Annotated in this window: 104 protein-coding genes and 7 tRNA genes (1 of these 111 only partly in view); 45 read left to right on the top strand and 66 right to left on the bottom strand. The window is 72.7% G+C overall.

The annotated features are described in order from the left end of the window. The 13 genes from WFH32_RS10120 to WFH32_RS10060 form a co-directional block, all read right to left on the bottom strand. A protein-coding gene (locus WFH32_RS10120) for a tyrosine-protein phosphatase (RefSeq protein ID WP_336707257.1) crosses the window boundary here: on the bottom strand, positions 1 to 376 show its start. 515 nt of this gene lie to the left of the window's left edge; the window shows 376 of its 891 coding nt (coding positions 1-376); the start codon lies at positions 374 to 376; its stop codon lies beyond the left edge, outside the window. A gap of 150 nt (positions 377 to 526) precedes the next feature. Further along, positions 527 to 1,411: an orotidine-5'-phosphate decarboxylase gene (gene pyrF, locus WFH32_RS10115; protein WP_318244093.1), complete on the bottom strand. Its 885-nt coding sequence runs from the start codon at positions 1,409 to 1,411 to the stop codon at positions 527 to 529. After that, the gene (gene carB, locus WFH32_RS10110; RefSeq protein WP_191796160.1) at positions 1,408 to 4,755 is read right to left on the bottom strand and encodes a carbamoyl-phosphate synthase large subunit; all 3,348 of its coding nucleotides are present in this window, start codon (positions 4,753 to 4,755) and stop codon (positions 1,408 to 1,410) included. Before carB ends, pyrF begins: the two co-directional genes overlap by 4 nt. Before the next feature lie 3 nt (positions 4,756 to 4,758). Then, the gene (carA, locus tag WFH32_RS10105; RefSeq protein ID WP_138824395.1) at positions 4,759 to 6,012 is read right to left on the bottom strand and encodes a glutamine-hydrolyzing carbamoyl-phosphate synthase small subunit; all 1,254 of its coding nucleotides are present in this window, start codon (positions 6,010 to 6,012) and stop codon (positions 4,759 to 4,761) included. Beyond that, a complete protein-coding gene (locus WFH32_RS10100) occupies positions 6,009 to 6,572 on the bottom strand; it encodes a PH-like domain-containing protein (protein WP_336707255.1) in 564 nt (187 codons plus the stop codon). Before WFH32_RS10100 ends, carA begins: the two co-directional genes overlap by 4 nt. After that, on the bottom strand, positions 6,569 to 7,915 hold the full coding sequence (locus WFH32_RS10095) for a dihydroorotase (RefSeq protein ID WP_191796161.1): 1,347 nt from the start codon (positions 7,913 to 7,915) through the stop codon (positions 6,569 to 6,571). The genes WFH32_RS10100 and WFH32_RS10095 overlap by 4 nt, the downstream gene beginning before the upstream one ends. Then, positions 7,912 to 8,925: an aspartate carbamoyltransferase catalytic subunit gene (locus WFH32_RS10090; protein ID WP_030151376.1), complete on the bottom strand. Its 1,014-nt coding sequence runs from the start codon at positions 8,923 to 8,925 to the stop codon at positions 7,912 to 7,914. Before WFH32_RS10090 ends, WFH32_RS10095 begins: the two co-directional genes overlap by 4 nt. Further along, on the bottom strand, positions 8,922 to 9,584 hold the full coding sequence (pyrR, locus tag WFH32_RS10085; protein WP_336707253.1) for a bifunctional pyr operon transcriptional regulator/uracil phosphoribosyltransferase PyrR: 663 nt from the start codon (positions 9,582 to 9,584) through the stop codon (positions 8,922 to 8,924). Before pyrR ends, WFH32_RS10090 begins: the two co-directional genes overlap by 4 nt. 311 nt (positions 9,585 to 9,895) lie before the next feature. Continuing rightward, entirely contained in the window at positions 9,896 to 10,312 is a 417-nt protein-coding gene (gene nusB / locus WFH32_RS10080; protein WP_336707251.1) for a transcription antitermination factor NusB, read from the bottom strand. A 1-nt stretch (position 10,313) separates the two neighbouring features. Beyond that, positions 10,314 to 10,877 (bottom strand): elongation factor P, encoded by a 564-nt coding sequence (gene efp, locus WFH32_RS10075; protein WP_138824390.1) that lies wholly within the window; start codon positions 10,875 to 10,877, stop codon positions 10,314 to 10,316. A 198-nt stretch (positions 10,878 to 11,075) separates the two neighbouring features. Continuing rightward, complete coding sequence (locus tag WFH32_RS10070; RefSeq protein ID WP_336707248.1) at positions 11,076 to 11,654, bottom strand: hypothetical protein; 579 nt, start codon at positions 11,652 to 11,654, stop codon at positions 11,076 to 11,078. Beyond that, entirely contained in the window at positions 11,651 to 12,265 is a 615-nt protein-coding gene (locus WFH32_RS10065) for a hypothetical protein (protein ID WP_191797153.1), read from the bottom strand. Before WFH32_RS10065 ends, WFH32_RS10070 begins: the two co-directional genes overlap by 4 nt. An 88-nt stretch (positions 12,266 to 12,353) precedes the next feature. Then, entirely contained in the window at positions 12,354 to 12,800 is a 447-nt protein-coding gene (locus WFH32_RS10060) for a type II 3-dehydroquinate dehydratase (RefSeq protein WP_191790453.1), read from the bottom strand. Between the two features lie 230 nt (positions 12,801 to 13,030). On the opposite strand from WFH32_RS10060, the gene WFH32_RS10055 reads away from it, so the two are divergent. From WFH32_RS10055 to WFH32_RS10045, 3 genes are read left to right on the top strand one after another with little or no spacing between them, the layout of a single operon-like run. Continuing rightward, the gene (locus WFH32_RS10055; protein ID WP_318244207.1) at positions 13,031 to 14,494 is read left to right on the top strand and encodes an MFS transporter; all 1,464 of its coding nucleotides are present in this window, start codon (positions 13,031 to 13,033) and stop codon (positions 14,492 to 14,494) included. 2 nt (positions 14,495 to 14,496) lie between these two features. Next, positions 14,497 to 15,699: an alpha/beta hydrolase gene (locus WFH32_RS10050; RefSeq protein ID WP_336707246.1), complete on the top strand. Its 1,203-nt coding sequence runs from the start codon at positions 14,497 to 14,499 to the stop codon at positions 15,697 to 15,699. Further along, positions 15,696 to 16,520 carry a glycerophosphodiester phosphodiesterase gene (locus WFH32_RS10045; RefSeq protein WP_336707245.1) on the top strand — a complete coding sequence of 275 codons (825 nt, stop codon included), beginning with the start codon at positions 15,696 to 15,698 and terminating at the stop codon, positions 16,518 to 16,520. Before WFH32_RS10050 ends, WFH32_RS10045 begins: the two co-directional genes overlap by 4 nt. Before the next feature lie 91 nt (positions 16,521 to 16,611). On the opposite strand, the gene aroB is transcribed toward WFH32_RS10045, so the two are convergent. Genes aroB through aroC form a run of 3 tightly spaced genes read right to left on the bottom strand, consistent with a single transcriptional unit; the run spans position 16,612 to position 19,596 of the window. Then, complete coding sequence (gene aroB / locus WFH32_RS10040; protein ID WP_404822047.1) at positions 16,612 to 17,808, bottom strand: 3-dehydroquinate synthase; 1,197 nt, start codon at positions 17,806 to 17,808, stop codon at positions 16,612 to 16,614. After that, entirely contained in the window at positions 17,805 to 18,377 is a 573-nt protein-coding gene (locus WFH32_RS10035; protein WP_191797157.1) for a shikimate kinase, read from the bottom strand. The genes aroB and WFH32_RS10035 overlap by 4 nt, the downstream gene beginning before the upstream one ends. Before the next feature lies 1 nt (position 18,378). Beyond that, positions 18,379 to 19,596 carry a chorismate synthase gene (aroC, locus tag WFH32_RS10030; RefSeq protein ID WP_191797159.1) on the bottom strand — a complete coding sequence of 406 codons (1,218 nt, stop codon included), beginning with the start codon at positions 19,594 to 19,596 and terminating at the stop codon, positions 18,379 to 18,381. Positions 19,597 to 19,758: 162 nt separating this feature from the next. Between aroC and WFH32_RS10025 the strand changes: the two genes are divergently transcribed. Continuing rightward, positions 19,759 to 20,472 (top strand): prepilin peptidase, encoded by a 714-nt coding sequence (locus WFH32_RS10025; RefSeq protein ID WP_336707243.1) that lies wholly within the window; start codon positions 19,759 to 19,761, stop codon positions 20,470 to 20,472. Between the two features lie 30 nt (positions 20,473 to 20,502). Here the strand turns inward: WFH32_RS10025 and WFH32_RS10020 are convergent, their stop codons facing one another. From WFH32_RS10020 to WFH32_RS09985, 8 genes are all read right to left on the bottom strand, one after another. After that, entirely contained in the window at positions 20,503 to 21,402 is a 900-nt protein-coding gene (locus WFH32_RS10020) for a shikimate dehydrogenase (protein ID WP_336707241.1), read from the bottom strand. Continuing rightward, positions 21,381 to 22,394: an endolytic transglycosylase MltG gene (gene mltG, locus WFH32_RS10015; RefSeq protein WP_318244209.1), complete on the bottom strand. Its 1,014-nt coding sequence runs from the start codon at positions 22,392 to 22,394 to the stop codon at positions 21,381 to 21,383. The genes WFH32_RS10020 and mltG overlap by 22 nt, the downstream gene beginning before the upstream one ends. A gap of 184 nt (positions 22,395 to 22,578) precedes the next feature. Next, positions 22,579 to 23,106 carry a Holliday junction resolvase RuvX gene (gene ruvX, locus WFH32_RS10010; protein ID WP_336707240.1) on the bottom strand — a complete coding sequence of 176 codons (528 nt, stop codon included), beginning with the start codon at positions 23,104 to 23,106 and terminating at the stop codon, positions 22,579 to 22,581. A gap of 11 nt (positions 23,107 to 23,117) precedes the next feature. Further along, on the bottom strand, positions 23,118 to 25,811 hold the full coding sequence (alaS, locus tag WFH32_RS10005) for an alanine--tRNA ligase (RefSeq protein ID WP_191797165.1): 2,694 nt from the start codon (positions 25,809 to 25,811) through the stop codon (positions 23,118 to 23,120). 146 nt (positions 25,812 to 25,957) lie between these two features. Then, entirely contained in the window at positions 25,958 to 26,299 is a 342-nt protein-coding gene (locus WFH32_RS10000) for a hypothetical protein (RefSeq protein WP_191797167.1), read from the bottom strand. Next, entirely contained in the window at positions 26,299 to 26,676 is a 378-nt protein-coding gene (locus WFH32_RS09995; RefSeq protein WP_030151396.1) for a DUF948 domain-containing protein, read from the bottom strand. Before WFH32_RS09995 ends, WFH32_RS10000 begins: the two co-directional genes overlap by 1 nt. A gap of 142 nt (positions 26,677 to 26,818) precedes the next feature. Further along, positions 26,819 to 27,445 carry a 30S ribosomal protein S4 gene (rpsD, locus tag WFH32_RS09990; protein ID WP_191790464.1) on the bottom strand — a complete coding sequence of 209 codons (627 nt, stop codon included), beginning with the start codon at positions 27,443 to 27,445 and terminating at the stop codon, positions 26,819 to 26,821. A gap of 334 nt (positions 27,446 to 27,779) precedes the next feature. Then, a complete protein-coding gene (locus WFH32_RS09985; RefSeq protein WP_336707442.1) occupies positions 27,780 to 29,321 on the bottom strand; it encodes a replication-associated recombination protein A in 1,542 nt (513 codons plus the stop codon). Positions 29,322 to 29,500: 179 nt separating this feature from the next. Here WFH32_RS09985 and WFH32_RS09980 point away from each other — a divergent pair, with 179 nt between their 5' ends. After that, positions 29,501 to 31,816: an MMPL family transporter gene (locus WFH32_RS09980; RefSeq protein ID WP_336707237.1), complete on the top strand. Its 2,316-nt coding sequence runs from the start codon at positions 29,501 to 29,503 to the stop codon at positions 31,814 to 31,816. 104 nt (positions 31,817 to 31,920) lie between these two features. Here the strand turns inward: WFH32_RS09980 and WFH32_RS09975 are convergent, their stop codons facing one another. Beyond that, positions 31,921 to 32,670, bottom strand: coding sequence for a GNAT family N-acetyltransferase (locus WFH32_RS09975; protein ID WP_336707235.1), 750 nt, complete (start codon positions 32,668 to 32,670; stop codon positions 31,921 to 31,923). Positions 32,671 to 32,756: 86 nt separating this feature from the next. Further along, positions 32,757 to 34,592 (bottom strand): aspartate--tRNA ligase, encoded by a 1,836-nt coding sequence (aspS, locus tag WFH32_RS09970; RefSeq protein ID WP_336707234.1) that lies wholly within the window; start codon positions 34,590 to 34,592, stop codon positions 32,757 to 32,759. Between the two features lie 135 nt (positions 34,593 to 34,727). Between aspS and WFH32_RS09965 the strand changes: the two genes are divergently transcribed. After that, the gene (locus WFH32_RS09965; protein WP_191797173.1) at positions 34,728 to 35,195 is read left to right on the top strand and encodes a PPOX class F420-dependent oxidoreductase; all 468 of its coding nucleotides are present in this window, start codon (positions 34,728 to 34,730) and stop codon (positions 35,193 to 35,195) included. A gap of 24 nt (positions 35,196 to 35,219) precedes the next feature. Here WFH32_RS09965 and WFH32_RS09960 read toward each other — a convergent pair whose 3' ends face one another. The 3 genes from WFH32_RS09960 to WFH32_RS09950 form a co-directional block, all read right to left on the bottom strand. Next, positions 35,220 to 37,397 (bottom strand): intein-containing Rv2578c family radical SAM protein, encoded by a 2,178-nt coding sequence (locus WFH32_RS09960; RefSeq protein ID WP_336707232.1) that lies wholly within the window; start codon positions 37,395 to 37,397, stop codon positions 35,220 to 35,222. 199 nt (positions 37,398 to 37,596) lie between these two features. After that, positions 37,597 to 39,000, bottom strand: a complete 1,404-nt coding sequence (hisS, locus tag WFH32_RS09955; protein WP_336707231.1) for a histidine--tRNA ligase — start codon at positions 38,998 to 39,000, stop codon at positions 37,597 to 37,599. 105 nt (positions 39,001 to 39,105) lie between these two features. Further along, positions 39,106 to 39,933 carry an MBL fold metallo-hydrolase gene (locus WFH32_RS09950; RefSeq protein WP_336707230.1) on the bottom strand — a complete coding sequence of 276 codons (828 nt, stop codon included), beginning with the start codon at positions 39,931 to 39,933 and terminating at the stop codon, positions 39,106 to 39,108. 188 nt (positions 39,934 to 40,121) lie between these two features. On the opposite strand from WFH32_RS09950, the gene WFH32_RS09945 reads away from it, so the two are divergent. From WFH32_RS09945 to ligD, 4 genes are all read left to right on the top strand, one after another. Next, complete coding sequence (locus tag WFH32_RS09945) at positions 40,122 to 40,823, top strand: peptidylprolyl isomerase (RefSeq protein WP_336707229.1); 702 nt, start codon at positions 40,122 to 40,124, stop codon at positions 40,821 to 40,823. After that, complete coding sequence (locus WFH32_RS09940; RefSeq protein WP_336707227.1) at positions 40,820 to 42,550, top strand: DUF349 domain-containing protein; 1,731 nt, start codon at positions 40,820 to 40,822, stop codon at positions 42,548 to 42,550. Before WFH32_RS09945 ends, WFH32_RS09940 begins: the two co-directional genes overlap by 4 nt. Positions 42,551 to 42,655: 105 nt before the next feature. Next, positions 42,656 to 43,333 (top strand): hypothetical protein, encoded by a 678-nt coding sequence (locus WFH32_RS09935; protein WP_336707225.1) that lies wholly within the window; start codon positions 42,656 to 42,658, stop codon positions 43,331 to 43,333. Between the two features lie 4 nt (positions 43,334 to 43,337). Then, the gene (ligD, locus tag WFH32_RS09930; RefSeq protein WP_191797186.1) at positions 43,338 to 44,429 is read left to right on the top strand and encodes a non-homologous end-joining DNA ligase; all 1,092 of its coding nucleotides are present in this window, start codon (positions 43,338 to 43,340) and stop codon (positions 44,427 to 44,429) included. 97 nt (positions 44,430 to 44,526) lie between these two features. On the opposite strand, the gene WFH32_RS09925 is transcribed toward ligD, so the two are convergent. The 20 genes from WFH32_RS09925 to WFH32_RS09830 form a co-directional block, all read right to left on the bottom strand. After that, positions 44,527 to 45,633 carry an ATP-dependent DNA ligase gene (locus WFH32_RS09925; protein WP_336707223.1) on the bottom strand — a complete coding sequence of 369 codons (1,107 nt, stop codon included), beginning with the start codon at positions 45,631 to 45,633 and terminating at the stop codon, positions 44,527 to 44,529. Positions 45,634 to 45,816: 183 nt separating this feature from the next. Continuing rightward, positions 45,817 to 48,132, bottom strand: coding sequence for a RelA/SpoT family protein (locus WFH32_RS09920; RefSeq protein WP_138824363.1), 2,316 nt, complete (start codon positions 48,130 to 48,132; stop codon positions 45,817 to 45,819). Between the two features lie 56 nt (positions 48,133 to 48,188). Continuing rightward, on the bottom strand, positions 48,189 to 48,761 hold the full coding sequence (locus tag WFH32_RS09915; RefSeq protein WP_336707220.1) for an adenine phosphoribosyltransferase: 573 nt from the start codon (positions 48,759 to 48,761) through the stop codon (positions 48,189 to 48,191). Between the two features lie 6 nt (positions 48,762 to 48,767). After that, positions 48,768 to 49,886 (bottom strand): protein translocase subunit SecF, encoded by a 1,119-nt coding sequence (secF, locus tag WFH32_RS09910; protein ID WP_191797190.1) that lies wholly within the window; start codon positions 49,884 to 49,886, stop codon positions 48,768 to 48,770. Further along, entirely contained in the window at positions 49,886 to 51,646 is a 1,761-nt protein-coding gene (gene secD / locus WFH32_RS09905; protein WP_336707217.1) for a protein translocase subunit SecD, read from the bottom strand. Before secD ends, secF begins: the two co-directional genes overlap by 1 nt. A gap of 127 nt (positions 51,647 to 51,773) precedes the next feature. Then, complete coding sequence (gene yajC, locus WFH32_RS09900) at positions 51,774 to 52,205, bottom strand: preprotein translocase subunit YajC (protein ID WP_191797194.1); 432 nt, start codon at positions 52,203 to 52,205, stop codon at positions 51,774 to 51,776. Positions 52,206 to 52,321: 116 nt separating this feature from the next. Beyond that, positions 52,322 to 53,395 (bottom strand): Holliday junction branch migration DNA helicase RuvB, encoded by a 1,074-nt coding sequence (gene ruvB, locus WFH32_RS09895; protein WP_404822048.1) that lies wholly within the window; start codon positions 53,393 to 53,395, stop codon positions 52,322 to 52,324. Between the two features lie 52 nt (positions 53,396 to 53,447). Further along, positions 53,448 to 54,089, bottom strand: a complete 642-nt coding sequence (ruvA, locus tag WFH32_RS09890; protein WP_336707214.1) for a Holliday junction branch migration protein RuvA — start codon at positions 54,087 to 54,089, stop codon at positions 53,448 to 53,450. 134 nt (positions 54,090 to 54,223) lie between these two features. After that, a complete protein-coding gene (gene ruvC, locus WFH32_RS09885; RefSeq protein WP_138824357.1) occupies positions 54,224 to 54,787 on the bottom strand; it encodes a crossover junction endodeoxyribonuclease RuvC in 564 nt (187 codons plus the stop codon). An 86-nt stretch (positions 54,788 to 54,873) separates the two neighbouring features. Further along, positions 54,874 to 55,632: a YebC/PmpR family DNA-binding transcriptional regulator gene (locus WFH32_RS09880; RefSeq protein ID WP_138824356.1), complete on the bottom strand. Its 759-nt coding sequence runs from the start codon at positions 55,630 to 55,632 to the stop codon at positions 54,874 to 54,876. A gap of 7 nt (positions 55,633 to 55,639) precedes the next feature. Next, positions 55,640 to 56,299 carry a pyridoxal 5'-phosphate synthase glutaminase subunit PdxT gene (pdxT, locus tag WFH32_RS09875; protein ID WP_336707440.1) on the bottom strand — a complete coding sequence of 220 codons (660 nt, stop codon included), beginning with the start codon at positions 56,297 to 56,299 and terminating at the stop codon, positions 55,640 to 55,642. Between the two features lie 137 nt (positions 56,300 to 56,436). Continuing rightward, positions 56,437 to 57,087 carry an NUDIX hydrolase gene (locus WFH32_RS09870; protein ID WP_336707210.1) on the bottom strand — a complete coding sequence of 217 codons (651 nt, stop codon included), beginning with the start codon at positions 57,085 to 57,087 and terminating at the stop codon, positions 56,437 to 56,439. Between the two features lie 58 nt (positions 57,088 to 57,145). Then, positions 57,146 to 58,069: a pyridoxal 5'-phosphate synthase lyase subunit PdxS gene (gene pdxS, locus WFH32_RS09865; protein ID WP_191795333.1), complete on the bottom strand. Its 924-nt coding sequence runs from the start codon at positions 58,067 to 58,069 to the stop codon at positions 57,146 to 57,148. A gap of 121 nt (positions 58,070 to 58,190) precedes the next feature. After that, positions 58,191 to 58,862 (bottom strand): hypothetical protein, encoded by a 672-nt coding sequence (locus tag WFH32_RS09860; RefSeq protein ID WP_191795332.1) that lies wholly within the window; start codon positions 58,860 to 58,862, stop codon positions 58,191 to 58,193. Continuing rightward, positions 58,859 to 60,070, bottom strand: a complete 1,212-nt coding sequence (locus WFH32_RS09855; RefSeq protein WP_336707439.1) for a glycosyltransferase family 4 protein — start codon at positions 60,068 to 60,070, stop codon at positions 58,859 to 58,861. Before WFH32_RS09855 ends, WFH32_RS09860 begins: the two co-directional genes overlap by 4 nt. Positions 60,071 to 60,072: 2 nt before the next feature. Beyond that, positions 60,073 to 61,059 carry a phosphatidylinositol mannoside acyltransferase gene (locus tag WFH32_RS09850; protein WP_404821996.1) on the bottom strand — a complete coding sequence of 329 codons (987 nt, stop codon included), beginning with the start codon at positions 61,057 to 61,059 and terminating at the stop codon, positions 60,073 to 60,075. A 1-nt stretch (position 61,060) separates the two neighbouring features. Beyond that, the gene (gene pgsA, locus WFH32_RS09845; protein ID WP_191795330.1) at positions 61,061 to 61,711 is read right to left on the bottom strand and encodes a phosphatidylinositol phosphate synthase; all 651 of its coding nucleotides are present in this window, start codon (positions 61,709 to 61,711) and stop codon (positions 61,061 to 61,063) included. Continuing rightward, the gene (locus WFH32_RS09840; RefSeq protein WP_336707437.1) at positions 61,712 to 62,287 is read right to left on the bottom strand and encodes an HIT family protein; all 576 of its coding nucleotides are present in this window, start codon (positions 62,285 to 62,287) and stop codon (positions 61,712 to 61,714) included. Between the two features lie 75 nt (positions 62,288 to 62,362). Continuing rightward, the gene (gene thrS / locus WFH32_RS09835) at positions 62,363 to 64,387 is read right to left on the bottom strand and encodes a threonine--tRNA ligase (RefSeq protein ID WP_191795329.1); all 2,025 of its coding nucleotides are present in this window, start codon (positions 64,385 to 64,387) and stop codon (positions 62,363 to 62,365) included. 106 nt (positions 64,388 to 64,493) lie between these two features. After that, complete coding sequence (locus WFH32_RS09830; RefSeq protein WP_191795328.1) at positions 64,494 to 64,700, bottom strand: hypothetical protein; 207 nt, start codon at positions 64,698 to 64,700, stop codon at positions 64,494 to 64,496. A gap of 310 nt (positions 64,701 to 65,010) precedes the next feature. On the opposite strand from WFH32_RS09830, the gene WFH32_RS09825 reads away from it, so the two are divergent. Continuing rightward, positions 65,011 to 65,838, top strand: a complete 828-nt coding sequence (locus WFH32_RS09825; protein WP_336707209.1) for a DUF4184 family protein — start codon at positions 65,011 to 65,013, stop codon at positions 65,836 to 65,838. Positions 65,839 to 65,921: 83 nt separating this feature from the next. Here the strand turns inward: WFH32_RS09825 and WFH32_RS09820 are convergent, their stop codons facing one another. Then, a complete protein-coding gene (locus tag WFH32_RS09820) occupies positions 65,922 to 66,584 on the bottom strand; it encodes a DinB family protein (protein ID WP_191795326.1) in 663 nt (220 codons plus the stop codon). 167 nt (positions 66,585 to 66,751) lie between these two features. On the opposite strand from WFH32_RS09820, the gene WFH32_RS09815 reads away from it, so the two are divergent. The 7 genes from WFH32_RS09815 (at position 66,752) to WFH32_RS09785 (ending at position 73,017) form a co-directional block, all read left to right on the top strand. After that, positions 66,752 to 67,393 (top strand): M15 family metallopeptidase, encoded by a 642-nt coding sequence (locus WFH32_RS09815; protein ID WP_191795325.1) that lies wholly within the window; start codon positions 66,752 to 66,754, stop codon positions 67,391 to 67,393. Next, positions 67,390 to 68,553, top strand: a complete 1,164-nt coding sequence (alr, locus tag WFH32_RS09810) for an alanine racemase (protein ID WP_191795324.1) — start codon at positions 67,390 to 67,392, stop codon at positions 68,551 to 68,553. Before WFH32_RS09815 ends, alr begins: the two co-directional genes overlap by 4 nt. Continuing rightward, positions 68,553 to 69,644 (top strand): D-alanine--D-alanine ligase family protein, encoded by a 1,092-nt coding sequence (locus tag WFH32_RS09805; protein WP_336707207.1) that lies wholly within the window; start codon positions 68,553 to 68,555, stop codon positions 69,642 to 69,644. The genes alr and WFH32_RS09805 overlap by 1 nt, the downstream gene beginning before the upstream one ends. 52 nt (positions 69,645 to 69,696) lie before the next feature. Beyond that, complete coding sequence (locus WFH32_RS09800) at positions 69,697 to 70,974, top strand: sensor histidine kinase (RefSeq protein WP_336707205.1); 1,278 nt, start codon at positions 69,697 to 69,699, stop codon at positions 70,972 to 70,974. A gap of 55 nt (positions 70,975 to 71,029) precedes the next feature. Beyond that, complete coding sequence (locus WFH32_RS09795; RefSeq protein WP_191795321.1) at positions 71,030 to 71,710, top strand: response regulator; 681 nt, start codon at positions 71,030 to 71,032, stop codon at positions 71,708 to 71,710. 163 nt (positions 71,711 to 71,873) lie between these two features. Then, a complete protein-coding gene (locus WFH32_RS09790; protein WP_191795320.1) occupies positions 71,874 to 72,266 on the top strand; it encodes a DUF2255 family protein in 393 nt (130 codons plus the stop codon). A gap of 160 nt (positions 72,267 to 72,426) precedes the next feature. Then, a complete protein-coding gene (locus WFH32_RS09785) occupies positions 72,427 to 73,017 on the top strand; it encodes a DUF1349 domain-containing protein (protein WP_336707203.1) in 591 nt (196 codons plus the stop codon). Between the two features lie 2 nt (positions 73,018 to 73,019). On the opposite strand, the gene WFH32_RS09780 is transcribed toward WFH32_RS09785, so the two are convergent. Continuing rightward, entirely contained in the window at positions 73,020 to 73,460 is a 441-nt protein-coding gene (locus tag WFH32_RS09780) for a mycothiol transferase (RefSeq protein ID WP_336707202.1), read from the bottom strand. Beyond that, positions 73,441 to 74,064 (bottom strand): putative glycolipid-binding domain-containing protein, encoded by a 624-nt coding sequence (locus tag WFH32_RS09775; RefSeq protein ID WP_336707200.1) that lies wholly within the window; start codon positions 74,062 to 74,064, stop codon positions 73,441 to 73,443. Before WFH32_RS09775 ends, WFH32_RS09780 begins: the two co-directional genes overlap by 20 nt. A gap of 336 nt (positions 74,065 to 74,400) precedes the next feature. On the opposite strand from WFH32_RS09775, the gene nrdD reads away from it, so the two are divergent. The 3 genes from nrdD to WFH32_RS09760 are packed head-to-tail and all read left to right on the top strand — an operon-like array spanning position 74,401 to position 78,888. Beyond that, complete coding sequence (nrdD, locus tag WFH32_RS09770; protein ID WP_336707199.1) at positions 74,401 to 76,665, top strand: anaerobic ribonucleoside-triphosphate reductase; 2,265 nt, start codon at positions 74,401 to 74,403, stop codon at positions 76,663 to 76,665. A gap of 7 nt (positions 76,666 to 76,672) precedes the next feature. Continuing rightward, complete coding sequence (gene nrdG, locus WFH32_RS09765; RefSeq protein ID WP_336707198.1) at positions 76,673 to 77,245, top strand: anaerobic ribonucleoside-triphosphate reductase activating protein; 573 nt, start codon at positions 76,673 to 76,675, stop codon at positions 77,243 to 77,245. Positions 77,246 to 77,295: 50 nt separating this feature from the next. Next, positions 77,296 to 78,888, top strand: a complete 1,593-nt coding sequence (locus WFH32_RS09760) for a sialidase family protein (protein ID WP_336707196.1) — start codon at positions 77,296 to 77,298, stop codon at positions 78,886 to 78,888. Positions 78,889 to 78,928: 40 nt separating this feature from the next. Here WFH32_RS09760 and WFH32_RS09755 read toward each other — a convergent pair whose 3' ends face one another. Then, positions 78,929 to 79,609: a helix-turn-helix domain-containing protein gene (locus WFH32_RS09755; RefSeq protein ID WP_191795311.1), complete on the bottom strand. Its 681-nt coding sequence runs from the start codon at positions 79,607 to 79,609 to the stop codon at positions 78,929 to 78,931. 78 nt (positions 79,610 to 79,687) lie between these two features. On the opposite strand from WFH32_RS09755, the gene WFH32_RS09750 reads away from it, so the two are divergent. After that, complete coding sequence (locus tag WFH32_RS09750) at positions 79,688 to 81,106, top strand: MFS transporter (RefSeq protein ID WP_336707195.1); 1,419 nt, start codon at positions 79,688 to 79,690, stop codon at positions 81,104 to 81,106. Between the two features lie 88 nt (positions 81,107 to 81,194). On the opposite strand, the gene WFH32_RS09745 is transcribed toward WFH32_RS09750, so the two are convergent. Then, positions 81,195 to 81,881, bottom strand: a complete 687-nt coding sequence (locus WFH32_RS09745; RefSeq protein ID WP_336707193.1) for a DNA alkylation repair protein — start codon at positions 81,879 to 81,881, stop codon at positions 81,195 to 81,197. A gap of 273 nt (positions 81,882 to 82,154) precedes the next feature. Here WFH32_RS09745 and WFH32_RS09740 point away from each other — a divergent pair, with 273 nt between their 5' ends. Both WFH32_RS09740 and WFH32_RS09735 read left to right on the top strand, forming a co-directional pair. Beyond that, the gene (locus WFH32_RS09740) at positions 82,155 to 83,567 is read left to right on the top strand and encodes a hemolysin family protein (protein WP_336707191.1); all 1,413 of its coding nucleotides are present in this window, start codon (positions 82,155 to 82,157) and stop codon (positions 83,565 to 83,567) included. After that, complete coding sequence (locus WFH32_RS09735; protein ID WP_191795308.1) at positions 83,564 to 84,577, top strand: hemolysin family protein; 1,014 nt, start codon at positions 83,564 to 83,566, stop codon at positions 84,575 to 84,577. Before WFH32_RS09740 ends, WFH32_RS09735 begins: the two co-directional genes overlap by 4 nt. Positions 84,578 to 84,713: 136 nt before the next feature. Here WFH32_RS09735 and WFH32_RS09730 read toward each other — a convergent pair whose 3' ends face one another. From WFH32_RS09730 to WFH32_RS09715, 4 genes are read right to left on the bottom strand one after another with little or no spacing between them, the layout of a single operon-like run. Continuing rightward, positions 84,714 to 85,193: a hypothetical protein gene (locus WFH32_RS09730; protein WP_191795307.1), complete on the bottom strand. Its 480-nt coding sequence runs from the start codon at positions 85,191 to 85,193 to the stop codon at positions 84,714 to 84,716. Positions 85,194 to 85,203: 10 nt separating this feature from the next. Next, on the bottom strand, positions 85,204 to 85,473 hold the full coding sequence (locus tag WFH32_RS09725; RefSeq protein WP_336707189.1) for a LytTR family DNA-binding domain-containing protein: 270 nt from the start codon (positions 85,471 to 85,473) through the stop codon (positions 85,204 to 85,206). A gap of 1 nt (position 85,474) precedes the next feature. Then, positions 85,475 to 85,744, bottom strand: a complete 270-nt coding sequence (locus WFH32_RS09720; protein ID WP_336707188.1) for a hypothetical protein — start codon at positions 85,742 to 85,744, stop codon at positions 85,475 to 85,477. Between the two features lie 28 nt (positions 85,745 to 85,772). Continuing rightward, positions 85,773 to 86,963 carry a serine hydrolase domain-containing protein gene (locus tag WFH32_RS09715; protein ID WP_336707185.1) on the bottom strand — a complete coding sequence of 397 codons (1,191 nt, stop codon included), beginning with the start codon at positions 86,961 to 86,963 and terminating at the stop codon, positions 85,773 to 85,775. 237 nt (positions 86,964 to 87,200) lie between these two features. On the opposite strand from WFH32_RS09715, the gene WFH32_RS09710 reads away from it, so the two are divergent. Both WFH32_RS09710 and WFH32_RS09705 read left to right on the top strand, forming a co-directional pair. Continuing rightward, positions 87,201 to 87,647 (top strand): MarR family winged helix-turn-helix transcriptional regulator, encoded by a 447-nt coding sequence (locus WFH32_RS09710; RefSeq protein ID WP_336707183.1) that lies wholly within the window; start codon positions 87,201 to 87,203, stop codon positions 87,645 to 87,647. A 95-nt stretch (positions 87,648 to 87,742) separates the two neighbouring features. Further along, complete coding sequence (locus WFH32_RS09705; protein WP_336707181.1) at positions 87,743 to 89,188, top strand: MATE family efflux transporter; 1,446 nt, start codon at positions 87,743 to 87,745, stop codon at positions 89,186 to 89,188. Positions 89,189 to 89,321: 133 nt separating this feature from the next. Here the strand turns inward: WFH32_RS09705 and WFH32_RS09700 are convergent. The 3 genes from WFH32_RS09700 to WFH32_RS09690 all read right to left on the bottom strand — a co-directional run bounded on the left by WFH32_RS09700 (position 89,322) and on the right by WFH32_RS09690 (position 91,696). Further along, a tRNA-Val gene (locus WFH32_RS09700) sits at positions 89,322 to 89,393 on the bottom strand. A 181-nt stretch (positions 89,394 to 89,574) separates the two neighbouring features. Beyond that, on the bottom strand, positions 89,575 to 90,441 hold the full coding sequence (locus WFH32_RS09695; protein ID WP_336707179.1) for an aminotransferase class IV: 867 nt from the start codon (positions 90,439 to 90,441) through the stop codon (positions 89,575 to 89,577). Positions 90,442 to 90,445: 4 nt separating this feature from the next. Further along, positions 90,446 to 91,696 carry a chorismate-binding protein gene (locus WFH32_RS09690; RefSeq protein ID WP_336707178.1) on the bottom strand — a complete coding sequence of 417 codons (1,251 nt, stop codon included), beginning with the start codon at positions 91,694 to 91,696 and terminating at the stop codon, positions 90,446 to 90,448. A 204-nt stretch (positions 91,697 to 91,900) separates the two neighbouring features. Here WFH32_RS09690 and WFH32_RS09685 point away from each other — a divergent pair. The 9 genes from WFH32_RS09685 to WFH32_RS09645 all read left to right on the top strand — a co-directional run bounded on the left by WFH32_RS09685 (position 91,901) and on the right by WFH32_RS09645 (position 94,979). Further along, positions 91,901 to 91,972, top strand: a tRNA-Gly gene (locus WFH32_RS09685). A 33-nt stretch (positions 91,973 to 92,005) separates the two neighbouring features. Next, positions 92,006 to 92,076: transfer RNA gene (locus tag WFH32_RS09680), tRNA-Cys, on the top strand. Between the two features lie 48 nt (positions 92,077 to 92,124). After that, positions 92,125 to 92,199 (top strand) — tRNA-Val (locus WFH32_RS09675). Between the two features lie 336 nt (positions 92,200 to 92,535). Next, positions 92,536 to 92,607 (top strand) — tRNA-Gly (locus tag WFH32_RS09670). Positions 92,608 to 92,640: 33 nt separating this feature from the next. Continuing rightward, positions 92,641 to 92,711: transfer RNA gene (locus WFH32_RS09665), tRNA-Cys, on the top strand. Between the two features lie 48 nt (positions 92,712 to 92,759). Continuing rightward, positions 92,760 to 92,834 (top strand) — tRNA-Val (locus WFH32_RS09660). Between the two features lie 367 nt (positions 92,835 to 93,201). Then, positions 93,202 to 94,182 carry a hypothetical protein gene (locus WFH32_RS09655; protein WP_336707176.1) on the top strand — a complete coding sequence of 327 codons (981 nt, stop codon included), beginning with the start codon at positions 93,202 to 93,204 and terminating at the stop codon, positions 94,180 to 94,182. 133 nt (positions 94,183 to 94,315) lie between these two features. Then, the gene (locus tag WFH32_RS09650) at positions 94,316 to 94,639 is read left to right on the top strand and encodes a DUF2277 domain-containing protein (protein WP_191795298.1); all 324 of its coding nucleotides are present in this window, start codon (positions 94,316 to 94,318) and stop codon (positions 94,637 to 94,639) included. 37 nt (positions 94,640 to 94,676) lie between these two features. Then, positions 94,677 to 94,979, top strand: coding sequence for a hypothetical protein (locus WFH32_RS09645; protein ID WP_318243990.1), 303 nt, complete (start codon positions 94,677 to 94,679; stop codon positions 94,977 to 94,979). 60 nt (positions 94,980 to 95,039) lie between these two features. Here WFH32_RS09645 and WFH32_RS09640 read toward each other — a convergent pair whose 3' ends face one another. Then, positions 95,040 to 95,273 carry a hypothetical protein gene (locus WFH32_RS09640; protein WP_191795295.1) on the bottom strand — a complete coding sequence of 78 codons (234 nt, stop codon included), beginning with the start codon at positions 95,271 to 95,273 and terminating at the stop codon, positions 95,040 to 95,042. 319 nt (positions 95,274 to 95,592) lie between these two features. Between WFH32_RS09640 and glgX the strand changes: the two genes are divergently transcribed. The 3 genes from glgX to WFH32_RS09625 are packed head-to-tail and all read left to right on the top strand — an operon-like array spanning position 95,593 to position 100,518. After that, the gene (gene glgX, locus WFH32_RS09635) at positions 95,593 to 97,866 is read left to right on the top strand and encodes a glycogen debranching protein GlgX (RefSeq protein WP_336707173.1); all 2,274 of its coding nucleotides are present in this window, start codon (positions 95,593 to 95,595) and stop codon (positions 97,864 to 97,866) included. After that, positions 97,863 to 99,554: a hypothetical protein gene (locus tag WFH32_RS09630; protein ID WP_336707172.1), complete on the top strand. Its 1,692-nt coding sequence runs from the start codon at positions 97,863 to 97,865 to the stop codon at positions 99,552 to 99,554. The genes glgX and WFH32_RS09630 overlap by 4 nt, the downstream gene beginning before the upstream one ends. Positions 99,555 to 99,567: 13 nt before the next feature. Beyond that, a complete protein-coding gene (locus tag WFH32_RS09625; RefSeq protein ID WP_336707170.1) occupies positions 99,568 to 100,518 on the top strand; it encodes a polyphosphate kinase 2 family protein in 951 nt (316 codons plus the stop codon). Here WFH32_RS09625 and zapE read toward each other — a convergent pair. Then, positions 100,496 to 101,620: a cell division protein ZapE gene (zapE, locus tag WFH32_RS09620; RefSeq protein WP_442946326.1), complete on the bottom strand. Its 1,125-nt coding sequence runs from the start codon at positions 101,618 to 101,620 to the stop codon at positions 100,496 to 100,498. The two genes, WFH32_RS09625 and zapE, sit on opposite strands and share 23 nt — an antisense overlap. A 33-nt stretch (positions 101,621 to 101,653) precedes the next feature. Here zapE and WFH32_RS09615 point away from each other — a divergent pair, with 33 nt between their 5' ends. Beyond that, on the top strand, positions 101,654 to 102,592 hold the full coding sequence (locus WFH32_RS09615) for a dihydrofolate reductase family protein (RefSeq protein WP_336707168.1): 939 nt from the start codon (positions 101,654 to 101,656) through the stop codon (positions 102,590 to 102,592). Between the two features lie 22 nt (positions 102,593 to 102,614). Beyond that, entirely contained in the window at positions 102,615 to 103,100 is a 486-nt protein-coding gene (locus WFH32_RS09610; protein WP_191795283.1) for a hypothetical protein, read from the top strand. Between the two features lie 89 nt (positions 103,101 to 103,189). On the opposite strand, the gene WFH32_RS09605 is transcribed toward WFH32_RS09610, so the two are convergent. From WFH32_RS09605 to gndA, 3 genes are all read right to left on the bottom strand, one after another. Continuing rightward, positions 103,190 to 103,981 (bottom strand): aspartate/glutamate racemase family protein, encoded by a 792-nt coding sequence (locus WFH32_RS09605; protein ID WP_336707166.1) that lies wholly within the window; start codon positions 103,979 to 103,981, stop codon positions 103,190 to 103,192. Next, entirely contained in the window at positions 103,978 to 105,132 is a 1,155-nt protein-coding gene (locus WFH32_RS09600) for a carboxylate--amine ligase (protein ID WP_318243988.1), read from the bottom strand. Before WFH32_RS09600 ends, WFH32_RS09605 begins: the two co-directional genes overlap by 4 nt. Positions 105,133 to 105,230: 98 nt before the next feature. Then, entirely contained in the window at positions 105,231 to 106,676 is a 1,446-nt protein-coding gene (gndA, locus tag WFH32_RS09595) for an NADP-dependent phosphogluconate dehydrogenase (RefSeq protein WP_191795281.1), read from the bottom strand. 178 nt (positions 106,677 to 106,854) lie between these two features. Here gndA and WFH32_RS09590 point away from each other — a divergent pair, with 178 nt between their 5' ends. From WFH32_RS09590 to WFH32_RS09570, 5 genes are all read left to right on the top strand, one after another. Next, positions 106,855 to 107,448: a DUF3000 domain-containing protein gene (locus tag WFH32_RS09590; protein WP_318243987.1), complete on the top strand. Its 594-nt coding sequence runs from the start codon at positions 106,855 to 106,857 to the stop codon at positions 107,446 to 107,448. Then, positions 107,445 to 108,902 (top strand): ribonuclease D, encoded by a 1,458-nt coding sequence (locus WFH32_RS09585; RefSeq protein ID WP_336707163.1) that lies wholly within the window; start codon positions 107,445 to 107,447, stop codon positions 108,900 to 108,902. The genes WFH32_RS09590 and WFH32_RS09585 overlap by 4 nt, the downstream gene beginning before the upstream one ends. A gap of 65 nt (positions 108,903 to 108,967) precedes the next feature. Then, a complete protein-coding gene (locus tag WFH32_RS09580) occupies positions 108,968 to 110,014 on the top strand; it encodes a lipid II:glycine glycyltransferase FemX (RefSeq protein WP_191795273.1) in 1,047 nt (348 codons plus the stop codon). A 232-nt stretch (positions 110,015 to 110,246) separates the two neighbouring features. Then, entirely contained in the window at positions 110,247 to 111,509 is a 1,263-nt protein-coding gene (locus WFH32_RS09575) for a thiolase family protein (RefSeq protein ID WP_336707161.1), read from the top strand. 3 nt (positions 111,510 to 111,512) lie between these two features. After that, positions 111,513 to 113,639: a 3-hydroxyacyl-CoA dehydrogenase NAD-binding domain-containing protein gene (locus WFH32_RS09570; RefSeq protein ID WP_336707160.1), complete on the top strand. Its 2,127-nt coding sequence runs from the start codon at positions 111,513 to 111,515 to the stop codon at positions 113,637 to 113,639. Positions 113,640 to 113,826 lie beyond the last annotated feature (187 nt).

Here is a 113,826-nt window from a genome sequence, read left to right as displayed (position 1 = left end):
CGTCCTCGGCGTCGGGCACGCGCTGGTCGGCGGCCGACCCGTCGCCCGCGCCCAGCGCATGCCCGACGCCGACGCCCGGGTCCATCCGCCGCGGCACCACGCGCGTGGTCGCCGGGACGACGTCCTGCCCGTCGCGCTCGACCTCGTCCTCGCCGCGCAGGTCGAGGTCGAGCGTCACGCCCAGTGCCGCGAGCGCCGAGACGCCCTCGGGAGTCAGCCGCGACAGGCTCGCGGTCCGCACGAGCACGCCCGTGCGCAGCGGTGCGGTCGCGCCGGCCGGGACGGCACGGCCGCCCACGTCGCGCGCGTTCCAGGTGCCGGGGATGTCGAGGGTGTCAGGGGTCTGCCGGTCCGAGGCGGCGAGGGAGGAGGTCATGGGACGAGTCTGTCAGGCCGGCGCGCCGACGGCCCCCTGTCGGCCCCGTGCGGGTCGCCGTCTCCGGGGGATTCACCCCGGACGCCCGTGGGGCGCCCACCGGGTCGGTGGACGCCCCACGGGCGTCGCGCGTGCAGTCGGCGAGGTCGGTCAGGCGCGGAGCGCGTCGGCCGCCTCTCGTGAGGCTGTGCGTGCAGCCGTGAGCAGCGCCCCGGCGTCCGGTCCCGCGGCGAGGACGCCGCGCGACGAGGACGCGAGCACCTGACGACGAGCGTCGCCGAACACCGCGGCGAGCTCGGCCGCGCCCGCGCCCTGCGCACCGACACCAGGCGCCAGGAGCGGGCCGTTGACGGCAGGCAGGTCCACCCCGGTGTTGCGGGCCGCGTCACCGATGGTCGCGCCGACGACCAGACCGATCGAGCCGAGCGGCTCGATCCCCTCGTTGAGCGCAGCGGCCTCGGCGGCGATGCGTGCGGCGACCGACCGGACGTCGACCCCCGCGCCCGTGCGGGCGTGCTGGACCTGAGCCCCCTCCGGGTTGGACGTGAGGCACAGCACGAACAACCCGCGCCCCGTCTCGAGCGCGGCCTCCACGGCAGGGGTCAGGGACCCGAAGCCCAGGTACGGGGACACCGTCAGGGCGTCGCCCGCGAGCGGCGAACCGTCCCGCAGGTAGGCGTCGGCGTACCCGGCCATGGTCGAGCCGATGTCCCCGCGCTTGGCGTCGACGATCGTCAGCGTCCCGGAGGCGCCCGCCGCCGCGGCGGCCGCGAGCACCTCCTCGAGGGCCGCGACGCCGCGCGAGCCGTGCCGCTCGAACAGGGCCGACTGCGGCTTGAGCGCCGCGACCTGCCCGCCCACGGCGTCCACGACCCGCAGGCCGAACTCCCGGAGCCCCGTGGCGTCGTCGGGCAGGCCCCAGGCCGCGAGCAGGCCCGGGTGAGGGTCGATGCCCACGCACAGCGGACCGTGCGCGTCCATGGCCTCGGCGAGCCGCTCCCCGAAGGGGCGGCGCGCCGCGCTCGCAGCGCTCACGCGTTCGCCTCGGCCTTGCGCGCGGCCGTGGCGGCCGTGTGCTCCTGCAGGCTCCACACGTCGAACGGGCCCGCGAGGACCGCCTCGATGCCCTGGACCGCGGCCGCGAGCTGCTGGGTCGTCGTGACGATCGGCTTGTCCGCCGCGGTCGTGGCCGCACGGATCTCGTAGCCGTCAGCGCGCGCGCCCTGGCCCGACGGCGTGTTGATGACCATGTCGACCTTGCCCTCGGTGATGAGGTCGACGATCGTGGGCTCGCCGTCGGCGCCGCGGCCCGCGGAGAACTTGCGCACGATCGTCGCCGGGATGCCGTTGCGGCGCAGCACACCCGCGGTGCCCTGGGTCGCGAGGATCTCGAAGCCCATCTCCGTCAGTCGCTTGATCGGGAAGACGATCGAGCGCTTGTCGCGGTCCGCGACCGAGACGAAGACCGAGCCCGAGGTCGGCAGGCCGCCGAACGCCGCGGCCTGCGACTTCGCGAACGCGCGCGGGAAGTCGCGGTCGAAGCCCATGACCTCACCCGTCGAGCGCATCTCCGGGCCGAGCACGGTGTCGACCACGACGCCGTCGGTCGTGCGGAATCGCTTGAACGGCAGCACGGCCTCCTTGACGGCGATCGGCGAGTCGAGGTCGAGGTGCCCGCCGTCGCCCTCGGCCGGCAGGACGCCGCTCCGGCGCAGGTCGGCGATGGACTCGCCGACCATGACGCGCGCCGCGGCCTTGGCCAGCGAGACCCCCGTCGCCTTGGAGACGAACGGCACGGTGCGCGAAGCGCGCGGGTTCGCCTCCAGGACGTACAGGACGTCCGAGACGAGCGCGTACTGCACGTTGAGCAGGCCGCGCACGCCCACGCCCTTCGCGATGGCCTCGGTCGAGCGGCGGATGCGCTCGATCTCGGCCTCGCTCAGCGACACGGGGGGCAGCACGCATGCCGAGTCGCCCGAGTGGATGCCGGCCTCCTCGATGTGCTCCATGACGCCGCCCAGGTACAGCTCGGTGCCGTCGTAGAGCGCGTCGACGTCGATCTCCATGGCGTCGTCGAGGAAGCGGTCGATGAGCAGCGGCGCGGGCAGCGAGCCCGTCGTCGTGCGGTCGTCCGTCGCGGCGGCGTGCAGCGCGCGCTCGACGTAGCCCGTGAGCTGCTCGGCCGAGTACACGATCTCCATGCCGCGCCCGCCCAGCACGTAGGACGGGCGGACCAGCACGGGGTAGCCGATGCCCTCGGCGACCTCACGGGCCTGCGCGAGAGACGTGGCCGTGCCGAACGCCGGCGCGGGCAGGCCCGCCTCGGCGAGCACGCGGCCGAAGACCCCACGGTCCTCCGCGGCGTCGATCGCCTCGGGCGAGGTGCCCAGGATCGGCAGGCCCGCGTCCGCCAGACGCTGCGCGAGCCCCAGCGGCGTCTGGCCGCCGAGCTGCACGATGACGCCCGCGACCGGGCCCGCGGCGAGCTCGGCCTGGTACACCTCGAGCACGTCCTCGAACGTCAGCGGCTCGAAGTACAGGCGGTCCGAGGTGTCGTAGTCGGTCGAGACCGTCTCCGGGTTGCAGTTGACCATCACGGTCTCGTACTCGCCCTTGAGGGCGAGCGTCGCGTGCACGCACGAGTAGTCGAACTCGATGCCCTGCCCGATGCGGTTCGGGCCCGAGCCCAGGATCAGGACGGCCGGGCGCTCGCGCGGGGAGACCTCGGTCTCGAGGTCGTACGTCGAGTAGTGGTACGGGGTCTTCGCCTCGAACTCGGCCGCGCACGTGTCGACCGTCTTGTAGACGGGGCGGACGTCCAGCGCGTAGCGGACCTCACGGACCGTCGACTCCCCCGCCGCGCCCATGCCGCGCAGCTTCGCGACCTGCGCGTCGGACAGGCCGTGACGCTTGGCCTGGACCAGCACGTCGCGCGTCAGGGCGTCCGCCTGGGCGACCTCGGCCGCGACCTCGTTGACGAGCTGGATCTGGTCGAGGTACCACGGGTCGATCTTGGTGGCCTCGAAGACCTGCTCGATGCTCGCCCCGGCGCGCAGCGCCTGCTGGGTCGCGATCAGGCGCCCCTCCGTGGGACGGGCGATCTCCACCAGCAGCGCGTCGAGCTCCTCGCCCGAGACCGGCTCGCCGTCCCAGTGGAACACCGCGCCGCCCTTGTCGATCGAGCGCAGCGCCTTGCCGAGCGCCTCGGTGAAGTTGCGGCCCATCGCCATGGCCTCGCCCACCGACTTCATGGTCGTCGTGAGCGTGTCGTCCGCGGCGGGGAACTTCTCGAACGCGAACCGCGGCACCTTGACCACGACGTAGTCGAGCGTCGGCTCGAACGACGCGGGCGTCGAGCCCGTGATGTCGTTGGGGATCTCGTCGAGCGTGTAGCCGATGGCGAGCTTCGCGGCGATCTTCGCGATCGGGAAGCCCGTGGCCTTCGACGCGAGCGCCGACGAGCGTGACACGCGCGGGTTCATCTCGATGACGATGACGCGCCCGGTCTCGGGGTGCACCGCGTACTGGATGTTGCAGCCGCCCGTGTCGACGCCCACCTCGCGGATGACCGCGATGCCGATGTCGCGCAGCTTCTGGAACTCACGGTCCGTGAGCGTCAGTGCGGGGGCCACCGTGATCGAGTCGCCCGTGTGGACGCCGACCGGGTCGACGTTCTCGATCGAGCAGATCACGACGACGTTGTCCGCCGTGTCGCGCATGAGCTCGAGCTCGTACTCCTTCCACCCGAGGATCGACTCCTCCAGGAGGACCTCGGTCGTGGGCGAGTAGTGCAGGCCCTGGCCGACGATGCGGCGCAGGTCCCGCTCGTCGTACGCGATGCCGCTGCCGAGGCCACCCATCGTGAAGGACGGGCGCACGACCATGGGGTACCCCAGGGAGTCGGCGGCCGCGACGGCCTCCTCGATCGTGTGGATGATCTCCGAGCGGGCCGACTCGCCGCCGCACTTCTCGACGACGTCCTTGAACTGCTGGCGGTCCTCGCCCTTCTCGATCGCGGCGATGTTCGCCCCGATGAGCTCGACGCCGTACTTCTCGAGCACGCCGGCCTCGTCGAGCGCGATCGCCGCGTTGAGCGCCGTCTGCCCGCCCAGGGTCGCGAGGACCGCGTCCGGGCGCTCCTTGGCGATGATGGTCGTCAGGACCTCGGTCGTCAGCGGCTCGACGTACGTCGCGTCCGCGAACTCCGGGTCCGTCATGATCGTGGCCGGGTTCGAGTTCACCAGGACGACCCGCAGGCCCTCCTCCTTGAGCGCCCGGATGGCCTGGGTGCCCGAGTAGTCGAACTCGCAGGCCTGGCCGATGACGATCGGGCCGGACCCGATGACCAGGACGCTGTTGATGTCAGTTCTGCGAGGCACTGGTCAGTTCTCCTTTGCGGACGTCGACGGCGTGGCGGCCGAGAGGCCGGCGGCAGAAGCCGCGCCGGACGTCATGAGGTCGAGGAAGCGGTCGAAGAGGTAGGCGGCGTCGTGCGGGCCGGCGGCTGCCTCCGGGTGGTACTGGACCGAGAACGCGGGGATGTCGAGGCACTCGAGCCCCTCCACCACGTCGTCGTTGAGCCCGACGTGCGAGACGACGACACGGCCGTAGCGGCCGCCGTCGTGCGGCGCGGTCGCCTGCTCCCCGATGGGGGCGTCGACCGCGAAGCCGTGGTTCTGGGACGTGATCTCGACCTTGCGCGTCGCGAGGTCCATCACGGGCTGGTTGATGCCGCGGTGGCCGTACGCGAGCTTGTAGGTGCCGAAGCCCAGCGCGCGGCCAAGGATCTGGTTCCCGAAGCAGATGCCGAAGTACGGCAGGCGGCGGTCGAGGACCTCGCGCAGCAGCGTGACCTCGTGCGTCGCGGCGCTCGGGTCTCCCGGGCCGTTCGAGAAGAACACGCCGTCGGGCTCGAGGGCCAGGACGTCCTCGATCGTCGACGCCGAAGGCACGACGTGCACGCGGATCCCGCGCTCCGACAGGCGCTGCGGCGTCATCGACTTGATGCCGAGGTCCACCGCCACCACCGTCTTGAGCGGCTCCTTGCCGGCGAACTCCCCCGAGGGCTCGACCACGTAGGCCGTGGGGGTGCTGACCTCGCGGGCCAGGTCCGCCCCAGCCATCGCGGGGGCCGAGCGGACGAGCTCGACGAGCTCCTCGGTCGGGCGCCGGTAGCCGTCGCGCACGAGCGCGTCGCCCGAGAAGACACCGGCACGCATCACGCCCCGGTCGCGCAGGTGACGGGTCAGCGCACGCGTGTCGACGTCGCTGATCCCGACGACGCCCTGCTCGACGAGCTCGTCGGTCAGGGAGCCGGCCGAGCGCCAGTTCGACGGGCGGCGCGCGGGGTCGCGCACCACGAAGCCGCTGACCCAGATCTTGCGCGACTCGGGGTCGTCGTCGTTGACCCCGGTGTTGCCGATGTGGGGTGCCGTCATGACGACGATCTGCCGGTGGTAGGACGGGTCGGTCAGCGTCTCCTGGTAGCCGGTCATGCCGGTGTTGAAGACGATCTCGCCGAACGTCGTGCCGCGGGCCCCGTAGGCGCGACCGGTCAGGGTCGTCCCGTCCTCGAGGACCAGGACCGCGGTCCGGTCGGTGTCCAGGGCGTCCGTGCTGGGGGTCGAGATGCTCACTGCTGCGGCTCCTTCGAGTCGTCGTTCGGTGCGCTGTCGGCGGCGGGAAGAAGCTCGCGGACTGCGTTCAGGAGGGTGGCACGGTCCGGGGCGAGCTGGGTCCGGAGTCCAGTATCCAAGCGGGTGGCCAGGGCGTCCCCGACCGCGGGCACCGTCCACGTCAGCACGACCAGGCCGTCCTTGCCGACGTACTTGCCCGCCATGCCCGGGGCCAGCGTCACGGCCTCGAGGGCTCTCGCGGCCAGGAACAGGTCCGGGGCGCCCTGTCGGGTGATGAGGACCCCGCCGCGGTGCACGGTCACGGTCGCGTTCGACCGGAAGCCGAGGCGGTGGGCACCGACGCGGGCGAGCCAGTCCCCCGCGAGCGTGCTGGACACGTAGACCGCGGTGAGCGGCCCGGCGACGACCTCGCCGAGGTCGCCGTCCGGGACGGCGGGCGGGGCCGGGACTGTCTGGGCCGTGCGGGTCGTCAGGCGCTTGAGACCCACGAAGACGACGGCGAGCAGGACCAGGCCGATGACGACCCAGATGCCGACCGCGACGGGCAGGGGGAGGTTCACGAGCGGACCCCCGCGACCTGCTCGACGGGCGCGCCCTCCAGGACGGTCGCACGACCGCGCAGGAACGTCGCGACGACCCGGCCAGGGAGCTCGTGGCCGTGGAAGGGCGTGTTGGTGCTGGCCGTGGCCTGCGAACGCCCGTCGACCACGCGGCGGGCCGCCGGGTCCACGAGGACCACGTTGGCGGGCTCGCCCACCTCGAGGGGGCGACCCTGCGCCGTCGGGCCCTCGTCGATGCGGCCGATGCGCGCGGGCGCCGCCGACAGGACGCGTGCCACGTCGGCCCAGGTCATGCGGCCCGAGTCGACCATGGTCTGCTGCACGACGCTCAGCGCCGTCTCCAGGCCGGTCATCCCGAACGCGGCCGCAGCCCACTCGCAGTCCTTGTCCTCGCGCGTGTGCGGCGCGTGGTCGGTCGCGACGATGTCGATCGTGCCGTCCGCCAGGCCCTGGCGCACGGCCTCGACGTCCGCCGCGGTGCGCAGCGGCGGGTTGACCTTGAACGTCGGGTCGTAGTCGCGCGCGAGTTCGTCGGTCAGGACGAGGTGGTGCGGCGTGACCTCCGCCGTGACGTCGATCCCTCGGCCCTTGGCCCAGCGGATGATCTCGACCGAGCCGGCCGTGGACAGGTGGCACACGTGCAGGCGCGAGCCCACGTGCTCGGCGAGCAGCACGTCACGCGCGATGATCGCCTCCTCGGCGACCGCGGGCCAGCCCGCGAGGCCGAGCTCGGCCGAGACGACGCCCTCGTTCATCTGGGCACCCTCGGTGAGGCGCGGCTCCTGCGCGTGCTGGGCCACGACGCCGTCGAACGCCTTGACGTACTCCAGGGCGCGGCGCATGAGGATGGGGTCCCACACGCACTTGCCGTCGTCGGAGAAGACGCGCACGCGCGCGGCCGAGTCCGCCATCGCGCCGATCTCGGCGAGCTGGTGGCCCTCGAGGCCGACGCTGACCGCGCCGACCGGGTGGACGTCGACCCAGCCCGCGTCGCGCCCGATGCGCCACACCTGCTCGACGACGCCCGCGGTGTCCGCGACCGGGGTCGTGTTGGCCATGGCGTGCACGGCCGTGAAGCCGCCCACGGCCGCGGCGCGCGTGCCCGAGACGATGGTCTCGGCGTCCTCGCGGCCCGGCTCGCGCAGGTGCGTGTGCAGGTCGACGAGGCCGGGCAGGGCGACCAGGCCGGTCGCGTCGACGGCCGTCTCGTCGTCCGCGACAGGGCTGTGCGCCGCGCGGACCTCGGTGATGACGCCGCCCGCGAGGACGAGGTCCACCGGGTCGGCGCCCAGCGGGGCCGCGCCCTGCAGGACGTAGGTGGGGTTCGTGGTCTGCTCGCTCATTCGAGTCCAGCCCTTTCCTTCGATGCGTCGCCCGCGAGGAGCAGGTAGAGGACGGCCATGCGGACCGCCACGCCGTTGGCGACCTGCTCGACGATCACCGCGCGCGGTGAGTCGGCGGCCTCGGCGGAGATCTCCAGGCCGCGGTTCATGGGGCCGGGGTGCATGACGATCGTGTGGTCCGGCAGGAGCGCCAGGCGGCGCCCGTCGAGGCCGTAGTTGCGCGTGTACTCGAGCGGGTTGGGGAAGAACGCTCCCCCGCCGGCGCCCGAGCCGCTCATGCGCTCGCGCTGGACGCGGAGCATCATCACGGCGTCGGGGGCGGTCTCGGCGAGGACCTCGTCGAGGTGGTACGACACGTCGCACGGCCACGTCTCGACGCCCACGGGCACGAGCGTGGGCGGCGCCACCAGGGTGACCTGCGCGCCGAGCGTGTGCAGCAGGTGGACGTTGGAGCGCGCCACGCGCGAGTGCAGCACGTCGCCCACGACCGCGATCCTGAGGCCCGCGAGGTCCTGACCGGTCGGGTCGCCGACGATCGACGCACCCGCGGCGCCGCGCCCCACGAGGTGACGACGCATCGTGAAGGCGTCGAGCAGCGCCTGCGTCGGGTGCTGGTGCATCCCGTCGCCCGCGTTGACGACGGCCGCCTCGACCCAGCCCGCGTGCGCGAGCGTGTGCGGCGCGCCCGAGGCCTGGTGGCGGATCACGACCGCGTCGGCGCCCATGGCCTGGAGGGTGAGGGCCGTGTCCTTGAGGGACTCGCCCTTGGAGACGCTCGAGCCCTTGGCCGAGAAGTTGATGACGTCGGCCGACAGGCGCTTGGCCGCGGTCTCGAACGAGATGCGGGTGCGCGTCGAGTCCTCGAAGAACAGGTTGACGACCGTGCGACCGCGCAGCGTCGGGAGCTTCTTGATCTCCCGCGACTGCGTGGCGGCCATCTGGGCAGCCGTGTCGAGGATGCGGATGGCGTCTGCGCGCGCGAGGTCCGCGGTGGACAGCAGGTGCTTCATCGGGTGCCCTCGCTGGAGGTGGAGGTGGGCCGCTGGCTGATGAGGACGGCGTCGGTGACGGGTTCGCCGGTCGCGTCGTCGGGTCTGCCGTCGGTCTCGACGAGGCGCACGCTCACGCGCTCGGACAGGGACGTGGGCAGGTTCTTGCCCACGTAGTCGGGGCGGATCGGCAGCTCGCGGTGGCCGCGGTCGACCAGCGCGGCGAGCTGGACCGCGCGGGGGCGGCCGATGTCGCTGATCGCGTCGAGCGCGGCCCGGATGGTGCGACCGGAGAACAGCACGTCGTCGACCAGGACGACGACCTTGCCGTCGATCCCGGACGCGGGCAGGCGCGTGGCGCCGATGGTCCGCACGGGGTGCCGGTGGAGGTCGTCGCGGTACATCGTGACGTCGAGCTCGCCGACGACGTCCGCGGGCACCAGGCCGGGCTCGATCGTCGCGAGGCGCTCGGCGAGGCGCTCGGCCAGGGGGACGCCGCGCGTCGGGATGCCCAGGAGGACCACGTCGTGCGCGCCCTTGTTGCGCTCGACGACCTCGTGGGCGATGCGGGTCAGTGCCCGCGCGATCTCGGCTTCGCCGAGAACGGTGGTCACGCCGTCCGAGGGGTCCTCGGGGGTGACGGTCGGTTCGGAAGATGGCACAGCAGGCCCAGAACTCATTCTGGTGACCTCCTTCCCCGCCTCACTGGACGGGTGTTAAAGGAAATCTGACGCCTTCACCCTACCCCTCGCCCGGACCGGGGCCGCGTGCTTCTCACGGGCTGGGCGGGCGTCGTTGATCACACCGGGGCCGCGGGCGCGCGGCGCCTCGTGGGCCAGGTGCCGACGGGTGCCGACAGGGCCTTCCACGGGGCCGCACGCACGTGTGCCGGCCCCGCCACGAGGGCGGGACCGGCACACTGGCACGTGGCGTCGCCTGGGCGCGGGCGCTGGGCCGCGCGCCGGGGAGAACGCACGACGGCGTCCGGGCCTCAGGCCAGGATCGTCGGCTTCATCTCCTCGATGCGGGCCAGCAGGCCGTTGACGAAGCTGGGCGAGTCGTCCGTGGACAGCTCGCGGGCCAGGTCGACGGCCTCGTCGATCGCGACGGCGTCGGGGACGTCGTCGTTGTAGAGGATCTCCCAGCTGCCGACGCGCAGGAGCGCGCGGTCGACCGCGGGCATGCGGTCGAGCGTCCACCCGTGCGAGTAGGTCTCGAGCAGCTCGTCGATCCGCTCGCGGTGCGCCAGGACGCCCTCGACGAGGTCCACGCTGTACTGCGGCAGGGGCGTCTGGGTGCCCGAGTCGACCACCCGGTCGGCGAGGAGGGTCTGCGGGTCCAGCTGGCGCTGCTCGGCCTCGAAGAGGACGTCGAGCGCGCGCTTGCGTGCCTTGGTTCGTGCACCCACGTCAGTCGTTCACGCGCCCCAGGTAGGAGCCGTCGCGGGTGTCGACCTTGACCTTGGTGCCCTGCTCGAGGAAGAGCGGGACCTGGATCTGAGCGCCGGTCTCGAGGGTCGCGGGCTTGGTGCCACCGGTCGAGCGGTCGCCCTGCAGGCCCGGCTCGGTGTAGGTGATCTCCAGGACGACCGACGGGGGGAGCTCGATGTAGAGCGGGACGCCCTCGTTGGTCGCGACGAGCGCGTTCTGGCTCTCGAGCATGTAGTTGGCGGCGTCGCCGACGGTCGCGGCCGGGACCGTGATCTGGTCGTACGTCGAGGTGTCCATGAAGACGAAGTCGTCGCCGTCCTTGTACAGGTACTGCATGTCGCGCTTGTCGACGTTCGCGGTCTCGATCTTGAGGCCGGCGTTGAAGGTCTTGTCGACGGTCTTGCCGGACAGGACGTTCTTCATCTTGGTGCGAACGAAGGCGCCACCCTTGCCGGGCTTGACGTGCTGGAACTCGATGATGGTCCACAGCTGGCCGTCGAGCTTGAGCACGGTGCCGTTCTTGATGTCGTTGGTCGTCGCCACGTTCGGTCTTCCTGTCGCGTTGTCATGGTGCTGCCGTCGGGGTGCCTCACCGCGTGATCCGCGTGCGAGCCACTGATGCGCACACGTTCGGGTGCGCGCCCTGGCGGTAGCCGACCTTCCCTGGCGGGCTCCCCGGGGCTTCGCTGGGCGCACGTCGGCGCTGCGAGTTCTCAGGGGCCGCGAAAGGCCCGGTCCAGTCTACCGGAGGACTCCAAGGATCGCTGCGCCCAGCAGTCCGGTGGCCGCGGCCCAGATCGACGAGGCGAGCGTACCGATCAGGAAGCGCTCTGCGCCGACCGGGTGCTCGCGCAGCTCGGGGTAGCGCCCGAGGCCCTTGATGGCGACCACGACGGCGATCCCGGCGGGGTACCCGGCGAGCAGGCAGCCTGCGATCGCGAGGCGCTCGAGGATCCCGATCCAGGTCCCGCCGCGCAGCGTCTGGACGGCTTCGGTGCCCACGGGCCCGCCAGGGTCCGACGGCGTCGCGCCGGTCGCCGGGTCGGGGGCCGAGGGCACGGGGGCCGGGACGGGCGGCCCTGCCGGGGGCGGCGGCACGGGAGCACTCGCCGCCGTGCGCGGGCCTGCGGCCGGGACGACGCGGCCGGGAGGCGGGGGGACGGGCCCGGGGTCGCGGGCGGGTGGGACCTCTCCCTCCGCCTCGGACCGGCGGGCGGCGGCGCGCAGGACCCACGGCGTCACGAGCATGCCGCCCAGCACGCTCAGCACGAGCGTCGCCAGCACGACCCCTGCGACGGCCAACCCTGTGGTGAAGCTCATGCGTCTGCCTCCTGGAGGAGCCTCGTCACGACCGGCCGGACGGCCGCTTCCTCGGACCACAGGCTCGCGCGCAGCCGTTGGCTCACGGCCTGCTCGCTGATCCCGAGGTCTCGGGCCACATCCTTCTGGGTACCACCCACGCGCGCCAGCGCGTCCACGACCTCCCACCCCGCGGGAGTGCGACGGGCGCCCACGGCGAGCAGGAGCCGCAGGAGCGCCTCGACCTCCCCCGCCGCTGCCGGATCCGGCCCCTCGACCGCCAGCGGGACGTGGGTGCCGCGGGTCTTGGCCCGCTCGACCGCGGCCCGGGCGTGCACGAACGCCGCCCCGGACGCCTCGCGCGAGGCCGCGGGCAGGCGCCCGTCCGGACCGGGCAGCACGTCGCCGAGGCCGAGGCCCGTGCTCCACCCTCCCCACCTGCCCAGGGCGAGGACGATCTCCACGACGAGCGCGGCGTCGTCGAGCACGGCCTGGACCTCGTCGCCGACGGTGCGGTCGAAGCCGATGACGACGCCGTCCCGCGCGTCGAAGGGCGCGAGCGCGGCCAGCACCTCCGGCACGAGGTCTCCTCGGCGGGTGCTGGCCCTCTGGTCCACGGTCAGGACGAACATCCCTCCACGGTAGACGCTTGATCTCGACCTCACAAGGTCTGAGGCTTGATTCTGAGACATCAAGCCCACAGGCTTGGGAAAGACGAATCTAGGCCGACAGCCTCGACACGATCGCGAGCACCGCCAGGCGGTACGAGTCGAACCCGAACCCGGCCACCGTCCCCGTCGCCACCCCACCGATGACCGAGTTGTGCCGGAACTCCTCGCGCGCGGCCGGATTGCTCAGGTGCACCTCGACCAGCAGCAGGCCCGCCTTGGTCACCTGCGCCGCTGCGTCGCGCAGCGCGTACGAGTAGTGCGTGAACGCCGCCGGGTTGAGCACCACGTGCGCGCCGTCGTCGACCGCGCCGTGCAGCCACCCGACCAGCTCCGACTCGTCGTCCGTCTGACGCACCTGCACCTCCAGGCCGTTCTCCGCCCCCCACCGCTCCCCCGCCGCGACCAGGTCGGCGTACGACGCCGCCCCGTAGACGTCGGGCTCGCGGACGCCCAGGCGACCGAGGTTGGGACCGTTGAGGATGAGGACACGAGTCATGCGCAGAGCCTAGCGGGGCCCGGGGCGCCCCCGCGGTGAGCGTCCGCGCGCAAGAACCCGCCGAGTGTGCAGCTCGGGCTGTCGACCGCCGGCCGCGACAGCCCGAACTGCACACTCGGCGAACAGACGTCGCCCCGGCATGGCGACCGAGGCCGCAGCGCCGACGTTCCGCAGCGCGACCGTCGCCACGTGTTCACCGTCACGCCCGCCGGACGGTCTACGATGCGCGCGTGCCAGATCACACGAACGTGACCCCCGCCACACCCGACGGCGACGCCCCCAGCGCCCCCCACACGCGCGGCGACGCCCCCACGCCGCCCCCCGCCGTCGGAAGGCGCCAGGTCCTCGCCTGGTCCCTGTGGGACTGGGGGTCGGCCGCGTTCAACGCCGTCGTCACGACCTTCGTCTTCACGCGCTGGATCACGAGCGACGCGTTCGTCGAGGCCGGCGCGGCCGACCCCCAGGCCGTCATGGCCGACCACACCGCGTGGCTCGGCTGGGGGCTCACCATCGCCGGAGCCCTCATCGCCCTGCTCGCGCCCGCGCTCGGGGCGCTCGCGGACGCCTCGGGTCGGCGCAAGGTCTGGCTCGGGGTCAACACCGCGGCGACCGTCGCGGCCATGGTCGCGATGTTCTTCGTGCAGCCGACCCCCGGGTCGCTGTCCGACGCCGTGATCCTGGGCGTCGTGCTGCTCTCGGCGGGCAACGTCTTCTTCGAGCTGGCATCGGTCGCGTACAACGCGCTGCTGCTCGACATCTCCACGCCGCGCACGATCGGGCGGATCAGCGGCATCGGGTGGGGCGCCGGGTACGTCGGCGGGATCGTGCTGCTGCTCGTGCTGTTCGTCGGCTTCATCAACCCCGAGGTCGGCTGGTTCGGGATCACGGGCGCCGACGGCATGGACATCCGGGTCAGCGTCCTGCTGTCCGCCGTGTGGTTCGCGGTGTTCGCGATCCCCGTGCTCCTCGCGGTCCCCGAGTCGCCGCGCCGCGGGGGGTCGGCCCCGATCGGTGTCGTGGGCGCATACCGCAAGCTCGGCCGCGACCTGGTGCACCTGTGGCGCACACGTCGCTCGACGCTCGGCTACCTCGTCGCGAGCGCCGTCTACCGCGACGGCCTGGCGGGCGTCTTCACGTTCGGCGCCGTGATCGCTTCGGGCACGTTCGGCTTCAGCGCGAGCGAGGTCATCGTGTTCGCGATCGCGGCGAACGTCGTCGCGGGGCTGTCCACGATCGCGGCCGGGTGGCTCGACGACAGGATCGGCCCGCGCCGGGTCATCCTCGGCTCGCTCGTGGGCCTCGTGATCTCCGGTACCGCGGTCTTCGTCCAGCACGACGGCGGCGCGAGCGTCTTCTGGCTGTGGGGCCTGCTGCTGTGCGCGTTCGTCGGCCCGGCACAGTCCGCGAGCCGCGGGCTCCTCGGACGGATCAGCGACGAGGGCCGCGAGGCCGAGGCGTTCGGCCTGTACGCGACCACGGGACGCGCGGCGAGCTTCCTGGCCCCCATGGCGTTCGCGACCATGGTCGCAGTGTCCGGCCAGCAGTACTGGGGCATCCTGGGGATCGTCGCCGTGATCCTCGTGGGCCTCGTGCTCATGCTCTTCGTGCGCTTCCCCGCCGGGGACGGCGTGGACGGCGGCAAGGACCTCGCGGCAGCGCCCGCGGGGGCGGCAGGGTCGAGCACGGAGGTCTGAGGATGGTGGAGCCGGTCATGGCGGGCACGGCGGGCACGGCGGGCAGGGCCTGCACAGCAGGCGTGCCAGGCACGGGCCTGCCCTGGGAGCCCGACCGGCTGCTCGCCGGGTTCGAGGCCGCGACCCTGCCCACGGGCGGTCCCCCGCCCGCTGCGCGAAACGGCCTCCTCTCGCTCGTCCCTCCCCTGCCCCGCCGGGCCGCGAGCGCCGGCACGGACCGTGACGCGGACCCCGGAGCCGCGGCGGTCCCTGAGCCCGTCCCCGCGCCCGTCACGACGCTCGTGCGGCGCGCGCCGGGCACGGGCGAGGGGGTCGTCTCGGACGGCGACCTGCGCGGGGTCTTCCTGCACGTGCACGGGTACAACGACTACTTCTTCCAGGAGCACCTGGCGAGGGCGGTCGAGGATGCGGGCTACGCGTTCTTCGCAGTGGACCTGCGCGGCGCGGGTCGGTCGTGGCGCCCGGGGCAGGTGCCGCACTTCGTGGAGGACCTGCGGGAGCCGGCGACGGACCTGTCGGTAGCGGTCGCTGCCGTCCGGGGGCTGCACCCGGGTCTGCCGGTCGTGGTGCACGCGCACTCGACGAGCGGCCTCGTGGCGTCGTTGTGGGCGCACGCCCACCGTCGCCGGCGGCTGGTCGAGGCGCTCGTGCTGGACTCGCCGTTCCTCGACCTCAACTCGAGCTGGTTGAACCGGACGATCGCCACCCGGGTGCTCGACGCCGTCGGGCCGTGGTCTCCGCTCGCGGTGCTGAGCGCTGCGCCGTCGGCGTACGCGGCGCACCTGCTGGCCGCGAACGGGGGCCGGTGGGAGTTCGACCCGACGCTCAAGCGTCCCGAGGGTCTGCCGGTGCGGGCGGGGTGGTTGCGTGCGGTGCGGCAGGGGCAGGCGCGCCTCGCGCGCGGGCTCGACGTCGCGTGCCCGGTGCTGGTCGCTCGCTCGGCGGCCTCGGGGCCGGACGACCTGGACAACCCGCTGCTCGATGCGCAGGACACGGTCCTGGACGTCGCCCAGATCGAGCGGCTCGCACCGCGCATCGGTGCCGACGTGACGGTCCGGGCGTTCGAGGGCGGGGTGCACGACCTCACGCTGTCGGCGGACGGCCCGCGACGCGCCTACCTGGACGCGGTGCTGGGCTGGCTCGGCGACCGGGTCGGGCAGGACCAGGGGCAGGGCGACGGGCGCGCCGCAGGAGCCGTCCGGTGAGCGGTTCCGGGGCTCGCGGCGGACGTCCCGGCGCCTGGCACCATCCCTACCTCGACTCCGCCACGGGGTTCGTCGCGCTCGCGCACCGCGGCTTCTCCCGGGTCGGGCTCGAGAACTCGCTCGCGGCGTTCGCCGCGGCCCGGGACCTGGGCTTCCGGTACGTCGAGACCGACGCGCACGCGACGTCCGACGGCGTCGCGGTCGCCCTGCACGACGCGAGCCTTGACCGCACGACCGACGGCACGGGCCTGGTCGCGGACCTGCCCTGGGAGAGCGTGCGGCGGGCGCGGATCGGCGGTGTCGAGCCCGTGCCGCTCCTGGAGGACGTCCTGGGGACCTGGCCGGACCTGCGCGTGAACGTCGACGTCAAGGCGGACTCCGCCGCCGGGCCCGTCGCGGCGGCGGTCGAGCGCACCCGCGCGCACGAGCGGGTGTGCGTGACGTCCTTCTCCCCCGCGCGGCGACGTCGGACGGTCGCTCTCCTGACCCGGCCCGTGGCGACCTCGACCGGGACGAGCGAGGTCGCGACGTTCCTGCTCGCCGCCCGGGCGGGGGCTCCCCGGGGACCGTTCGGGGCCCTGGCCTCGTGGGCGCTGCGGGGCGCGGACTGCCTGCAGGTCCCCGTCGCGCAGGGGCGCGTGCGGGTCGTGGACGCCCGGACCGTGGCCGCCGCGCACGCCGCGGGGCGCCAGGTGCACGTGTGGACCGTCAACGACCCGGTCGAGATGGTGCGCCTGCTGGACCTGGGCGTCGACGGCATCGTGACCGACCGGGCGGACCTGCTGCGCGACGTGCTGGCCGTGCGGGGTCGCTGGGGCTGACGGCCCCACGCCCCGCCCGGGACGCGGAACGGCCCGCCTCCTCGGGGAGGCGGGCCGTTCCGCGTCGTGCAGGCTGCCCGACGGCGCCGCGTCAGAGGGCGATCGGGCCACCCCTGGGGGCGTCGATCGAGATCTCGGCGTACGCCGCGGCGAGCAGCGCCGGGTCCGGGCCCTCGAGGCGCCCGGGCTTGGCCAGACCGTCGAGCACGACGAAGCGCAGCATGTCGCCGCGCGACTTCTTGTCGCGGCGCATCGCGGACAGGAGCTGCTCCCAGCGGTCGCCGCGGTAGGTCAGCGGCAGGCCGAGGCTGCCGAGGATCGCACGGTGGCGGTCCACGGTCTCGTCGTCGAGGCGACCCGCGAGACGCGCGAGCTCGGCCGCGAAGACCATCCCGACCGACACCGCCGCGCCGTGGCGCCACGCGTAGCGCTCGGTGAGCTCGACCGCGTGCCCCAGGGTGTGCCCGTAGTTGAGGATCTCGCGCAGGCCGGCCTCCTTGAGGTCCTCGCCCACGACGCGCGCCTTGACCGCGACGGAACGCTCGATGAGCTCGACGACCACGGCCCACGTCGAGGCGGGCACCTCGGCCCCGCCCCACGCCTTGAGCTCGTCGACGTTCTCCTCGACGAGCTCGAGGATGCGCGGGTCGGCGATGAAGCCGGTCTTGACGATCTCCGCGAGCCCGGCGACGAAGTCGAACTTGGGCAGCGACTCGAGGGCCGCGACGTCGCACAGGACACCTGCGGGCGGGTGGAAAGCGCCCACGAGGTTCTTGCCCTCGGCCGTGTTGATGCCCGTCTTGCCGCCCACGGCAGCATCTACCATGGCGAGCAGCGTCGTCGGGACGTGCACGACCTTGATGCCGCGCAGCCACGTCGCGGCGACGAAGCCCGCGAGGTCGGTCGTGGCGCCGCCGCCGACCGAGACGATCGCGTCGCTGCGCGTGAAGTCGGCCTGACCGAGCACCTGCCACAGGAACGCCGCGACCTGCGCGGTCTTGGCCTCCTCGGCGTCCGGGACCTCGGCGATGTACGCCTCGTAGCCGACCGCGAGCAGGTCCTCGCGCACCGTGTCCGCGGACGTCGCGAGCGCGGACGGGTGGATCACGAGGACGCGGCGGACGTCCGGACCCAGCATCGAGGGCAGCTCGCCGAGCAGGTGGCGCCCGATGAGCACGTCGTAGGGCTGGGCGCCCTCGACCCGCACGCGGGCCGGGGTCGCCGGTGCGGCGGTGGTCGAGTCGTTGCCCGACGGCCCGTCGGTGCCGGTCGTCTGCTGGTCGTTCACTGCTCGCTCCTCGTCTGGTCGGCCGCGGCGTCCTGGGACGTGCCGCCGAGTGCTGCTTCGATCTCCCCGGCCACCTGGCGGGGGGTGCGCGCGTCCGTCACGACCCGCACCGTGGCGAGCCGCTCGTAGACGGGACGGCGCTGCTCCATGAGCGCCTGCCACCTGGCCCGGGGGTTGCCGAGCAGCAGGGGCCGTGCCTGGTTGAACCCGACCCGCGGGCCCGCGTGGGCCAGGGAGACGTCGAGGAAGACCACGGTCCCCCCTGCGGCCGAGTAGGCCTCGAGCGCGACCTGGGAGTGCTCGTCGAGGACGGCGCCGCCGCCCAGGGCGAGGACGCCCTCGTGGACCGCGAGCGCCTGGGTCACTGCCTCGCGCTCCAGGGCGCGGAAGTGCGGCTCGCCGTCCTCGAGGAAGACGTCGGCGACGGTCTTTCCCGCGAGGACCTCCACGTCGGTGTCGGTGTCGCGCGCCGCGAGGCCCAGTCGCTCCGACAGGACGTTCGCGACCGTGGACTTGCCGCTGCCGGGAGGGCCGATGAGGACGACGCGTGGGCCGCTGCTCGTGGTCATCTCAGCGCAGCAGCTCGGGGACCGACGCCAGGTAGCCCTCGACGTTGCGGCGGACCTCGGAGACCGAGTCCCCGCCGAACTTCTCCAGGACGGCCTCGGCGAGGACGAGCGCGACCATCGCCTCGGCGACGACGGCCGCGGGCGGCACGGCGCACACGTCCGAGCGCTGGTGCTGGGCCTTGGCGGGCTCGCCCGTCGCGACGTCGACCGTCGCGAGTGCTCGCGGCACCGTGGAGATGGGCTTCATGGCCGCGCGCACGCGCAGCACCTCGCCGTTGGACATGCCGCCCTCGACGCCGCCGGCGCGGTTGCTGAGGCGGTGCAGGTGCCCGTCCTCGCCGCGCACGATCTCGTCGTGGGCCTGCGAGCCGCGGCGGCGCGCCGTGCGGAAGCCGTCGCCGACCTCGACGCCCTTGATGGCCTGGATGCCCATGAGCACGGCCGCGAGGCGTGCGTCGAGCCGGCGGTCGGACTGCACGTAGGTGCCCAGCCCGGACGGGACGCCGTACGCCAGGACCTCGACCACGCCGCCCAGGGTGTCGCCGTCCTTGTGGCACTCGTCGATCTCGGCGACCATCGCCGCGGAGCTCACGGGGTCGAAGCAGCGCACCGGGTCGGCGTCGAGGCGCACGACGTCGTCGGGCTGCGGGAGGGCCGCGTCCTCGGGGACGTCGACCGTGCCGATGCCCACGACGTGCGAGACGAGGCGGATCCCGACGGCCTGCTCGAGGAACTTGGCGGCGGCCACCCCGAGCGCGACACGGGTCGCGGTCTCGCGGGCCGAGGCGCGCTCCAGGACCGGACGGGCGTCGTCGAACGCGTACTTGCGCATGCCGATCAGGTCCGCGTGCCCGGGACGCGGGCGCGTCAGGGGACGGTTGCGGGCGATCTCCCGCACGTCACCCGTCCCGGCGTCGACCTGCAGCGCCTCGGCGGGCACGGGGTCCGCGCTCATGACGTCGACCCACTTGGGCCACTCGGTGTTGGCGATCTCGATCGCGAGCGGGCCGCCCTGCGTCAGGCCCAGGCGCAGCCCCGCGAGGATGCGGACCTCGTCCTGCTCGAACTTCATGCGCGCACCACGCCCGTACCCGAGGCGGCGGCGCGCGAGCGCGTCCTGCACGTCCTTCGTCACGAGCTCGACCCCTGCGGGCAGCCCTTCCAGGATGCCGACCAGCGCCGGACCGTGCGACTCACCCGATGTCAACCAACGAAGCATGAGCAGAATCCTCCCACGTCACGCGGCGCGCCCCCGAACCCGCCCGCACTGCGGACCGGCGCCCCGGTCGCGTCCCGCCTGCCACGTCGGGCGGCGTGAGCGAGGCGGCGGGCCTGTGGACGACGCCTGCCCCGGCGCGGCGCGCTGCGCTAGGTTCGCCGGGTGACGAACGCAGGGGGCGGGGGGCCGGTCGACGCGCCGGGGCAGGACGGTTCCGTGACGACGAGCCCGGGCGAGGGCGGAGCGGCGCACCCGTCCGCCGGGCACCTGCCGGCTCGGGCCTGGCGCCGGGCCGCGGCCGAGGTGCGCCCGCACCGTCGCGCGGTCCTGGTGGTGACGGCGGTGGCCGTGCCCGCCACGGTCGTGGGGGCGTGGGGCGTGGGTCACCCCGTGGTGGTGCTTCCTGTGGCCGGGTACCTCGCGCTCGTCGGGTCGGCGCTCGCCGTGATCGACGCCCGCACGCACCGTCTCCCGGACGCTCTGGTCCTGCCGTCCTACCCCGTCCTGGCGGTGCTGCTGGGCCTGGCCGGCCTTCTCGTGCCCGACGGCGGCGCGCTCGTCCGCGCCCTGGCCGGCGGTCTGGGGCTCTACGGCGCGTACTTTCTCCTGGCCCTCGCCCCGTCGGGGTTGGGCTTCGGCGACGTGAAGCTCGCCGGGCTGATCGGCGCGGTGCTCGCGTGGTGCGGGTGGGCCGAGCTCGCCGTGGGGGCGAGCGCGGCCTTCTTCGTCGGCGGTACCTGGGCTGTCGTCCTGCTCTCCACGAGGCGGGCAGGTCGACGTTCGGCGATCCCGTTCGGCCCGTTCATGCTCGCGGGCGCGCTGCTCGGCCTGATCGGCGGTCGCTCGGTGCTCGGCGAGGCGCTGCTGCTGGGCTGAGCGCACGCAGCGCCGGCCGCGGCCCCCGTCTCAGGTCCTGGCGGTGCTCGGCGCGAGGGCCGCCTCGAGGGCCTCGGCCATCGCCGTGAGCGGCGCGACCTGCCCCGTCATGAGCCGCACCTGCTCGGCGGCCTGGTGCAGGAGCATGCGCTCGCCGCCCACCACGGTGGCGCCCGCCTGCGCCCAGGCGCGGGAGAGCGCCGTCGGGCGGGGGTCGTAGACCACGTCGAGCAACACGCCCCGAGGAGCCGGGGCCCCGGCGGCAGTCCGTGCCGCGAGCGCGTCGGCGACCGGGTCCGCCGCCCCGGAGGGCAGCGTCGAGACGACGACGTCCACCTGCGCGACGAGCGGTGACGCCGGGTCGAGCACCGCGAACCGCGGGGCGACCCCCATGCGGTGCGCGGCACGCTGAAGGCCGCCCGTGCGCCCGAGCGAGCGCACCAGGACGGTCGGGGTGGTGCAGCCGAGCTCGGCGAGCGCGGCCAGGGTCGAGGCCGCGGTCGCGCCCGCCCCGAGCACCACGGCCGAGCCGACCGGACGGTCACCCAGCCCCTCCCGCAACGCGGCCACCAGGCCGTGCACGTCGGTGTTGGCGCCCACGAGCGTGCGCGCCGAGCCCGTGGGCTGGAACAGGACCGTGTTCACGGCGCCCACGACGCCCGCGAGCGGCTCGACGTGGTCGAGGAGGGGCAGGACGACCTGCTTGAGCGGCATGGTCAGGCTCAGCCCGGCCCAGCTCTCGTCCAGGCCCTCGACGAAGCCTGCCACCTGCTCCTCGGTGACATCGATGGCGGTGTACTCCCACCCGTCCAGACCCAGCGCGCGGTACGCGGCCGAGTGGAGGACGGGTGAGAGCGAGTGGGCGACGGGGTGGCCCAGGACGGCGGCGCGACGCACGGCGCCGACCGTCACGGGTTCTCCCTCTGCCACGCACGCAGTTCGTCGACGTACTTCTGGTGCTCCGCCAGGGTGGAGGAGAACTTGGTCTCACCCGTGTCGAGGTTCACGGCGACCCAGAAGATCCAATCACCGGGCTCCGGGTTCAGTACGGCCTCGATCGACTTCATCCCGGGCGACGCGATCGGCCCGGGCGGCAGCCCCTTGTGCTTGTACAAGTTATAGAGGTTGTCCGTGTTCGCCTTGTCGGCGATGGTGATCTCGGTGCCCGGCTTGCCCAGGCCGAACGCGACGGCCGCGTCGATGTCAAGTGTCATCTCCCGCGACAGGCGGTTCTCGATCGCCTGTGCCATCTTGGGCCGGTCCTCCTCGGCCTTCGCCTCCCGCTCGATGAGCGAGGCCTTGATCAGGACCGTCTCACGGTCCGCCGCCTGGATGCCGAGAGAGTCGAGGTTCGCGACGGTCGTCGCGATCATGTTGGCCACGATGGTCGCCGCCGTGTCGTCCGGCTCGAGGACGTACGTGCTCGGGAAGAACCACCCTTCGAAGTTGCCGCCCGCCTCGGCCGGCAGGCCGACCGCAGCCGGGTCCGCCATCGCGGCCTGGAACTCCTCTTGAGGTTTGCCCGTCACCGAGACAGCGCGCTCGATGATCTGCGCAGCCGTGAACCCCTCGGGGACCGTCAGCTTCATCTCGTTCTTGCTCGTCTTGGACAGCAGTAGCGTGACCGCGGCAGACGCCTTCATCTCGGTGAGCATCGTGTAGTTGCCCGGCTGGATCTTGCCGGCGTCCGGGTTCGCCTTGAAGGCCTTGACGAACGCGCCGGCCGACTTCACGACGCCCGCTTCGACGAGCGTCTCGCCGATGTCCGCGCCCGTCGACTGCGGCTCGATCGTCACGTCGACGGGGTCGACCCCCTGCCCCTCGTAGTCCGAGACGCTGAAGGGGTTCTCGAAGCCCAGCAGGCTCGAGGCGTTGTTGACCAGGTAGTACCCGGCCCCGCCCACGAGGACCAGCGCGAGCACCACGATCAGGGTACGGCGACGCCGTCGCTGCGCGCGCTTCTTCGCGGCGCGACGGTCTCGGCTCCCCGAACGGGTCGCCCGCGACGGTGGTTGTTGCTGCACCGGTGGGCGGTCGAATAGGTCGGTCACGGGAGGCTGCCTCCTGACGAGTGTGCGCGCGGCGGTCCTTGCCACGACGCAACGATCAACGTTCTACGTACTCTCCGGCGCGCGCCCCCGCGCTCCGCTCGCGGTCCAGAGCGGTCTGGAGGATGATAACTGCCGCCGCCTGGTCGACGACAGAGCGCTGCTTGCGCCCGGCGCGCCCCGACGCCCGCAGCGCCTGGTGGGCGCTCACGGTCGTCATACGTTCGTCGACGAGGTGCACCGGGACCGGCGCGACGGCACGTGCCACCAGTCCAGCGTACGCACGTGCGGCCGCGGTAGCGGCACCTTCCGCGCCGGAAAGGTGTCGAGGAAGCCCGATGTACACCACACGTGCACCCCGTTCCTCCACTTCCGTCGCGATCCGCGCGACGTCGCTCGGGAAGGTGACCACCGCGTCGTCGGAAGCCGAGGGCTGTGTCTTCGTGTCCCGGGGAAGGGTCTCGACGGGGGTCGCGATGAGGCCGTCGGGGTCGCTCGCGGCGAGCCCCACACGCACGCTGCCCACGTCGACGCCCAGGCGGGCCCCCCTCGGGAGAGGGGCGCCCGCCTGGTGGTCGACCGTCATCGGGTGCGCGCTCAGAGCGCCGAGGCGACGTCGTCGCGGATGCCCGCGAGAGCCGCCGGGAGGGCGGACACGTCCGTGCCGCCACCCTGGGCCATGTCGTCCTTGCCGCCACCGCCGCCGCCGAGCACGCCCGACGCCTTCTTCGCGAGCGCGCCCGCACGCAGGCCGGCCTCACGGGCCGGTGCGTTCGTCACGATGACGACCTGCGGACGGTCCTTGCTCACGCCACCGACGGCGACGACGCTCGGCGCCGAGTCCGCGAGACGGCCGCGCACGTCGAGCGCGAGGGCGCGCAGGTCGTCCGCGGAGGCGACCTCACCGGCGTCGTGCACGACGACGCGCACCGTACCGACGGTCTCCGCGCCCGCTGCGAGGTTCGCGGCGGCCGCGAGGAGCTGGGCCTGGCGCAGCGCCGCGAGCTCCTTCTCGGCGTCCCGCAGACGCGAGACCAGCGAGCCGACCCGGTCCGGGAGCTCCTCGGTACGCACGTTCAGCAGGCCCGTGAGCTGTCCCACGAGCGCGTGCTCCTTGGCCTGGAAGCCGTAGGCCCCGTCGCCGACGAGCGCGTCGACACGGCGCACGCCCGAGCCGATCGAGGACTCGCCGAGCAGCGTGACCAGACCGAGCTGACCGGACTGCTTGACGTGCGTGCCCGCGCACAGCTCGCGCGACCAGTCGCCGCCGATCGAGACCACGCGCACCTGGTCGCCGTACTTCTCGCCGAACAGCGCCATGGCGCCCAGCGCCCGGGCCTCCGCGATGGGCATGACCTTGTCCGTGACCTCGAGGTTCTCGGCGAGCTGGGTGTTGACCCGCTCCTCGACCTCGGACAGCACCCCTGCGGGGACCGCGCTCGAGGCGCGGAAGTCGAAGCGGATACGGCTCGGGGCGTTCTCCGAGCCGGCCTGCGTCGCCTCCTTGCCCAGGGCCTCCTGGATGGACTTGTGGATCATGTGCGTCGCGGTGTGGGCGCGGCTGATCGCCTTGCGGCGCGCCGTGTCGATCTGCGCGGTGCCCGGGTCGCCCAGCGCCACGACGCCCTCGACGAGGCGTCCACGGTGGACCGAGAAGCCCTTGATGGGGCGCTGCACGTCGTCGACCTCGATGGTCGCGCCGCCGTCGAGCACGATCGTGCCGTGGTCGGCGAGCTGGCCACCGGCCTCGGCGTAGAACGGCGTGCGGTCGAGGACGACCTCGACGTCGGCCGGGGCCGTCGCGGCCGGGGAGGGCACGCCGTCGACCAGGAGGCCCACGACGTTGACCGAGGCCGTGGCGTCCGTGTAGCCCAGGAACTCGACCGGACGGGCGAGCTCGCCCTGCAGCGCCTCGTAGGCCGCGGTGTCCACCCCGCCCGTGCGCTTGGCGAGCGCGTCGGCGCGCGCACGGGTGCGCTGCTCCTGCATGAGGGCGCGGAACGCCTTCTCGTCGACCTGGACGCCCTGCTCGGCGGCCATCTCGAGGGTCAGGTCGATCGGGAAGCCGTACGTGTCGTGCAGGGCGAAGGCCTGGTCGCCGGGCAGCACGGGTGTGCCGCCCGAGCCCGCGTTCGTCTTGGCGGCCGCGACCGCGGTGTCCAGGATCGTGGTGCCCGAGGTCAGGGTGCGGCGGAACGCCTCCTCCTCGGCGTAGGCGATCTGCGAGATGCGCTCGAAGTCGGCACCGACCTCCGGGTAGGAGGCCTGCATGGCGTCGCGCGAGACGGGGAAGAGCTGCGGCAGCGCGGGGTCCTCGACGCCCAGCAGGCGCATCGCGCGCACCGAGCGGCGCAGCAGACGGCGCAGCACGTAGCCGCGGCCCTCGTTCGAGGGGCGCACGCCGTCGCTGATGATCATCAGGGCCGAGCGCACGTGGTCGGCGACCACGCGCATGCGCACGTCGTCGTCGACGTCGGCGCCGTAGCGCTTGCCCGAGAGCTCCTGGGCCGCGGCGATGACGGGGAAGACCTCGTCGATCTCGTACATGTTGTCGACGCCCTGCAGGACGAACGCGACGCGCTCGAGACCCATGCCGGTGTCGATGTTCTTCTTCGTGAGCTCGCCCAGGATGGGGAAGGACTCCTTGGTCCCGCCGTCACCGCGCTCGTACTGCATGAAGACGAGGTTCCAGATCTCCAGGAACCGGTCGCCCGCGAGGTCGATCGCGGGTCCACCGTCGGGGCCGTAGGCCGGGCCGCGGTCGTAGAAGATCTCCGAGCAGGGACCGGCAGGCCCGCGGGCACCCGTGGACCAGTAGTTCGGTCCCATGCCGAGGCCTTGGATGCGCTCGTCCGGCAGCCCCGCGATCTTCTTCCAGAGCTGGCGCGCCTCGTCGTCCTCGTGGAAGACGGTGACCCAGATCTTGTCCTCGGGGATGCCGTACCCGCCGTCGTCCTGCGACCGCGTGATGAGGTCCCAGGCGTAGGTGATCGCACCTTCCTTGAAGTAGTCCCCGAACGAGAAGTTGCCGTTCATCTGGAAGAACGTGCCGTGGCGCGTGGTCTTGCCCACGTCGTCGATGTCGAGGGTTCGCACGCACTTCTGCACGCTCGTCGCGCGGGCCCACGGCGCCGTCTGCTCGCCCGTCATGTACGGGATGAACGGCACCATGCCCGCGATGGTGAACAACGTCGAGGGGTCCGGCGAGATGAGCGACGCCGAGGGCACGACGGTGTGGTCCTGGGCGGCGAAGTAGTCGAGCCAACGCTTGCGGATCTCGGCGGTACGCATGATGTCCTTCGGAAGTCGGAGACGGAACGGCCCGGGCGCGCCGCTGGAGGCGGGCGGCACCGGCTAGAACAAGTATGTTCCCGGCGTGCTTCCCTCCTGTGCGCGCGACGCACGCCGCGCGGGCGGAAGCAGGCCTGGTGGGTGGATCAGTAGAACGAGTACCCGAGCAGGTCCTCGTCGTCGTCGACGCCGGGTTCCCCCGCGCGCTCGCGGCGCGCCGCACGGGCCGCGCGCACGTCGTCGGGGTCCGGCTGGCCCTCGGCGAGCAGGGACGCGAGCAGCTCGGCCTCGCGCGCGTCACGCGCGGTGCGGAACTCCTCCCGGAAGACGGACACGAAGCTCGTGGCCTTCTCCCCGATCGAGTTGACCTGGTCGGTGGCCTGGTCGACGAGCGAGGCGGGGGCGTAGCGCGCGATCACCTGTCGCCCCTTGACGACGACGACCACGGTGATGGCGACGCCGACGCCGACCCAGAACACCCGACGCATCAGCGACCGGTCCGAGGTCCGGACGAGCGGCCCGAGGCCCGCGCGAACGCCTGGCGCACGCCGTACGTGAACGCCGCGACCTTCACGAGCGGCGCCCCGAAGGTCGCCGCGTACAGGCCCGTGAGGGCCGAGACGTTCTCGCTGACCTGCGCCGCGGACGTCGTGATCGTGTCGACCTTGACCAGCTGGCTGTTCGTCGTGGCCACGGTCGTGGCGGCCTCGTCGAGGATCGGCACCGAGTGGTCCGTGACCTCCTTGATGCTCACGCGGGCCTCGTCGAGCACCCGGCCGAGCTTGACCAGAGGAACCGCGAGGACCCCGACCAGCAGCACGAATGCGATGGCGGCGATCAGCCCGGCCACATCTCCTACGGACATCTCCTGCTCCTCCTTCGACGGCGCGACGCGACGGACGGCACGCCTCGCGAAACCTTACCCGGATGCACGAACGCCTCGCTCCCCGTCGAAGCGGTGAGCGAGGCGTTCGTGCACGGCGCGCGGCGCCAGCCGCGCAGGAGGATCAGCGAGCGTAGTACTCGACGACGAGCTGGACCTCGCAGGTCACGGGGACCTCGACGCGCTTGGGGCGACGCACCAGGACGGCGCTCAGCTTCTCGAGCTGGACGTCGAGGTAGGCCGGGACGGCCGGCAGGACGTCGCGGTGCGCACCGGCGGCGGCGACCTGGAACGGCGTGGTGGCCTGGCTCTTCGGCTTGACCTGGATCGTCTGACCCGGCTTCACCTTGAACGAGGGGCGGTCGACGATCTTGCCGTCGACGAGGATGTGGCGGTGGCCGACGGCCTGGCGCGCCTGCAGGATGGTGCGGGCGAAGCCCGAACGCAGCACGAGCGCGTCGAGACGCGTCTCGAGGTTCTCGACCATGGCCTCACCGGTCAGACCGGCGTCCTTGCGAGCGTCCTCGTAGGCGCGAGCCATCTGCTTCTCGCGGAGCGCGTACTGGGCGCGCAGACGCTGCTTCTCGCGAAGACGCACCGCGTAGTCCGACTCGGTGCGGCGACGGGCGCGGCCGTGCTCACCGGGCGGGTAGGGGCGCTTCTCGAAGTGCTTGACGGCCTTGGGCGTGAGCGCGAGGCCCAGCGCGCGGCTCAGGCGAACCTGGCGGCGCGAACGAGTCACTGAAGACACAGTGTGTTCCTGTCCTGTCGTGTGTACTTGACGTCACACCCGTGCGGATTGCCGGGTGCGGGACCAGCCGATGAGCCGCCGCGATCCGTGAGGATGCCCACCCGTCGACGCGAGGTCGAGGATGACGTGCGGGGCTGCGGGGCCGAGGTCCCAGGCGGTTGCCGCTGCCCTGACGGGCGGAGACAACCTGAGAAGTCTACCGCACCGGGCGCGAGGCCCGGTCCCTCGCCTGGTGCGAGGCCTGACCCGAGGCCTGGTGAGCGCCCCTGACGGACGTGCACGACGCGCTTCCTGGCGGGCCGCCGCAGGGCCTGTCAGGGCGTGTCAGGGCCTGTCAGTCCCCGAGGATCTGCCGGATCCGGTCGAGGCGCTCGGTCACGGACCGCTCGAACCCGCGGTCGGTCGGCGTGTAGTAGCGCGTGCCCTGCAGGACGTCGGGCAGGTACTGCTGGCGCGCGACCGCGTGCGGGGCGTCGTGCGCGTACTTGTACCCCTTGCCGTGCCCCAGCTCCTTGGCTCCCGCGTAGTGCGCGTCGCGCAGGTGCGCGGGCACCGTCCCGACCTTGCCCGCGCGCACGTCCGCGAGCGCCGCGTCGATCCCGAGGTAGGCCGCGTTGGACTTGGGCGCGGTCGCGAGGTGCACGACGGCCTCCGCGAGGATGATGCGGGCCTCGGGCATGCCGATGAGCGCGACGGCCTGGGCTGCGGCGACCGCGGTCTGCAGCGCGCTGGGGTCGGCCATGCCGACGTCCTCCGCGGCCGAGATGACGATGCGCCGGGCGATGAACCGCGGGTCCTCCCCCGCGGCGATCATGCGCGCGAGGTAGTGCAGCGAGGCGTCGACGTCGGAGCCGCGCACCGACTTGATGAAGGCGCTCGTGACGTCGTAGTGCTGGTCGCCGTCGCGGTCGTAGCGGACGGCGGCGACGTCGATCGCGCGCTCCATGGTCTCGAGGTCGACGACCACGGCCCCGGGCTCGGCGCGCGCCGGGGGTTCCTCGTCCGCCGCCGCGGACGCGGTCTCCTCGTCGGGCGTCCCGGCACCCTCACCCTCTCCGTGCGCCTCGCCCTGCCCCGGTGCGTCGCCCTGCCCGACGGCGTCGCTCGCGGCGGGCGCGTCGTCGTCGGGCCGGTCCGTGGTGCGGACGGGGGCGTCCGGGACCTCCGAGAGCGCGGCACCCGCCGCGGCCTCGAGGATGGTCAGGGCCTTGCGGGCGTCGCCGCCCGCGAGGCGGACCAGGTGCTCCTCGGCCTCCTCCGCGAGGGCGACGGCCCCGCCCAGCCCGCGCTCGTCGACGAGCGCCCGGTGCACCAGGGCGCGCACGTCGCCCGACGTGAGGGGCTTGAGCGTGAGCAGGAGCGAGCGTGAGAGCAGCGGGGAGTTGACCGAGAAGCTCGGGTTCTCGGTCGTGGCCGCCACGAGCGTGACCCAGCGGTTCTCCACGCTGGGCAGCAGCGCGTCCTGCTGGGACTTGGAGAAGCGGTGGACCTCGTCGATGAACAGGACGGTCTCCTCGCCGCCCGTCGCGAGTCGGCGGCGCGCGTCGTCGATGACCTGGCGCACGTCCTTGACGCCCGCGGTCACGGCCGAGAGCTCGACGAAGCGCCGGCCCGAGGTCGTGGCGATGAGGTACGCGAGGGTCGTCTTGCCCGTGCCCGGCGGGCCCCACAGGATGACCGAGCCCGGCGCCGCGCGCGAGGCGCCCGGCCCGTCCACCTCGATGAGGCGGCGCAGCGGCGATCCGGCGACGAGCAGGTGCTCCTGGCCGGCGACCTCGTCGAGCGCGGACGGGCGCATGCGCACGGCCAGCGGCGCGCCAGGTCCTGGACGAGGAGTCCCCTGGGTGCCTGAGGTCGCGGCGTCGAACAGGTCCATCCCGGGAAGCATGCTCCGAGCCTACGCACCCCCACCGACACGGCGTGACACGCTGCGCCTCCGTACCGCGCCGCACCGTGTCGGCGCGTGTGAAGCCGTCGCGTAGCGCTCCGTGAGAGGTGTGCGCCCACGCTGTGCACGGCCCGGCGCAGCCCCGCGCGAGGTGCCATGCTGACGGGGTGTTCGAGAGCCTTGGCCGCGCCGTCGCCCACCGTCCCCGCCTGACCGTCGCCGTGTGGGTAGTGCTGACCGCCCTGGGGTTCGCCCTCGCCGTCGTGGGCGTCCACGGCGAGAGCCTGTTCGACCGCCTGACCACGGGCGAACCGTCGGTCCCCGGCTCGCAGAGCGAGCGCGGCACCGAGATCCTCACCGAGCAGACGGAGACGGGCGAGACCGTCTCGCTCCTCGTGAGCGGGGTCGACCCCGCGGACCCGGCCCTCGCCGAGGCCATGGACCCCGTGCACCAGGAGCTCGCCGCGGTCGCCGGCGTCGAGACGGTCGTCGACCCGTTCGTGATCCCCGGCGGCGTCGAGACCGAGGCCGCGCAGTCGCTCGTCGCGGCCGACGGCGACGGGTTCGTGCTGTCCGTGACGCTCGAGCCGGGCCTCGACGAGGACGCCCAGGCCGCGGCCGCGACCGACGTCGTCGAGATCCTCGAGGCCGTCCCCGCTGACCTCGCCGACGTGGCCCCCGACGCGACCGGGCTCGTGTCGAGCAACGACCTGATCGTCGAGGCCATCACCTCCCAGGTCGAGAAGGACCTCACGACGGGCGAGATGATCGCCCTGCCCATCGCGCTGCTCGTCATGGTCCTGGTCTTCGGCGGGTTCCTCGCGGCCGCGATGCCCATGGCCGGGGCCATCGCCTCGATCGGCGCCGGGCTCGGCGTCCTCCTCGTCCTGTCCTACCCGCTGACCATCGACGCGTCCGTCGTCAACGTCGTCACGCTGCTGGGCCTGGGGCTCTCGATCGACTACGGGCTGCTCATCGTGTCCCGCTTCCGCGAGGAGCTGCACGCGCTCGACGACGCGTCCCCGGGGCGCGCCACGTCCCCCGGGGACGCCACACCGGCCGCGGAGCCCGGTCCCGACACTGCGGGTGCGTCCCGGACGACCCGCGGGACCCGGCGCTCGCGTCGCCGCGACGCCGACGTGACGGCCGCTGTCGTACGCACCATGGCCACCGCGGGCCGCACCGTGGCCTTCTCGGCGCTGACCGTCGCGATCTCGATCGCGGGCCTCATGGTCTTCGAGCCCGACATCCTGCGCGCCATCGGCGCTGCCGGGCTCGCCGTCATCCTCATCGCCGTCGCGACCGCCATGACCCTCGTGCCCGCCCTGCTCGCGCTCGCGGGCCACCGGCTCGTCCGGCCCGGCGTCCTGAGCAAGGTCCCCGGGCTGCGCGCCGTCCTGGCCCGCACGGCCGACGTCCAGTCCGACGAGGGCTTCTTCTCCCGGCTCATCGGCCGCGTCCAGCGCCACCCGGTGTGGGTCATGCTCGCCACCGTCGCCGTCCTGGTGGTGCTCGCGCTACCGGTCCTCGGCCTGCAGATGCGCAACTCCGGCATCGAGCTGCTGCCCCAGAGCTCCCCCCAGCGCGAGTTCGTCGACGAGCTCTCCGCCCAGTTCCCCGCGTCCGCGAGCGCCGACGTGCGCGTCGTGACCGACTCCACGACCGAGGACGCCCAGGCCTGGGCCGACGAGATCGCGGGCCTCGACGGCGTCGAGCGGGTCGACCCCGCGGTCCCGGTCGGCGACGACCACGCGCTCGTCGGGGTCCACCTCGCCGCCGCCGACGCGGGCGGCCCCGAGGCCGTCGCCGTCATCGAGGAGCTGCGCGCCCAGGACCCCGGGTTCACGTTCTACGTCACCGGGCAGGCCGCCGGGCAGGTCGACTTCCGGGCGGCGCTCGCGGACCGGGTGTGGTGGGCCGTGGGGATCGTGGTGGTCGCGACGTTCGTGCTGCTGTTCCTCATGACAGGGTCCGTGCTCATCCCCGTCAAGGCGCTCCTGACGAACGCGCTGTCGCTCGCCGCGTCGTTGGGCGTGCTGGTGTGGGTGTTCCAGGAGGGGCACCTGGAAGGGGTGCTCGACTTCGCGTCGGCGGGCGGCATCGAGACGTACGTCGTGGCCCTGGTCGTCGCGTTCGCGTTCGGGCTGGCCATGGACTACGAGGTGTTCCTGCTGTCCCGCATCAAGGAGCTGCACGACGCGGGCCTGTCGAACGACGAGGCGGTCCGCCTGGGGCTGCAGCGTTCGGGGCGCATCATCACCTCGGCCGCGGCCATCATCATCGTGGTGTTCGCGGGGTTCGTGTTCGGCGAGCTGCTCGTGATCAAGGAGGTCGGGTTCGCGCTGGCCGTGGCGGTGTTCATCGACGCGACGATCGTGCGCATCCTGCTGGTGCCCGCGACGATGACGCTGCTGGGCCGGGCCAACTGGTGGGCGCCCAAGCACCTGAGACGGCTGTACTCGAGGTTCTCGATCACCCACTGACCCGGGTGGCCGCGCCCAGTCGCTGAGTGCGGAGCAGCTGTCGAGAACGACGGGCGTTCCCGACAAATACTCCGCACTCGACGGCACACGAGAGCGGGCTGGGCTCAGCGCCGGCTCTCGAACTCCTGCACGACGGCGTAGCCCAGGCGGGTGTAGACGCGGCGGGCGGCGTCGTTGTCGGCGTACATGCCCAACGTCACCCAGTCGGACTCGGCGAGCCCGGCACGGGTCACGACGGCCGTGGTCGCCGCGGCGATGCCGTGCCCGCGCCACGCCGGGTCGGTCGCGATGCTGCCCAGCGACCACGGCGCACCCGGTGCTGCCTGGCGGGCGCCGACGACCCCGCGCAGCACGCCCTGGGTGTCGCGCCAGCCCCACCAGCGGACGAGCGGGTCCTCGGGGCTCGTCTCGGCGAGCGGGTTCGCCACGTCCAGGCACGCCCGGACCTCGGCCGCGACCGACGGGCCGGTCAACGCCTCGACGCGGTCCTCGCCCGGCTGGGCGGCGGGGGCCTCGCGGGTCGCGAAGAAGTCCCACGTCGAGACCGAGCGCTCACGCTCGGGATCACGCAGGATCGCCGGCAGGTAGTCGCACCGGTCCCCCAGGACCGTGAGGGTCCCGCGCGGCAGGCCCGCGCTCACGACGTGCTCACCGAGCCCACCGTCCTGGGCGACACGCGCCAGCAGGTTCGCGGTCGCCTCGGGCGATCCCATGCCCCACAGCCCGACGCGCCGGTGGTGAGCGCCGTCGTCGGGCACGCTGCCCTCCCCCAGGGGGACCGGTGCCGCCACGCTCAGGACGCACGCGTGCTCGTCCTGCCACACCCCGCGCACGTCCCACTCGGGGAGGTCCACCAGGACAAAGGGGTGGGAGGCCCACCGGTCCCTCAGACCGGTCGAGCCTCCCAGCGTCCTTGCCTGCGTGCGGGTGTCCGGGGCGCTCACGCCTTCCCGGCGGCGGCAGGAGCCTCGGACCCGGCCGCGGCGTCGGGCGCGGCCTTCGGCTTCGCGTCGACGCCCGCCTCCTTGCGCTGCTGCGCCGTGATCGGCGCGGGCGCCTGCGTGAGCGGGTCGAACCCGCCGCCCGACTTGGGGAACGCGATGACGTCGCGGATCGAGTCCGACTTCGTCAGCAGCGCCACGATGCGGTCCCAGCCGAACGCGATGCCGCCGTGGGGCGGGGCGCCGAACGCGAAGGCGTCGAGCAGGAAGCCGAACTTCTCCTGTGCCTCCTCCTCGCCGATGCCCATGACCGCGAACACGCGCTCCTGGACGTCACGGCGGTGGATACGGATCGAGCCGCCGCCGATCTCGTTGCCGTTGCACACGATGTCGTACGCGTAGGCGAGCGCCTCGCCCGGGTTCTGCTCGAACGTGTCGATCCACTCGGGCGTGGGCGAGGTGAACGCGTGGTGCACCGCGGTCCAGGCCGAGTTGCCGAGGGCGACGTCGCCCTCGTCGGCGGCCTCGCCCGTGGGCTTGAACAGCGGGGCGTCGACGATCCAGACGAACGCCCAGGCGTCAGGCGACTCCGGGCTGTCGATCAGGCCTGCTCTCTTCGCGATCTCCTGACGGGCCGCGCCCAGCAGGGCGCGCGACTCGTTCGTCCTGCCCGCCGCGAAGAACACGGCGTCGCCCGGCTGCGCGCCGGTCGCGTCGCGCAGGCCCTCGCGCTCGGCGTCGGACAGGTTCTTGGCGACCGGGCCCGCGAGGGTCCCGTCCTCCTGGAACGTCACGTACGCCAGGCCCTTGGCCCCGCGCTGCTTGGCCCACTCCTGCCAGGCGTCGAACTGGCGGCGCGGCTGCGAGGCCCCGCCCGCCATGACGACGGCGCCCACGTACTCGGCCTGGAAGACGCGGAACGGGGTGTCCTTGAAGTAGTCCGTGAGCTCGACGAGCGGGTTGCCGAAGCGCAGGTCCGGCTTGTCCGACCCGTACAGGCGCATCGCGTCGTGGAACGTCATGCGCGGGATCGGCGTGGGGATCTTGTACCCGATGAGGTCCCACAGCGCGACGAGGATCTTCTCGCCGAGCGCGATCACGTCGTCCTGCTCGACGAAGCTCATCTCGACGTCGAGCTGCGTGAACTCGGGCTGACGGTCCGCGCGGAAGTCCTCGTCGCGGTAGCAGCGGGCGATCTGGTAGTAGCGCTCCATGCCGGAGACCATGAGCAGCTGCTTGAAGAGCTGCGGGGACTGCGGCAGCGCGTACCAGGAGCCGGGGGCCAGGCGTGCGGGGACCAGGAAGTCGCGGGCGCCCTCGGGCGTCGAACGCGTCAGGGTCGGGGTCTCGATCTCGACGAAGTCCTGCTCGTCGAGCACGCGGCGCGCGGCCTGGTTGGCCTTGGCGCGCAGGCGCAGGGCGTGGGCCGGGGTGGGGCGGCGCAGATCGAGGTAGCGGTGCTTGAGGCGCGCCTCCTCGCCGATGACCTCGGTGCCCTCGAGGGCCGTGGAGACCTGGAAGGGCAGGGGCGCGGACTCGTTGAGCACGACGACGTCGCTCACCACGACCTCGACCTCACCCGTGGGGAGGTTCTTGTTCTCGTTGCCCTCGGGGCGACGGGAGACCACACCGGTGACCTGGAGCACGAACTCGGCGCGCAGCGGGTGCGCGATCGACTCGTCGCGGATGACGACCTGGGCGATGCCGGAGGCGTCGCGCAGGTCGATGAAGGCCACCCCACCGTGATCGCGGCGTCGGTCGACCCAACCGGTGAGGGTGACGGTCTGACCGATCTGCTCGGCCCGCAGGGAGCCGGCTGTGTGGGTGCGAAGCACGGAGAGAGTCCTTCCGGAACATGCCGGGGCGCACAGTGGCGTCCCGGGATGGGAGTGGGGAGTGCGCAGACGACGCACTCGGACGAGTCTAGTCTGTGGGCGGACCACGTTCAGGAGAACCCCCCGGGAGGCACCATGGCCAGGCGGATCGCGACCACCGAACGGCTCGGGCGCGCCGAGCTCGTCGAGTTCCTGCGCGCCGATCGGCGGGCCGTGCTGCTCACCCGGCGCGCGAGCGGCGCCCCGCAGATGAGCCCCGTGACGTACGGGGTCGACGGCGAGGGGCGCGTCGTCGTCTCGACCTACCCCGACCGCGCCAAGGCCGTGAACCTGCGGCGCGACCCCGCCGCGTCGCTGTGCGTCCTGGGCGAGGACTTCGACGACGCCTGGGTGCAGGTCGACGGCACGGCCGAGGTGATCGACCTGCCCGACTCGGTCGAGCCCCTCGTCGAGTACTACCGGTCGGTCGCCGGGGAGCACCCCGACTGGGACGAGTACCGCGAGGCCATGGTCGCGCAGGGCAAGTCGCTGCTGCGCGTGACCATCACGGGCTGGGGGCCCGTGGCCACGGGTGGGTTCCCGGCACGGCTGGCGCAGGACTGAGCGTCAGGGACCACGCCCGAGGACCTAGAAGAGGACCTCGGCGGTGCTCGCCGGATCCCCCGGTGGGCGGGTCACGGGACCGGGCCCGAGGCGCTGGACCAGGCTCCCGGCCGGATAGGCCCCCTCGTCGTGCCGCGCTCTGTCGTCAGAGGTCTCCGGGTGCCAGGCGGTCCGGGCGTGGCCCGACGTGCGTGCCTGTGCCCGGTGACCGGCGCTCGCGAATCCGCGCTCGACGAGCAGCGGCCGTACCCGGGCCCACAACCAGTCGCGGTACGCGCGGCTCGCGTACGACCCGCCCGCGTAGACGCGCTCGTAGCCCGCGACCCGCTCGGGGTGGTCGCGGCGCAGCCAGGCCATGAACCACTCGCGGGTGCCGGGCTTGAGGAAGAGCGGGAGAACCGTCGCGCCCGTCGCACCCGCCTCGTGGACCGCGTCGAGCAGGCGCGTGAGGTGGTCGGTCGAGTCCGTCAGCCATGGCAGCACGGGGGCGATCATGACCCCGCACGGCAGCCCTGCCGCCCGGGCGGCGCGGATGAGGTCGAGGCGGGCGCGCGGCGTGGGCGTGCCCGGCTCGACGGCCTGCTGGAGGTCCTCGTCGACGAAGGCCAGGGAGACGCCGATGCCGACGTCGACGCGCTCGGCCGCCTGCGTCAGGCGCGGCAGGTCGCGGCGCAGGAGCGTGCCCTTGGTGAGGATCGAGAACGGCGTGCGCGAGGTCTCGAGCGCGTCGATGATCCCCGGCATGAGCCGGTAGCGTCCCTCGGCGCGCTGGTACGGGTCGGTGTTGGTGCCGAGCGCGACCGCGTCGCCCGTCCAGGACGGCTTGGCGAGCTCGGTGCGCAGCACGTCGGCGACGTTCATCTTGACGACGATCTGGCTGTCGAAGTCCTCGCCGGGGTTCATGTCGAGGTAGCGGTGCGAGGGGCGCGCAAAGCAGTTGTGGCTAATGACGCCGTTCGCGATGAAGTCCCCGGTCCCCGTCGTAAGGTCGAGGAGGTCGCGTTCCTCCCCGGTGTCCTCGACCGACCGGACCATGAGCGGCGCGTCCGACTTCACGGCACGCCCGGTCACCGCGAGCTTCCTGCTGATCGCAGGATCGACGATCCTGAAGAACCGCATTCGCGCCGCCAGGCCGCCCACGACCCTGATGCTGGAGACCCCGTTCTCCCTGGGCGGCTCGCGCACGAACGGAACCTCGATCACCGTGAGCGCTCGGGTGATGCGAGTGAGGATCTCTTCGTCCATGTTCGAGATGCGCAGCACCCCCTGCGAGCAGCTGCCCTCCGCGTCGAAGATCCCCGCAAGATAGCCGATGGCCCATTCGCGCTCCACCTCTGGCGGCCAGCTGATGAGCGCCTGGATCGCGTCGAAGTGCGCGGACCTGGACGTGAAGATGGCCATGATCGATCGTCTCGTGGTGGACCCGGGGCTAAACGGTCGCATCGTGGTGGTGATGCCCGCCTGCTCGAGAAAGTCACGCGATCTGTCGAGGGCTTCCCGGTCCGCCAGTGCGAGCCGAAACATGCTCACGTTGTTGGGGTTCCCGCCGCGGCGCCGGTAGGTCCTCCTGAGCAGCATCCCGTCGCCACGGATCATGCCCGTGAGATAGCCGCGCCGGTAGGCCGCGTCGTCCCGGGGGGCCGAGTGCTTCTCCAGATCGCCCGTCCCGAATCCCATCAACTTGTTGTTCGTCGTCAGATGTGGTCGCTGCCCCGCCCCGCACTCACCGGGGACGACATGCTTCCAGCCGCGGTCCGTGAGAAACCTGTGATCACCGCTCGCCATGAGACGCGTCCCGTCCTCGAGCGTGATGGAGAAGGCTCGCTTGCGTGTCGCCCAGACGTCTTCGACGGTCGTGAGGACATAGCGCCTGTACCGACCTCGGACCTCGGTACCTACGACCTGGTCGCCCGCCCGGATGTCACGCAACGGCACCTGACGCCCGTCACCACGAAGGATGAGCGTGTCGGGGCCGAGGCAGTATGAGCACGCATGGGAGCATCCGCGGTACGGGTTGATCGTCCAGGTGAACGGCATGCGGGACTCCCCCGGCACCTTGGACAGCGCGCTCTTGGCGAGCACCTCGTGGAACGTGACACCGGCGAACTCCGGGGTGCGCACGGTCCGCACCAGCCCCGCCATGCGCCCGAGCCCGGGCAGCGCGCCGTCGTCCGCCGTGATCGCCTGCCTGTCCCACCTCATCGCACTATTCGAACACATGTTCGAACCGGTTGTCGACACTGTCGGCGGCAGCCTCCGACGACTCAGCCCATCCCTCACGCACGGACCGCCGGTCGACCTCCGGCCCGGCGTCGGCGACACGCGCACGCACGCGTGAGGCCCGGCAGGGGATTCCCTGCCGGGCCTCACGCACGTCCGGGTCAGCGCCCGCGCAGCGGGCTCACTCCCCCGCCGGCACCACGCGCGGCCACAGGTCCTGCACGGACGGCGCCCACACCGCCGGGTCCGCAGCGACCTGCTCGCCCGAGCGGATGTCCTTGACCTGGTGCGGCACGACCTCGCCGTCCGCGCCGATCCCCGCAGGGAACCACACGAACGGGATGCCGCGGCGGTCCGCGAACTTGATCTGCTTGCCGAACTTCGCCGCGCTCGGTGCAACCTCGACCGGGATGCCGCGCGAGCGCAGCACGACCGCGACCGCGTCCGACGCAGGCCGCGTCTCCTCGCTCGTCACCGCGACCACCACCGCGCTGGGCACCGACCGCGTCGAACGGACCAGGCCCGCGCTCAGCAGCCGCGAGACGAGGCGCGAGACCCCGATCGAGAGCCCCACGCCCGGATAGGTGTTCGCGCCGTCGGAGGCCAGGGTGTCGTAGCGCCCGCCCGAGCAGATCGACCCGAGCTGCTCGTGCCCCACCAGCACGGTCTCGTAGACCGAGCCCGTGTAGTAGTCCAGGCCACGCGCGATCTTCAGGTCCGCGACCACGACGCCCGGCGCGCGCACGGCCGCCGCGTCGATCAGCGCCGACAGCTCCAGCAGCCCCTCCTCGAGGAGCTCCGACGTCACGCCGTGCTCGGCCGCGAGCGCCCGCACCCGCTCCGCGACGGTCGCGTCCGAGCCGGAGACCGCCGCGAGCGCCAGGCACGCCGCCGCCTGCTCGGGCGTCGCGCCGGTCTCGGCGACCAGCAGCGCCGCGACCTTGTCCGGCCCGATCTTGTCCAGCTTGTCGATGCTGCGCAGCACGCCCTCGACGTCGTCCAGGCCCAGCCCGCGGTAGAAGCCCTCGGCGACCTTGCGGTTGTTCACCAGGATGCGGACCTCGGGCACGCCGATCGAGCGCAGCTCGCCCAACGCCTCGGCCATGACCAGCGGCAGCTCGACCTCGAAGTGGTAGGGCAGCTCGCCCGCACCCACCACGTCGATGTCCGCCTGCACGAACTCGCGGAAACGCCCGTCCTGCGGGCGCTCGCCGCGCCACACCTTCTGGATCTGGTGCCGCTTGAACGGGAACGCCAGGTGCCCGGCGTTCTCCAGCACGTACCGCGCGAAAGGCACGGTCAGGTCGAAGTGCAGGCCGAGCTGCTTGTCGCCCTTGCCGCCCCGGTCCCCCGCGGCTCCATCGACCAGGTCGGCCTCCTCCTGGAGGCGGCGCAGCACGTACACCTCCTTGGAGGTCTCGCCCTTGCGCAGCAGCTGGTCCAGGGGCTCGACGGCCCGCGTCTCGATCCCCGCGAACCCGTGGAGCTCGAACGTGCGACGCAGCGTGTCGAGCACGTGCTGCTCCACGACGCGTCCAGCAGGGAGCCATTCAGGGAAACCGGAGAGAGGTGTAGGTCGGGCCATGGGACCCGATCCTTCCAGACTCGCGAACCGAACGAGCAATCCACCCGCGACGACGGACGGTCCCGGCCCCGCGCGTCCCGGTCGGACCGTCCGGGACGCGTCGGTTCACAGTCCGCGCAGGTACGGGTTGGTGCGGCGCTCGCGGCCGACCGTGGTGAGGGGGCCGTGGCCGGGGACCACCTGGAGGGCCTCGTCGAGGTGCCCGACGACGTCGCGCAGGGTTCGCTGCATCGTCTCGCCGTCTCCGCCGGGCAGGTCGGTCCGTCCCACGGACCCTGCGAACAGGACGTCCCCGGCGAGCACGACCCCGGCCGCCTGGCCGTCGCCCGCGCCGCCGCCGCCGTCCTCGTCCCCCGCGGCGACCGGGAGGTAGAGCGTGGACCCCTGGGTGTGGCCCGGCGCGTGCAGCGCGTCGACCAGGACGCCGCCCAGGTCGAGCCGGACGCGCGGGTCGACCACCGACCCGCCGTCGGGACCGGGCGCCACCCAGGCGCCGGACCCACCGCCCGAGCCGAACGTCCGCACCTCGCCCGGTTCCCGGTAGTCCTCGATCCGGGCGCCGCCTGCCGCGAGCGCGGCGGCCAGCGGCCCGCTCGTGAGAGGTCCGTCCGCCGAGGTCCCGTGCTCGATCGTGCCCAGCGGGTCAGGGAGCCGGTAGGCGTCGGCCGCATGGATCCACAGCGGCACCCCGTAGAGGTCGCAGAGCTCCGCGGCGTCCCACGTGTGGTCGGCGTGCCCGTGCGTCGCGAGGACCGCGGTCGGAGACAGCCCGTGCTCGCGCACGAGCGCCGTGACGCCCGGGACGACCCCTGCCCCCGCGTCGACGATCACGCACGGGCGCGGGACGCCGTCGGGCACGGCGTCCCGCGACCCGGGCGCGACGATCGTGCAGTTGGTCCCGAACACGGGGGCGACCACGAGGAAGATGTCCATGGCAAGGACAGTACCGACCTCACAAACAGGACACCTGATACCGGACCGTGACCTGAAAGGCGGAAAGTCACCGCGCCGGACCGCTCCCGATGCCTAGACTGTCCTCTGAAACCGTGGATCACCCGTGCAAGTACGCGCCTTCGCGCCGGCACGCGGACCTGCCCGTGGCGTGAGACGAAGGAGTTGGGGTGTCAACGAGCAAGCGCGAACGCGAGCGTGCCCGCCTGCGTGAGCAGAAGTGGACCCAGCGCCAGACGGATGCTCGCGCCCGCCGTCGTCGGGCGTGGACGATCGCCGGGGCGGTCTCCGGCGTCGCGGTCGTCGCCGGCGTGACCGTGCTCGCCATCAACGCCAACACCCCCGACAAGACGTACACGCTCGCCCCGCCCTCGGCCGCCCAGGACCGCGCGTGGACCGGCGAGCTACGGACCAGCGCGGGCGACGTCGCCTTCACGCTCGACGGGCAGGCCGCCCCGCAGGCCGTCGCGAACTTCGTCTCGCTCGCCCGCGAAGAGTACTTCGACGGGACCGACTGCCACCGCCTCACGACCGAGGGCATCTTCATCCTGCAGTGCGGTGACCCCACCGGCACCGGGGGGCCCGGCTACGACTTCGGGCCCGTCGAGAACGCCCCCGAGGACGGCCTCTACCCGGCGGGCACCATCGCCATGGCACGGACCGAGGCCGGTACCGACACCATGGGCAGCCAGTTCTTCCTCGTCTACGAGGACACCACCTTGCCGACCACCACGGGCGGTTACACCGTCTTCGGCAAGATCACATCCGGCTTGGACGTCGTCCGAGCAGTCGCTGACGCGGGCACAGCGGACGGGACCGGCAACGGCTCCCCCGCGACCCCGGTCACCATCGAAGGAGTTGAGACCCAGTGAGCGAGAGCACCGAGAACCACGCGAACTCTCCGGCGCAGGCATCCGAGGAGGCCCCCGCGACGGAGCAGGTCGAGGTGCCGGCGGTCGCTGAACCGACCGAGGCCGCGCCCGCGACCGACGCGACCGACGCGCCCGAGGCCACGACGGACGCGCCCGCCGCAGCGAGCGACGAGGACGCCGCGCCCGTCACGGACGAGACTCCTGCCGAGACGCCCGACGCCCCGGCCGAGGCCGAGACCGCAGCGCCCGAAGAGGTGACCGAGGCCGAGACCGCCCAGGACGAGGCCCCGGCCGAGGCCGCACCGGCACCCCAGCCGGCCGCCGTACCCAGGCCCTCGGCGGCCCCCAAGCCGAGCGCGATCCCGGTCCCGCGTCCCCCCAGGCCGGGGACCCCGACCCCCGCCGCCGCGGCTGCGGCGACCATCGCCCCGGCCGCCGCCGCGGCCGTCATCCCCGACGACAGCGCGGCCGCCAAGGCCGCCGCGGGCTTCGGCCGCGTCGACGAAGACGGCACGGTCTACGTGACCGAGGCAGCGGGCGAGCGCAGCGTCGGGCAGTTCCCCGGCGTCACCCCCGAGGAGGCGCTCGCGCTGTACGTGCGCCGCTACCTCGACCTCCAGGCCAAGGTCGCCCTCTTCGAGGCGCGCCTGACCGGCACGGACCTGTCCGTCAAGGAGATCGACTCGACCCTCGCCAAGCTCACCGAGGAGACCGCCGAGCCGTCCGCCGTGGGCGACCTCGACGGCCTGCGCGCACACGTCGAGTCCCTGCGCACCGTCGCGGCCTCGCGCCGCGCCGAGCTCGAGGCAGAGCGCAACGCGGCCAAGGAGGCGGCGCTCGCGGCACGCACCGAGATCATCGAGGCTGCCGAGAAGATCGCCTCGACCGACCCGTCGCGCATCCAGTGGCGCCCGGCGGGCGAGGAGCTGCGCAAGCTCCTCGACCAGTGGAAGGACGCCCAGCGCAACGGGCCGAGGATCGACCGGACGAGCGAGGAGGCGCTCTGGAAGCGCTTCAGCCACGCCCGGACGGCCTTCGACCGCGAGCGCCGGCACTACTTCGCCGAGCTCGAGCAGCGCAACTCCTCGGCCAAGGAGGTCAAGGAGAAGCTGGTCCAGCGTGCCGAGGCCCTGCAGAACAGCACGGACTGGGGCGCGACGGCGGGTGCCTTCCGCGACCTCATGACCGAGTGGAAGGCCGCGGGGCGCGCCAACCGTCGCGACGACGACGCCCTGTGGGCGCGTTTCCGTGCGGCCCAGGACGCGTTCTTCCAGGCCCGTGACGAGCTCAATGCCGCTACGGACGCCGAGTACGCGCAGAACCTCGTGGTCAAGGAGGCGCTGCTGGAGCAGGCCGAGAAGCTCGTGCCGGTCACGGACCTGGCCCAGGCCAAGGTCGCGCTGCGCGACATCCAGGAGAAGTGGGAGGACGCGGGCAAGGTGCCGCGTGCCGACGTCCAGCGCGTCGAGGCCCGCCTGCGTGCGGTCGAGACCGCTGTCCGTGACGCCGAGCAGTCGCAGTGGTCGCGCTCGAACCCGGAGACGCGCGCCCGCGCCGAGGGGGCTGCCGCCCAGCTCGAGTCCGCGATCGCGGGCCTCGAGGAGGACCTGGCTGCTGCGACGGCCAAGGGCGACAAGCGCAAGGTCGCCGAGATCGAGTCGGCGATCACGGCTCGTCGTGCGTGGCTCGAGCAGGTCGTCAAGGCTGCCGAGGACTCGCGCGGTTGATCCTGCACCACCGAGGGGCCCGCGCGGGCCTGTGGACGAACGCCTTGTCCACAGGCTCGCGCGGGCCCCTCGCGCATGCACGGCCCGAGCGTCAGGCTGGGGGCCGTGACCACGCTGCTCTCGCTCCCTGCCGCTCCCCCGGCCCGCGCGCGCACGCCCGCGGACGTCGCCATGGACGTCCCGGTCGAGGACGCCCCGCTCCTGGTCCGCCCGGAGCACGTGGGCGGCCGCGTCGCCTGGACGGACCTGGTCCGGTGCGGTGCGCTCGTCCGGGTCCGGGGTGACGCCGCGGTCCGCCCGACGACGGAGGTCACCGCCGCCGTCCGCGCCCTCTCCCTGGCACCTCTCGTGCCCCCGCGCACCGTGGTCGGCGGGACGAGCGCCGCGTGGGTCCACTGCGGGGTCCCGGACGACGGCGTGGTCGAGGTCGTCCACCCGCTCGGCGTCCACCGCCCGCCGCCGCACCACGGCCGGGTCGCGCGCCAGAGCGCCCTGCTGCGCCCCGAGACGGTCGAGCTCGGCACGGTCCTCGTGACGAGCGTCGAGCGGACCGCGGTGGACGTCGCATGCCTGACGGACCCTCGGCTCGCGGTCCCCGTCCTGCGAGCACTGGTGGAGCTGGCCGGTCTGGACGTCGGCGCGGCCCTGCGGGGCCTCGACCTGCGCCACCGCCGCACAGGGCGACCGCGGGCCCGGGCGCTGCTCACGGACCTGTCGGTCGCATCCCCACCGCGGGCCGACGGGCTGCCGGCGGGCGCCGGGACGGCCCCGCGTCTACCGTGAGGGGATGCCTCGTTCCACGACTCCGGCGGTCGAGCTCGACGTCGACGGGCGCACCGTGCGCGTCACGAGCCCCGACCGTGTCGTCTTCCCCGGCCGCGGGCTGACCAAGCTCGACGTCGTCACATACTTCCAGTCGGTCGGGCCGGGCATCCTCGCGGCGCTGCGCGATCGTCCCACGACGCTCGAACGCTGGCCCAAGGGAGTCTTCGAGGGTGCACGGCTGAGCACCCGCACCGACAACAGCGGCGACGCGTTCTACCAGAAGCGCATCCCCCAGGGAGCCCCGGACTACGTCGAGACGGCCCGGATCGCGTTCCCGAGCGGCCGCACGGCCGACGAGGTGCGCCCCACCGAGCTCGCCGTCGTGCTGTGGGCGGCCAACCTCGGCACCCTGACCTTCCACCCCTGGCCCGTGACGGGCGCGGACGTGGAGTCCCCCGACCAGCTCCGCATCGACCTGGACCCGCAGCCCGGCACCGACTACTCCGACGCCGCGCGCGTCGCCCCGCACCTGCGCGAGCTGCTGGGCGAGCTCGGGCTGGAGGGCTTTCCCAAGACGTCGGGCGGCCGCGGGCTGCACGTGTTCGTCCCGGTCGAGCCGCGGTGGAGCTTCGTGCAGGCGCGCCGGGCGACGATCGCGATCGGGCGCGAGCTCGAACGCCGCCTGCCCGACCAGGTCACGACGAAGTGGTGGAAGGAGGAGCGCGGGGTCAAGATCTTCGTCGACTACAACCAGATGGCGCGCGACCGCACGATCGCCTCGGCGTACTCGATCCGTTCCAACGCCCGGGCCACGGTCTCGGCGCCGCTGCGCTGGGAGGAGGTGCCCGACGTCGGGCCGGACGACTTCGACGTGCTGACCATGCCCGCGCGCTTCGCGGAGGTGGGCGACCTGCACGCGCGCCTCGACGCGGCGGCCCCCGAGCCGCGGTTCTCGCTCGAGCAGACCCTCGAGCTCGCGGCGCGCGACGAGCGCGACCACGGCCTGGGCGACCTGCCCTACCCGCCCGAGCACCCCAAGATGCCCGGCGAGCCCAAGCGCGTGCAGCCCAGCAAGGACGCCTCACGGCACGACGAGGACACCCAGGGCGCCTGACCCCTGTCCGCCCCGCTCGCGCCGAGAAGGAGGCCTGGAGCGCCTCCTGCGGCACGCACAGCCCCGTCGCTGCGGGCAGGTGCGCCCGGGCGCCCGCTCATGCCACTCCCGGCGCCCCCGGCAGCAGCTCGTCGAGGCGATAGCTCACGGGCTCCTCGAGCTGGTCGTACGTGCACGAGGACGGTTCACGGTCGGTGCGCCAGCGCCGCAGCTGGACGGTGTGCCGGAACCGGCTGCCCTCCATGTGGTCGTACGCGACCTCGAGCACCTTCTCGATCCGCAGCGGCACGAACGACAGGTCCTTCGTGCCGCTCCAGCGCGACTGTGCACCGGGCATGCGGCCCGTGCCGGGGCTCTCCCACCCGGCCCAGGGGTGCTCGCCTGCGTCGCGGCTGTCCGGGGCGAGCACGAGCGGGGCCAGCTCGGCGACGAGCTCGGCCCGGCGCGCCCGCGGGAACGACGCCGCGACCCCGACGAACTGCAGCGCCCCCTCGTCGTCGTACAGCCCCAGGAGCAGCGAGCCCAGGAGCGGCTCCTCGGGGGTCGAGGTCTTGTGCAGCCGGTACCCCGCGAGCACGACGTCGGCCGTGCGCTCGTGCTTGACCTTGAGCATGACGCGCTTGTTCGGCTGGTAGGGGGCCGCGAGAGACTTGGCGACGACCCCGTCGAGGCCCGCCCCCTCGAACACGGCGAACCACTCCTCTGCCACCGCTCGGTCGGTCGTGCGCGGGGTCAGGTGCACGTGCGGACCGTCGAGCCCCAGGCCCTCGAGCAGCTCCTGGCGGCGGCTCAGGGGCTCGGCCGTGACGTCGTCGTCGCCCAGGGCCAGCAGGTCGAACACCACGAGGCTCGCCGGGGTCTCCTCGGCCAGGCGCGCGACGCGCGAGGCCGCGGGGTGGATGCGCTGCTGGAGCGCCTCGAAGTCGAGCCGCCCCCCTTGCGCGAGCACGATCTCCCCGTCGACCACGCACCGCTCGGGCAGGGCGTCGAGCACGGCCGCCACGACGTCCGGGAAGTACCGCTCCATGGGCTTGGCGCTGCGGCTGTCGAGGCGCACCTCGTCGCCGTCACGGTAGACGATCGCCCGGAAGCCGTCCCACTTGGGCTCGAACACCAGGCCGCCCTCGACCGCGGCGGGGTCCGGGACGCCCGAGACGGACTTCGCGAGCATGGGCAGCGTGGGCGGCAGCACGGGCAGGTCCATCCCCCGATGCTGCCACCGGGGGCGTGCGGGCACCTGTCGAGCAAGCAGTCCCGGCTCGCGCCTGATGCCCGACGACGTCGCTCGGCCTGGTCAGCCTCGCTCGCCCGGGCGGTACGGCCCCGGGCGACGGGCACCCCGGCGAGCGACGCCGTCGGGCCGTGCACTCCGCTCGGGGACGCCGGGTCAGGCCGGGAGCGGGGGCCTCTCCTCGGCCTTGGAGCCCGTGATGCGGTAGACGTCGAACACGCCGTCGACCTTGCGCACCGCGGACAGGACCGTGGCCAGGTGGCCCGGCTCGGCCATCTCGAACACGAAGCGGGACATCGCGACCCGGTCGTTCGAGGTCGAGACCGTCGCCGAGAGGATGTTGACGTGGTGGTCCGACAGGACTCGCGTGACGTCCGAGAGCAGGCGAGCACGGTCGAGCGCCTCGACCTGGATCTGCACCAGGAACAGCGCGTTGCTGCCCGTGGTCCAGTCGACGTCGACGATGCGTTCGGGCTGGTTGCGCAGCCCCACGACGTTGGCGCAGTCCGCGCGGTGGACGCTGACGCCCTGCCCGCGCGTGATGAAGCCGATGATCTCGTCGCCCGGCACCGGGGTGCAGCACTTGGCGAGCTTGACCCAGATGTCGTCCACGCCCTTGACGACCACGCCCGGGTCGCCCGTGCGGGGGCGGCGGGCCGTGTGCCCGGGGCGCGTGATCTCCGCCAGGTCCTCCGACGCGCCGTCCTCGCCGCCGAGGGCGTGCACGAGCTTCTGCACGACGCTCGCGGCCGAGACCTGGCCCTCGCCGATCGCCGCGTAGAGCGCCGAGACGTCGGGGTAGCGCATCTCGTTCGCGAGACCCACGAGGGACTCGTGGCTGAGCAGGCGCTGGATCGGCAGGTTCTGCTTGCGCATGGCCTTGGCGATCGCGGTCTTGCCGTGCTCGACGGCCTCCTCGCGGCGCTCCTTGGAGAACCACTGGCGGATCTTGTTGCGGGCGCGCGGGCTGCTGACGAAGGCGAGCCAGTCGCGGCTGGGGCCCGCGGTCTCCGACTTGGACGTCAGGACGTCGACGACGTCGCCGTTCTCCAGCTTGGAGTCAAGCGGGACGAGACGCCCGTTGACGCGCGCACCCATGGTGCGGTGGCCGACCTCGGTGTGCACCGCGTAGGAGAAGTCGACGGGCGTCGAGCCCGCGGGCAGCGCGATGACGTCGCCCTTGGGCGTGAAGACGTAGACCTCCGCGCCGCCGATCTCGAAGCGCAGCGAGTCGAGGAACTCCGAGGGGTCCGCAGTCTCCCGCTGCCAGTCGACGAGCTGGCGCAGCCACTGCATGTCGGTCGACGCGGTGTCCGGAGCGCCGCTCGACTTGGCGACCTCCTTGTACTTCCAGTGCGCCGCGACCCCGTACTCGGCGCGGCGGTGCATGTCGTGCGTGCGGATCTGGATCTCGACGGGCTTGCCGCCGGGGCCGATGACCGTGGTGTGCAGCGACTGGTACATGTTGAACTTGGGCATCGCGATGTAGTCCTTGAACCGCCCGGGGACGGGGTTCCATCGCGCGTGCAGCGCTCCGAGCGCCGCGTAGCAGTCGCGCACGGTGTCCACGAGGACGCGTGCGCCGACCAGGTCGTAGATCTCCGCGAAGTCGTGCCCGCGCACGATCATCTTCTGGTAGATCGAGTAGTAGTGCTTGGGGCGCCCGGTCACGGTCGCCTTGATCTTCGCGGTGCGCAGGTCCGCGGTCACCTGCTCGCGGACCACGGCGAGGTACTCCTCGCGGGCCGGCGCACGCTCGGCGACCAGGTGCACGATCTCCTCGTACACCTTGGGGTAGAGCGTCGCGAACGACAGGTCCTCGAGCTCCCACTTGATCGTGTTCATGCCCAGGCGGTGCGCGAGGGGCGCGTAGATCTCGAGCGTCTCGCGGGCCTTGCGCTCGGCCGAGGACGACGGGACGAACTTCCACGTCCGGGCGTTGTGCAGCCGGTCGGCGAGCTTGATCACCAGGACGCGGATGTCGCGGGCCATGGCCACGACCATCTTGCGGACCGTCTCGGCCTGCGCCGCGTCGCCGTACGTCACCTTGTCGAGCTTGGTGACGCCGTCGACGAGCATGGCGATTTCCTCGCCGTACTCCTCGGTGAGGTGGTCGAGCGAGTACTCGGTGTCCTCGACCGTGTCGTGGAGCAGGGCGGCGGCGAGCGTCGCGCCGTCGAAGCCGAGGTCGGCGAGGATCGTCGCGACGGCCACGGGGTGCGTGATGTACGGGTCACCGCTCTTGCGCATCTGACCGCGGTGGGCCTTCTCCGCGGTCGCGTAGGCGCGTTCGATGACCGACAGGTCGGACTTGGGGTGGTTGGTCCGCACCGCCTGGAGCACGGGCTCGAGCGCGGGGATGCCTCCCTGGCTCCCCCGGACCCCGAACCGCACCAAGCGCGACCGTACCCGTGCTGCCGAGGACTGCCCGCTGTCGCTCGTGGACCGACCGGTCCGTGTCTCTTCGCTCATGCGTGCCTCCTCACCCTGATCGCCGGAGAATCTCGACGTCCGTCGGAGTGGCAATCCTACGACTCCACGCGCAGGAGCGTGTCGACCTGGCGGCCCGCGAGCCGTTCGCGGCCCCCCAGCCCGTCGAGCTCGAGCAGGAAGGCGAGGCCGACGACGACGCCGCCGCAGCGCTCCACGAGCTCGGCACCGGCCGAGGCCGTCCCGCCCGTGGCGAGCACGTCGTCGACCACGAGGACCCGCGCCCCGGGGGCGAGCGTCCCGGTGCGCAGCTCGATCGAGGCGGTGCCGTACTCGAGGTCGTAGGTCACGGTCTCGGTGGGCGGCGGGAGCTTGCCCGCCTTGCGCAACGGCAGGAAGCCGACGCCGAGGCGGGTCGCGAGCGGGGCGCCGATCAGGAAGCCACGGGCCTCCAGACCGGCGACGAGGTCGACGCCCCCCGCGGCGAAGGCCGCGAGGGAGTCGACCACGTCGCCGAGCGCCCTGCCGTCGGCGAGCAGGCCGGTGATGTCACGGAACGTGACACCGGGCTGGGGGTAGTCCTGGACGTCGCGGATCAGTCCGAGGACCTCGGCCGCGCGTTCGTCCCCCAGGCCCGTCAGGCCGACGGGAAGGATGCTGCTGGTGCTCATGAGGGGTCAGTGCCCCCGCTTGCGTCGCGGCTGCGCCTTGACGCCCTGGTGGGAGCCGGGCTGGAGCTGGCCGGCGCCCTGGACCCCGGCGGCGGCCAGGGCGGCGTCGTCCGTCGCGCCGCCCGTCGACTCCGCGGCCTGCGCGGCGAGGGCCGCACGCTTCTCGAGGACCTTCTTGGTGTGCTCCTTGATGGCGGGCTCGCGCTCGCGCAGCGTGACCTCCAGGGGCGTGGCCAGGAAGATCGAGGAGTAGGCGCCGACGGCCATGCCGACGAACAGCGCGAGGGAGATGTCGCGCAGCGTGCCGGCTCCGAGGAGGAACGCGCCGATGAACAGGATCGCGCTCACGGGCAGCAGGGCCACGACCGAGGTGTTGATCGAGCGGACCAGGGTCTGGTTGACCGCGAGGTTCGCGCGCTCGGCGTAGGTGCTGCGGGTCTGGTCGAGGATGCCGTGCGTGTTCTCACGGACCTTGTCGAAGACCACGACGGTGTCGTAGATCGAGTACCCGAGGATCGTCAGGAAGCCGATCACGGTCGCCGGGGTGACCTCCCAGCCGATCGCCGCGTAGATCCCGACCGTGATGATGAGGTCGTGGAAGAGCGCGATGAGCGCCGCGGCGGCCATGCGCCAGTTGCGGAAGTAGATCGTCATGACGAGGCCGACGAGGGCGAGGAAGACGATGAGGCCCGTGATGGCCTTCTGCGAGACGTCCTTGCCCCAGCTCGGGCCGATGAACGCGGTCGTGACGTCGTCCTCGGTCACGGAGTAGGCGCCTGCGAGCGCGTCCCGTACCTCGGTGACCTCGTCGGCGGTCAGGCGGTCGGTCTGGACGCGGATCGCGGCGCCGCCGACGGTCGTGACGCGCGGGACCTCGGCCGGGGCGACCTCGGCCACGGCGTCGATGGCCGGCTGCTGGTCCGTCTCGGTGACGTTCGAGACGACGAACTCGGAGCCGCCGCGGAAGTCGATCCCGAGGTTGAACCCCTTGGTGAGCAGGACGCCGAACGACAGGACGACCATGACGATCGCGACGATGTAGAAGCGGCGGCGGTTGCCGACGATCTGGTAGGACTTGCGTCCCGTGTAGAGGTCGTTGCCCCACTGGGCGAATCCCTGCGCCATCAGAGGTTCTCCTCGTTCTTGTTGCCCTCGGTCAAGGAGCCGGTGGTGGTGGCGTCGGACTCGGCCGCACGGCGGGCCGCGGCCCGGCGCTCGGCGATCGTCATGCGCGAGCCCTCGCCTGCCGACGCGGCACCGAGGCTGGCGCCTGCGCCGACCTTCTCGCGCGCGGGGCGGTCGAAGGGCTCGTCGACCGGTGCGTCGACAGTCGGCGCGTCCTGGTCGGCGGTGGCACCGGAACGGCTGACGCGGCCCCGTCCCGCGTAGCGGGTGGTCGCGCCGAGGCGGCGCGGGTCCAGACCTGAGGCGGGGTGCCCGTTGGCGAAGAACTTGGTCCTCGCGAGGAGCTGCATGACCGGGTGGGTGAACATGAAGACCACGATCAGGTCGACCAGGGTCGTCAGTCCGAGCGTGAACGCGAAGCCGCGGACGCCGCCCACGGCCAGGAAGTACAGCACGACCGCGGCGAGGAAGTTGACCGCGTCGGAGGCCAGGATGGTGCGGCGTGCGCGGTCCCAGCCCTTCTCGACGGCCGAGTTCAGGGTGCGGCCGTCCCGCAGCTCGTCGCGGATGCGTTCGAAGTAGACGATGAACGAGTCCGCGGTGATGCCGATGGCGACGATGATGCCGGCGACGCCGGGCAGCGAGAGCCGGTACCCGATCGTCCACGACAGCAGCAGGATCACCCCGAAGGTGAGCACTGCGGCGATGCCGAGCGAGGCGACGGTGACCAGGCCCAGGGCCCGGTACTGGAAGAGCGAGTAGATGACGACCAGCAGGAGGCCGATCGCACCGGCGATGAGGCCCTTCTCGAGCTGCTCGCTGCCGAGGGTCGCGGAGATCTGCTGCTCGCTCTGGACCTCGAAGGTCAGCGGGAGCGAGCCGAAGTTGAGCTGGTTGGCGAGCAGTGCGGCGCTCTCACGGTTGAAGCTGCCCGAGATCTCGGCCTTGCCGTCCGTGATGACGTCGTTCGCGGTGGGGGCGGAGATGACGAGCCCGTCGAGGACGAGCGCGAACGCGTTCTGCGGGGAGGGCAGCGAGACCAGGCGCGTCGTCGTGTCCTTGAAGGCCTCGGTGCCCTCGTTGTTGAACTCGAGGTTGACGACCCACTGGCCGGTGCTCACGCCCTGGGGCGTGGTGCCCATGCCCGAGCTGGCGTTGGAGATCTCGGTGCCCTCGATCTCGACCGGCCCCAGGATGTACTTCGCGCTGCCGTCGTCGGCGCACGTGACCAGGGGCGCGTCGGGCTCGTCACCCAGCCCGCCCGTGAGGTTCTTGGGGTCGGTGCAGTCGAGCGCGTCGAACTCGGCCTGGACCGCGGGGGTGATCTGGGCGAGGTCGCTCGGGTTGGCCGGGACGACGGGCGTCTCGGGCTCCGCGGGAGCCTCGGCCGGGGTCTCGGACTCCACCGGGGTGGGGGCACCGACGGTCAGGACCGGGCGGAACCGCATCTGCGCGGACTTGCGCACGAGGTCGAGCGTCTCGTCGCTCGGGGTGCCGGGCAGCCCGACGACGATGTTCTTGCCCTGGCTCGTGATCTCGGCCTCGGTCACTCCCGAGGAGTCGACGCGCTGGCGGATCACGTTGATCGCCTGCTGGATCGTCTCGTCGGTGACCTCACCCTCGGAGGCGATCGGCGTCAGGATGATCTGCGTGCCGCCCTCCAGGTCGAGGGCGAGTCCTGGCGTGGTGCTCGCGTCCGACCACTTGGTGCCGGCGAAGATCGACGCGAACAACGCGAGGATCAGTACAGCGAGGGTCACCAGGGTGCGTACGGGCCTGGCGCGTCGTGTGTTGGAGGTGGCCAACTATCCGTCTCTTCTCGTGCGCGCGACATCGCGAGATGGCGCGGGTCGACGTCGCACCCCGGGATCGGGGTGCGACGTGGTGTCACTTGCTGTCGGTGCCGTCGTCCCGCTTGTCACCCGGCTTGTCCGTGAGCCCGGACAGGTCGTCCGGGACGTCCAGGACGTCGTCCGTCGTGGAGATGCGCTCTGCGTCGCCGTAGACCGCGTCCTCCTCGGTGCCCTCGGCCTGCTCGTCGATGCCCTCTTCCTCGACGGGCGGCTCGACGAGCTTGGCGATCGCCGCACGCAGCCAGCGCGTCTGGGTGCCGGGCGTGGACTCGATCGTGATGATGTCCTTCTCCTCGTCGACGTCGACGATGGTGCCGAACAGGCCCGACCCGGTCATGACCTCCTGGCCGGGGGCCAGGTTGGTCCGGAAGGCAGCCGCTTCCTTCTGAGCCTTGCGCGACCGGTTGGTCATGAGGAACATCGCTCCGGCGGCGAGAGCGAGGATGAGAATGAGGCTGAAGTCCATGACGGGGTAACCGGTTCCTGTTCTGTGCTGGGATCTGCGCGGCAGTCTAGGCGCACGCGTACGGATCACCAACGAACCGTCCGGCCGTGGAGTTCCGCCGCTCAGATTCCCTCAGTCTAGGCCCCCGTGTCGAACAGGGTTCCGCCCGACCGCGCGGAGCCCGTCCGCTGCGCGAGCCCGGCGCCGGGTCCCCGGGGCGTCAGGGGGTCGGGAGGGGTGAGCCCGAGGTGGGCCCAGGCCGCGGGGGTGGCCACGCGGCCGCGCGGGGTGCGCCCGATCAGGCCCTCGCGCACGAGGAAGGGCTCGGCGACGGTCTCCACCGTCTCGGACTCCTCGCCCACGGTCACGGCGAGGGTGCTCAGGCCCACTGGCCCTCCCCCGAACCGGGTGCACAGGGCCCCCAGGACGGCACGGTCGAGGCGGTCGAGGCCCAGCTCGTCGACCTCGTAGACCTCCAGGGCGGCGCGTGCGGCCCGCAGGTCCATGGTGCCGTCGCCGCGTACCTGCGCCCAGTCCCGCACGCGGCGCAGGAGGCGGTTCGCGATGCGGGGCGTGCCGCGCGACCGGCCGGAGATCTCGTGGGCGGCGGCGTGCTTGATCTCGACGCCGAGCAGCCCGGCCGAGCGGATGATGACGCGTTCGAGCTCTTCGGCGGAGTAGAAGTCGAGGTGGCCGGTGAACCCGAAGCGGTCGCGCAGCGGGGCGGGCAGGAGCCCGGCGCGCGTGGTGGCGCCCACGACGGTGAACGGCGGCAGGGACAGCGGGATGGCGCTCGCGCCGGCCCCCTTGCCGACGACGACGTCGACCCGGAAGTCCTCCATCGCGACGTACAGCAGCTCCTCGGCGGGGCGCGCGAGGCGGTGGATCTCGTCGATGAACAGGACCTCGCCCTCCTCGAGGGAGGACAGGACCGCGGCGAGGTCGCCCGCGTGCTGGATCGCGGGGCCCGACGTGACGCGCAGCGACGTGCCGAGCTCGGCCGCGATGATCATCGCGAGGGTCGTCTTGCCGAGCCCGGGCGGGCCCGAGAGCAGGACGTGGTCGGGGGTGGCGCCGCGCGCGACGGCGGCCTGCAGGACGAGGGAGAGCTGGTCGCGCACGACGAGCTGCCCGACGAACTCCTCGAGGCGGCGCGGTCGCAGGGCGGCCTCGGCGGCGCGCTCGAGGTCGTCCGCGGTCGAGGTCACGATGCGCTCGGACGTGAACGGCTCGTGCCCGTCCTCGTACCCGACGCGGTCGAAGTCAGCCACGGGGGCCGCCCAGGACGCGCAGCGCGGCGCGCAGGGCACCGGCGATCTCGTCGGGGGCGACGGCGTTGGCCCCGGCCTGGGTCAGGACCGTGGCGAGGGCGTCCTCGGCGGCCTTGGGGTTCCATCCGAGGCCGACGAGCGCCTGGACGACCTGGTCGCGCTGGTCGTCGACCACGGGGGCGTCCGGGCCGCCCGGGGTCTGGTCAGGGTCCGCGCCCGTGGGGGCCCCGAGCTTGTCGCCGAGCTCGAGCGCGATGCGCTGGGCGCCCTTGCGCCCGATGCCGGGCACGCGCATGAGCGCGGCGATGTCCTCGCCCGCCACGGCGCGGCGCAGCCCGTCGGGCGTGTGGACCGCGAGCATGGCCAGGGCCAGGCGCGGGCCGACGCCGCTGACGGTCTGCACGGCCTCGAACACGGCGCGCTCGTCGTCGTCGGCGAACCCGAACAGCGTGAAGGAGTCCTCGCGCACGACCATGCTCGTGGCCAGGCGGGCGGGTTCGCCCACGCGCAGCGCGGACAGGGTCGCGGGGGTCGCGTGGACGAGGTAGCCCACGGCTCCCCCGGCGCCTCCCACGTCGATGACGGCGCGGTCCAGGCGGACGTCCGCGACCGTGCCCGACAGCGAAGCGATCACTGTGCCTCCATGCTTCCTCGCGGGCCCCGGCCGCGTGCGACCGGCCCCGAACACCTGTACGAACCGTGGGTCACTCTAGCAACGGGCGGCGGTGGTCCCGGGTGAGCCTCGCCGTCGGGCACGGGCGGTGGGGGTCAGCGGCGGGGGCCGCGCGAGGCCTGCTCGGCCGCGGCCCACGCGCGTTGGGCGGGGGTGAGCTGGTGCCGGTCGCCGCCCTGCAGGGCGCCTGCGGGGCGCCACAGGTGGCAGATCGCGAGGGCCAGGGCGTCGGCGGCGTCGGCGGGCTTGGGCAGCTCCGCGAGCTCGAGGATGCGCGCGACCATGCGCTGGACCTGGATCTTGTCGGCGCGCCCGGTGCCGGTCACGGCGGCCTTGACCTCGCTCGGGGTGTGCATCGCGACGGGCACCCCGCGGCGGGCGGCGGCGACCATCGCGAGGCCGGCGACCTGGGCGGTGCCCATGACGGTGCTGACGTTGTGCTGGGCGAAGACGCGTTCGACGGCCACGACGTCGGGGACGTGCTCGTCCATCCACGCGTCGAGGCGTTGGGAGATGGTGAGCAGGCGCAGGTCGACCGACTGGTCGGGCGGGCTCTGCAGGACCCCGACCGCGACCATGCGGGCGCGCCGGCCGGGCAGCGAGTCGACGACGCCGACCCCGCAGCGGGTCAGTCCTGGGTCCACTCCGAGCACGCGCACGCGCTCACCTTCTCACGGGCCGCCCACGGCGAAGGGCTCCCACGCGTGCGTGCGCGTGGGAGCCCTTCGTCACACCAGGGGGTGGGTCAGTCGTCGTTCTCGAGCTCGGCCATGACCTCGTCGCTCGCGGTGAAGTTCGCGTAGACGTTCTGCACGTCGTCGCTGTCCTCGAGGGCGTCGATGAGGCGCAGGATCTTGCGGGCGCCCTCGGCGTCGACCTCGACCTCCATGGACGGGTGGAAGACGACGTCGGCGGAGTCGTACTCGATGCCGGCGTCCTGCAGCGCGGTGCGGACCGCGACGAGGTCGGTGGCCTCGGTGAGGATCTCGAACGTGTCGCCCTCGTCGGTGACCTCCTCGCCGCCCGCCTCGAGGACGGCCTCCATGACGTCGTCCTCGGTGGTGCCCTCCTTGGGGACCACGATGACGCCCTTGCGGGAGAACAGGTAGGAGACCGAGCCGGGGTCGGCGAGCTGGCCGCCGTTGCGCGTGAACGCGATGCGGACCTCGGCGGCGGCACGGTTCTTGTTGTCGGTGAGGCACTCGACGAGGACGGCGATGCCGCCCGTGCCGTAGCCCTCGTACATGATCGTCTGGTAGTCGGCGCCGCCGGCTTCCTGGCCCGAGCCGCGCTTGAGGGCGCGGTCGATGTTGTCGTTGGGGACCGAGGACTTCTTGGCCTTCTGGACGGCGTCGAAGAGCGTGGGGTTACCGGCGAGGTCCCCGCCGCCCGTGCGGGCCGCGACCTCGATGTTCTTGATGAGCTTGGCGAACAGCTTGCCGCGCTTGGCGTCGATCACGGCCTTCTTGTGCTTGGTCGTAGCCCACTTGGAGTGTCCTGACATACCCCTGTTACTCCTTCACGATTGCGACGAAGAGCTCGTGCACCCGCGCATCGCCCGTGATCTCGGGGTGGAAGGAGGTGGCGAGCAACGTTCCCTGACGTACTGCGACGATTCTACCTGCGGCGTCACCGGTCCCGGCGGCACCGGCGTCCGGCTCGTCGCCGGAGCGTGCGTGCGCGGCCGCGCCGCGGTGGCGGGTGCGGGCCAGGACCTGGACCCCGGGGCCGGTCTCCTCGACCCAGGGGGCGCGGATGAACGCGGCGGGCACGGGCCCGCCGGGGACGCCGGTCATCTCGACGGACGACTCGAACGAGTCGACCTGGCGCCCGAACGCGTTGCGGCGCACCGTGACGTCCAGCCCGCCGAGGGTCTGCTGGTCGTGCGTGGCGCCCAGGACGCGGTCGGCGAGCAGGATCATGCCGGCGCACGACCCGTACACGGGCAGCCCGGCCCCGATCGCGGTGCGCAGCGGGTCGAACAGCTCGAAGATCCGCAGCAGCTTGTCGATCGTGGTCGACTCCCCGCCGGGGAGCACGAGGCCGTCGAGGCCGGCGAGCTCGGTGGGGCGCCGCACGGTGACGGCGCGGGCGCCGGCCACGTCGAGGGCAGCCACGTGCTCGCGGACGTCGCCCTGCAGGGCGAGTACTCCAATGACCGGTTTCACGATCGCCCATCGTACGTGGTGCGCGTGGGCGGGGTGCGAGGTGCCCGACGGCGGTGCCCGGCTGACGTCGTCGCGCCCGGCCGGGTCCGGGTGGAGCGGGGCGCGGCCGGGCCGGGCTGAACCGGGCCGGGTGGGGCTGGCTACTCGGTGGCTTCGCCGAGGTGGCGGGTGCTCCCGTCCCAGCCGCCGAGGAGCGGTTCGAGGAGGTCGGACAGCCCGGCGGGGAAGACCTCGATGGTCACGGTGCGCAGCTCGGGCAGGGTCCACCAGCGCATCTCGTCGACGACGTCGTGCTCGACCTCGGTCCACCCGTCGCGGGTCAGGGGCCGGCTCGTGTGCTGGTCGGTGAGACGGGCGAGGTAGAAGACCTCGTCCTGACGGCAGCGTTCGCGGTAGAAGTCGAAGATCGCGGAGCGGGTCCACACGGGGCCCTCGAGCGTGGCGGGGTCCAGGTGCAGCCCGGTCTCCTCGCGGACCTCGCGCACCGCGGCGTCGAGGTCGCTCTCGCCGGGTTCGATGCCGCCGCCGATGGTGAACCACCAGGAGCGGTCGGGCTGGTCGGTGTCGTGGCCGCGCGCGAGCAGGACCCGGTCCGCGGCGTCGAGGAGCAGGACGCGGGCGCCGCGCCGGTGGCGCAGCCCGTCGGGGCCGAGGACCCAGTCGGGGCCGAGCGCGCTCGGGGGACCCGGCGTGGGGTCGGCGGGGGCGGCGGCCGCCGCCGGGGTGGGCGCAGCGGGTGCGCCCGCCCCGGTCTGGGCGTGGCCGACAGGCCGGTCGGGGGTGCTCGTCACGAGGAGGTCACGGGGGCGTGGCCCCGGGGCTCCGGGACGCCCCGACCGGCCCGCGGGGTCACCAGCCGCGCTCGGCGAACTGGATCGATCGCGCGGGCTCGTCGACGTTGATGCCGACCATGGCTTCGCCCAGACCGCGCGAGACGTCCGCCAGGACGGCCGGGTCGTCGTAGAACGTGGTGGCCTTGACGATCGCCGCGGCGCGCTGGGCGGGGTTGCCGGACTTGAAGATGCCCGAGCCGACGAACACGCCCTCGGCGCCGAGCTGCATCATCATGGCGGCGTCGGCCGGGGTCGCGATACCGCCCGCGGTGAACATGACCACGGGCAGCTTGCCCGTCGCCGCGATCTCCTTGACGAGCTCGTACGGCGCCTGCAGCTCCTTCGCGGCGACGAACAGCTCGTCCTCCGGCAGGGAGGTCAGGCGGCGGATCTCGGCGCGGATGGTGCGCATGTGCGTCGTCGCGTTGGACACGTCGCCCGTGCCGGCCTCGCCCTTGGAGCGGATCATGGCCGCGCCCTCGGTGATGCGGCGCAGGGCCTCGCCCAGGTTCGTCGCCCCGCACACGAACGGTGCGTCGAACGCCCACTTGTCGATGTGGTGCGCGTAGTCGGCCGGGGTCAGGACCTCGGACTCGTCGATGTAGTCGACACCCAGGGCCTGCAGCACCTGCGCCTCGACGAAGTGGCCGATGCGCGCCTTGGCCATGACCGGGATCGACACGGCCGCGATGATGCCGTCGATCATGTCGGGGTCGCTCATGCGCGAGACGCCACCCTGGGCACGGATGTCCGCCGGGACGCGCTCGAGGGCCATGACGGCCACCGCACCGGCGTCCTCCGCGATCTTCGCCTGCTCGGGCGTGACGACGTCCATGATGACGCCGCCCTTGAGCATCTCGGCCATGCCGCGCTTGACCTTGGCCGAGCCGACGACGTCGGTCACCTGGGGGCTGTTCTCGCCGGAATTCTCCACGGACACCGCGAAACCTCGAATCTTCACGTTGGGACGCACGAGCAGGGGTCACGCTCGTGCCGCCGACATGCTTGCACGTCACCCCCAGTCTACGGAGGCACGCTCACCCCTCGGGCACCGGAACCGCTCAGGGGTTGCGGTCCAGCGCCGGGGGCCACGCGTCGTCCAGCTCGACCGTGACCGGCATGGGCGCGTGCCCCGCCAGGGAGAACGCCCGGGCGTACCACGTACGGCGCAGGCGCTGCGTCTGCGCCACCGCCTCGTTGTGGAACCGGCGGGCGATCTGCGCCCGGTACCAGGCCCCCGCCAACGCGGCCAACAGCTCCGCCCCCACCGGCGAGGCCCGGATCTCCGCGACCTCCTGCGGGTCCTCGAGCGCCGCGCGCAACGTCGCCGACAGGTCGCTCTCCGCCATCGCCCGCTGCATCCCCACCCCCGCCAGGAGGCGAGGCGCCCGCACCACGGGCGTGCCGCCGTCGGGCCTGCGCACCCCCTCCGGGGCCGCCACCAGCTCCGCCAGGCCCGGCACCGCCGCCGCGACCTCCCGCATGCGCAGGTCGTCGTCCAGCACCGCGTACGCCGCCTCCGCGACCAGGACCGAGCTCGCCGGGTCCAGCTCCCCCGCCCCCGCCAGGTCCAACGCCGTCGACGCCCGCCGCTCGAGCTGCGCGTCCAACGCCAGCCGCGACGCCATGACCTTGCGGTGCAACCGGTCCAGGCGCGAAGCCGCGACCCACAGGGCCCACCCCGCCAGCAGCACCACCGCCACCACGATGATGGCGATCTCCGACCACGTCACGACGGGCTCCTCTCCTGCTCCGGGCGGGGCCACAACCCCAACCGACGACCGCCACGCAGCGACGCCGGGTCCTCGTGCACCGGGATCACCGCGTCCGACGCCGCCAACGCCATCTCGTACACCGCGAGCACCTCCGCCGTCACCGTCGACCAGTCGAACCGGCGCACGAACGAGATCGCCCGCTCGCAATACCCCTCCCTGCCTGCCGGGTCCGCCAGGACCCGCACCACCGTCTCCGCCAACGCGGCCGAGTCCCCCACCGGGAACAACGCCCCCGCCTCCCCCTCGTCCAGCACCCGGCGGAACGCCCCCAGGTCCGAGGCCACCACGCACGCCCCCGCGCTCATCGCCTCCACCAGCACGATCCCAAAGGACTCCCCGCCCGTCTGCGGCGCGATGTACAGGTCCACCGACGACAGCAGCGACGCCTTCTCCTCGTCCGAGATCGACCCCAGGAACTCCACGGCGCTCGCGGCCTCGCCCAGAGCCTCCAGGGCGTCCGCGCGCCCCTGGTCCCCACGACCCGCGACCAGGAAGCGCGCCCCCGGGACCTGCTCCAGGATGCGCGGGATCGCGGCCGTCAGGACCGGCAGGCCCTTGCGCGGCTCGTCCAGTCGCCCCAGGAACGCGATCGTCGGCGCATCCGGGGTCCCCTGCCACTTCGCGGACGGCTCCGCGTCGGCGAACGTGTCGACGTACACCCCGTTCGGGATCACGACCGCGTCACCACCCATGTGCTCCACGAGCGTGCGCCGCGCGTCCTCCGAGACCGCGATGCGCGCCGAGATCTTCTCCAGGCTCTGCCGCACCAACGGGTACACCACCTGCAGCGCCCGCGAACGGATCAGCGCCGTGTGGAACGTCGCCACGATCGGACCCTGCGCGATCCACAGCGCCAGCATGCTCAACGACGGCGTCACCGGCTCGTGCAGGTGCAGCACGTCGAACTGGCCCGCGTCCAACCACCGGCGCACCCGCGCCGCCGTGACCGGACCGAACGTCATCCGCGCCACCGACCCGTTGTACTTCACCGGCACCGCACGACCCGCGGACGTGATGTAGTCCGGGATAGGGGTGTCCTCGTCCGCAGGGGCCAGCACCGACACCTCGTGCCCCTGCGCCATGAGCGCCTCCGCCAGGTCCCGGATGTGGAACTGCACACCCCCCGGGACGTCGAACGAGTACGGGCACACGATCCCGACCTTCAGGCTCATGCCGAGCCCACCGCCCCTCCACCCGTCGAACCCTGCGCGTCCTTCGCCCGCGTCCGGGCGTACCGGTCCGGGTCCAGGTCCGCCACGAACACCTTCTGCAGCATGTGCCAGTCCTCCGGGTCCGCGGCGACACCCTCCGCCAGCTGGTCGACCCACGCCTGCGTCACCGCCGCCACCCGCTCGCTGCGTGGCACACCGTCCGGCACCGCGACCTGCGGGAAGAACCGGATCACGATCCCCCACGGCGTCCCCGCCGCCCGCCGCCGGGGCCCCGTCAGCCGCTCGTACCGGATCGACGCCGTCAACAACGGCGCCCCCGTCGAGACCGCCAGCGCCGCCGGCCCCGCAGCCACCCGGGCCCGCTCACCGAACAGGTCCACCTCCACGCCCCGCTCCGTCAGGTCACGGTCCGCGAGCAACGGGATCAGCTTCCCCGGCCCCCGCGCACCGCGCATCAGCTCACGGAACACGTCCCCGTCACCCAGCGCCAGGATCTCGATCCCCAACGAGTTCCGGAACGCCAGGAACTCCTGGAACAGCTCCTCGGGCTTGAGCCGCTCCGCGACCGTCAGCACCGGCGCGATGTGCGGCGTCGCATACGCCCCCGCCAGGTCCCAGTTGCCCATGTGCCCCAGCGCCAGCAACGGCGTCACCCCCTGCGACGTGAACTGCAGGCAGTTCTCGAACCCCTCGAGCCGCACCCGCGCCTCGATCTGCGCAGGCGACGCCGCCGGCAACGTGAACGCCTCCCGGTAGTACCGCATGTACGACCGCATGCCCGCCCGGCTCAACCGGCGCAACCCCCGCGCGTCCAGGTCCGGACGCACCCGCGCCAGATTCCTCTCCAGCTGCGGCACACCCCCCTTGCGCGACGCCCACGCCACGTCCGCGATCACCGTGAACAACCCGCGCAGCACCGGCTCCGGCACCTTGTGCGCGTTGCGCCACGCGAACGTGAACGCCTTGTCCGCACTCACCCCCACCTCAGGCACCACCCTCGGACGCCGCAGCACCCTCCGACGGCGCACCCCCCGCAGCAGCGACCGCCTGACGACGGACCGTCGCCATCCGCTGCACCACCGTCACGGCGCTCGCGACCGCAAGCAGGCCCAGCACCACGACCAGCACCGCGACCGGCAGCCCCAGGCCCACGAGCCCCGCCGCGACGAGCGTCACGACCAGTCGGTCGGCACGCTCCGCGATCCCCACGGCAGCCGTCATGCCCAGCCCCTCGGCCCTGGCCCGCGCGTACGGGACGACCGACCCCAGGACCAGGCACGCGAGCCCCACCGTGATGCCCCACGTGTTCTCCGTGCGCACGAACCACACGATCAGCCCCGTGAAGATCGCGGCGTCCGCCAGCCGGTCCAGCGTCGAGTCCAGGAAAGCGCCCCACGGACCCGAGCGCCCCGACAGGCGCGCCATCACTCCGTCGAGAGCATCCGAGAACGCGAAGACCATGATCGCCATGGTGCCCGCGAACAGGTGCCCCGTCGGGAACAGCCACAGCGCGGACGCCACGACCCCGAGGGTCCCCACGACCGTGACCGCGTCCGGGGACACCCCGACGCGCAGCAGGAACGCCGCGATCGGCGTGAACAACTTCGTCACGACGGCGCGCAGCCGACCGAACATCTAGCTCTCCTCGGAAGTGGGCGCCACCGGCGCCACGTCGTTCTCGTCCGCCCCGGCAGCCTGGTCAGGTGCCGCGAACGGTGCCGCACCCCACGCCGCCGCCAACCGGGCCCGGGTGTCCCCCAACAGCTCCGGCACCGCCTTGGTGTGCGCCACGATCGGCAGGAAGTTCGCGTCCCCCGACCAGCGCGGCACCACGTGCTGGTGCAGGTGCGCCGCGATACCGGCCCCCGCGACCGCCCCCTGGTTCATCCCCAGGTTGAACCCGTCAGGACCCGACACCGCGCGCGTGACCCGCATCGCCCGCTGCGACAACCGCGCCAGCTCTTCGGTCTCCTCGGGCGTCAGCTCCGTGTAGTCCGACACGTGCCGGTACGGGCACACCATCAGGTGCCCCGGGTTGTACGGGTACAGGTTGAGCACCACGAAGCACCACGTGCCCCGCGCCACCACCAACCCGTCCTCGTCGGACAGCGCAGGGACCCGGCAGAACGGGCACGACGACGACCGGTCGTCGACCGGCTTGTCCTGCCCACCGATGTAGACCATCCGGTGCGGCGTCCACAACCGGTCCATCCCGTCGTCGAACCGAGGATGCCCCTCCGGGCCCTCGACCGAGTACCCGGCCCCTGCGCCGTCCGACGTCACGCGTCAGACCTGGCTGCGCTCGCGGACCGCAGACACGATCCGCTCGATGGCCTCGGCCACGGGCACGCCGTTGTCCTGGCGCCCGTCGCGGTACCGGAACGACACCGCGCCGGCCTCGACGTCCTCGCCGCCGGCGATGAGCACGAACGGCACCTTCTGGGTGCTGGCCGTGCGGATCTTCTTGCCGAAGCGGTCGTCCGAGTAGTCGACCTCGGCACGGATCCCCTGGGCCCGGAGCTGGGCGACGACGTCTGCCAGGTAGTCGTTGAAGGGCTCCGCGACCGGCACGGCCACGACCTGGACCGGGGCGAGCCACGCCGGGAACGCGCCCGCGTAGTGCTCGGTGAGCACCGCGAAGAAGCGCTCGATCGAGCCGAACAGCGCACGGTGGATCATGACGGGGCGCTGACGCGTGCCGTCCGAGGCCTGGTACTCGAGGTCGAACTTCTCCGGCAGGTTGAAGTCGAGCTGGATGGTCGACATCTGCCAGGTGCGGCCGATCGCGTCCTTCGCCTGGACCGAGATCTTGGGGCCGTAGAAAGCGGCGCCGCCCGGGTCCGGCACGAGGGCCAGGCCCGACTCCTCGGCGACCTGACGCAGCGTCTCGGTCGCCTCCTCCCAGGCGTCGTCCGTGCCGACCGACTTCTCGGGGTCGCGCGTCGAGAGCTCGAGGTAGAAGTCGTCGAGGCCGTAGTCCTTGAGCAGGTCGAGGACGAAGTTGAGCGCGTCGGTCAGCTCGGACTTCATCTGGTCGCGCGTGCAGTAGATGTGCGCGTCGTCCTGGGTGAAGCCGCGGGCCCGGGTCAGGCCGTGCACGACGCCCGACTTCTCGTAGCGGTAGACCGTCCCGAACTCGAAGAGGCGCAGCGGGAGCTCACGGTACGAGCGGCCGCGCGCGTCGAAGATCAGGTTGTGCATGGGGCAGTTCATGGGCTTGAGGTAGTAGTTCTGCCCGGCACGGCGCAGCGTGCCGTCGGCGTCGCGCTCCTCGTCGAGGTGCATGGGGGGGTACATGCCCTCGGCGTACCAGTCGAGGTGCCCGGAGACCTGGTACAGCTTCTCCTTGGTGATGTGCGGGGAGTTGACGAACGAGTAGCCCGCCTCGATGTGCCGCTTGCGCGAGTACTCCTCCATCTCGTTGCGGATGATCCCGCCCTTGGGGTGGAAGACCGCGAGGCCGGAGCCGATCTCGTCCGGGAACGAGAAGAGGTCGAGCTCGACGCCCAGGCGACGGTGGTCGCGGCGCTCGGCCTCGGCCAGGCGCTCGGTGTAGGCGCGCAGCTCGTCCTTGGTGGGCCAGGCCGTGCCGTAGACGCGCTGGAGCTGGGGGTTCTTCTCGCTGCCGCGCCAGTAGGCGGCGGCGCTGCGCATGAGCTGGAAGCCGTTGCCGATGAGGCGAGTGCTGGGCAGGTGCGGGCCCCGGCACAGGTCCTTCCAGGCCACGGAGCCGTCGCGACGAAGGTTGTCGTAGATGGTGAGCTCGCCGGCGCCGACCTCGACCGACACGCCCTCCCCTGCCTCCTCGTCGACCGAGCCGGAGCCCTTGAGGCCGATCAGCTCGAGCTTGTAGGGCTCGTTCGCGAGCTCGGCGCGCGCCTCGTCCTCGGTCACGACGCGACGCTTGAACGTCTGGCCGTCCTTGACGATGCGGGCCATCGCCTTGTCGAGGGCCTTGAGGTCGTCGGGGGTGAACGGGGTCTCGACGTCGAAGTCGTAGTAGAAGCCGTCGCGGATGGGCGGGCCGATGCCGAGCTTCGCGTCCGGGTTGACCTGCTGGACGGCCTGGGCCAGGACGTGCGCGGCGGAGTGGCGCAGCACGTCGAGCCCGTCGGGCGAGTCGATGGTCACGCCCTCGACCTCGTCGCCCTCGGCGACGGCGGTGTCGAGGTCCTTGAGCTGACCGTTCACACGCAGGACGACGACGTCGCGGCGACCCTGGAACAGGTCCACGCCGGTCGTCCCCGTCTCCACCGTGGTCCGTTCCCCGTCGAGAGTGATGGACAAGGGTGACGAGAGAACGTCTGACACGGTGCGCGCTCCTAGCGGCTCGACAGGGCAGTGGAAAGGGCGCCACCAGACGGCGGCGCCCCTCGATGTTACCGACCTCGGCCGGTCGCGTGCTTACCGCGACCGATCAGTCGTTCGCTTCCTTGGCCTTCTCGGCCAGGGTGTCGACGTGCACGTCGACAGAGTCCGGCGCGATTCCCTTGATCTTCTCGGCGACCTCGTCGATCTTGTCGTCGGTCAGGAAGCCCTTGGCCTTGTCGACCAGTCCCCCCAGGCCCTCCTTGGCCTGGTCGGCGGCGGCGGCCGCCTTGTCCTTGGCGTCGTCGATTCCCATGCTCGTCTCCTTCGCACCAGGTCGGTCGCGAGGCTCCTGCCCCGCCCCAGCGAAACTACCGTCGTCCGGAGCTTCCTTCCACGGGAGGGACGACGCCGGCGCCCCCGGTCGGGACCGGACCCAGTCCTTCCCTGCTGGTCGGTGAGCCGGGGTACGTGGGTCGTGGTTGGGAGGTCTGGCCGCTTGGCACACTATTTTCTATCCTGGGGAGGGCGGGTCCGAAAAGTGTGAGATGTCCGACGCTTCCTCGGAGCTTTCCCGGCGTGGGCGGGCTTCCCGCCCCTCGTGGGCCGCTGCCATGATGTGCCGCGTGCCGTACACGCCCGTCCACGCCCTGGTGTCCCTCCCCCTCGCCGGTCGCCGTGCGCGACGCGCACTCCCCCCGGACCTGCTCCTCTGGGCCCTGCCTGCCTTCGCGGTCGGCGCGATGGTGCCCGACGCCCCGCTCTTCCTCGACGTCCTGGTCCCCGGCACCGACGAGCTGGCGCATCCCACGCACCGCCTGCTGGGGGTCGTGACCGTGGACCTCGCGCTCGCGCTCGCGTTCACCGCTCTGTGGGTGCTCGTCGTCCGGGGACCGTTCCTGGCCGCGCTCCCCCGCCGGTCCGCGCCGGTGCCCGACGAGTCGACGCGCACGGCGCACCCGCTCGCGGTCGCGGGGGCCGTCGTCGGGCTCGCCGTGGCGGGCACGCTCACGCACGTCCTCTGGGACGACTTCACGCACCTGCGCGGCACCGCCGTCCAGACGTGGGACGTCCTGCGCACACCCGTCGCGGGCGTGCTGGCATACAAGTACCTCCAGCACGGGAGCTCGCTCGTCGGCCTCGTGACGATCGCGGCCCTCACGGTGCGCTGGTGGCGACGCGCAGAGCCGGTCGCCCAGCCGCAGCACCTGCGCTCCGCGGTGCTCGCCGTGTGCGCGGGGGCGGCGGTCGGGATGGTCGGGGCGGTGGTGCGCCTCGTCGCGGCCGACCACGCCGTGACCGTCTTCTCCCTCGCGCGCCTGGCCGCGACGTACCCCGTGCTCGGCGCGGGGATCGGCCTGGTCGTGTGGGCCGCCGTCCGGACGACCTCCCGGCGCCGCGACGGCCGTCCGTCCACCGCCCGGGTCGCGGCGGGCACCCCCACCCGGGACTGACCGGGCCCGACGACGTCACGCACGCGACGTCGTCGGCTCCCCTCCCCCGCTGGTCTGCACCCCGCGGGCCTGCGCGGGGTCGGTCAGGCGCGCGGCCCCGCGCCGTGGGTACCGCGCGCGCCGCCAAGCGCTTCCGAGCGTCGCTGGGCCTCGTCCGCGACCGCACGCAGCCGGTCGACGTGCCGGGACCGGTCGGCTGCCGAGCGGGGCGTCAGGTTGTCGTCGTCGGCCCTGAGCCCCGCACTCCCGTCGGTCAGCTCGCGCAGGACGTCCGCGTGGCCGGCATGGCGAGCCAGGTCGCCCGTGACGTGAGCCATGACCTGGAGGAGCGTGACGTCGGCACGCCCGGCGGGCCACCAGGGGACCCGCCCGGTCGCGTCGAGGTCACGCGTCGCGATCGTCTCGTCGGCGAAGGCCCAGACCCGGCGGTAGAGATCGACGACCGCGTCGACCGGCTCGTCCACGGTGGCCCACATGTCGGCGTCGTCCTCGGCGTCGTCGGCGATCCAGGGCATCTCGTCCGGGCTCGGCCACTCGCGACCGAACGTCTGGCCGAAGTAGCCGACCTCGACCCCCGCGGCGTGCTTGACCAGCCCGAGCAGGTTCGTCCCCGTGGGCGTCCAGGGCCAGCGGGCCGCGCGCTCGTCGAGCCCCTCGACCTTCCAGAGCAGCGCGTCACGCGCCGCCTGGAGATACCGGTGCAGGACGTCCTTGTCGTCGGTCGTCGTGGTGCGCGGGCTCGCCATCGACCGAGTCTCGCGCGGCGCCGCGGGAACCGCAACGGCACCCACAGCGCGCGGGAGCCCTCCGCCCTGGTGTCACCCCGTGGGGGGACCCAGGGCGGACCCCAGGGACCGACGACCGGTACCCCAGGTGGAGGCCGGAGCCGTGGCCCGCGACCTAGCGTCGTGCCATGCCCAACCCCACGCTGATCGGCGACCCGCAGGTCCGACTCGTCCCGCTCCAGGACGACGGCGACCCGCTCGTCGAGCTCACCTGGATCGACGGCCCCGCGGGCACCGCGGCGCGTCACGTGCGGGCAGGTCTCGCCGACCGGCTCGTCGCCGCGCAGCGCGCGCTCCCCGACGGGCTGCGCCTCTCGCTGTCCGAGGGCTACCGTCCAGTGGCCTCGCAGGCCGAGATCATCGCTCGATACACGTCGTCGCTGCGTGCCCGCCGACCGGACCTCGCACCGTGGGAGATCGTGGAGCTCTCGACGCGCTACGTCGCACCGCTCGACGTGGCACCCCACGTGGCGGGGGCCGCGGTGGACCTGACCCTGGTCGATGCCCGGGGCCGAGAGGTCGACATGGGCTGCCCGCTCGACGCGACGCCCGAGGAGAGCGGCGGCACCTGCTACTTCGCAGCCCCCGGCATCGCACCGGCGGCGCGCGCGTACCGCGACCTCCTCGCCCGCGCCCTGACCCAGGCCGGGCTGGTCAACTACCCGACCGAGTGGTGGCACTGGAGCTACGGAGACCGGTACTGGGCGCTGGTCACGGGTGCACCGCACGCCCTCTACGGGCCCGTGGAGCGGTCGGTGGCCGCAGCATGAGGACCGACCTCCTGCACCGACGCGCCGGCGGTCAGCGGACGACCGTCGTGAGCCGCCCGACCGCGCTCGTCGACCTCGCCGCCCTGCGGGCGAACGCCCGCACGATCACCCGGCTCACGGGCACGCCCCTCCTGGCGGTCGTGAAGGCCGACGGCTACGGGCACGGGGCGGTCGCCCTGGCCCGGGCCGCGCTCGCCGGTGGCGCGAGCGCGCTCGGCGTCACCTCGGTCACCGAGGCGGTCGCGCTGCGACGTGCGGGCATCGACGTCCCGGTCCTGAGCTGGCTCAATGCCCCCGCGACCGACTTCCGCCCCGCGCTGCACGCCCGGGTCGACCTCGCCGTCCCGAGCCTCGACCACCTCGAGGCGATCCGCGCGGCCGTGCGACGCACGGGCGTCACCGCGACGATCCACCTGCACGTCGACATCGGCATGTCGCGCGACGGGGCCGGGCAGGACTCCTGGGGCCGCCTGTGCACCGAGGCGCGCACGGCCGAGGAGGCCCGGGAGGTCGTCGTGCACGGCCTCATGGGTCACCTCGGATGCGCCGATCGCCCCGGGCACCCGACGACGACGCGCGACCTCGACCGGTTCGACCGTGCGACGCGGGTCGCGCACGCAGCCGGCCTGCGCCCGACGGTCCGGCACCTGGGCGGCACGCCCGCCGCGCTGACCGACCCCCGCGCGCGGCTCGACCTGTGCCGTGTCGGGGCAGGCCTGGTCGGGATCGATCCTGCCCGCACCGGGGCGCCGCTGCGTCCCGCCCTGACCCTGCTCGCACCCGTCGTCGCGGTGCGAGAGGCCCGTGCAGGGCAGCGCGTCGGGTACGGCGACGCGCACGTGCTCCCCCGCGCGACGCGGCTCGCGCTGCTGCCCGTGGGGTACGCCGACGGCATCCCCCGGATCGCGTCCGGACGTGCGTCGGTCCTGCTGCACGGGCGGCGCTGCCCCGTCGTGGGCCTCGTCTCGATGGACCAGGTGGTCGTCGACGTCGGGGCGCTACCAGTGGTCGCCGGGGACACCGCCGTGGTCCTCGGACCCGGCGCCGGCGGGGAGCCCACGACCCACGAGTGGGCGCGCTGGGCGGGCACCATCGAGCACGAGATCGTCACAGGCATCGGCCCGCGCGTCGACCGCCGCCACGTCGAGGAGGACCACTGATGGGGACCGCGACCCACGCGACCCACGAGACCCGCGAGACCAGCGAGGTCGGGCACGCCGAGAGCGGGCTTGCCGGAACCAGGACGGGGGCACGGCTGCGCGTCGCCGTGATCGGCGGCGGACGGAGCTGTGAGCACGACGTGTCCCTGGCGACCGCGGCGTCGATCGGTGACGCGCTCGAGGCGCGCGACGTCGACGTCGTGCGCCTGACGATCGGCCGGGACGGGCGGTGGTCCGACGCGAACGGGCCGCTCGGAGCCGGCGTCGCCGTGAGCCTCACGGCCGCCGTCGGGATCCTCAGCGGGTGCGACGTCGCCTTTCCCGCCGTCCACGGCCCTCGGGGCGAGGACGGCACCCTCGCCGGCCTGCTCGACCTCGCGGGGATCCCGTACGTCGGGTCGGGCGTGCGCGGTGGGGCGCTGGCCATGGACAAGTGGGCCACCAAGCTCGTGGCGCAGGCGCTCGGCATCGCCGTCGCCGAGGGGACGCTGGTGGACGCGCGGTCGCCGCTCCCGACGGTCCGGGCGTTCCCCGTCGTGGTCAAGCCCGTGGCGTCGGGGTCGAGCCACGGTGTCGCGGTCGCGCGCGACGACGCCGAGCTGCGCGAGTCCGTGGCCCGTGCGGGCCTGCTCGACGACCGGGTCCTGGTCGAGGACTTCGTGGTCGGGCGCGAGATCGACGTCGCGGTCCTCGAGACCGCCGGCGGTGCGCGCGTCGTGGGGCCGCCCCTCGAGATCGTGGTCGCGACCGGCGGAGTGTTCGACACGGCCGACAAGTACGACGACGACCCGACGTTCCTGCTGCCCGCCCCTGTCTCACCGGCCGAGCAGACGACTCTCCGCGACGCCGCGCTCGCACTGTTCGACGCGCTCGGCTGCCGCGGTGTCGCCCGCTTCGACTTCTTCCTGTCCCCCGTGCACGGACTGGTCCTCAACGAGGTCAACACGATGCCCGGGATGACGGCGACGTCCCAGGTGCCGAAGATGTTCGCCGCGCTGGGGACGCGCTACGAGGACCTGGTCGAAGGGCTCGTGCTCGCGGCCGCGGCATCGACCGCCGGACCGGCCCCGACGAGCGGGCTCGCCGCCTGATGGTCGTCGACGGTCGTCCGTCCGGGCCGGTCGGGCGTGGGAGCATCCGGGAGTGAGCCCGCCCCACCCCGTGACGCCTCGCGTCGCAGCCACCTGGCCGGCCCCGACCGTCGCCCTGCTCGTCGTCGTCGCGGGATTCGTCGAGGTCGCCCGGGACGCACGGGTGACCGACGCGCGCCTCGTCGCCGGCGTCGCGGTCGTCCTGACGACGGCTCTCGCCTGCGCGCTCTTCCGCCGGGCCCCGGGGCTCGCGCTCGGTCTGCTCCTCGTGACCGGCCTGTTCCAGGTCACGACCGGGGCTGCGCTCCTCGCCGTCCAGCTCACCGCTCCCCTCGTCGCTTTCGGGACGTCGCGGTACGGGTCGACGCCGGTCCTGTGGCTCAGTGGCGTCGCGCTCCCGTTCGCCCCGGTCCTCGCGTTCATGTACCTCGGCAGCGACGGCGTGTACGTCTCCAGCGACCTCGTGGCGATCCTGCTGTCCTCGGGGGGCGGGGACCTCGTCGGTCCGGCCCTGGTCGGGTTCGGGTCGCTCGCGTACTTCCTGCTGCCCTGGTTCCTCGGTCTGGTGCTCCGGGGCCGCGAGCGCACGAGCCTGTCCCGACAGGACGAGCAGGCGGCTCTCGCGGCCCTCGACGAGGCCCGGGAGGAGCGCGCGGCGGCGACAGAGATCGCGCGCCTCCAGGCCGGGAACGCCCGTCTGGCGCGGGACGTCCACGACGTCGTCGGGCACTCGCTCGCCGTGATCCTCGCCCAGGCCGAGTCCGCCCAGTACCTCGCCGACGACGATCCCGACGCCGCCAAGCGGGCCATGGCGAGCATCGCGGCCTCCGCACGTCAGTCGTTGCGCGACGTCCGGGCCGTCCTCGGCTCGACCGGGACGCCCACCCCCGCCGGGTTGCTCCCGCAGGGGAGTCTGCAGTCCCTGATCGACGACGTCCGCACCGCAGGCGTCCAGGTCGAGGACGCCGAGTCGGGCGAGCCGCGCGACCTGACCCCCGAGGAGCAGACTGTCGCGTTCCGGGTGCTCCAGGAGATGCTGACGAACGCGCTCAAGCACGGCTGCCGGGACCGCGCCGTCTCGGTCCGCCGGTCGTGGTGCACGGAGCCGGCACGCACCGCACGGACCGGCCCCTCGGGGCGGACGACGTACCTGCTCGTCGAGGTGGCGAACGCCGTCTCCCCCGGGACCGAGCGCGGCGTCGGAGGACGCGGGATCGCCGGGCTGCGTCAGCGGCTCGAACCCTTCGGCGGCCACCTGTCGGTCCGCACCGCGCCCCTGCCGGACGGTGGCGCGACGTTCACGGCGAGCGCGTACGTTCCCCTGTCCTGAGGAGCGGCCGCCGCAGACCGCCCGGCCCACCGCACCACCACCCCCGAGGAGCCGTATGACCACCGCCGAGGACGTCCGCGTCCTGCTCGTCGACGACCAGGAGCTCTTCCGGCAGGGCGTCGGGGTGATCCTCGACGCCCAGCCCGGCATCCGGGTGGTCGGGTCGGCGGCAGACGGCCGGGAGGCCGTGCGTCTGGTCGACGAGCTGGTGCCGGACGTGGTGCTCATGGACCTCCGCATGCCCGTGCTCGACGGAGTGGAGGCCACCCGGCAGATCTTCGCCCCGACGCGGGCCGCGGGTCGGACGCGACCGGTCCGGGTCGTCGTCCTGACGACCTTCGACCTCGACGACCGGGCTGCGACCGCGATCCGCTACGGTGCGAGCGGGTTCCTCCTCAAGGACTCGAGCCCCGAGCAGCTCGCCCACTGCGTCCGCACGGTGCACGCCGGCAACGCCGTCATGGCCCCGCAGGACCTGACGACGCTCCTCGACGGCAGGTTCCGCGCCGTCGCCCCGGTCCCTGGGGAGGTCGGGTCGCTCACGACCAAGGAGCGCAGGGTTCTCGTCCTCGTCGCCACGGGGATGTCGAACGCCGAGATCGGGGCGCGGCTGTTCGTGAGCGAGTCGACCGTCAAGACGCACGTCGGCGCGATCCTGCGCAAGCTCGACCTGCGCGACCGCGTGCAGGTGGTCGTCTACGCGCACGAGCACCGGCTCGTCGACACCGACCGCTGACCGGCTCGTCCTCCGACCGCGCGTGCCAGGCGTGCGGGGTACCAGGAGAACCTCCCGCGACGTAGCGGTCCGACGTACGTTCGGACAGGAGACGGTCCACGGGACCGCGTCCGTCGGCCCGGTCCCACCGATCGACGCCACCGACCACCGAGGAGCGCGAGCCATGACCGCATCGACGACCACCTGGACCGACGACGAGCTGGAGCGGGTCGGCCGTGCCGAGGAGCTCCAGGTCTCTTCGCTGCGCGCCGACGGGAGCCTGCGGCCGTTCGTGACCATCTGGGTCGTGCGGGTGGGCGACGACGTCTACGTCCGGTCGGCCTACGGCCGGGAGAACGGCTGGTTCCGTCGCGCCCTGGCCGATCCGCGAGGCCGGGTCCGTGCGGGCGGGGTCGAGAAGGACGTCGTGTTCGTCGAGCCCGACGACTCGGTGCACCCGGCGGTCGACGCGGCCTACCACGCGAAGTACGACCGCTACGGGCCGGCGATCGTCGGCTCCGTGACCGGGGCGGCGGGCGCCGCGGCGACGTTCCGGCTGGACCCGCGCCCGTCCTGACGGACTGCTGAGGGCGCGCGCTCGCGCGACGGGAGCGACGGCATCCGACGACCGGGTCCGACCGCCCCACCGCCCCCCGGGACGGCAGTGCGCCCGACGGCGTCACGCGCCGCACGGGAGCGCTTCCACACTCGAGGACGAACGTGGGTAGGGTGTCGGCGTGACGAAGATCTCCCTCCCCCCGCTGCACTGGTTGTCCCACGAAGGCGCAGGTCAGGTCGCCGACGACGCCGTGACCCTGACGGCGCCCGCCGGCACCGACTGGACCAACGACGCCCTGGGCGCCCCGCCCCAGCACGCGGCCCCGGCGCTGGTGTTCGACGCACCGGCCGAGATCGCGCTGTCCGCCCGGGTCCGGGTGACGACCGAGCGCACGACGTTCGACGCGGGCGCCCTGGTCCTGTGGGCCGACGACGCGCACTGGGCCAAGCTCTGCTTCGAGCAGGCGCCGAACGGCCGCGCCATGGTCGTCTCGACCGTCACGAACGAGTACACCGACGACTGCAACTCCTGGGACGTCGACGACGAGAGCGTGCACCTGCGGGTCGTGCGGACCGGCCCCGCCTGGGCGTTCCACGCCTCGCGCGACGGCGAGACCTGGGAGTTCGTCCGCCTCTTCCGCCTTTACTCCGAGCTTCCGGTCCGGGTGGGCTTCCTGGCACAGGCTCCCCTGGGGACGACGTGCACCGCGGTCTTCGACCGGATCGCGCTCGACGACACCGCGCCCGGCGACCTGCGCGACGGGAGCTGACCTCAAGGTTCGCGCACCGGGTACACCGCGGGGACCCCCGACGGGTCCTCACCGACCAGGCCGTCGATCGACTCACGGATCAGGTCGGCGTGCCCCACGTGCCGGGCGTACTCCTCGATCAGGTCGACCAGGACCCTGCGCAGGCTCGACCGTTCCCCGCCGTCCCCGACCTCGGGCTGCCAGACGAGACGGCGGTCGAGGCCGCCGTCCGCGAGCGCCTCGTCGATCGCCGCGCGTGAGCCGACGACGGCGGCGCGCCACAGGTCGTACAGGTCTCCCGGCGAGTCCTGCGCGGCCGAGGTCCACGGCCACTGCGGGTCGCGGTCCCAGTCGACCGTGTCCCAGGGTTCCCCGGGAGGGCGTCCGTGGAGCTTGGTCGAGAACCACAGCGACCTGCCGGAACCGCACGGTGCGGACGCGCGTTCAGCGTGTCCGACGGGCAAGGTGCGGGTAGTCGATGACGATCCCGTCCTCGTCGACGGTGAGGTCCGCGGTGACGTCGCGGGTCGCGCTCGCGTACCTGACGACCGCGAGACCGGCCTCGGGGTCGTAGGGGGCGTTCGCCGTGTACTCCTGCTCGCTGCGCAGCACACGCAGTGACGGGACCTCGACCCAGGCCATGGTCAGCCGGACCGGCTCGGCGGCGGCTTCCGGTCCCGTCAACCCGAGGCGCAGGACGGGCATGGAGTTCGTGACGGGGCACAGCGCAAGGTCGCAGTCGAGCGCGTCCGTGAGCACCGACGGGTCGTCGATGCCGGGGGTCGCGAGGTCGACAGGGGCCGACCCGACATGTCCGACGCGAGCGCTCCATTCTCCGGCGATGCTGCGTTCGAGCCGTAGGTCCCTGGACCAGTCCTGCCCACGGACGGTCACGTCGAGCCGTCGCGTGACCCACCTCGGTCCGAGGGTCAGCGACCACGACATGACCCACGTCGTCGAGCAGGAGGTGCCCAGACCTTCGAACCGGTCGGCGCCGAGCGACAGGACCGCGGCGTCGACGCGGTCGGGGTCGCCCTCGCCCACCCACGTGACGTGCCGACGGGTCATGTCCTGCCTCCTTCGTCTACGGGAGGTCACCAGCGCACCGCTCCCCCTGCCCGGTCTACCAGGCTTCGCAGAGGCTCGACAGCGGGTCGCCCGCCGACCGGGCAGGCGGCGGCCCCGGTCACCTCCCGGGAACGTGCCACGACACGCCGTTCCCCAAGGTCCCCCGAACGGGTGACCAACGTCCCGACCTCAGGGAGGAAGGTCCCGGCGCGCCCGAGATTGGCCACTACATGTGGGATCTGCCGGGTGTAATTGCTACTACATCTAGTCTTCATCGACGCTCCGGGCTGCCCGTCCAGGCAGGCCCCGAGCGTCACACAGAGAGGTTGTGGTCGCATGGGCCTGGTCGGGATCGAGCAGGGCGAGGACGTCACGTCGGGGTCGACGAGCGGCCTCACGGTGCTCAAGCGTGACGGTCGAGCGCTCGCGTTCGACGACTCCCGGATCCGCGCCGCGCTCAGGAAGGCCTACGAGGAGGTCCACGGGGCAGCGACGCCGTTCCACGAGCGCGCTCTCGACGCGGTGCTCGACCGGGTGGTCGCGGAGATCTCGGTGCGCTTCGCGGGCGTCGTGCAGATCTACGAGATCCAGGCCGTGGTCGAGCACGAGCTGCTCGAGTCGCGCGAGTACGAGGTGGCGCGCGCCTACATCGACTACCGCGTCCAGCGGGACTTCGCGCGCAGCCGGTCGACCGACCTCAACCACTCGATCGTGGGTCTGATCAGCAAGGACTCGGCGGTCGTCAACGAGAACGCCAACAAGGACTCGGACGTCTTCAACACCCAGCGCGACCTGACGGCCGGCGCGGTCGGCAAGGCGATCGGTCTGCGCATGCTGCCCCCGCACGTCGCGAACGCCCACCAGAAGGGCGACATCCACTACCACGACCTCGACTACCACCCGTACGCGCCCATGACGAACTGCTGCCTGATCGACTTCCGGACGATGCTGTCCGAGGGGTTCCGCGTCGGCAACGCGCAGGTCGAGCCGCCCCGCTCGATCCAGACCGCGGCCGCGCAGATCACGCAGATCATCGCGAACGTCGCCTCGAGCCAGTACGGCGGCTGCTCGGTCAACCGGATCGACGAGCTCCTGGCTCCGTACGCCGAGCTCAACTACGCCAAGCACCTGGTCGAGGCCGAGCACTGGCTCCCCGACACCTCGACGCACGACGCGTACGCGCGGGCCAAGACGGCCAAGGACATCTACGACGCGATGCAGAGCCTCGAGTACGAGATCAACACGCTGTTCACGTCCAACGGGCAGACGCCGTTCACGTCGGTCGGCTTCGGGTTGGGGACGGGGTGGCTCGAACGCGAGATCCAGCGCGCGATCCTGCAGATCCGCATCAAGGGCCTGGGCGCGGAGGGCCGCACCGCGATCTTCCCCAAGCTCATCTACACCCTGCGCCGCGGGGTCAACCTCGAGCCGGGCGACGAGAACTACGACATCAAGGAGCTCGCCGTGGAGTGCGCGACCAAGCGCATGTACCCCGACGTGCTGAGCTACGACAAGATCGTCGAGCTCACGGGCAGCTTCAAGATGCCCATGGGCTGCCGCTCGTTCCTCCAGGGCTGGTCGGACCAGGAGGGCAACGACGTCGTGGAAGGCCGCATGAACCTGGGCGTCGTGACGCTCAACCTGCCCCGCATCGCCCTGGAGGCCCAGGGCAGCCAGGAGGCGTTCTGGGACATCCTGGCGGAGCGGCTCGTGACCGTGCGCGACGCGCTCGTCTACCGCGTCGAGCGCTGCAAGGAAGCCGTCCCTGGCAACGCCCCGATCCTGTACGTGCACGGCGCGTTCGGCGAGCGCCTGGCCCCGGACGACGACGTCGACCAGCTCTTCCGCGACGGGCGCGCGACCGTCTCGCTCGGGTACATCGGGCTGTACGAGGTCGCGGCCGCGTTCTTCGGCGGCGCCTGGGAGGCCGACCCCGAGGCGAAGGAGATGACGCTGCGCGTGCTGCGGACCCTCAAGGAGCACACGTCCGCCTGGACGGCCGAGCACGGCTACCAGTTCAGCGTCTACTCGACGCCGAGCGAGAGCCTCACGGACCGGTTCGCGCGGCTCGACCGGGAGAAGTTCGGGGTGGTGGCCGACATCACCGACAAGGAGTACTACACGAACAGCTTCCACTACGACGTGCGCAAGGACCCGACGCCGTTCGAGAAGCTCGACTTCGAGATGGACTACCCGCAGTACGCCTCGGGCGGGTTCATCCACTACTGCGAGTACCCGGTGCTCCAGCAGAACCCGAAGGCGCTCGAGGCCGTGTGGGACTACGCCTACGACCGGGTGGGGTACCTCGGTACGAACACCCCGATCGACCGGTGCTACGCGTGCGGGTACGCGGGCGACTTCACCCCGACGGCGCGCGGCTTCGCGTGCCCGGGCTGCGGCAACACGGACCCGCGCACGTGCGACGTCGTCAAGCGCACGTGCGGGTACCTCGGCAACCCGCAGCAGCGCCCCATGGTGCACGGGCGGCACGTCGAGATCTCCTCGCGCGTCAAGCACATGGCGGGGGCCGTGAGCCTGGGTGCCCTCGACGAGCCCGGGTCCGCGAGCGCCGTGGTCGACGCCGGCCCAGCGGAAGCCTGAGGTCGTCGTGTCGCGGGACCCGCAGCCCGACTGGCTCGCGGAGCGTTTCAGCCAGGGGCACGTCGCGGACTACAAGCCGTTCGTGTTCGTCGACGGCGAGGGCGTGCGCTGCAGCCTGTACGTGAGCGGGTGCCTGTTCGCGTGCGAGGGCTGCTTCAACGAGGCGACGTGGAGCTTTCGCTACGGGTCCCCGTACACCGACGAGCTCGAGGAGCGGATCCTCGCGGACCTCGCGCACGAGTCCGTGCAGGGCCTGTCCCTGCTCGGCGGCGAGCCGTTCCTCAACACGGGCGTGTGCCTGCGCCTCGTGCGGCGCCTGCGCGCGCAGCACGGACGGGGCAAGGACGTGTGGTGCTGGACCGGCTACACGTTCGAGGAGCTCCGCGCGGGGTCGGGCGACAAGCAGGAGCTCCTCGCCGAGCTCGACGTCCTGGTCGACGGCCGGTTCGAGATCGCGCACCGGGACCTCACGCTGCCGTTCCGCGGGAGCACGAACCAGCGTGTCCTGTCGGTCCGGGCCTCGCTCGCCGCGGGTCGCGCGGTCCCGTGGACGGCGGCGCGCGAGGCCCGGTCCGCCTGACCTGCCCGACGGAGCTTGGCCCGGGGCACGGGCCGGGGTACATCTAGGGGATGCGCACGAACCCCCACGAACTCACCCACCTGGTGCTCGCCGCCCGCGGCGTCGGCGGGCACCGCCAGTACCGCATCCCCGCCCTGGCCGTCTCGACGCGCGGCACGGTCCTCGCGGCGTACGACGGACGCCCCAACCTCGACGACCTGCCGAACACGATCGACCTCCTGGTCCGGCGCAGCCTCGACCACGGCCGCACGTGGGGCCCGCAGCAGGACGTGCGGGTCGGCACGGGGCTCCAGGGGTTCGGCGACCCGAGCCTGCTCGTCGACCGCGTCACCGGGCGCATCTTCTGCTTCCACGCCGCAGGGACCCACGCGGGGTTCTTCGAGGCGGTCGAGGGGCTCGAGCCCGAGGACGACGTCCAGCACGTCGACCTGTCGTTCTCCGACGACGACGGCCTCACCTGGACCCACCGGCGCGTGACGGCCTCGCTCAAGCCGCAGGGCGTCACGGGCCTCTTCGCCGCGGCGGGCGCCGGGATCCAGCTCGAGACCGGCCCGTACGCCGGGCGGCTGGTCCAGCAGATGGTCCTGCTCCTGGGCGGGGAGATCCGCGCGGCGTCGGCGTACTCCGACGACCACGGCGACACCTGGACGCTCGGCGAGCCCACGGGGCCCGGGGCGAACGAGAACAAGGTCGTCGAGCTGAGCGGCGGCCGCGTGCTCCTGAGCTCTCGCGCCAAGGGCTGCCGGGTGCAGGCCGTCTCGACCGACGGCGGCCACTCCTACGGGCCGCTGACACCCGTGCCGGACCTGCCCGACCCGAGCGACAACGGCAGCATCCTGCGGCTCGGGCCCGCGACCGACGCAGCCGCTCCCCTGCTCGTGACCAACAACCGCGACGCCGACCTGCGCCGCAACACCGTGCTCAGCGTCTCGCACGACGAGGGCACGGCGTGGCGGCCCGCGCTCACGGTCTGCGCGGGCTCGAGCGCCTACTCGACGGCGGCAGTGCTCGCCGACGGGTCGCTCGGCGTGCTCTACGAGCGTGACGGGTACAGCGAGATCGTGTTCGCCCGCGTCGAGGCCGACGCCCTCTCCTCCGCAGCTCTCGCCGAGGCCGCTCGGACCTACCAGGACGACGACGGCGGGGCCTTCACCATGGTGCTCCGCTCGATCACCCCGGGTCGTCCCGCCCGGTGGGTCACCGTGGGCGCGTCGCACGTCATCTCGTCCGAGGGCGGCGAGTGGGGCGTGCACACCTGGAAGGAGATCGGGCAGGGGTACGACGGCGACCAGGTCCTCGGCACGCGCGAGGCGCAGGACGTCAACTACGGTCCGGCCGCGCCCGGGCTGCGCGCGGGCGACATCCTCGCGTTCACCGGACGCTTCCGGCACCGTGGCACGGAGCCGGTCACGGCCGCGCTGAGCGGCAGCTTCGACGGCGACGTGGCGGCCGAGCTCCCTGCCCTGCGCCTCGCGCCCGGCGAGGACGCCCTGTACTTCACACCGACGTACACCGTGACGCCGGAGGACGTGGCCACCGGCTTCGCGGTCGTCACGTGCGCGGTCCAGGCCGGGCCGGAGCGGTTCGAGCGGGCGTTCCGCGCGGACACCGTGACCGGGGAGGTCGTGCCGGTCGCGCAGTGACCTGCGCCCCCGGGGCATGGGCGGGCCCCGGGGGCGCAGGTCAGGGCGTGGCGCCGACTGTGCCCGCGGACATGGTGTCCGACCCGGGACCGGGCGTGTCGATGACGGTCGTCGCGTCCTCACCGCCGACCGCGTCGTCGGGCGTGAGGTCGGTGCGGGTGTGTGCCCGTTCGCCCTGCGGTCCGAACAGGCTGAGCACCTCGGCGCCCTCTTGGCCCGTGCTGCCGAACCAGTGGGGCGTGCGGGTGTCGAACTCGGCGACCTCCCCGGCGTCGAGCACGATGTCCCGGTCCCCCACGACGAGCCGCAGCCGGCCCGTGAGCACGTACAGCCACTCGTAGCCCTCGTGCGTCGTGAGCACGGGCTCGGCGGCCTTGCGCGGGACGAGGATCTTCCAGGCGTGCTGGCTCGCGGGCTGCCGGGTCAGGGGCACGACGACCCGGCCGTTGACCCTCCGCGGTGTGAGCCGGATACGGGGGTCGCCCGTCTCCGGGGCGCGCACGAGCTCGTCGAGCGGCACCCGGTAGGCATGGGCAAGGAGAAGGAGGAGCTCGAGGCTGGGCTTGCGGCTCCCGGTCTCGAGACGCGACAGCGTGCTCTTGGATATCCCGGTCGTGCCCGCGAGCGCCGCGAGGGTGATCCCGCGTCGCCGTCGGAGGGCGCCGAGCCGTGGCCCGACCTGGTCGAGTGCGCGTCCGATCGCCGCCGTGGGGTCGTCCATCGCACCATCTCACCATCCCGTCCCAGTTCTGGCAACGAGCGTTGCCAGGAACGGGTCAATGCGGGCAGCCTCGTCAGCATGAACCTCTCCCCGCACGCACCACGCTCACGGACGAGGCTCGTGGCAGCGCTCGCGCTCGCCACGCTCCTGGCCTCGCTCGGCACGAGCATCGCGAACGTCGCACTGCCCACGCTCGCGCACGAGCTTGGGGCGCCCTTCGGCCAGGTGCAGTGGGTCGTCCTGTCGTACCTGCTGGCCATGACCGTGACCGCAGTCGCCGTGGGGAGGCTCGGTGACGCCCTCGGACGACAGCGGGTGCTCCTTGCCGGCCTCGGCGTGTTCACGGTCGCGACGCTCGCCTGCGCCTTGGCGCCCAGCCTGGCGGTGCTCGTCGCGGCCCGCTCCCTGCAAGGTGTCGGCGCCGCCGTCATGATCGCGCTCCCCCTCGCGCTCGTGCGCGACGTCGTGCCCGAGGCGCACACCGGAGCTGCCATGGGGCTGCTGGGAACCACCTCTGCGGCAGGGACCGCGCTGGGTCCCGCCGGGGGCGGGCTGCTGATCGCGACGTCCGGCTGGCAGGCGGGCTTCGTGGCCATGCTGCCGCTCGCGAGCGTCGCCCTCGTGCTGACCTGGCGCGGCCTCGGCGACGCACCTGCCCCGGTCCGGTCTGGCGCGCGGTTCGACGTCGCGGGCGCCGTGGTGCTCACGGGCGCCCTGGTGGTGGGCGCCCTCGCGATGACTCCCGGCGCCGTCCCGCAGGTCGGCGCCGGGCCCCTGCTCGCGGGCGCGGCGGTCCTCGTCGTGCTGCTCGTCGTGGTCGAGCGCAGGTCTGCTGCACCGCTCGTGCCGTGGGAGCTCCTGCGCGCCCGCGCCCTGAGCGGTGGCCTGCTCATGAACCTGCTCGTCGCGACCGTGATGATGAGCACCCTGGTCGTGGGTCCCTTCTACCTCGCGGGTGGGCTGGGACTGGACGAGGCGGCGATCGGCCTCACGCTCGCCGTCGGGCCGGTCGTCTCGGCCCTGACCGGGGTCGTCGCCGGGAAGGTCGTGGACCGCGCGGGCGCGGGCGCGATGACGACCGCCGCTCTCCTGACCATGACGGCCGGGGCCGTCCTGCTCGTGGCGCTCCCTCACGCCTGGGGCCTGCCCGGCTACGTGCTCGCGCTCGTGGTCCTGACCCCGGGCTACCAGCTCTTCCTGGCCGCGAACAACACGGCCGTCATGACGACGGCTGACGGGCGCCGCCGTGGGACCGTCTCGGGCGTCCTGAGCCTCTCGCGCAACCTCGGCCTCATCGCGGGCGCCTCGGTCATGGGTGCCGTGTTCGCGACCGCGACCGGTTCGGTCTCCGTCCACGACGCCACGGCGGCCTCGAGCGCGGCAGGGATGCGGGCGACCTTCCTCGTCGCGACCGCCCTCCTGGCCCTCGCAGCCGTGGTCTCGCTCGCGGTGCGCAGGCGTGCCGACCGACCCGTGAGCCCTGCCGGGGTGTCGTGAGACCCGTCTCGCACGTGGCGGCCGCGGACGTCGGCCCGTGCGACCTCCCCGAGGCGACGTGCCGCCGTCGGGCCGGGGGTGGGATCCGCTACGCCATCGCCTGGCGGCGGACGATCTCCGCGATCCACGTCGGCGCGAACGGCGACGTGCAGCCCGGGGGCGTCGGGTAGTCCTTGAGGACCTCGAGCCGCTCGCCGATCTCGACCGCACGGGCGCGGAGCGCGGGGTGGTGGATGCCGATGTTCGCGAGGCACTCGTTCATGGCCCACTGGAGGCGCTCGGGAGCGTCCTTCATGTCGGCCTCGACGCGGTCGAGGAGCCCGGGCAGGTCGAGGCCCTCGGGGGACTTCGCGACCCGGTCGGTCGTCAGGGCCCAGCCGGCGCTCGCGACGACCGGGTCGGGGTCCGCGAACCATGCGGTGCGCAGCTCCTCGACGTGCGGGCTCTTCTTGACGACGTAGCTGACGAGCCACCCGTGCACCTTGGGGACGCGCGCGTCACGCAGCATGGCGTCGAGCTCGTCGGCCGACCAGGCCTTGGGGCGGCAGATCAGGATCGCGACGAGGCGCGCTGCGGTGTCGCCCGTCTCCCAGAGCTGCCCCGCGAGCTCGTGCTGGGTCCTGAGCGACTTCGCGACCGCGCGCAGCCTGGTGAGGTTGACGCCGTGGTCGTCCCCGTGGCGCTCGTTGACCGCACGGATCTTCGGGTCCTCCAGGGCGGCCAGCTCGGTCAGCACGTCGCTGACGGTCGCCTCGGTCACGGCAGTCGTCGCCACGTAGGCCTCCTCGGTCTGGTCGGTCTGGTCGTCGGGCGTCGCTCACACCCTACGTCGCCCGTCCCGTGCGCCGCGGCGATCCCCGCGGCCGTCCTCCTGGTGGAATCACGGGCCGGACGCTGCGAGAATCGGTGCGGGATTCCGGGAACGCACGGGCGCGCTTCCGCGTTGACCTGTCGGAATCCACCCGCGATCTGAGAGAGACATGGACGCAGACAGTACGAACCCCCTTGTGCCGGCCACCGATGCTGCGACGAGGGGGTGCAGGTTCTGATGTGGGTGTTGACACTGCTGCTCGGCGTCGTCGTGATCGTCGCGATCACGGCCGTGACCGGCTACTTCGTCGCCCAGGAGTTCGCGTACATGGCCGTGGACCGGTCGCGCCTGAGCGCGCGCGCCGGCACGGGGGACGCCGGTGCCAAGCGCGCCCTGGCCGTCACCAAGCGCACGTCCTTCATGCTCTCGGGCGCCCAGCTCGGCATCACCGTGACGGGGCTGCTGGTCGGCTACGTCGCCGAGCCGCTCGTCGGTGAGTCCCTGGGCACGGCCCTGGGCGGGGTCGGTGTGCCGACCGGCGTCGGCATCGCCGTGGGCACCGTCCTGGCGCTCGTGTTCTCGACGTTCGTCCAGATGATCTTCGGCGAGCTGTTCCCCAAGAACCTCGCGATCGCACGGCCCGAGCCGGTCGCCCTGTGGCTCGCCCGCTCGACGACCATCTACCTGGCCGTGTTCGGCTGGCTCATCAAGGTCTTCGACCAGGCCTCGAACCTCTTGCTCAAGGCGCTGCGGATCGAGCCCGTGCACGACGTCGAGCACTCGGCGACGGCCCGCGACCTCGAGCACATCGTCGCGGACTCGCGCCAGAGCGGCGACCTGCCGGGCGAGCTCTCGGTGCTCCTCGACCGCATCCTCGACTTCCCCGAGCGTGACGTCGAGCACGCGATGATCCCCCGCGCCCACGTGGACGTCGTGCACGTCGACGACACCCTGGGAGAGGTGCGGGCGCGGATGGCGGCCGGCCACTCGCGCTACCCGGTGCTGGCCGACGACGACCAGGTCGTCGGCGTCGTCCACCTCGTCGACGTCCTGACGACGACGCACGGCGACGACGTCCGGACCCAGGACTTCATGCGCCCCGTCGTCGTGATCCCGACCGCGATGAGCCTGCCCGACGCCCTGCGCGAGCTCACCGAGACGCACAACCAGCTCGCGTGCGTGATCGACGAGTACGGCGGGTTCGCGGGCGTCCTGACGGCCGAGGACCTGGCCGAGGAGCTCGTCGGGGAGATCACCGACGAGCACGACCCCGCGACACCGACCATCGCCCCGCGCGACGACGACGGGATCTGGGTCATGCCCGGAGACACCCACATCGACGAGGTCGAGCGCGCGATCGGCCGCGACCTGCCGCGAGGTGACTACGAGACGATCGCCGGCCTCGTGATCGACCAGCACGGCTCGCTGCTCGAACCCGGTGAGGGCATCGTCGTCGAGCTTCCGCTCGACCCCGCCGACCTGGCCCTGGCGGCCGAGCCCGAGCCCGCCTGGATGCGCGTCGACGTGATCGAGGTCGAGCGCCACGTCCCGTCCCTGGTCCGCGTGACCTTCCCGACGGACGACCGGCCGGTCCCCGCACCCGACACCACGCCCGCTGCTGCGCCCGAGACCGAGGAGGGCGACCGATGAGCAACCCCTGGGTCGTCGTGACCATCACCGTCGTCATCATCGCGCTCAGCGCGTTCTTCGTCGCCGTCGAGTTCGCGCTGCTCGCGGCCAAGCGGCACCGTCTGGAGGACGCCGCCCCGAACAGCCGTTCGGCCCGCGCCGCGCTGCGCAGCTCGACCGAGCTGACCGTGCTGCTCGCCGGGTCCCAGCTCGGCATCACGGCCTGCACCCTGGCCCTCGGCGCGATCACCAAGCCCGCCGTCCACCACTGGCTCACGCCCGCGTTCGAGGCGTGGGGCGCCCCGCTGTGGGTCGCCGACGCCGCCGGGTTCGTCCTCGCCCTGATCATCGTGACGTTCCTGCACCTGGTCGTCGGCGAGATGGCGCCCAAGTCGTGGGCCATCGCCCACCCCGAGACGTCCGCCACGCTGCTCGCGATCCCCATGCGCGGCTTCATGTGGCTGACCCGCCCCCTGCTGACGGGGCTCAACGACATGGCCAACTGGTGCCTCGTCAAGGTCGGCGTCGAGCCGACCGGCCAGGTCGCCTCGGGCCAGAGCGCCGACGACCTGCGCCACCTCGTCGAGCACTCGGCCAACGTCGGCGCCCTGGACCCGGCGTACTTCGCCCAGCTCTCCGGCGCCCTAGACCTGCAGACCCTCACCGTGGGCGACCTGCTCACCGGTCGGGGCCGGCCCACCATGGTCCCGCTGAGCGCCACGGTGCACGACGTGCAGGAGGCGACACGCACGTCAGGCCACCTGCGGATCCTGCTCGGCGACGACACCGCCATCTCGGGCGTCGTGCACGTGCGCGACACGCTCGACGTGGACGTCGACCGGCCCGCGGCGGACCTCATGCGGCCGCCGTTCACGCTCGAGCCGTCCGTGCCCGTCTACGCGGCCCTCGCGCAGATGCGCGAGACCCGCAACCACCTCGCGGTCGTGACCGACGGCGCCACGGTCGCCGGGGTCATCGCGCTGTCGGACGTCATGGCGCGCCTCTTCCCCCGGGAGGTCGCCGCGGCGTGACCTGTGCGGGCCGGTGATGCGCAGGCCTACCGACGACGGCGCCCCACCTGGTCGAAGTACCGGGTGGGGCGCCGTCGTCGTGCTCGCGGCTGCCGGTGGGGCGTGGACCGTCCGTGGGGTGTGCGCGCCGCACGAATCAGTCCGCGTCGGGCGGCTCGGCCGACCCCTGCTCACGAGAAGCCTGGCCGAGCGACGCCTGCATCCTGCGCAGCCGCGCCCTCGTCCAGCGGAACACCAGGTAGTCGGCGACGTTCGCGACGACGACGATGGCCAGCACGAGCCCGACGACGGGCCACCAGTCCCGCGCAGCACCCTGCGGTCCGGCCCCCGCCCCCGTCCCGGCGGCCAGCCCCGCGAGGCCCAGCATGATCGCGGCCGTCGTCACGAGCGCGACGAGCCCGTTGAGGAGGAAGTAGGTGCGGGGGCGGGCGAGCCGGATCGGCAGCAGCGACGTGAGCCACTCGGTGACCAGCCCCACGAGCAGCCCGATGCCACCGCTCGCCAGAACCGTCAGCGCCCACAGCCCCGGGTCGCCCGCGCCAGGGTTCGCCAGGATCACGACGACGCCGATCCCCAGGCCGAGGAAGAACGAGCTCACGACGTTCCGGAAGTTCATACGTTCCTCCTCACATCTTCAGCGCGCTGCGCAGGCGCTTGGCGTAGGTCTTGGACACCTCGAGCTCGGCGCCACCGGTGAGGCGGAGCACGTAGCGCGAGTTGAACCAGGGCACGATCTCGGTCACGTGCAGGAGGTTCGCGAGCTGCGACTCGTTCACGCGGAGGAACCCCAGCCCGGCCCAGGCCGACTCGTAGTGCGCCAACGTCTCGCGCACGCGGTAGCGCCCGGTGGCGGTGCACGCGACGATCCCGTCGGCAGCGGCCTCGAAGTAGCGCACCTCACGCGGTGCGATGACCGTGAACGAGCTGCCGCTCTGGGCCCGTGAGCATCCGGGGCGGACCCGTGGTCCCCTCGTGCAGCCCTGTCGCGAGCATCCGCACGACCTCGACGTGGTCGAGCGGGTCGAACACGACGGCGGGACTGCCCGCGGGGACGTCGAAGCCGCGCTCGACGAGGGCCCACCCGTCGTCGTCGACGGCGATCCCGACGGCGGCGAGCTCCCGACGGAGCCGCTCCGCCACCGCTGGCGAGCAGACCAGCTGCACCATGGATCGTCCTTGCCCCGTCGTGGTCCGGCTAGTCCCGCAGGCGGTCGACCAGCAACCGGACCTGCACCAGCTCCTCGATCGCCTTCTGGCGGTGGTCGAGCGAGCCGAAGTTCGCGATGTAGTACGTGTCGCCGCTCGGATCGTACAGCGCGTACGTCCCGGTGGCGCCGACCGCGCCGTGCACGTCGGACATCGCGAACAGGAGCGGTGAGAGCTCCGAGAAACGGAACTGCATGATGCCCATGCCGTAGCCGATGCCCTTGTCCACGTCGTGCTCGAACCTCGTGAGGGTGGCGAGCGTCTCGTCCGAGACGAGGTCGCCGCCCATGAGCGCCCGCAGGAAGAGCAGCAGGTCGTCCATCGTGGTCACCACTCCCCCGCCCGCCCAGTCGACCGAGAGCGCGTTCCGCCGACTGATGTCGACGCCGTCGGCCGTCAGGGACAGGATGTCCGTGCCCTCGCCGAACTCGGTCAGGAGGCGGCTGCCGGCCATGCCGAGGGGCGTGAACAGGCGGTCGTCGAGGACCTGCGCGTAGGGCGCGCCCTCGATGCGCTCGAGCGCGAGCCCCAGGAGCAGGTAGCCGGTGTCGGAGTAGGCGAACGTCTCCCCCGGGACACCGACCGGCTCCTGGTGGTCCCGCGAGAACGCGACCAGCTCCTGGGCCGTGAAGAGGTGGTCCGGGTCGGCCGCGACCTGCTCCAGGACCGGTACGCCCGAGGTCACCGGCCCTTCGAAGTAGTCGGCCACGCCCGACGTGTGCGCCAGGAGCTGCCCGACCGTCACCTCGGCCGCGTGGTCCGTGCCGTCGACCACGAACAGGTCGGCGAGGGTCTCGGCGTCCAGCCAGGCCGCGACCGGGTCGTCGAACGTGAGCGTGCCCTCGTCGACGAGCTGCCCGTAGACGGCCGCGAGCATCGTCTTGCCCACGCTCGCCGAGTGGTACGGGCTGTCGGTCCGCGCGGGGACGTCGCTGCCCGCCCGCTCGGTGCCGACCGCGTACTGCAGGAGCCGGTCCTCCGGACCCGAGTACACCGTGAGCAACGCGTTGGAGAGCGTCGGGTCGCCCGCGACGGCGTCGCGCAGCCGCTCCTCGACGGCCTGGTCGACCTGCGCCCGCGAGAGGGGACGGTTCGCGTACGCCAGCGCTCCGGCTCCCGCCAGGAGCAGCGCCATGGCGCCTCCCGTGATCCCCCAGGCGATCTTCCCGCGCCGTCTCATGTCGTCTCCTCGTGTGCTGGTCGAGCGATCTCGGTCGAGCGCTCGGTGACACGGCGAACGTACGGAGGGGGCGGGGCCGCGGGGAACGGGTTCGGGCCGAGAGGGCGCGGGGGAGGGCTGAGCGGTCGTCAGGGAGAGGTCACCGTCGACGCCGACACCGGGCCGTCGGTGACGGGGACCGCGCGAGCATCAGTTCGATGGTTGACAGTTAGGGCTCAAATCATTAGCCTTCTAACCATGAGCGAACAGGGCATCAGACTTTCCAGCAGCCTCGAGCTGGTCCGTTGGATCGGATGGGCCCAGCGCAAGGTCGGCGAGGACTGGATCCGCGAGCGCGACCTGAGCCACGAGCAGGCCTTCGTGCTCGGTTACCTGGTGCAGAATCCGGGTGCGATCCAGCGCGACATCGCAGCGGTCAGCCGCACGAGCGCGGCGAGCGTCTCGAGCCTCTTGCAGGGGCTCGAGCGCCGCGGACTCATCGAGCGCCGCACGCAGAGCGGTGACGAACGCCGCAAGCGCGTCTTCGCCACACCGGCGGGGACCGAGCTCATCGCCGGCTTCGACGTCGCGATGGCCCAGGCCGACGAGACGATCCTTGCCCCGTTGACCCCCGAGGAACGGGCCACCCTGCTCTCCCTGCTCACGAAGATCACCGCGGAGCTGCCGCAGCCCACCCGCTCGTAACCGCGAGGGCGTTTCGCCCCTCACCGACCACCCCTTCCACCTCGCCGCGTCGGCGCCCGCCGACGCGCGCTCGACCCTGCCCGAAAGGAGCCGTCATGAGCTCCAGCACCCTCGAACCCACGGTGACGACGGACGACGTCGGCACCAATCACTGGTACCTCGCGTCCGCGCCCGTCGTCCGCGCCCTGGTGCACCTGTGCGTGCCCATGGCGGCCGCGATGATCGTCGGCGCGGTCTACAACGTCATCAACGCCGGCTTCGTCGGCTCGCTCCACGACAGTGCGCTCCTCGCCGCGATCACGCTCGGCACACCGTTGCTCGGTCTCGTCATGGCGATCGGCGGCGTGTTCGGCGTCGGCGGCGGCGCGCTCGTCTCCCGGATGCTCGGCGCGGTGGACCGCGACCCGGCGCAGGCCGGCAGGATCAAGCACGTCTCGTCGTTCGCCCTCTGGGGGTCGGTGATCGCCGGGGCTGTCTTCGGCGGCCTCGGTCTGCTCCTGCTGCACCCCCTCGTATCGCTGCTGGGCGCGGACGCCGCTGCCGCGCCCGCGACGAACGCCTACGTGAGCGTCATGCTCGCCTTCGTGCCGGTGCTGACCGCAGCGTTCTGCCTCGAACAGCTCGTGCGCGCCGAGGGTGCCGCCCGCCAGGTCATGGTCGGCCTCATCGGTTCCACGATCGCCAACGTCGTTCTCGACGTCCTGCTCATCCTCGTGCTGCACCAGGGCGTCGCCGGCGCGGCCCTCGCGATGGGCCTGTCGAACCTCGGCCTCGTCGCCTACTTCGCCCTCTGGCTGCACCGCAACAGCGAGCACGCGAGCCTCGCTCCGCGCTGGTTCACGCTCTCCCCCTCCGTGCTCAAGCCCGTCTTCGGCGTCGGTGTGAGCGAGCTGCTCCAGGCGTCCTTCCTGATCGTGACGTCCCTGGTGCTCAACAACCTCGCCGTCGCCTACGGCGACAGCGCGCTCGGCGCCATGGGCGTCGCGGTCCGCATCGCCCAGGTGCCCGAGTTCCTCGTCATGGGCGTCACGCTCGGTGTCCTCCCGCTGCTCGCCTACGCGTACGGCAAGGGCGACCGGAACCGTCTCCGCTCGGCCGTGCGCGTCTCCGCGCTTGCGGTGGGCGGCATCTCCCTGGTCTCGGCGGCGACCGTGCTCGCCTTCCGCGAGCCCCTGTTCTCCGCCTTCTCGACCGACCCCTCGATGCTCACGGTCGGCGTCACGATCCTCACGGCGCAGCTCGTCGCGATGGTCATGAACGGGTTCACCGGACTCCTCACCTCGCTCTTCCAGGCCACGGGGCGCGCTACCCCGGCGATCGTGATCTCGTTGGCGCAGGGCGTCCTCTTCATCCCGATCGTGATCCTCGGGAACCTCTGGTTCGGGCTCTCGGGCATCGTCTGGTCGCTGACGGTCTCCGAGTCGGCCGTGCTCCTCGTCGCCGTCGTGATGTGGCTCGTGTCACGCCGGGCGATCGATCGTGGGCTCGCCACCGGCAGCGCAGAGCGCGCCGAGCAGTCGCTCGCACCCGCCGCGACCTGACCCGGCCACGGGTGCTCGGGAGGCAACCGTCGTCGGCCAGGCCGGGCGGAACTCTCCGTACGTTCCTCGCACGCTGCACAACGCAGAAGGCCCTCGGCCAGCGTTTCCGCTGATCGAGGGCCTTCTGTTTCGGTGGGCGATACTGGGTTCGAACCAGTGACCTCTTCGGTGTGAACGAAGCGCGCTACCACTGCGCCAATCGCCCGCTGCGACTGAACCTCTCGGTCCGGCCGTGCGTCCTGGAAGATATTAGCCGTATTTCGACCCAGATCGCGAACTGGCCTCCGGGCCGGCCTCCCAGCCCGCCGCGACGGGACTCCCCCAGCGTAGCGCCGCGGGGCCCGCAGCGGCCGGATCCCGGGCCTCGGCCGCCGCGCACCACACCGTCACGGGTCCATGTGCTCCCTGCGCCGCCGGTCGAACAGCTCGCGCGCCGCGAGCGACAGCTCCCCGGCACGCACGGCGACACCGTCGAGCGAGACCACCGGCTGGATGTTGCGCACGCTCCCCGCGAGGGCGAGGCCCATGCCGGAGGAGGCTCCGCCGTCGGGGCCAGGCACGAGCCGGTCGAGGACCGAGAACGGGAGCGTCGCCTCGCGGACCGGCAGCCCGTCCTCCGCAGCCCACTCCAGGAGGAGCTCGCGCGTGATGCCCGCGAGGCAGCCCGACGACAGCGGGGGCGTCACGAGCTCGCCGCCGACCTCGACGAGGACGTTGGCGCCCGTGCCCTCGCACAGGTCGCCGACGGTGTTGGCGAGGATCGCCTCGTCCCCCCCGCGCGCGACGGCGTCGGCGAGCGCGACGACGTTCTCGGCGTACGAGGTCGTCTTGAGGCCGGCCACGGCCGAGCGCTCGTTGCGCACCCAGGGCGAGCGCACGGCCCGCGACGTCGGACCGGGCGAGGCCGGGCCCGCGGCGATCACGATCGTCTCCTCGCCGTCGTCGCGCCCCGACCCCATGGGCCCGAACCCGCCCGTGACCGTGATGCGCAGGCGCCCCGCGCTCTCCCCGGCCGCAGCGAGGACCTGCGCGACGCCGTCGCGGATGCGCGCCTCGTCGGGCGCCGGCAGGCCCATGCCTGCCGCGGACCGCCCCAGGCGCCGCAGGTGACGCGTCAGGGCGAACGCCTGACCGCCGTACACGGCGCACGTCTCGAAGATCCCGTCCCCCACGGTCACGCCGTGGTCCAGCGCGCTCAGGGCGCGCTCCCGCGGCTCGACGAAGGACCCATCCACCCACACGACGATCGACATGACCTCAGTCTGCCGCAGGCGCGCCCGACGCGAGCGCGACGAGCCGCGCAGCCTTGAGCTCGGTCTCGGCCCACTCCTCGGCCGGGTCGCTCCCCCACGTGATGCCCGCGCCGGTCCCGAAGCGCAGCTCGTCGTCGGTCCACCAGAAGGTCCGGATCCCGACGGCGAGCTCCGCCTCTCCCGTGTCGGCGTCGATCCAGCCGACCGCTCCGCAGTACGGGCCGCGGGGTCCGCGTTCGAGCTCGCGGATGATCCGCAGCGCCGACGACTTGGGGGCCCCCGACACCGACGCGGGCGGGAACGTCGCGTCGAGCACCTGCCCCCACAGGCCGCCCGGGGCGTCCTCCTCGACCGTGACGCGCCCCTGCACGCGTGAGACCAGGTGCACGAGGCCCGGGTGCGCCTCGACGGCCAGGAGGTCGGTGACCTCGACCGACCCCGGCTCGCTCACCCGCTGCAGGTCGTTGCGCACGAGGTCGGTGATCATGACGTTCTCGGTGCGGTCCTTCTCCCGCAGGCCGTCGACCGTGGGCGCGGTGCCCTTGATGGGCCCCGACGACAGCACGCCGTCCTCGAGCCGCAGGAACAGCTCGGGGGAAGCCGTCACGACCCACACGGGGTCGACGCCGCTCACCGCGGGGACGTGGATCGCGCCCGCGTAGGGGGCAGGGTTGCCGGCCGCGAGGGTGCGCGCAAGGGCCCGGGCGTCGGGCTCGCGGTCGCCTGCAGGCAGGGGCGCGGCCAGCACGCGGCAGATGTTCGCCTGGTAGACGTCGCCCTCGTGCACGGCGTGGCGGACGGCCGCCACGGCGGCCTGGTACTCGTCGCGGGACAGCGAGCTGCGCCAGGCGTCGGGCCCCGGCCCACGCCAGTCACCCTCCCCGCCCGACGGCGTCGCGTCTGCGGGCAGGTCGGCCTCGGTCCTCCCGTGGTGAGCGAAGCGCCACGCACGCGCCCGACCGCCGTGCGCCGGGTCCTCGAAGTCGGCCACGACGAACCAGAGCCCCTCGGCGAGACGCGCGGAGTCGACGGTGAGGTCGATGCACTCGACGACGCCCGCGCCGTGTCGGCCCGCGAACGACGCGAACCCGGCCCCGGCCACGGCAGGTGCGTCGACGGCGACGCCGGCCGTGCCGGCCGTGCCGGCCGTGCTGGCCGTGCTGGCCGTCTCGTGGTCTCCGTGCAGGTCAGAGGGTCGGCGTCCGCGCCGTCCGTCTGCCTCGCGCGGGGCGTCGAAGCGTGACCCGCGCCTCATTCGCCCCACCTGCCCCGCGTCGACGGATCGTCAGGAAGCCGCGGAACTTCGCGGGTCCTGGGGTTCTGGCATCGCTGAGCTGGCACGTGACAACGCTACCGATCCCCGAGGGGCGGCCCGTCCGGTTGGACGCCCGGCGCTTCGGTCCACTAAAGTCTGTGACGCGCCGAAAAACGCCGGAGAGATCCGGTCGAGGTCGGCAGCGCGGACGTGGCTCAGTGGTAGAGCATCACCTTGCCAAGGTGAGGGTCGCGGGTTCGAATCCCGTCGTCCGCTCGGATAGGTCTTCGGACCTGTCGGGTTCGACCTGGTGGAGTGGCCGAGAGGCGAGGCAGCGGCCTGCAAAGCCGTGCACGTGGGTTCGAATCCCATCTCCACCTCTCAGCACAGCAGTACCCCCTTGCGCTGTTCTCTCGCAGATCAGCCCTGGGCGATTGGCGCAGCGGTAGCGCGCTTCCCTGACACGGAAGAGGTCACTGGTTCGATCCCAGTATCGCCCACCACCACGAAAGGCCGTCCCCCACCGGGACGGCCTTTCGTCGTTCCCGGGCTTCTGACGTTCCGGACCTGCACGGCCAGACCCGTGCCGCCAGGCCTGTGACACCGGCCCCACGCCGCTGCTCCCGCCGACGTAAACCTGCCGGCGGCGGCCTCGCGCGGCGACTCCGCGTCGACCGAGCCCCCGGACGGCCCCTTTCACCCCCTCCACGGGCAGCGACTCGCGAGAACCAGGCCCTCCACCCCTCTCACCTGGGGCTATTTGGACTCTTGCCCCATCTGTCGGCTAGAGTCTGTGACGCGCCGAAAAACGCCGGAGAGATCCGGTCGAGGTCGGCAGCGCGGACGTGGCTCAGTGGTAGAGCATCACCTTGCCAAGGTGAGGGTCGCGGGTTCGAATCCCGTCGTCCGCTCGGATAGGTCTTCGGACCTGTCGGGTTCGACCTGGTGGAGTGGCCGAGAGGCGAGGCAGCGGCCTGCAAAGCCGTGCACGTGGGTTCGAATCCCATCTCCACCTCTCAGCACAGCAGTACCCCCTTGCGCTGTTCTCTCGCAGATCAGCCCTGGGCGATTGGCGCAGCGGTAGCGCGCTTCCCTGACACGGAAGAGGTCACTGGTTCGATCCCAGTATCGCCCACCACCACGAAAGGCCGTCCCCCACCGGGACGGCCTTTTCTCATGCTCGCGACCTCACGAGGCGTCGGCCACGACCGGCGTCCGGCACCGCTCCCTGCGCCCGACGAGCCCCTGCCCCGTCAGCATCTGAGACCCGGCCCTTCTCGCCGCGCACGGTGCGACCACCCGTGGGACGGTGTGACGCGGAGCACCCCTGTCGACGACGCCAGGGCACGACTCCAGCACCGAAGCACCGAGCGCGGGCCACCCACCGGGAAGGGCACGCTCGGTGATCCACGGCCGCACGTGGGGGCACTGCCTGGGGAATCACCCTCCTCAGGTCCGGCCGGCAGGGTGCCGCCGGACGAGTCGAGCTACCGAGGAGCAGAAACGTGACACCTGACCAGAACAAGCCCGTCCCGCCCGGATGGGTCGGCGGTTTCGCCGAGTCGAACCCGGCCTTCGCCTACCCGGATCCCGACCTCTCGTCGTTGCCGCTGCTGGAGAACATGGCGAACATCGACCTGCTCGATCGCCAGCAGGCGGTCCTGTGGCCGGAGTTCAGCTGGGAGACGGTCCCCGGGACGCCGGACTCGCGCGCCTACCAGATGTTCGCCCCGGACATCTCGCGCGTCGGGTACACGAACGCCGGTCGGGTGTACTCCGTCATCTGCCCACAGCAGGGCGCGTGCTCGCCGTCGTTCGGGACGCTCAACATCGAGGTCTCCGTGACGGGGCAGCGCGGGTGGGTCGACGAGCCGAGCCGGACGGTCGCAGCCGACCTGACGGTCGAGGGCAAGATCTGGTTCAGCCCGAGCGCTGTCCAGAGCCCTCTCGTCCAGCTCCTGTGGGACCTCTTCTCGACGACCGGTCGACCGTTCCCCGCCGACAAGAAGCAGGCGATCCGGGTGCCCATCCATCGGCACGGCGAGCCGTCCGAGCCGGTCCTGCCCGGGCGCTCGGGGCAGACGGACTGGTTCCCTGTCCCACCCTTCGCCGAGCACTACGACACGGCCTGGGCCGTCGCGAACCTGGCGGCGGAGATCGCGCCCGTCGCCCTGACGGGTGACGAGCTCGTCGACGACTTCAACGAGCTCGTGATGTCCGTGTTCAACCTGTCGTCGGGGAACCTCCTGGCACCGGGGAACCTGCTGACGTGGAACGTCTGGTTCACCGAGCCCGCGATCGTCGACCGCGTCGAGTGGCGTGAGCACGCCGAGAAGTGGCGGACGTCGATCGACGCCTGTCACGGACCGGAGGGCAGTCAGCCGCGGTACTTCGACGGCCGCCCGTTCAAGCCCGACCTCGCCGCGGTCGCCGCCGAGCAGACGGCGATCACCGCGTTCATCGAGAAGCACGCGCGGACGACGTAGCCCGTCGCTCCTGGGGCCGCCCCGGACGGGCGGCCCCAGGAAGCGGGGCTCGCCCGGGGTCGCCCCGCGCGGCCCGACGGCGGGACGCGCCCACCCCTTGAAGGTCCGGCAGGTGCCCCGTAGCGTCGGGAGCATGTGCAGAAACATCACCGCCCTGCGCGGGCTCGAGCCCCCGGCGACCGACGAGGAGATCCAGGCCGCGGCCCTGCAGTTCGTCCGCAAGGTCGCCGGCGTCCAGTCCGTCAGCGCCTCGACCCGGGGTCCGATCGACGCCGCGGTCGCCGAGATCGCCGAGACCGTCACGAGGCTCCTCGCGGACCTGCCGGACCGCAGGCAGCCACCGAGCACGGTCCCGCCGTTGCGCCGCGCCGAGGTGCGCGCCCGGATCGCGGCCCGCGAGGCCGCCGAGGCCGAGCACGAGCGTGCGCACGCCCTGGGCCTGGCCCACGAGCACTGATTCCACCGGCCCGGCCGGCAGCGTCTAGGCTCGACGGGTGGACTCCCGCGTCAACGAACCCGTCACCGCCGAGCCGGTCAGCGCCTCGATGCGCCGCGCCAAGGCCCAGGCGCACACGTCGCACGTGACCATCGGCCAGGTCTGCCGCACCGCCGAGGGGCACGTCACGATCGACTGCTCGTGCGGGATGCAGCTCACGAACGGCCCGGACTGGTCGCTCGACGAGCACATCCGGCTCCACCGGGCCGAGGCGCGCTACGTCGCGCTGAGCAAGGTCGCCCCTGCGGGCATGCCGCGGCTCGTCGCTGTCGACCGGGACCGACTGCCCACGATCGACTGACCGGGCCCTCCCCCGCCGACCAGCAGGTGCCGGGGGTGGCCCCGGAACCCGGTCGACAGGTCAGAGCTCGTCGGGGTCGTCCCAGGACCGTCCGCTCGACATGCCGTCGCTCGGCTGGCGCTCCGCCTCTGAGAGCGAGTGCGGGGCCTTCGAGGCGTCACCGCCCTCACGGACGTCGGCGTCCGCCTCGTCCTCGAGCCGGATGCGGGTACGCGGAGAGATGCGTGCGGACGAGACGTCGCTCTCGTTCAGGTCGACCGCGTCGGGCGTGCGGTGCTCGCTCGTGCTGCTCATACCTCCGGTCTAGCAGGTCCGGCGGCTCGTTGCACGATCCCGCGCCGACCTCCGGCTCTCCTCGGCCCGTCAGGGCCGGCGGGTGAGCCGTGCGTCCGGTCGGCCCAGCGTGGCCGTCCGCGCTTGGCACACTATTTCGGCAGGCGTGGCAGGCCGTGCGTCCCGCCATGACGCACGCCGATCGCGGGCGGCGAGCGCCGCCGTCGGGCCTGGAGAGCAGCCCGTTCCTCCCGGTTCGTCCGCCCGGCCGTGATCCCCCGCACACCCGTCGGGGCGTGCCGTGGGCGACAACACGCCCGCGGGATGAAAAGGTCGACCCATGCAGACCTGGCCAGGGCGACCGTATCCGTTGGGCGCGACGTTCGACGGGACGGGCACCAACTTCGCGCTGTTCTCCGAGGTCGCCGAGAAGGTCGAGCTGTGCCTGATCGGCGACGAGACCGACGCCGAGGGCCGTCCCCTGGAGACGCGGGTCGTGCTCGAGGACGTCGACGCGCACGTCTGGCACGTGTACCTGCCGGGGGTCGGCCCGGGAACGCGGTACGGCTACCGGGTGCACGGCCCCTACGACCCCGCGTCGGGTCACCGGTGCAACCCGTCGAAGCTGCTCGTCGACCCGTACGCCAAGGCGATCGACGGGCAGGTCGACGGCGACGAGTCGCTCTTCTCGTACCGCTTCGGCGAGGTGCCCGACGACGCCGCGCACCCCGACGGTCAGCCCGCCCCGGACGCGGCGGCGGACGAGCCGGGCGACGCCCAGGACGCGGACGCGCCACCCGCCCCGCCCACGCCGTCGGGCCCTCCTGCTCCGACCAACACCGAGGACTCGCTGGGTCACACCATGACGTCGGTCGTGGTCAACCCGTTCTTCGACTGGGGCCACGACCGCCCGCCCCAGCGCGACTACCACGACTCGGTGATCTACGAGGCGCACGTGCGCGGCATGACGATGCGCCACCCCGACGTGCCCGACGAGCTCCGCGGCACGTACGCGGGCATGGCGCACCCGGCCGTGATCGAGCACCTCACGGCGCTCGGGGTCACGGCGGTCGAGCTCATGCCCGTCCACCAGTTCGTCAACGACCCCGGGCTCGTCGCCAAGGGCCTGTCGAACTACTGGGGCTACAACACCATCGGCTTCTTCGCGCCCCACAACGGCTACACGGCGTACGGCACGCGCGGCCAGCAGGTCATGGAGTTCAAGGCCATGGTCAAGGCACTGCACGAGGCCGACATCGAGGTCATCCTCGACGTCGTCTACAACCACACGGCCGAGGGCAACCACCTGGGGCCCACGCTGTCGTTCCGCGGGATCGACAACGCCGCCTACTACCGGCTGGTCGACGGCGACGAGGCCCACTACTTCGACACGACCGGCACGGGCAACTCGCTGCTCATGCGCTCCCCCCACGTGCTGCAGCTCATCATGGACTCGCTGCGCTACTGGGTCACCGAGATGCACGTCGACGGTTTCCGCTTCGACCTCGCGGCGACCCTCGCCCGCCAGTTCCACGAGGTCGACCGGCTCTCGGCGTTCTTCGACATCGTCCAGCAGGACCCGGTCGTGTCCCAGGTCAAGCTCATCGCCGAGCCCTGGGACCTGGGCGACGGTGGCTACCAGGTGGGCGGCTTCCCGCCCCTGTGGACCGAGTGGAACGGCCGGTACCGCGACACCGTCCGTGACTTCTGGCGCGGTGAGCCCGCGATGCTGCCCGAGTTCGCGAGCCGCCTCACAGGCTCCTCGGACCTCTACGAGCACACGGGACGCAAGCCCATCGCGTCGATCAACTTCGTCACGGCCCACGACGGGTTCACCCTCACCGACCTGGTGTCCTACGACGAGAAGCACAACGAGGCCAACGGCGAGGGCGGGGCCGACGGCGAGAACCACAACCGGTCGTGGAACTGCGGCGTCGAAGGGCCCACCGAGGACCCCGAGATCCGCGCGCTGCGGGCCCGGCAGCGCCGCAACTTCCTCGCGACGCTGCTCCTGTCCCAGGGCGTCCCGATGCTCTCGCACGGGGACGAGATCGGGCGCACGCAGCACGGCAACAACAACGGCTACTGCCAGGACAACGAGATCACCTGGGTGGACTGGGGCGGGCCGGACGGCCTCGACGACGAGCGCAGCGACCTGCTGGCGTTCGCCCGGCGCATGGTCGGGATCCGGCGGGCGCACCCCCTGCTGCACCGCCGCCGCTTCTTCCAGGGACCGGCCGGCACGCCCGAGGGCGAGATCCCGGACATCGACTGGTTCGACATCTCGGGCAGCCGCATGGACACGACCGACTGGAACCAGGGCTACGCCCGGTCCGTCATGGTCTTCCTGGGCGGTGACGACCTGCCCGAGCGCGACCGCCGCGGCGAGCCCATCGTCGACGACTCGTTCCTGCTGCTGCTCAACGCCTCGGACTCCCCGCTCGACTTCACGCTACCCGACGCCGCGTACGGCGAACGGTGGCGCACGCTCGTACGCACCGAGTCCCCCGGTGAGCCCGAGCCCTCCGTGCACGCCGCGCGCGAGCGGATCACGGTCGCCTCGTTCGCGACGGTCCTGCTGGTCCGGGAGGCCGGCGAGGTGCATGCCGTATGACGTCGCGCTACCGCAACATCACCAAACCGCCCGACCCTGCTCCCACGCTCACGGTCCCCGGCCCCCGCCCGGTCGTCTGGGCGCCGCAGGCCCGCACGCTCGAGGTGGTCCTCCCCCGCGAGGCCGGCGTCACCCCGGACGACCACGTCCCGACCGGGACGCGGACCGAGCGCCGGCCCCTGCGCCTCGTCGGGATGGACCTCCCGGGCTGGTGGAGCGCCGACGACGACCTGGCCCCCGGCACCGACTACGCCTTCTCGGTCGACGGCGGGCGCCCCCTGCCCGACCCCCGCAGCCCTCGCCAGCCGCACGGCCTCCTGGGTTGGAGCCGGTCGTTCGACCCGACGTTCACCTGGACCGACGCCGCGTGGACCGGCCCGGCCGCCCAGGGCGCGGTCCTCGAGATCGACGTCGCGACGTTCACCCCGGAGGGCACCCTGGACGCCGCCGCCGACCGGTTCGACGAGCTCGTCGACCTGGGGGTCGCGGTCGTCGAGCTCCACACGATCGGATCGGTCGCGGGAGTCGTGTGCCCGCACCTGTACACCGTGTGCGAGGAGTTCGGCGGGCCCCGGGCCCTGCAGCGCTTCGTCGACGCCGCGCACGCCCGCGGGCTCGGCGTCTCCCTGGGCGTGGCCTACCACCGTGCCGCACCGGGGGCGATCTTCCTCCAGTCGTTCGCACCCTACCTCTCGCCCCAGCGCACGCGGCTGCGACCGACGCTGAACGGCTACCTCGCGGGCCCACCGCTGTCCGACGAACCCGCACCGCCACCCGCCGACCTGCCGAGCGGCCGCAGGATCAACCTCGACCGTGCGGGCAGCCGCGAGGTCCACGACTGGATCACGTCGAGCGCCAGGCGGTGGTTCGACGACTTCCACGTCGACGCCCTGCGCATCGCCCGGGTCCAGGACCTGGCGGACGCCTCGCCGGTCCACGTGCTGGTCGAGGTCGCGCGCACGGCCGACGCCGCGACGACGACCCACCAGCGTCCGGTCCGCCTCGTGGGCGAGTGCGACACGCAGGACCCGCGCCTGCTCGTCCCCGCCGAGCAGGGCGGACGCGGCCTGAGCCAGGTGTGGGTCCACGAGGTCGAGGACGCGTTCCACGAGCTGTTGAGGAGCGCGCGCGCCACGGATCCTGCCTGGTTCGGCGCCTTGAGCCGGCTCCTGACGATCCCCGACGCCGACCGCATCATGATCGGCCTGGCCCCGCCGGCCTGCACGGCCGGGGAGGGTGTCGAGGTCACGACCGACGCCGCTGCCGAGGGCGGGGACGACGCCCGCGCACTCGCCGCGGCGCTCGTCCTCGCCTCGGCGTTCGTCCCGCGCCTCGTGCTCCCCGTCTCCGGCCGGCTCCACGCGTGGTGGAGCACGCTCCTCGCGCTGCGCCGCACGGTCCCCGACGACACGCCTCGCCTGGTGCACCGCGGGCCGAGCGGGGTCGTCCTGGTGCAGCGGGGCAAGCTGGTCACGGCGGTCAACATCGGGACGCAGCCGCGCACCACGCTCCTGCCCGCCTCACGCCGAGCGTGGCGCGTGACCGCGCAGTGGCCACCTGCCGAGGAGAGCACGCCGGGCGGCCTCCCGGGCGGCCCGGACCGTGCGTCGAGCGCTCCCGCGGCGACGCCGAGCGGGTCCTCCGTGCACGTCGGAGCCCGTTCCGCTGTCGTCCTCACGTCTCGCTGACTAGTCTCGCCGCATGGGAAAGCACTCGTCCGGCTCCGCCGTACCGGCCCCACCGTCCGACGAGGCCCTCGTCGACCCGGCATCACGCCGCGCACGCGGCAAGGCCGGTGACAAGCGGTCGCCCGCCTGGGACGTACCACCCGTCGAGGCGCTGCGCGCCCCGCGTGGCTTCGACCTCGCGGCGTTCGACCGCGCCTCCACACCGGGGTGGTCGCAGGGCCGCAAGCAGGCCGAACGGTTGCTCGACGCGCACGCCGACGAGCTCTCCGAGCTGCAGGAGCGGCTGTTCGCCGAGGGACGCAGCGGCGGGAACCGCTCCGTCCTGCTGGTGCTGCAAGGCATGGACACCGCCGGCAAAGGCGGCATCGTGCGGCACGTCATCGGTCTGGTGGACCCGCAAGGCGTCCAGCACACGTCCTTCGGGGTGCCCACGGCCGAGGAGCGCGAGCACGACTTCCTGTGGCGCGTCCGTCGCGCGCTGCCGGACCCCGGCTACCTCGGCGTCTTCGACCGCTCGCACTACGAGGACGTGCTCGTGGCCCGCGTGGACGAGCTCGTCCCGCCCGACGTCTGGGAGGCGCGCTACGACCAGATCAACGCGTTCGAGGCCGAGCTCGTCGAGGCCGGCACGACCGTCGTGAAGGTCGCGCTGTTCGTGTCCCCTGACGAGCAGAAGGTGCGCCTGCGCGAGCGGCTGGAGCGCCCCGAGAAGCACTGGAAGTACAACCCGGGGGACATCGACGCGCGCCGGAGGTGGCCCGCGTACCAGGAGGCCTACCAGGCCGCGATCGAACGCACGAACACCGAGGTCGCTCCCTGGTACGTCGTCCCGGCGGACGCCAAGTGGTTTGCCAGGATCGCGGTCTCCGAGCTCGTGCTCGACGCGCTGCGCCGCCTGGACCTGGGGTGGCCGCCCGCCGACTTCGACGTCGCGACCGAGCTCAGGCGGTTGGAGTCCGCGTGAGCGCGCGACCGTCCTCGGCGAGCGAGCCCAGGCGCGACAGCGCCCGGAAGTACTTCTTGCGGTAGCCCCCGCGCAGCATCTCCTCGGTGAACAGCGAGGAGACCGCGGCCCCGCTCGTCCCCCCCTCAGCGCCGGGACCGCCGTCGGCGGCGACGCCGTCGGCGAGCAGCACCGGGACGTCCCGGTCGTACAGGCGGTCGACCAGGACGACGAGCCGCAACGCGGCCGACTGCTCCGTGACGGGGTGCACGCCCGTGAGCGCGACGAGCGTGACGTCGTCGAGCATCGCGCCGTACCTGCTCGGGTGGACGCCGCGCAGGTGGTCGAGGACCTCGTCGAGCGAGTCGAGCGTCGCGCCCGGGTGCGACGCGGCGACTCGCGCCACGACGTCGGCCGGCAGCGGCTGCGTCTCGGTCACGACCGCGCGGTGGCGGTAGTCCTCACCGTCGACACGCATGACCTCGAAGCGCGCGGCCATGGCCTGGATCTCGCGCAGGAAGTCCTCGGCCGCGAAGCGCCCCTCGCCCAGCGAGCCGGGCAGCGTGTTGGACGTCGCGGCGAGCGCGACGCCCCGGTCCGCGAGCTCGCGCAGCAGGCGGGACATGAGGACCGTGTCGCCCGGGTCGTCGAGCTCGAACTCGTCGATGCAGACCAGGCGCTTGGTCGCGAGGGCGTCGACCGTGGCCTGGAAGCCCAGTGCACCCACGAGGTTGGTGTACTCGACGAACGTCCCGTAGGCCGCGTCGGGGCCCACGGCGTGGGCCAGGGAGGTCAGCAGGTGCGTCTTGCCGACGCCGAACCCGCCGTCCATGTAGATCGCGGGGGCCGCCTTGCGCTTCGCGAACAGGCCGCGCCGCACCTTTCCGGGCGCGAGCTGGGCACCGACCTCCTCGAGACGCGCGACGGTCGAGCCCTGGCTCGGGTAGGCCGGGTTCGCCCGGTACGTCGAGAAGCGGGCGTCCGCGAAGTGGCGGGGCGGCACGAGGTCGGCGAGCAGGCGGGTGGGCGGCACGACGGGCCGGATGTCGGCCAGGGCTCGCACGCGCGGCGGGGTCGACGGGTCGGACGTGTTCCCGGCGAGATCGGGAGGCGCAGCAGTCACGAGGATCCAGCCTACGCGCACTAGCCTGGCGGGATGAGTGCTGTGTCGGACGTCACCACGCCCACGCCCCCGCCGCCGTCCCTGGGCCCACGGACCCCTGCGCTGCCCGCGCTGGACGTCCTGCTCGGACCGGGAGGCTCGGGCCACCTCGCGGGGACCCGCCTGGAGCCTGCGCCCGACGAGGAGGCGCTGGCCGCGTTCTACGCCTCACCGCCCGGGCCGCACGTGCGCGCGAACATGGTCGCGAGCGTCGACGGCGGGGCCTGGGGCCCCGACCACCGTTCGGGCACCATCAACGACGCGGCCGACTGGCGCGTCTTCCGCGTGCTGCGGGCACTCGCGGACGTCGTGCTCGTCGGGGCGGGCACGGCCCGCGCCGAGGGCTACACCGCGCTCGACGTCCCGCGCGGCCTCGAGCACCTGCGGGCGGGCCGCGGACCGCTCGAGCTCGCGGTCGTCACGCGCAGCGGGCACCTGCCCGCCTCGCTCGCCGGGGGCGACCGCCCGCCGTTCGTCGTCACGGGCGAGCACGGGGCGAGCGTCGCGCGGGCGAGCGTGCCGGCGGACCGGATCCTCGTCGTCGGGCCCGACGACGCCGCTCCCCCGGGTGCGCCGCTCACCGCCCGGGACCTCCCCTCGCCCACGCCCGGACCCGACCTGCGCGCCGGGCTCGCAGCCCTGGCCGACCAGGGCCTCGCGCGGGTGCTGTGCGAGGGCGGCCCTCACCTGCTCGCCGACCTCCTGGCCCGCGACCTGCTCGACGAGCTGTGCGTCACGACGACGCCAGTGCTCGTGGGCCCCGGACCGGGACGCATCGTGGGCGGGCTGCCGCCGCTGCCCGCCGGCGTCCGCGCCGAGCGTGAGACCGGCAGCCCGGACGGCCCGGCCGCGAGCGCCCCGATCGTGCACCCCCGTCTCGCCCACCTCCTGCACGCGGACGGCACGCTGGTGGCCCGATGGGCGCTGCGGTGACGACGGTCGCTAGTCTGGTCCCGTGACCGACACCATCCTCGTCCTGACCGAAGACACCCTCGCCGCCGTGGACGTGGAGCACATCCTGTCCCTCCACCCCGACGAGACCCTCGCCTACCGGGTCCTCGTGCCCGCCGACACCGAGCGCAACGTCGTCTCCGCGATCATCGACCACCTCAGCGTGGGCGAGCTCAAGGAGGCGTGGGACGAGGTGCTCGGCAAGGAGCCCTCGCACGCGCAGGCCACGGCCACGGCGCAGGAGCGCCTCGACGTGAGCGTCGCCGAGCTGCGTGCCGCGGGCCGCGAGGCCGAGGGGGCCGTGACCGAGGACGACCCGCTGCCCGCGCTGCGCGCCGCCGTCGCGGCCGGCGACGTCCGCGAGATCGCGATCGTCACGTACCCGCACGCGGTCGAGGACACGTTCCACCAGGACTGGGCCTCGCGGGCGCGCGAGGAGCTGCACGTGCCCGTCCTGCACCTGTACTCGGGCACGAGCGAGCTGGGCTGACGCCGGGCCCCGGGCCACGACGTACGAGAGGGTGGGACGCACCGGCGTCCCACCCTCTCGTCATGCCACCGTCGCACCGGCCGTGCGCCTCAGCCCTCGCGCACGCGGTGACCTGCACGGCGGATCGTGGCCCGCGCGAGCTGGTCCATCGAGTCCACGAACACCGGGTCGTCGAGCAGCGCGTGGTCCGCCGCGACGACCGAGAGCTCGGTGCAGCCGAGCACGATCTCGCCGGCCCCCCGGGCATGGAGCCGCTGCGCGACCCCGTGCAGCGCGTCGATGTCGACCGGCTGCCCGGCCTTGACCTGGTCGTAGATGATCGTGTTCACGACCGCCTGGTCCGCGGCGTCCGGGAGCAGCGTCTCGACGCCCACGGCCGCGAACGCGTCCTGGTAGACGCCGGACGTCGCGGTCCCCTCTGTCGCGAGGAGCCCCACCTGGGTGAGCCCCGGCTGCCGCTCGCGCACCGCCGCGACCGTCACGTCGATGATCGACAGGAGCGGCACGCTCGTCGAGTCGATCACCTGCTGGGTGAAGTAGTGCGCCGTGTTGCACGGCATCACGAGGAACGACACCCCGAAGCGTTCGAGCCGCCGCGCGTCGTTCGCCAGGACAGGCGCGGGGTCCTCGGCCGAGCGGCCCAGGATGAACGCCGTACGGTCCGGGATGGTCGCGTGGTTGAGCACGACCATGTCCAGGTGGTCCTGGTCCCGTTCGGCCTGCGTGAGCTGGACGACGAGCTGCAGGAAGTACGCGGTCGCGAGCGGCCCGACGCCCCCGATGACCCCGACCGGGGCCGGGGTCACCGGGGCGGGGACAGGCGCCGTCGTTCCCGACGGCGCCTCCCCCGCGAGCGTCGACGGCTCGCCGGGCTGCGTCACGCCCCGCCGCCCTGCCGGTGCGCGGCCGCCTGGGCGGCCGACACCGGGTAGAACTGGGCGAACTTCTTGTACTGCTTGAGCTCCGACAGCCAGACCCACAGCGAGCGCCGCGGGTCGCGGTCCCGGCTGTACTTGAGCGGGTGCGCCACGCGACGCACCTTCTTGAGCCGGGGCGCGACCGTGGGGTCGCTCATGCTCGGCAGGTACTTCTTCAGGAGCGGGCCGGGCACGATCCGGTAGAGGATCGGGACGCGCCGGGGATCCGGGGTGCGCCCCTGCTGCAGGTGCTCCCCCACCCAGTACGTGACCGGGTTGATGCCGCTCGCGGTCAGGTAGTAGTTCGACCGGCCCGTGCGCGGGTTGAGCTCGAAGAAGTGCGCCCGACCGTCGCGCGGATCCACCTTGATGTCGAAGTTCGCGAACCCCGTCCACCCCAGGTGCTCGACGAGGCGACGCGCGTCGGCCTCGACCTGCGGGAGCACCTCGGTGAGGATGGCCGCCGGGTTGCCCAGCGTCCCCGGGGTGTGCTCCTCGATGAGGACGCGGCCGCCGTGTGCCATGCGCACGGTGCCGTCCTGCGCGGAGAACGTCGTCATGATCTGCATCTGCGAGTCGTTGCCCGGGACGAACTCCTGGATGATGAACGGCTCGCGGTACCCCGCCTCGCCGGCCACCCGCAGCAGCCACTCGAGCTGCGAGACGTCCGTGAGGTGGTGCACCTTCTGCTTCCCGGCGAAGGACGTGTGGTGGTAGGCCACGTTGTCGCCCGGCTTGGCCACGATCGGGAACCGCAGACCGAGCTCGCCGACCTGCTCGCCCCCGCGGCGCACGACCGTGCGGGGGTGCGGGACCCCCAGCTCGTGGCACAGCTCGGAGAAGCGCTGCTTGTCCATGACACGGTCCAGCAGGTCCACGCTCGTGTACGGCACGACCGCGACGTCCTCGATCTTGGCCCGCTGCTCGGAGAGCGCACGGACGTACCAGTCGGTGCACGTGACGACCATGACAGGGGCCGTGGCCTGCGCAGCGAGCCGACGGATCGTGGCGACCATGACCTCCGGGTCGTCGAGCCGGGGCTCGATGACGTTGGTCAGGATCTGCGAGTACCGCATGTTCCGGGTCGAGACGATCGAGACGACGGTGCTGTGCACGCCGTACGCCTCGTGAAAAGCGCGGGCCAGGCTGTAGGCACCCGCATCACCCCCGAGGATGATGGGGTGCACCACAGCCGGCCGGGTCACCCCTCGGCTCACGCGTCGCCTTCAGCGCTCTCGCTGCGGTCACCGGACCACTCGGTGTGGAACACACCGGGCTTGTCCACGCGCTGGTACGTGTGCGCCCCGAAGAAGTCGCGCTGCGCCTGGATCAGCGCGGCGGGCAGACGCTCCGCGCGCACGCCGTCGTAGTACGCGAGCGACGACGAGAACGCGGGCGTCGGGACGCCGTTGAGCGCGGCCTGCGACACGACCCGGCGCCAGGACGAGACGCCCTCGCCGACGGTCTGCGTGAAGTACGGGTCGGCGAGCAGGAGCGGAAGGTTCTCGTCGCGCTCGTACGCCTCGGTGATGCGGTTGAGGAAGCGGGCCCGGATGATGCAGCCACCTCGCCAGATGCGGGCCATGGCCCCACGGTCGATGTTCCAGCCGAACTCCTGGGACGCCGCGGCGATCTGGTCGAAGCCCTGCGAGTACGCGACGACCTTCGAGGAGTACAGCGCGCGACGGACGTCCTCGACGAACGCGTCGCGGTCCGTGATCTCCCACGTGCCGGCGTCGGCGGGCAGCACGCCCACGGCTGCGGTGCGCTGGGGCACCGAGCCCGACAGCGCACGGGCGAACGTCGCCTCGGCGATCCCCGTGATCGGGACGCCCAGGTCGAGGGCGTTCTGGACCGTCCAGCGGCCCGTGCCCTTCTGCTCGGCGCGGTCGAGGATGACGTCGACGAAGGCCTTGCCGGTCTCGGCGTCGACGTGCTGGAGCACGTCGGCCGTGATCTCGATGAGGAACGACTCGAGGTCGCCCTTGTTCCACTCGGCGAAGATCTCGCCGATCTCCTGGGCGGAGGCGCCGAGGCCCTGCTTCAGGAGGTCGTACGCCTCGGCGATGAGCTGCATGTCGGCGTACTCGATGCCGTTGTGCACCATCTTGACGAAGTGACCTGCGCCGTCCGGACCGACGTACGTGCAGCAGGGCACGCCGTCGACCTTGGCGGAGATGTCCTCGAGGATCGGGCCGAGGGTCTCGTAGGACTCGGGGGCGCCGCCGGGCATGATGCTCGGGCCGTTGAGCGCACCCTCCTCGCCGCCCGAGACACCGGTGCCCACGTAGTGCAGGCCCTTCTCCTTGAGCTCGGCCTCGCGGCGGCGCGTGTCGGGGAAGTGCGCGTTGCCCGCGTCGATGATGATGTCGCCCTGCTCGAGGAGCGGGACGAGCTCGGCGATCACGGCGTCGGTCGCGGCGCCGGCCTTGACCATGACGACGACCTTGCGGGGGCGCTCGAGCGAGGCGACGAAGTCCGCCATCGACTCGGAAGGGATGAAGTCGCCGTCGCTGCCGTGGTCCGCGATGAGCGACTGCGTCTTGGCGAAGGAGCGGTTGTGCACCGCGGTCGTGTAGCCGTGACGGGCGAAGTTGCGGGCCAGGTTGCGGCCCATGACCGCGAGTCCGGTGACGCCGATCTGTGCGCGGGCTGACATCTGCTGTGCTCCTCGGGGTAGGTGCGGGCACCGGCGAGCAGGAGTCCCGGACGCCGGCGAGACGAGCCGACGACGAGCGCCGGCGGACACTCAGGACAGCCTAGTCCGGCGATCACGATTCGATCTCCTCCGCGCGCCTTACCTCCAGGATGTGGACATCTGCTCGTACTGTGCCGCTGTGATCAAGTCCGGAGAACCGCAGGCACCGCCGGACTTCCTGCGTGCCCTGGAGTCGATCGGCCGCCGCCGGGTGCGCCCCGAGGTCAGGCTGCGCGAGGTCACGGCTCCGAGCCGCATCGCGCCCTTCGCCCTGGCGCTCACGGGCGAGGTCGACGGGACCGACGCCGCGGGCGAGGCGCTCGCGAGCGGCCGGTTCATCGTGCTGCACGACCCGGCGGGCCAGGAGTCCTGGCACGGGACGTTCCGGGTCGTGACGCTCGTGCGTGCGACCCTCGACCCCGAGCAGGCCACCGACCCGCTCCTCGGGGAGGTCGCATGGACCTGGCTCGAGGAGGCTCTCGACCACGCGGGGGTCGACGCGCTCGCCGAGGGCGGCACCGTGACCCGTGTCCTGTCCGAGAGCTTCGGCGCCCTCGCGGGCCAGGCGAACGGCGTCGACCTCGAGATCCGGGCCTCGTGGACGCCCCTCTCGACCGACCTCGGACCCCACCTGGACGCCTGGTCCACGCTGCTGTGCACGGCCGCCGGTCTGCCGCCGCTCCCGGACGGCGTGACGTCGTTGCGCTCGCGACGCAATACCGTGGGTCCATGAGCTCGGCCCACACCCCCTCGTTCTCGCACGCGCCCGACGGCCGCGGCGGTGCCCGCGCGGCGTCCGTCCCGGACCAGGCCGGCGCGCAGGACTCGCCCGTCGCGCGCTCGTCCGACGCGCCTGCGACGTCCGACGCCCCCGCTGCCCCGGCTGCGCCGGCTGCACCGTCAGTGATCCCGCTCACCGAGCCCGCCGACGGCGTCGGCCCCGTGATCGACACCCCCGACGCCTTCGCCGAGGTCGTCGCGGCGTTCGCGGCGGCCTCAGGCCCCGTCGCGGCAGACGCCGAGCGCGCCTCGGGCTACCGGTACGGCCAGCGCACGTACCTCGTCCAGGTCCGCCGCGAGGGTGCCGGGACCGCGCTCATCGACCCCATCGGCGTCCCCGACCTCTCGCCGCTGCGCGAGGCCGTGGGCGACGCCGAGTGGATCCTGCACGCGGCCTCGCAGGACCTGCCCGGTTTCGCCGAGCAGAACCTGCACCCCGCCCGCATCTTCGACACCGAGCTCGCGGCCCGCCTGCTGGGCATGGAGCGCGTGGGGCTGGCCGCGGTCATCGCGGAGGTCCTGGGCCTCGGTCTCGCCAAGGAGCACTCGGCCGCGGACTGGTCCACGCGCCCGCTGCCCGTGGACTGGCTGCGCTACGCGGCGCTCGACGTCGAGGTGCTCATCCCGCTCCGCAAGATCCTGGGCGAGCGGCTCGAGGAGCAGGGCAAGGCCGAGTGGGCCGCGCAGGAGTTCGAGGCCGTGCGCACCGCTCCCCCGCCGCCGCCGCGCGAGGAGCCGTGGCGTCGTACGTCGGGCGTGCACGCGCTGCGCAACCCGCGCAGCCTCGCGGTCGTGCGCAGCCTGTGGGAGGCGCGCGACGAGAACGCCCGTCGTCGGGACATCGCCCCGGGCCGGGTGCTGCCCGACCGTGCGATCGTCGCGGCGGCCCAGGCCATGCCGCGCTCGGTGCCCGAGCTCGTCCGGCTGCCGGCGTTCTCGGGACGCAACACGGCCCGCCGGGCGGCGTCGTGGCAGCAGGCGATCGACAAGGCCCTGGCCCTGCCGCAGGACGCCCTGCCGAGCTCGCGCGGGCCCCGCAGCGACGCCCCGCCGCCCCCGCGCGCCTGGGCCGAGCGCGACCCCGAGGCCGCACGTCGCCTGGACGCGGCGCGCGCCGTCGTGCAGCGCCTCTCGGACGAGCACGACGTCCCGCTCGAGAACCTCCTGCAGCCCGACGCGCTGCGTCGCGTGTGCTGGACGCCGCCCACGCCGCTGGACACCGAGCACGTCGCACAGTTCCTGCGCGGGCGCGGTGCCCGCGAGTGGCAGGTCGGGCTCGTGGCGGAGCCCCTCGCCGCGGCCCTCGCCGACCCCGGGTCGGTCCCGCGTCCTGCACCCGCGACGGGAACGGGGGCCGCGACCCGCGCGGACGACGGCGGGGACCAGGGCGGCCCGAGCACGGACTGAGCCCACCGTCCCGGGTGGCACGACGCCGTCGTCCGGGGCTTCTCCCCGCCGGTAAGGTCAGGGGCATGTTGTCCGAGTCCTCCACCCTGACCGTCACGACGATCACCGACCGCGCCGCCTGGGACGAGCAGGTGCTCGCGATGGGCGGTCACCCGCTCCAGCTCTGGGGGTGGGGCGAGGTCAAGGGGGCCGGGGCCTGGACGCCCCGCCGCCTGCAGGTCGCGGGCCCCGACGGGACCGTGCTGGGCCTCGCCCAGGTCCTGGTCCGCTCGCTCCCCGCGCAGTTCAAGGCGCTCAGCTACGTCCCGCGCGGCCCGGTCGTCATGCCCGACGGCGTCGGCTATCCCGCGACGCGCTCGGCCGTGACCGAGGCCGTGGTGCAGTGGTGCCGCAAGAACGTGGGCGGCGTGGGCATCACGCTCGAGCCCGACTGGGACGCCGGGACGTCGCTCGAGCTCGAGGGTGCGGCCCCCGCGGTCAACCCGGTGCTCTACCCGACGACGCTGATCCTCGACCTGCGCAAGACGCCTGACGAGCTCATGTCCGACATGGCGAAGAAGACCCGCCAGTACATCCGCAAGTCCGAGCGCGAGGACCTCGAGTTCCGCCCCGTGACGACGCGCGGCGAGCTCGCCGCCTGCCTGCGCCTGTACCGCCAGACGGCCGAGCGCGCGGGCTTCGGCCTGCACGAGGACTCGTACTACGAGCGAGTGTTCGACGAGCTGGGCGAGCACTCCCCCGTGTTCGCGGCCTTCGCGCGCTCGGCGGAGGGCGGCCCGCACGACCGTCCGGTCTCGTTCGTGTGGTTCGCGGCCTCGGCGCGGACGTCGTTCGAGCTGTACGGCGGCATGGACGAGGAGGGGCAGCGGCTGCGGGCCAACTACGGCCTCAAGTGGTACGCGATCAACGCGATGCGCGACCGCGGAGTGGTGCGCTACGACGTCAACGGGCTGCTCAACGACGGGATCTCGACGTTCAAGCGCGGCTTCGCGTCCCACGAGGACGAGCTGGTCGGGAGCATCGACGTGCCGTTCTCGATGTGGTACACGGCGTGGAACAAGGGCCTGCCGACCGCCAAGAAGGTCGTGCGCAAGCTGCGCGGCGGCAGCTGAGAACAGCTCCTGGCGGGGCTAGCGCGCCCGGATCGCGCGAGACTGCGTATCGCTGGACATTCGCCCGACGAACCCTGACGGACCCGCTCGAACCCCTGTGGTCGAGCGGGTCCGTCGCTCGTTGCCGATACTCGGTCTCACACTTTCGTGCATTTTCCTGGTACCGCGGGTAGCCTGTACCAACGCTGAGCGGTGACGCTCAGGGACACCGCCGTCCAGATCAGGAGAAGCCATGACTGTGGCCAGCAAGGGTTCGGGCTCGCGCCGGACCGTCCGCGACGTCGTCTTCGTCGAGGGGGTGCGCACGCCGTTCGGCAAGGCCCGCCCTGACGGCATCTACGCGAACACCCGTGCCGACGACCTCGCCGTGAAGGCCGTGCGCGAGCTGCTGCGCCGCCGCCCCGAGCTCCCGGCCGAGCGGATCGACGAGGTCGCCCTCGCCGCGACGACCCAGACGGGCGACCAGGGCCTGACCCTCGGGCGCAGCGTGGCCGTGCTGGCCGGACTGCCGAAGTCCGTCCCGGGCTTCGCGATCGACCGCATGTGCGCGGGCGCCATGACCGCGGTCACCACGACCGCGTCGGCCATCGCGATCGGTGCCCAGGACGTGACCCTCGCGGGCGGCCTCGAGCACATGGGCCATCACCCGATGGGCGAGGGCGCGGACCCCAACCCGCGCTTCGTCGCCGAGAGGCTCGTCGACTCGACGGCCCTGGTCATGGGCGCGACTGCCGAGAACCTGCACGACCGCTTCCCGCACCTGACCAAGGAACGCGCGGACGCGTACGGCGTCGCGAGCCAGGCCAAGTACGCCAAGGCGCTCGCCAACGGCGACGTGACGCCGGACCTCGTCCCGGTCGCGCTGCGCGACCCGGCGCAGGGCTGGGGCCTGGCCACGGCCGACGAGCTGCCCCGCCCGGGCACGACCGTCGAGGACATCGCGCACCTCAAGACGCCCTTCCGCCCCGGCGGCAAGGTCACCGCGGGCAACGCGTCCCCGCTGACCGACGGTGCCGCTGTCTCGCTCCTCGCGGCGGGCGACGTCGTGGCCGAGCTCGGCCTGCCGGCCCGCATGCGCCTCGTGTCGTTCGCCTACGTGGGCGTCGACCCCGAGGTCATGGGTATCGGCCCCATCCCCTCGACCGAGAAGGCCCTGGCCCAGGCCGGGCTGAGCATCGAGGACATCGGCCTGTTCGAGATCAACGAAGCCTTCGCGGTGCAGGTCCTGGCGTTCCTGGACCACTTCGGCATGCCCGACGACGACACGCGCGTCAACCAGTACGGCGGCGCGATCGCGGTGGGTCACCCCCTCGCGGCGTCGGGCGTGCGCCTCATGACTCAGCTCGCGCGCCAGTTCGAGCAGCACCCCGAGGTCCGCTACGGCCTGACCACGATGTGCGTGGGCCTGGGCATGGGCGGCACGGTCGTCTGGGAGAACCCGCACCACGCCGACTACTCCGGCCACACGACCGACGAGACGAACGGGGAGAACTGACCCATGAGCACCCAGACCACCGCGCCCCGTGCCGAGCGCGTGACCCACTCCCTCGTCCGCGACGTCGAGCTGCCGGACGGTGCGGGCACGCTCGCGCTCCTCACGCTCGACAACGGCCTCGACCACACCAAGCCCACGACGCTCGGGCCGGGCGGCATCGCCGAGCTCACGGCCGCACTGACCGTGCTCCAGGCCCGCGCCGCACGCGGCGAGATCGCGGCCGTCGCCGTCACGGGCAAGCCCTACTTCCTGGCGGCGGGCGCCGACCTCACGCAGGTCGCGGGCGTCCGCACGCGCGACGAGGCGCTCGAGCTGGGCCGCGGCGGCCACGCGGCCTACCGCCTGCTGGGCGAGATGGGCGTCCCGACGTTCGCGTACGTCAACGGCCTGGCCCTGGGCGGCGGCCTGGAGGTCGCGCTCAACTGCGACTACCGCACGGTCGCGACCGACGCCCCCGCGCTCGCGCTGCCCGAGGTCGGCCTCGGGCTGGTCCCGGGCTGGGGCGGCGCCTACCTGGTGCCGCGCCTCGTGGGCATCGAGAAGGCCATGGACGTCATCCTCACGCGTCCGAGCGCCAACAAGCCGTTCAAGGCCAAGGAGGCCTTCGAGATCGGCCTGGCCGACGCGCTGTTCGAGGCGCCGGACTTCCTCGAGTCCTCGATCCGCTGGACCGCCGACGTCGTGCGCGGCACCACGGTCGTCGAGCGCCGCGAGCTCGACCCCGCCCCGGTGTGGGACGCGGTCGTGGCCGGTGCGCGCAAGCAGCTCGACGCGGTCGTGCACGGGTCCCGGCCCGCGCCCTACCGGGCCCTGGACCTCCTGGCCGCGGCTCGCACCGCGACCAAGGACGAGGCCTTCGCCGCCGAGGACGAGGCCCTGGCGGACCTCATCATGTCCGACGAGATGCGCGCGAGCGTCTACGCCTTCCAGCTCGTCTCGCACGGCAAGCGCCCCGCGGGCGCCCCGGACCCGAAGCTGGCCCGCCCGGTCACGTCGGTCGGGATCGTGGGCGCGGGCCTCATGGCGGCCCAGCTCGCGCTGCTGTTCGCGCAGCGCCTGGGCGTGCCCGTGACGATGCGCGACCTCGACGCCGAGCGCGTGCAGCACGGGCTCGACTACGTCCGCACGACGGTCGAGAAGCTCGTCTCGACGGGCCGCATGACCAAGGACGTGGGGGCCAAGGTGCTGTCCTCGGTCCACGGGACCACGGACATCACGGAGTTCTCGCGCTGCGACTTCGTGATTGAGGCCGTGACGGAGGTCCTGGGGCTCAAGAAGAAGGTCTTCGCCGAGCTCGAGGGCATCATCGGCGCCGACACGATCCTCGCGACCAACACCTCGGCCCTGTCGGTCACCGAGATGGCCGCGGACCTGGCACACCCCGAGCGGGTCGTGGGGCTGCACTTCTTCAACCCCGTCGCGCAGATGCCGCTCGTCGAGGTCGTCCGGGCCGAGAAGACCTCGGACGAGGCCCTCGCGACGGCGTTCGCGGTCTCGAAGGCCCTGCGCAAGACCGCGGTGGGCGTGGCCGACCGCCCGGGCTTCGTGGTCAACCGCCTGCTGGTGCTGCTCCTGGGCAAGATCGTGGAGGCCGTCGAGAACGGCACCTCGGTCGAGGTCGCCGACCGCGCGCTGCGCCCGCTCGGCCTGCCCATGGGTCCGTTCGCGCTGTTCGACCTCGTGGGTCCCGCCGTGGGCCTGCACGTCCTGACGTCGCTGCGCGAGGACCTGGGCGACCGCTTCCCGTCCTCCCCCGGGCTCGAGAAGCTCGTGGCCGAGGGCACCAAGGTCGTCCTGCCCGCCCCGGCCCGCGGCATCCCCGCGAGCGTCGACCCGGCGATCCAGGCGTACTTCGGCACGGGCGAGGCCGGCGGCCCGGGCGCCCTCGACGAGGCGGGCGTGCTGGATCAGGTCCTGACCGCTCTCACGACGGAGATCGGCCACATGCTCGACGAGGGCGTCGTCCAGGGCCCCGAGCAGATCGACCTGTGCATGATCCTGGGCGCGGGCTGGCCGTTCCACGACGGCGGCATCACGCCGTACCTGGACCGCACGGGCTACGCGGAGAAGGTGCTGGGCCGCCGTCTCCTGCCCGACGGCGTCGCGAACGTCCCGGCGCAGGTCGCCTGACGCGTCACGCGCCTCTCACGCCGAACCCGAGGGGGGGGGGGGGGGGGGGGGGGGGGGGGGCGCCCCCGGGGGGGGGGGGGGGGGGGGGGGGGGGGGGGGGGGGGCTCGGTCGAGCTGCCTGACCCACCTCGGGTCCGGCACCGGGTCCGGCACCGCGTCAGGACGCCTCGTACGCCACGCCCCAGTG

Source organism: Oerskovia sp. USHLN155, assembly GCF_037145535.1.
Classification (GTDB): Bacteria; Actinomycetota; Actinomycetes; order Actinomycetales; family Cellulomonadaceae; genus Oerskovia; species Oerskovia rustica.
The sequence above is the reverse complement of the archived record's forward strand: the minus strand, read 5'-3'. Positions and strand labels throughout refer to the sequence as shown.

Excerpts from the sequence above, each read along its gene's own strand:
- WFH32_RS10095 (WP_191796161.1), bottom strand. The coding sequence starts at position 7,915 with ATGAGCGAGCAGACCACGAACCCCACCTACGTCCTGCAGGGCGCGGCC.
- WFH32_RS10090 (WP_030151376.1), bottom strand. The coding sequence starts at position 8,925 with ATGAAGCACCTGCTGTCCACCGCGGACCTCGCGCGCGCAGACGCCATC.
- pyrR (WP_336707253.1), bottom strand. The coding sequence starts at position 9,584 with ATGAGTTCTGGGCCTGCTGTGCCATCTTCCGAACCGACCGTCACCCCC.
- WFH32_RS10070 (WP_336707248.1), bottom strand. The coding sequence starts at position 11,654 with ATGAGCTTCACCACAGGGTTGGCCGTCGCAGGGGTCGTGCTGGCGACG.
- WFH32_RS10065 (WP_191797153.1), bottom strand. The coding sequence starts at position 12,265 with ATGTTCGTCCTGACCGTGGACCAGAGGGCCAGCACCCGCCGAGGAGAC.
- WFH32_RS10060 (WP_191790453.1), bottom strand. The coding sequence starts at position 12,800 with ATGACTCGTGTCCTCATCCTCAACGGTCCCAACCTCGGTCGCCTGGGC.
- WFH32_RS10050 (WP_336707246.1), top strand. The coding sequence starts at position 14,497 with ATGGTGGAGCCGGTCATGGCGGGCACGGCGGGCACGGCGGGCAGGGCC.
- WFH32_RS10035 (WP_191797157.1), bottom strand. The coding sequence starts at position 18,377 with ATGACCACGAGCAGCGGCCCACGCGTCGTCCTCATCGGCCCTCCCGGC.
- aroC (WP_191797159.1), bottom strand. The coding sequence starts at position 19,596 with ATGCTTCGTTGGTTGACATCGGGTGAGTCGCACGGTCCGGCGCTGGTC.
- ruvX (WP_336707240.1), bottom strand. The coding sequence starts at position 23,106 with ATGACGGTCGACCACCAGGCGGGCGCCCCTCTCCCGAGGGGGGCCCGC.
- alaS (WP_191797165.1), bottom strand. The coding sequence starts at position 25,811 with ATGCGTACCGCCGAGATCCGCAAGCGTTGGCTCGACTACTTCGCCGCC.
- WFH32_RS10000 (WP_191797167.1), bottom strand. The coding sequence starts at position 26,299 with ATGCGTCGGGTGTTCTGGGTCGGCGTCGGCGTCGCCATCACCGTGGTC.
- WFH32_RS09995 (WP_030151396.1), bottom strand. The coding sequence starts at position 26,676 with ATGTCCGTAGGAGATGTGGCCGGGCTGATCGCCGCCATCGCATTCGTG.
- WFH32_RS09985 (WP_336707442.1), bottom strand. The coding sequence starts at position 29,321 with ATGGACCTGTTCGACGCCGCGACCTCAGGCACCCAGGGGACTCCTCGT.
- WFH32_RS09965 (WP_191797173.1), top strand. The coding sequence starts at position 34,728 with ATGGCCAGGCGGATCGCGACCACCGAACGGCTCGGGCGCGCCGAGCTC.
- WFH32_RS09960 (WP_336707232.1), bottom strand. The coding sequence starts at position 37,397 with ATGAGGTGGGACAGGCAGGCGATCACGGCGGACGACGGCGCGCTGCCC.
- hisS (WP_336707231.1), bottom strand. The coding sequence starts at position 39,000 with ATGGCCCGACCTACACCTCTCTCCGGTTTCCCTGAATGGCTCCCTGCT.
- WFH32_RS09950 (WP_336707230.1), bottom strand. The coding sequence starts at position 39,933 with ATGGACATCTTCCTCGTGGTCGCCCCCGTGTTCGGGACCAACTGCACG.
- ligD (WP_191797186.1), top strand. The coding sequence starts at position 43,338 with ATGCCTCGTTCCACGACTCCGGCGGTCGAGCTCGACGTCGACGGGCGC.
- WFH32_RS09925 (WP_336707223.1), bottom strand. The coding sequence starts at position 45,633 with ATGGACCTGCCCGTGCTGCCGCCCACGCTGCCCATGCTCGCGAAGTCC.
- WFH32_RS09920 (WP_138824363.1), bottom strand. The coding sequence starts at position 48,132 with ATGAGCGAAGAGACACGGACCGGTCGGTCCACGAGCGACAGCGGGCAG.
- WFH32_RS09915 (WP_336707220.1), bottom strand. The coding sequence starts at position 48,761 with ATGAGCACCAGCAGCATCCTTCCCGTCGGCCTGACGGGCCTGGGGGAC.
- secF (WP_191797190.1), bottom strand. The coding sequence starts at position 49,886 with ATGGCGCAGGGATTCGCCCAGTGGGGCAACGACCTCTACACGGGACGC.
- yajC (WP_191797194.1), bottom strand. The coding sequence starts at position 52,205 with ATGGACTTCAGCCTCATTCTCATCCTCGCTCTCGCCGCCGGAGCGATG.
- WFH32_RS09880 (WP_138824356.1), bottom strand. The coding sequence starts at position 55,632 with ATGTCAGGACACTCCAAGTGGGCTACGACCAAGCACAAGAAGGCCGTG.
- pgsA (WP_191795330.1), bottom strand. The coding sequence starts at position 61,711 with ATGTTCGGTCGGCTGCGCGCCGTCGTGACGAAGTTGTTCACGCCGATC.
- WFH32_RS09840 (WP_336707437.1), bottom strand. The coding sequence starts at position 62,287 with ATGGACCGGTTGTGGACGCCGCACCGGATGGTCTACATCGGTGGGCAG.
- WFH32_RS09830 (WP_191795328.1), bottom strand. The coding sequence starts at position 64,700 with ATGGGAATCGACGACGCCAAGGACAAGGCGGCCGCCGCCGCCGACCAG.
- WFH32_RS09820 (WP_191795326.1), bottom strand. The coding sequence starts at position 66,584 with ATGGCGAGCCCGCGCACCACGACGACCGACGACAAGGACGTCCTGCAC.
- WFH32_RS09815 (WP_191795325.1), top strand. The coding sequence starts at position 66,752 with ATGCCCAACCCCACGCTGATCGGCGACCCGCAGGTCCGACTCGTCCCG.
- alr (WP_191795324.1), top strand. The coding sequence starts at position 67,390 with ATGAGGACCGACCTCCTGCACCGACGCGCCGGCGGTCAGCGGACGACC.
- WFH32_RS09805 (WP_336707207.1), top strand. The coding sequence starts at position 68,553 with ATGGGGACCGCGACCCACGCGACCCACGAGACCCGCGAGACCAGCGAG.
- WFH32_RS09795 (WP_191795321.1), top strand. The coding sequence starts at position 71,030 with ATGACCACCGCCGAGGACGTCCGCGTCCTGCTCGTCGACGACCAGGAG.
- WFH32_RS09790 (WP_191795320.1), top strand. The coding sequence starts at position 71,874 with ATGACCGCATCGACGACCACCTGGACCGACGACGAGCTGGAGCGGGTC.
- WFH32_RS09775 (WP_336707200.1), bottom strand. The coding sequence starts at position 74,064 with ATGACCCGTCGGCACGTCACGTGGGTGGGCGAGGGCGACCCCGACCGC.
- nrdD (WP_336707199.1), top strand. The coding sequence starts at position 74,401 with ATGGGCCTGGTCGGGATCGAGCAGGGCGAGGACGTCACGTCGGGGTCG.
- WFH32_RS09760 (WP_336707196.1), top strand. The coding sequence starts at position 77,296 with ATGCGCACGAACCCCCACGAACTCACCCACCTGGTGCTCGCCGCCCGC.
- WFH32_RS09755 (WP_191795311.1), bottom strand. The coding sequence starts at position 79,609 with ATGGACGACCCCACGGCGGCGATCGGACGCGCACTCGACCAGGTCGGG.
- WFH32_RS09750 (WP_336707195.1), top strand. The coding sequence starts at position 79,688 with ATGAACCTCTCCCCGCACGCACCACGCTCACGGACGAGGCTCGTGGCA.
- WFH32_RS09740 (WP_336707191.1), top strand. The coding sequence starts at position 82,155 with ATGTGGGTGTTGACACTGCTGCTCGGCGTCGTCGTGATCGTCGCGATC.
- WFH32_RS09735 (WP_191795308.1), top strand. The coding sequence starts at position 83,564 with ATGAGCAACCCCTGGGTCGTCGTGACCATCACCGTCGTCATCATCGCG.
- WFH32_RS09730 (WP_191795307.1), bottom strand. The coding sequence starts at position 85,193 with ATGAACTTCCGGAACGTCGTGAGCTCGTTCTTCCTCGGCCTGGGGATC.
- WFH32_RS09720 (WP_336707188.1), bottom strand. The coding sequence starts at position 85,744 with ATGGTGCAGCTGGTCTGCTCGCCAGCGGTGGCGGAGCGGCTCCGTCGG.
- WFH32_RS09715 (WP_336707185.1), bottom strand. The coding sequence starts at position 86,963 with ATGAGACGGCGCGGGAAGATCGCCTGGGGGATCACGGGAGGCGCCATG.
- WFH32_RS09710 (WP_336707183.1), top strand. The coding sequence starts at position 87,201 with ATGAGCGAACAGGGCATCAGACTTTCCAGCAGCCTCGAGCTGGTCCGT.
- WFH32_RS09705 (WP_336707181.1), top strand. The coding sequence starts at position 87,743 with ATGAGCTCCAGCACCCTCGAACCCACGGTGACGACGGACGACGTCGGC.
- WFH32_RS09695 (WP_336707179.1), bottom strand. The coding sequence starts at position 90,441 with ATGTCGATCGTCGTGTGGGTGGATGGGTCCTTCGTCGAGCCGCGGGAG.
- WFH32_RS09690 (WP_336707178.1), bottom strand. The coding sequence starts at position 91,696 with ATGAGGCGCGGGTCACGCTTCGACGCCCCGCGCGAGGCAGACGGACGG.
- WFH32_RS09650 (WP_191795298.1), top strand. The coding sequence starts at position 94,316 with ATGTGCAGAAACATCACCGCCCTGCGCGGGCTCGAGCCCCCGGCGACC.
- WFH32_RS09640 (WP_191795295.1), bottom strand. The coding sequence starts at position 95,273 with ATGAGCAGCACGAGCGAGCACCGCACGCCCGACGCGGTCGACCTGAAC.
- glgX (WP_336707173.1), top strand. The coding sequence starts at position 95,593 with ATGCAGACCTGGCCAGGGCGACCGTATCCGTTGGGCGCGACGTTCGAC.
- WFH32_RS09630 (WP_336707172.1), top strand. The coding sequence starts at position 97,863 with ATGACGTCGCGCTACCGCAACATCACCAAACCGCCCGACCCTGCTCCC.
- WFH32_RS09625 (WP_336707170.1), top strand. The coding sequence starts at position 99,568 with ATGGGAAAGCACTCGTCCGGCTCCGCCGTACCGGCCCCACCGTCCGAC.
- WFH32_RS09615 (WP_336707168.1), top strand. The coding sequence starts at position 101,654 with ATGAGTGCTGTGTCGGACGTCACCACGCCCACGCCCCCGCCGCCGTCC.
- gndA (WP_191795281.1), bottom strand. The coding sequence starts at position 106,676 with ATGTCAGCCCGCGCACAGATCGGCGTCACCGGACTCGCGGTCATGGGC.
- WFH32_RS09585 (WP_336707163.1), top strand. The coding sequence starts at position 107,445 with ATGAGCTCGGCCCACACCCCCTCGTTCTCGCACGCGCCCGACGGCCGC.
- WFH32_RS09580 (WP_191795273.1), top strand. The coding sequence starts at position 108,968 with ATGTTGTCCGAGTCCTCCACCCTGACCGTCACGACGATCACCGACCGC.
- WFH32_RS09575 (WP_336707161.1), top strand. The coding sequence starts at position 110,247 with ATGACTGTGGCCAGCAAGGGTTCGGGCTCGCGCCGGACCGTCCGCGAC.
- WFH32_RS09570 (WP_336707160.1), top strand. The coding sequence starts at position 111,513 with ATGAGCACCCAGACCACCGCGCCCCGTGCCGAGCGCGTGACCCACTCC.